This window comes from Gordonia sp. PvP123 (genome assembly GCF_040547295.1).
Taxonomy (GTDB): Bacteria; Actinomycetota; Actinomycetes; order Mycobacteriales; family Mycobacteriaceae; genus Gordonia; species Gordonia terrae.
Map to the genome: position 1 here is coordinate 1 of NZ_JBEPPN010000010.1, position 115343 is coordinate 115343.

105 protein-coding genes (1 of these 105 running past the window's edge) are annotated in these 115343 nt (G+C 68.5%); 39 read left to right on the plus strand and 66 right to left on the minus strand.

Translation table 11 applies throughout. The features are described from left to right. From ABIC25_RS19235 to aqpZ, 3 genes are all read left to right on the plus strand, one after another. Positions 1 to 181: integrase core domain-containing protein (locus tag ABIC25_RS19235; RefSeq protein WP_354562734.1), on the plus strand; the 181-nt coding region annotated here is incomplete at its 5' end. Positions 182 to 263: 82 nt separating this feature from the next. Further along, positions 264 to 1025: a pirin family protein gene (locus ABIC25_RS19240; RefSeq protein WP_004019876.1), complete on the plus strand. Its 762-nt coding sequence runs from the start codon at positions 264 to 266 to the stop codon at positions 1023 to 1025. Positions 1026 to 1183: 158 nt separating this feature from the next. After that, on the plus strand, positions 1184 to 1963 hold the full coding sequence (gene aqpZ, locus ABIC25_RS19245) for an aquaporin Z (RefSeq protein WP_354562736.1): 780 nt from the start codon (positions 1184 to 1186) through the stop codon (positions 1961 to 1963). Between the two features lie 289 nt (positions 1964 to 2252). On the opposite strand, the gene ABIC25_RS19250 is transcribed toward aqpZ, so the two are convergent. Genes ABIC25_RS19250 through ABIC25_RS19285 form a run of 8 tightly spaced genes read right to left on the minus strand, consistent with a single transcriptional unit; the run spans position 2253 to position 11033 of the window. Next, the gene (locus tag ABIC25_RS19250) at positions 2253 to 3230 is read right to left on the minus strand and encodes a 2-hydroxyacid dehydrogenase (RefSeq protein WP_354562880.1); all 978 of its coding nucleotides are present in this window, start codon (positions 3228 to 3230) and stop codon (positions 2253 to 2255) included. A 34-nt stretch (positions 3231 to 3264) separates the two neighbouring features. Further along, complete coding sequence (locus ABIC25_RS19255) at positions 3265 to 4623, minus strand: enolase C-terminal domain-like protein (protein ID WP_064569814.1); 1359 nt, start codon at positions 4621 to 4623, stop codon at positions 3265 to 3267. A 19-nt stretch (positions 4624 to 4642) separates the two neighbouring features. Further along, a complete protein-coding gene (locus ABIC25_RS19260; protein ID WP_101819539.1) occupies positions 4643 to 5362 on the minus strand; it encodes a sulfite exporter TauE/SafE family protein in 720 nt (239 codons plus the stop codon). Positions 5363 to 5393: 31 nt separating this feature from the next. Further along, positions 5394 to 6476, minus strand: a complete 1083-nt coding sequence (locus ABIC25_RS19265) for an ABC transporter ATP-binding protein (RefSeq protein WP_354562737.1) — start codon at positions 6474 to 6476, stop codon at positions 5394 to 5396. After that, a complete protein-coding gene (locus ABIC25_RS19270; RefSeq protein ID WP_354562739.1) occupies positions 6469 to 7488 on the minus strand; it encodes an ABC transporter ATP-binding protein in 1020 nt (339 codons plus the stop codon). The genes ABIC25_RS19265 and ABIC25_RS19270 overlap by 8 nt, the downstream gene beginning before the upstream one ends. Further along, positions 7485 to 8483 carry an ABC transporter permease gene (locus ABIC25_RS19275; RefSeq protein WP_248642900.1) on the minus strand — a complete coding sequence of 333 codons (999 nt, stop codon included), beginning with the start codon at positions 8481 to 8483 and terminating at the stop codon, positions 7485 to 7487. Before ABIC25_RS19275 ends, ABIC25_RS19270 begins: the two co-directional genes overlap by 4 nt. Before the next feature lie 31 nt (positions 8484 to 8514). After that, positions 8515 to 9441 carry an ABC transporter permease gene (locus ABIC25_RS19280; RefSeq protein ID WP_004019867.1) on the minus strand — a complete coding sequence of 309 codons (927 nt, stop codon included), beginning with the start codon at positions 9439 to 9441 and terminating at the stop codon, positions 8515 to 8517. Between the two features lie 17 nt (positions 9442 to 9458). Then, on the minus strand, positions 9459 to 11033 hold the full coding sequence (locus tag ABIC25_RS19285; protein ID WP_354562740.1) for an ABC transporter substrate-binding protein: 1575 nt from the start codon (positions 11031 to 11033) through the stop codon (positions 9459 to 9461). 371 nt (positions 11034 to 11404) lie between these two features. Here ABIC25_RS19285 and ABIC25_RS19290 point away from each other — a divergent pair, with 371 nt between their 5' ends. Together ABIC25_RS19290 and ABIC25_RS19295 are read left to right on the plus strand one after the other, a co-directional pair. Beyond that, positions 11405 to 12442, plus strand: coding sequence for a 2-hydroxyacid dehydrogenase (locus tag ABIC25_RS19290; protein ID WP_354562742.1), 1038 nt, complete (start codon positions 11405 to 11407; stop codon positions 12440 to 12442). After that, the gene (locus ABIC25_RS19295; protein WP_004019862.1) at positions 12442 to 12837 is read left to right on the plus strand and encodes a universal stress protein; all 396 of its coding nucleotides are present in this window, start codon (positions 12442 to 12444) and stop codon (positions 12835 to 12837) included. The genes ABIC25_RS19290 and ABIC25_RS19295 overlap by 1 nt, the downstream gene beginning before the upstream one ends. Positions 12838 to 12918: 81 nt before the next feature. Here the strand turns inward: ABIC25_RS19295 and ABIC25_RS19300 are convergent, their stop codons facing one another. The 4 genes from ABIC25_RS19300 to ABIC25_RS19315 all read right to left on the minus strand — a co-directional run bounded on the left by ABIC25_RS19300 (position 12919) and on the right by ABIC25_RS19315 (position 17864). Then, a complete protein-coding gene (locus ABIC25_RS19300; RefSeq protein ID WP_004019861.1) occupies positions 12919 to 13812 on the minus strand; it encodes a LysR family transcriptional regulator in 894 nt (297 codons plus the stop codon). Between the two features lie 140 nt (positions 13813 to 13952). Next, a complete protein-coding gene (locus ABIC25_RS19305; RefSeq protein WP_354562744.1) occupies positions 13953 to 15290 on the minus strand; it encodes a glucarate dehydratase family protein in 1338 nt (445 codons plus the stop codon). A 6-nt stretch (positions 15291 to 15296) separates the two neighbouring features. Continuing rightward, positions 15297 to 16229, minus strand: coding sequence for a 5-dehydro-4-deoxyglucarate dehydratase (locus ABIC25_RS19310; protein WP_354562746.1), 933 nt, complete (start codon positions 16227 to 16229; stop codon positions 15297 to 15299). A 24-nt stretch (positions 16230 to 16253) separates the two neighbouring features. After that, positions 16254 to 17864 (minus strand): aldehyde dehydrogenase (NADP(+)), encoded by a 1611-nt coding sequence (locus ABIC25_RS19315; RefSeq protein ID WP_354562747.1) that lies wholly within the window; start codon positions 17862 to 17864, stop codon positions 16254 to 16256. 415 nt (positions 17865 to 18279) lie between these two features. On the opposite strand from ABIC25_RS19315, the gene ABIC25_RS19320 reads away from it, so the two are divergent. From ABIC25_RS19320 to ABIC25_RS19345, 6 genes are all read left to right on the plus strand, one after another. After that, positions 18280 to 18879 carry a DUF8020 domain-containing protein gene (locus ABIC25_RS19320; protein ID WP_101819530.1) on the plus strand — a complete coding sequence of 200 codons (600 nt, stop codon included), beginning with the start codon at positions 18280 to 18282 and terminating at the stop codon, positions 18877 to 18879. 272 nt (positions 18880 to 19151) lie between these two features. Next, positions 19152 to 20387, plus strand: coding sequence for an alkane 1-monooxygenase (locus tag ABIC25_RS19325; RefSeq protein WP_248642905.1), 1236 nt, complete (start codon positions 19152 to 19154; stop codon positions 20385 to 20387). Beyond that, positions 20384 to 20554, plus strand: coding sequence for a rubredoxin (locus tag ABIC25_RS19330; protein ID WP_064569808.1), 171 nt, complete (start codon positions 20384 to 20386; stop codon positions 20552 to 20554). Before ABIC25_RS19325 ends, ABIC25_RS19330 begins: the two co-directional genes overlap by 4 nt. Then, complete coding sequence (locus tag ABIC25_RS19335) at positions 20551 to 20730, plus strand: rubredoxin (protein ID WP_004019853.1); 180 nt, start codon at positions 20551 to 20553, stop codon at positions 20728 to 20730. Before ABIC25_RS19330 ends, ABIC25_RS19335 begins: the two co-directional genes overlap by 4 nt. Further along, positions 20727 to 21935: an NAD(P)/FAD-dependent oxidoreductase gene (locus ABIC25_RS19340; protein WP_354562748.1), complete on the plus strand. Its 1209-nt coding sequence runs from the start codon at positions 20727 to 20729 to the stop codon at positions 21933 to 21935. The genes ABIC25_RS19335 and ABIC25_RS19340 overlap by 4 nt, the downstream gene beginning before the upstream one ends. Continuing rightward, entirely contained in the window at positions 21932 to 22534 is a 603-nt protein-coding gene (locus ABIC25_RS19345; protein WP_004019851.1) for a TetR family transcriptional regulator, read from the plus strand. The genes ABIC25_RS19340 and ABIC25_RS19345 overlap by 4 nt, the downstream gene beginning before the upstream one ends. A gap of 3 nt (positions 22535 to 22537) precedes the next feature. Here the strand turns inward: ABIC25_RS19345 and ABIC25_RS19350 are convergent, their stop codons facing one another. After that, the gene (locus tag ABIC25_RS19350; RefSeq protein ID WP_354562750.1) at positions 22538 to 24022 is read right to left on the minus strand and encodes a phospholipase D-like domain-containing protein; all 1485 of its coding nucleotides are present in this window, start codon (positions 24020 to 24022) and stop codon (positions 22538 to 22540) included. 201 nt (positions 24023 to 24223) lie between these two features. On the opposite strand from ABIC25_RS19350, the gene ABIC25_RS19355 reads away from it, so the two are divergent. From ABIC25_RS19355 to ABIC25_RS19385, 7 genes are all read left to right on the plus strand, one after another. Continuing rightward, on the plus strand, positions 24224 to 24787 hold the full coding sequence (locus tag ABIC25_RS19355; protein ID WP_239401212.1) for a CHAP domain-containing protein: 564 nt from the start codon (positions 24224 to 24226) through the stop codon (positions 24785 to 24787). Between the two features lie 5 nt (positions 24788 to 24792). After that, positions 24793 to 25425, plus strand: coding sequence for a DUF2461 domain-containing protein (locus ABIC25_RS19360; protein WP_354562881.1), 633 nt, complete (start codon positions 24793 to 24795; stop codon positions 25423 to 25425). A 165-nt stretch (positions 25426 to 25590) separates the two neighbouring features. After that, positions 25591 to 27042, plus strand: a complete 1452-nt coding sequence (locus ABIC25_RS19365; RefSeq protein WP_354562752.1) for an FAD-binding oxidoreductase — start codon at positions 25591 to 25593, stop codon at positions 27040 to 27042. Further along, positions 27039 to 28034 (plus strand): antibiotic biosynthesis monooxygenase, encoded by a 996-nt coding sequence (locus ABIC25_RS19370; RefSeq protein WP_354562753.1) that lies wholly within the window; start codon positions 27039 to 27041, stop codon positions 28032 to 28034. Before ABIC25_RS19365 ends, ABIC25_RS19370 begins: the two co-directional genes overlap by 4 nt. 10 nt (positions 28035 to 28044) lie before the next feature. Next, on the plus strand, positions 28045 to 29298 hold the full coding sequence (locus tag ABIC25_RS19375) for a multidrug effflux MFS transporter (RefSeq protein WP_435529110.1): 1254 nt from the start codon (positions 28045 to 28047) through the stop codon (positions 29296 to 29298). Between the two features lie 44 nt (positions 29299 to 29342). Then, positions 29343 to 30740, plus strand: coding sequence for an amidohydrolase family protein (locus ABIC25_RS19380; protein WP_354562757.1), 1398 nt, complete (start codon positions 29343 to 29345; stop codon positions 30738 to 30740). A gap of 89 nt (positions 30741 to 30829) precedes the next feature. After that, on the plus strand, positions 30830 to 31762 hold the full coding sequence (locus tag ABIC25_RS19385) for a putative antibiotic biosynthesis monooxygenase (protein WP_354562758.1): 933 nt from the start codon (positions 30830 to 30832) through the stop codon (positions 31760 to 31762). Positions 31763 to 31769: 7 nt separating this feature from the next. Here ABIC25_RS19385 and ABIC25_RS19390 read toward each other — a convergent pair whose 3' ends face one another. Beyond that, positions 31770 to 32177 (minus strand): YchJ family protein, encoded by a 408-nt coding sequence (locus ABIC25_RS19390; protein WP_354562759.1) that lies wholly within the window; start codon positions 32175 to 32177, stop codon positions 31770 to 31772. 95 nt (positions 32178 to 32272) lie between these two features. Between ABIC25_RS19390 and ABIC25_RS19395 the strand changes: the two genes are divergently transcribed. From ABIC25_RS19395 to eutC, 3 genes are all read left to right on the plus strand, one after another. Beyond that, complete coding sequence (locus ABIC25_RS19395; RefSeq protein ID WP_033203881.1) at positions 32273 to 32500, plus strand: dodecin; 228 nt, start codon at positions 32273 to 32275, stop codon at positions 32498 to 32500. Positions 32501 to 32712: 212 nt separating this feature from the next. Next, the gene (locus ABIC25_RS19400) at positions 32713 to 34122 is read left to right on the plus strand and encodes an ethanolamine ammonia-lyase subunit EutB (RefSeq protein WP_354562760.1); all 1410 of its coding nucleotides are present in this window, start codon (positions 32713 to 32715) and stop codon (positions 34120 to 34122) included. Then, positions 34119 to 34922 (plus strand): ethanolamine ammonia-lyase subunit EutC, encoded by an 804-nt coding sequence (gene eutC / locus ABIC25_RS19405; protein ID WP_354562762.1) that lies wholly within the window; start codon positions 34119 to 34121, stop codon positions 34920 to 34922. The genes ABIC25_RS19400 and eutC overlap by 4 nt, the downstream gene beginning before the upstream one ends. A gap of 50 nt (positions 34923 to 34972) precedes the next feature. Here eutC and ABIC25_RS19410 read toward each other — a convergent pair whose 3' ends face one another. The 25 genes from ABIC25_RS19410 to hisD all read right to left on the minus strand — a co-directional run bounded on the left by ABIC25_RS19410 (position 34973) and on the right by hisD (position 63984). After that, a complete protein-coding gene (locus ABIC25_RS19410; protein ID WP_004019838.1) occupies positions 34973 to 35278 on the minus strand; it encodes an SHOCT domain-containing protein in 306 nt (101 codons plus the stop codon). A gap of 42 nt (positions 35279 to 35320) precedes the next feature. Next, complete coding sequence (locus tag ABIC25_RS19415) at positions 35321 to 35791, minus strand: DUF6325 family protein (protein ID WP_004019837.1); 471 nt, start codon at positions 35789 to 35791, stop codon at positions 35321 to 35323. A 49-nt stretch (positions 35792 to 35840) separates the two neighbouring features. After that, positions 35841 to 37670, minus strand: coding sequence for an AMP-dependent synthetase/ligase (locus ABIC25_RS19420; protein ID WP_354562764.1), 1830 nt, complete (start codon positions 37668 to 37670; stop codon positions 35841 to 35843). A 108-nt stretch (positions 37671 to 37778) separates the two neighbouring features. Further along, the gene (locus ABIC25_RS19425) at positions 37779 to 39764 is read right to left on the minus strand and encodes an ABC transporter ATP-binding protein/permease (RefSeq protein WP_354562765.1); all 1986 of its coding nucleotides are present in this window, start codon (positions 39762 to 39764) and stop codon (positions 37779 to 37781) included. Between the two features lie 220 nt (positions 39765 to 39984). Further along, on the minus strand, positions 39985 to 40491 hold the full coding sequence (locus tag ABIC25_RS19430) for a hypothetical protein (protein WP_354562767.1): 507 nt from the start codon (positions 40489 to 40491) through the stop codon (positions 39985 to 39987). A gap of 24 nt (positions 40492 to 40515) precedes the next feature. Continuing rightward, positions 40516 to 41394: an acyl-CoA thioesterase gene (locus ABIC25_RS19435; protein WP_004019833.1), complete on the minus strand. Its 879-nt coding sequence runs from the start codon at positions 41392 to 41394 to the stop codon at positions 40516 to 40518. Positions 41395 to 41470: 76 nt separating this feature from the next. Next, positions 41471 to 42895: a pyruvate kinase gene (gene pyk, locus ABIC25_RS19440; protein ID WP_354562769.1), complete on the minus strand. Its 1425-nt coding sequence runs from the start codon at positions 42893 to 42895 to the stop codon at positions 41471 to 41473. A 169-nt stretch (positions 42896 to 43064) separates the two neighbouring features. Beyond that, positions 43065 to 44570, minus strand: a complete 1506-nt coding sequence (locus ABIC25_RS19445; protein ID WP_354562770.1) for a glutamate synthase subunit beta — start codon at positions 44568 to 44570, stop codon at positions 43065 to 43067. Beyond that, entirely contained in the window at positions 44563 to 49134 is a 4572-nt protein-coding gene (gene gltB, locus ABIC25_RS19450) for a glutamate synthase large subunit (RefSeq protein WP_354562772.1), read from the minus strand. The genes ABIC25_RS19445 and gltB overlap by 8 nt, the downstream gene beginning before the upstream one ends. A gap of 294 nt (positions 49135 to 49428) precedes the next feature. Further along, positions 49429 to 51063 (minus strand): prolipoprotein diacylglyceryl transferase, encoded by a 1635-nt coding sequence (lgt, locus tag ABIC25_RS19455; RefSeq protein WP_354562773.1) that lies wholly within the window; start codon positions 51061 to 51063, stop codon positions 49429 to 49431. A 79-nt stretch (positions 51064 to 51142) separates the two neighbouring features. Beyond that, positions 51143 to 51952, minus strand: a complete 810-nt coding sequence (gene trpA, locus ABIC25_RS19460; RefSeq protein ID WP_064571841.1) for a tryptophan synthase subunit alpha — start codon at positions 51950 to 51952, stop codon at positions 51143 to 51145. Further along, entirely contained in the window at positions 51949 to 53295 is a 1347-nt protein-coding gene (gene trpB / locus ABIC25_RS19465) for a tryptophan synthase subunit beta (protein WP_354562775.1), read from the minus strand. The genes trpA and trpB overlap by 4 nt, the downstream gene beginning before the upstream one ends. Before the next feature lie 61 nt (positions 53296 to 53356). Further along, positions 53357 to 54175: an indole-3-glycerol phosphate synthase TrpC gene (gene trpC, locus ABIC25_RS19470; protein WP_004019826.1), complete on the minus strand. Its 819-nt coding sequence runs from the start codon at positions 54173 to 54175 to the stop codon at positions 53357 to 53359. A gap of 164 nt (positions 54176 to 54339) precedes the next feature. Beyond that, entirely contained in the window at positions 54340 to 55143 is an 804-nt protein-coding gene (locus ABIC25_RS19475; protein ID WP_354562777.1) for a TIGR02234 family membrane protein, read from the minus strand. After that, on the minus strand, positions 55140 to 56714 hold the full coding sequence (locus ABIC25_RS19480; protein ID WP_101819506.1) for an anthranilate synthase component I: 1575 nt from the start codon (positions 56712 to 56714) through the stop codon (positions 55140 to 55142). The genes ABIC25_RS19475 and ABIC25_RS19480 overlap by 4 nt, the downstream gene beginning before the upstream one ends. Then, positions 56711 to 56890, minus strand: coding sequence for a tautomerase family protein (locus ABIC25_RS19485; RefSeq protein ID WP_004021167.1), 180 nt, complete (start codon positions 56888 to 56890; stop codon positions 56711 to 56713). Before ABIC25_RS19485 ends, ABIC25_RS19480 begins: the two co-directional genes overlap by 4 nt. 76 nt (positions 56891 to 56966) lie before the next feature. After that, complete coding sequence (gene hisI / locus ABIC25_RS19490; RefSeq protein ID WP_004021168.1) at positions 56967 to 57368, minus strand: phosphoribosyl-AMP cyclohydrolase; 402 nt, start codon at positions 57366 to 57368, stop codon at positions 56967 to 56969. Positions 57369 to 57408: 40 nt separating this feature from the next. After that, positions 57409 to 58182, minus strand: a complete 774-nt coding sequence (gene hisF / locus ABIC25_RS19495; protein ID WP_004021169.1) for an imidazole glycerol phosphate synthase subunit HisF — start codon at positions 58180 to 58182, stop codon at positions 57409 to 57411. Further along, on the minus strand, positions 58179 to 59075 hold the full coding sequence (locus tag ABIC25_RS19500; protein ID WP_354562778.1) for an inositol monophosphatase family protein: 897 nt from the start codon (positions 59073 to 59075) through the stop codon (positions 58179 to 58181). Before ABIC25_RS19500 ends, hisF begins: the two co-directional genes overlap by 4 nt. Then, the gene (gene priA, locus ABIC25_RS19505) at positions 59075 to 59818 is read right to left on the minus strand and encodes a bifunctional 1-(5-phosphoribosyl)-5-((5-phosphoribosylamino)methylideneamino)imidazole-4-carboxamide isomerase/phosphoribosylanthranilate isomerase PriA (protein ID WP_239400970.1); all 744 of its coding nucleotides are present in this window, start codon (positions 59816 to 59818) and stop codon (positions 59075 to 59077) included. Before priA ends, ABIC25_RS19500 begins: the two co-directional genes overlap by 1 nt. A 66-nt stretch (positions 59819 to 59884) precedes the next feature. Beyond that, positions 59885 to 60223 (minus strand): hypothetical protein, encoded by a 339-nt coding sequence (locus ABIC25_RS19510; RefSeq protein ID WP_354562780.1) that lies wholly within the window; start codon positions 60221 to 60223, stop codon positions 59885 to 59887. After that, positions 60220 to 60861 (minus strand): imidazole glycerol phosphate synthase subunit HisH, encoded by a 642-nt coding sequence (gene hisH, locus ABIC25_RS19515; RefSeq protein WP_004021173.1) that lies wholly within the window; start codon positions 60859 to 60861, stop codon positions 60220 to 60222. The genes ABIC25_RS19510 and hisH overlap by 4 nt, the downstream gene beginning before the upstream one ends. Further along, entirely contained in the window at positions 60858 to 61496 is a 639-nt protein-coding gene (gene hisB / locus ABIC25_RS19520) for an imidazoleglycerol-phosphate dehydratase HisB (RefSeq protein ID WP_101819501.1), read from the minus strand. Before hisB ends, hisH begins: the two co-directional genes overlap by 4 nt. Beyond that, entirely contained in the window at positions 61493 to 62644 is a 1152-nt protein-coding gene (locus tag ABIC25_RS19525) for a histidinol-phosphate transaminase (protein ID WP_354562781.1), read from the minus strand. Before ABIC25_RS19525 ends, hisB begins: the two co-directional genes overlap by 4 nt. Next, a complete protein-coding gene (gene hisD / locus ABIC25_RS19530; protein ID WP_354562782.1) occupies positions 62641 to 63984 on the minus strand; it encodes a histidinol dehydrogenase in 1344 nt (447 codons plus the stop codon). The genes ABIC25_RS19525 and hisD overlap by 4 nt, the downstream gene beginning before the upstream one ends. Positions 63985 to 64142: 158 nt before the next feature. Between hisD and ABIC25_RS19535 the strand changes: the two genes are divergently transcribed. From ABIC25_RS19535 to ABIC25_RS19550, 4 genes are all read left to right on the plus strand, one after another. Next, positions 64143 to 64598 (plus strand): hemerythrin domain-containing protein, encoded by a 456-nt coding sequence (locus ABIC25_RS19535; protein WP_354562882.1) that lies wholly within the window; start codon positions 64143 to 64145, stop codon positions 64596 to 64598. Between the two features lie 206 nt (positions 64599 to 64804). Beyond that, positions 64805 to 66445 carry an HNH endonuclease signature motif containing protein gene (locus ABIC25_RS19540; RefSeq protein ID WP_354562783.1) on the plus strand — a complete coding sequence of 547 codons (1641 nt, stop codon included), beginning with the start codon at positions 64805 to 64807 and terminating at the stop codon, positions 66443 to 66445. A gap of 102 nt (positions 66446 to 66547) precedes the next feature. Beyond that, positions 66548 to 66835, plus strand: coding sequence for a DUF5655 domain-containing protein (locus tag ABIC25_RS19545; protein WP_231896043.1), 288 nt, complete (start codon positions 66548 to 66550; stop codon positions 66833 to 66835). Further along, positions 66768 to 67088, plus strand: coding sequence for a hypothetical protein (locus tag ABIC25_RS19550; RefSeq protein ID WP_354562785.1), 321 nt, complete (start codon positions 66768 to 66770; stop codon positions 67086 to 67088). Before ABIC25_RS19545 ends, ABIC25_RS19550 begins: the two co-directional genes overlap by 68 nt. A 4-nt stretch (positions 67089 to 67092) precedes the next feature. Here the strand turns inward: ABIC25_RS19550 and nadC are convergent, their stop codons facing one another. From nadC to ABIC25_RS19570, 4 genes are all read right to left on the minus strand, one after another. Beyond that, entirely contained in the window at positions 67093 to 68004 is a 912-nt protein-coding gene (nadC, locus tag ABIC25_RS19555) for a carboxylating nicotinate-nucleotide diphosphorylase (protein ID WP_435529109.1), read from the minus strand. Next, entirely contained in the window at positions 68001 to 69068 is a 1068-nt protein-coding gene (gene nadA / locus ABIC25_RS19560; protein ID WP_354562788.1) for a quinolinate synthase NadA, read from the minus strand. Before nadA ends, nadC begins: the two co-directional genes overlap by 4 nt. A 193-nt stretch (positions 69069 to 69261) precedes the next feature. After that, positions 69262 to 69768, minus strand: coding sequence for a DUF1990 domain-containing protein (locus ABIC25_RS19565; RefSeq protein ID WP_354562789.1), 507 nt, complete (start codon positions 69766 to 69768; stop codon positions 69262 to 69264). Further along, positions 69765 to 70025: a helix-turn-helix domain-containing protein gene (locus ABIC25_RS19570; RefSeq protein WP_004021183.1), complete on the minus strand. Its 261-nt coding sequence runs from the start codon at positions 70023 to 70025 to the stop codon at positions 69765 to 69767. Before ABIC25_RS19570 ends, ABIC25_RS19565 begins: the two co-directional genes overlap by 4 nt. 82 nt (positions 70026 to 70107) lie before the next feature. Between ABIC25_RS19570 and map the strand changes: the two genes are divergently transcribed. Both map and ABIC25_RS19580 read left to right on the plus strand, forming a co-directional pair. Then, positions 70108 to 70881, plus strand: coding sequence for a type I methionyl aminopeptidase (gene map, locus ABIC25_RS19575; RefSeq protein WP_354562790.1), 774 nt, complete (start codon positions 70108 to 70110; stop codon positions 70879 to 70881). A gap of 278 nt (positions 70882 to 71159) precedes the next feature. Then, entirely contained in the window at positions 71160 to 71891 is a 732-nt protein-coding gene (locus ABIC25_RS19580) for an NUDIX hydrolase (protein ID WP_004021185.1), read from the plus strand. Here the strand turns inward: ABIC25_RS19580 and ABIC25_RS19585 are convergent. From ABIC25_RS19585 to ABIC25_RS19610, 6 genes are read right to left on the minus strand one after another with little or no spacing between them, the layout of a single operon-like run. Further along, the gene (locus tag ABIC25_RS19585) at positions 71854 to 72450 is read right to left on the minus strand and encodes a DUF2567 domain-containing protein (protein ID WP_354562792.1); all 597 of its coding nucleotides are present in this window, start codon (positions 72448 to 72450) and stop codon (positions 71854 to 71856) included. The genes ABIC25_RS19580 and ABIC25_RS19585 overlap by 38 nt on opposite strands. Further along, positions 72447 to 72686, minus strand: coding sequence for a biotin synthase auxiliary protein BsaP (gene bsaP, locus ABIC25_RS19590; protein WP_004021187.1), 240 nt, complete (start codon positions 72684 to 72686; stop codon positions 72447 to 72449). Before bsaP ends, ABIC25_RS19585 begins: the two co-directional genes overlap by 4 nt. A gap of 34 nt (positions 72687 to 72720) precedes the next feature. Next, positions 72721 to 73758, minus strand: a complete 1038-nt coding sequence (gene bioB / locus ABIC25_RS19595; RefSeq protein WP_004021188.1) for a biotin synthase BioB — start codon at positions 73756 to 73758, stop codon at positions 72721 to 72723. 41 nt (positions 73759 to 73799) lie between these two features. Next, positions 73800 to 74630, minus strand: a complete 831-nt coding sequence (bioD, locus tag ABIC25_RS19600; RefSeq protein WP_354562793.1) for an ATP-dependent dethiobiotin synthetase BioD — start codon at positions 74628 to 74630, stop codon at positions 73800 to 73802. Further along, on the minus strand, positions 74627 to 75808 hold the full coding sequence (locus ABIC25_RS19605; RefSeq protein WP_354562794.1) for an 8-amino-7-oxononanoate synthase: 1182 nt from the start codon (positions 75806 to 75808) through the stop codon (positions 74627 to 74629). Before ABIC25_RS19605 ends, bioD begins: the two co-directional genes overlap by 4 nt. After that, entirely contained in the window at positions 75805 to 77127 is a 1323-nt protein-coding gene (locus tag ABIC25_RS19610) for an adenosylmethionine--8-amino-7-oxononanoate transaminase (protein ID WP_354562795.1), read from the minus strand. The genes ABIC25_RS19605 and ABIC25_RS19610 overlap by 4 nt, the downstream gene beginning before the upstream one ends. Positions 77128 to 77259: 132 nt before the next feature. Here ABIC25_RS19610 and ABIC25_RS19615 point away from each other — a divergent pair, with 132 nt between their 5' ends. The 4 genes from ABIC25_RS19615 to treY all read left to right on the plus strand — a co-directional run bounded on the left by ABIC25_RS19615 (position 77260) and on the right by treY (position 85278). Beyond that, positions 77260 to 77817 (plus strand): TetR family transcriptional regulator, encoded by a 558-nt coding sequence (locus tag ABIC25_RS19615; protein WP_101819490.1) that lies wholly within the window; start codon positions 77260 to 77262, stop codon positions 77815 to 77817. Between the two features lie 169 nt (positions 77818 to 77986). Continuing rightward, complete coding sequence (locus ABIC25_RS19620) at positions 77987 to 80164, plus strand: acyltransferase family protein (protein WP_354562796.1); 2178 nt, start codon at positions 77987 to 77989, stop codon at positions 80162 to 80164. 133 nt (positions 80165 to 80297) lie between these two features. Then, the gene (glgX, locus tag ABIC25_RS19625; RefSeq protein ID WP_435529108.1) at positions 80298 to 82922 is read left to right on the plus strand and encodes a glycogen debranching protein GlgX; all 2625 of its coding nucleotides are present in this window, start codon (positions 80298 to 80300) and stop codon (positions 82920 to 82922) included. 4 nt (positions 82923 to 82926) lie between these two features. After that, positions 82927 to 85278 carry a malto-oligosyltrehalose synthase gene (gene treY / locus ABIC25_RS19630; protein ID WP_354562797.1) on the plus strand — a complete coding sequence of 784 codons (2352 nt, stop codon included), beginning with the start codon at positions 82927 to 82929 and terminating at the stop codon, positions 85276 to 85278. 10 nt (positions 85279 to 85288) lie between these two features. On the opposite strand, the gene ABIC25_RS19635 is transcribed toward treY, so the two are convergent. Genes ABIC25_RS19635 through ABIC25_RS19675 form a run of 9 tightly spaced genes read right to left on the minus strand, consistent with a single transcriptional unit; the run spans position 85289 to position 94839 of the window. After that, positions 85289 to 86212 carry a hypothetical protein gene (locus ABIC25_RS19635; RefSeq protein ID WP_354562799.1) on the minus strand — a complete coding sequence of 308 codons (924 nt, stop codon included), beginning with the start codon at positions 86210 to 86212 and terminating at the stop codon, positions 85289 to 85291. Between the two features lie 59 nt (positions 86213 to 86271). Further along, the gene (locus tag ABIC25_RS19640; protein ID WP_354562800.1) at positions 86272 to 87444 is read right to left on the minus strand and encodes an MlaD family protein; all 1173 of its coding nucleotides are present in this window, start codon (positions 87442 to 87444) and stop codon (positions 86272 to 86274) included. Continuing rightward, a complete protein-coding gene (locus tag ABIC25_RS19645; protein WP_374206320.1) occupies positions 87441 to 88628 on the minus strand; it encodes an MlaD family protein in 1188 nt (395 codons plus the stop codon). The genes ABIC25_RS19640 and ABIC25_RS19645 overlap by 4 nt, the downstream gene beginning before the upstream one ends. Then, positions 88625 to 89725: an MCE family protein gene (locus tag ABIC25_RS19650; RefSeq protein WP_004021199.1), complete on the minus strand. Its 1101-nt coding sequence runs from the start codon at positions 89723 to 89725 to the stop codon at positions 88625 to 88627. Before ABIC25_RS19650 ends, ABIC25_RS19645 begins: the two co-directional genes overlap by 4 nt. 26 nt (positions 89726 to 89751) lie before the next feature. Continuing rightward, positions 89752 to 90741 carry an MCE family protein gene (locus ABIC25_RS19655; protein ID WP_354562802.1) on the minus strand — a complete coding sequence of 330 codons (990 nt, stop codon included), beginning with the start codon at positions 90739 to 90741 and terminating at the stop codon, positions 89752 to 89754. Continuing rightward, entirely contained in the window at positions 90738 to 91772 is a 1035-nt protein-coding gene (locus ABIC25_RS19660) for an MCE family protein (RefSeq protein WP_004021201.1), read from the minus strand. The genes ABIC25_RS19655 and ABIC25_RS19660 overlap by 4 nt, the downstream gene beginning before the upstream one ends. Further along, entirely contained in the window at positions 91769 to 93103 is a 1335-nt protein-coding gene (locus tag ABIC25_RS19665; RefSeq protein ID WP_354562804.1) for an MlaD family protein, read from the minus strand. Before ABIC25_RS19665 ends, ABIC25_RS19660 begins: the two co-directional genes overlap by 4 nt. Before the next feature lie 10 nt (positions 93104 to 93113). After that, positions 93114 to 93980: an MlaE family ABC transporter permease gene (locus tag ABIC25_RS19670; RefSeq protein ID WP_004021203.1), complete on the minus strand. Its 867-nt coding sequence runs from the start codon at positions 93978 to 93980 to the stop codon at positions 93114 to 93116. A 1-nt stretch (position 93981) separates the two neighbouring features. Beyond that, a complete protein-coding gene (locus ABIC25_RS19675; protein WP_004021204.1) occupies positions 93982 to 94839 on the minus strand; it encodes an MlaE family ABC transporter permease in 858 nt (285 codons plus the stop codon). 349 nt (positions 94840 to 95188) lie between these two features. Between ABIC25_RS19675 and treZ the strand changes: the two genes are divergently transcribed. Next, the gene (treZ, locus tag ABIC25_RS19680; RefSeq protein WP_354562885.1) at positions 95189 to 96940 is read left to right on the plus strand and encodes a malto-oligosyltrehalose trehalohydrolase; all 1752 of its coding nucleotides are present in this window, start codon (positions 95189 to 95191) and stop codon (positions 96938 to 96940) included. Positions 96941 to 96990: 50 nt separating this feature from the next. Here the strand turns inward: treZ and ABIC25_RS19685 are convergent, their stop codons facing one another. Continuing rightward, positions 96991 to 97317: a hypothetical protein gene (locus ABIC25_RS19685; protein WP_004021206.1), complete on the minus strand. Its 327-nt coding sequence runs from the start codon at positions 97315 to 97317 to the stop codon at positions 96991 to 96993. Between the two features lie 217 nt (positions 97318 to 97534). Between ABIC25_RS19685 and ABIC25_RS19690 the strand changes: the two genes are divergently transcribed. The 5 genes from ABIC25_RS19690 to ABIC25_RS19710 are packed head-to-tail and all read left to right on the plus strand — an operon-like array spanning position 97535 to position 103768. Then, positions 97535 to 99070 carry an ABC transporter substrate-binding protein gene (locus tag ABIC25_RS19690; protein ID WP_354562806.1) on the plus strand — a complete coding sequence of 512 codons (1536 nt, stop codon included), beginning with the start codon at positions 97535 to 97537 and terminating at the stop codon, positions 99068 to 99070. Between the two features lie 4 nt (positions 99071 to 99074). Next, a complete protein-coding gene (locus ABIC25_RS19695; RefSeq protein WP_354562807.1) occupies positions 99075 to 100052 on the plus strand; it encodes an ABC transporter permease in 978 nt (325 codons plus the stop codon). Beyond that, a complete protein-coding gene (locus ABIC25_RS19700) occupies positions 100049 to 100927 on the plus strand; it encodes an ABC transporter permease (RefSeq protein ID WP_354562809.1) in 879 nt (292 codons plus the stop codon). Before ABIC25_RS19695 ends, ABIC25_RS19700 begins: the two co-directional genes overlap by 4 nt. Next, positions 100924 to 102522: an ABC transporter ATP-binding protein gene (locus ABIC25_RS19705; protein ID WP_354562810.1), complete on the plus strand. Its 1599-nt coding sequence runs from the start codon at positions 100924 to 100926 to the stop codon at positions 102520 to 102522. The genes ABIC25_RS19700 and ABIC25_RS19705 overlap by 4 nt, the downstream gene beginning before the upstream one ends. After that, positions 102512 to 103768 carry an MFS transporter gene (locus ABIC25_RS19710; protein WP_354562812.1) on the plus strand — a complete coding sequence of 419 codons (1257 nt, stop codon included), beginning with the start codon at positions 102512 to 102514 and terminating at the stop codon, positions 103766 to 103768. The genes ABIC25_RS19705 and ABIC25_RS19710 overlap by 11 nt, the downstream gene beginning before the upstream one ends. Here ABIC25_RS19710 and ilvA read toward each other — a convergent pair. After that, positions 103765 to 105141, minus strand: a complete 1377-nt coding sequence (gene ilvA / locus ABIC25_RS19715; RefSeq protein ID WP_354562813.1) for a threonine ammonia-lyase IlvA — start codon at positions 105139 to 105141, stop codon at positions 103765 to 103767. The two genes, ABIC25_RS19710 and ilvA, sit on opposite strands and share 4 nt — an antisense overlap. Before the next feature lie 222 nt (positions 105142 to 105363). Here ilvA and ABIC25_RS19720 point away from each other — a divergent pair, with 222 nt between their 5' ends. After that, positions 105364 to 106350 (plus strand): SMP-30/gluconolactonase/LRE family protein, encoded by a 987-nt coding sequence (locus tag ABIC25_RS19720; protein ID WP_354562815.1) that lies wholly within the window; start codon positions 105364 to 105366, stop codon positions 106348 to 106350. On the opposite strand, the gene ABIC25_RS19725 is transcribed toward ABIC25_RS19720, so the two are convergent. The 5 genes from ABIC25_RS19725 to lspA all read right to left on the minus strand — a co-directional run bounded on the left by ABIC25_RS19725 (position 106293) and on the right by lspA (position 113736). Further along, complete coding sequence (locus ABIC25_RS19725; RefSeq protein ID WP_101819481.1) at positions 106293 to 106562, minus strand: hypothetical protein; 270 nt, start codon at positions 106560 to 106562, stop codon at positions 106293 to 106295. The genes ABIC25_RS19720 and ABIC25_RS19725 overlap by 58 nt on opposite strands. Positions 106563 to 106749: 187 nt before the next feature. Beyond that, the gene (gene dnaE / locus ABIC25_RS19730) at positions 106750 to 110292 is read right to left on the minus strand and encodes a DNA polymerase III subunit alpha (protein WP_354562816.1); all 3543 of its coding nucleotides are present in this window, start codon (positions 110290 to 110292) and stop codon (positions 106750 to 106752) included. 239 nt (positions 110293 to 110531) lie between these two features. Next, on the minus strand, positions 110532 to 112088 hold the full coding sequence (locus ABIC25_RS19735; RefSeq protein WP_354562817.1) for a serine/threonine-protein kinase: 1557 nt from the start codon (positions 112086 to 112088) through the stop codon (positions 110532 to 110534). 63 nt (positions 112089 to 112151) lie between these two features. Then, the gene (locus tag ABIC25_RS19740) at positions 112152 to 113078 is read right to left on the minus strand and encodes an RluA family pseudouridine synthase (protein ID WP_101819478.1); all 927 of its coding nucleotides are present in this window, start codon (positions 113076 to 113078) and stop codon (positions 112152 to 112154) included. Continuing rightward, entirely contained in the window at positions 113071 to 113736 is a 666-nt protein-coding gene (lspA, locus tag ABIC25_RS19745) for a signal peptidase II (protein WP_110117422.1), read from the minus strand. The genes ABIC25_RS19740 and lspA overlap by 8 nt, the downstream gene beginning before the upstream one ends. 40 nt (positions 113737 to 113776) lie before the next feature. Between lspA and ABIC25_RS19750 the strand changes: the two genes are divergently transcribed. Further along, positions 113777 to 114724: a hypothetical protein gene (locus ABIC25_RS19750; protein ID WP_354562818.1), complete on the plus strand. Its 948-nt coding sequence runs from the start codon at positions 113777 to 113779 to the stop codon at positions 114722 to 114724. A gap of 125 nt (positions 114725 to 114849) precedes the next feature. Here ABIC25_RS19750 and ABIC25_RS19755 read toward each other — a convergent pair whose 3' ends face one another. Further along, positions 114850 to 115343 carry the 3' portion of a WKL family lipoprotein gene (locus tag ABIC25_RS19755; protein ID WP_476729722.1) on the minus strand. 34 nt of this gene lie beyond the right edge of the window, so the window shows 494 of its 528 coding nt (coding positions 35-528); its start codon lies beyond the right edge, outside the window; its stop codon occupies positions 114850 to 114852.

Genomic DNA, 115343 nt, shown 5'->3' on the forward strand with positions numbered 1-115343 from the left:
ACGCTTCAACCGCACCCTGCAGGAGGAATGGGCCTACGCCCGCCCCTACCTCAGCGAAACCGAACGCGTCGCAGCCTTCCCCGAGTTCCTTCGCACCTACAATCACGAACGCGGCCACACCGCACTGCGAGGCAACTCACCCGTCAGTCGCGTACCCAACCTGGCGGGTCAGTACAACTAGCGAGGCGCCGCCACGGACCGGAATAGCGCCTGTGCGGCGACGGTTGAGTCGGCCGAGTTCCCGGACCAGATCGGAGTCGACGATGAGCGAAGCACGAGCCGCGGCCGTCACCACACGGCAGGTCATCCGAGCCGCCGGCCGACATGGCTTCCGGAGCGAGTGGCTCGATTCCCGCCAGTCCTTCCCGGTCACCGGCAACTTCGATCTGACCGCGAACGCCCACGGGGTCCTGCTCGTGCACAACGATGATCGCGTCGACGCGGGCGAAGGCTTCGACGCACATTTTCACCGCGACGCCGAGATCATCACGTGGGTGCTCGAAGGCGCTGTCGCTCATCGTGATTCGTTCGGCAACACGGGCGTGATCACCCCCGGCGTCGCGCAGCGGATGAGCGCGGGCCGCGGTATCACCCATACCGAGGCGAATGCTTCTCGACGGAGCGAGGACCGGGACCTTCGCGTCATCCAGATGTGGGTTGCGCCCGAACACGCCGGAGGTGAACCCGGCTATGCCGAGCGCGATTTCACCACCGACCTCGCAGCCGGCGGCCTGGTCACCGTCGCCTCCGGAATGCCCGAGCACACCGACACCACGGCGATCTCGATCAAGAATCCCCATGCGGCACTGCATGTCGCGCGTCTCGGGTCCGGGCAGTCGGTCATTCTCCCCCCGGCGCCCTTCGGACACCTGTACGTGGCGCGGGGCGGTGTCGAGTTGGACGACGGCATACAGCTCGCCGAGGGTGATGCCCTGCGCACCACCGATCACGGCGACGTCACCGTATCCGCGACGATGGACACCGAGATTCTGTTCTGGGAGATGCACTCGACGTTTCGCCGTTGATCCCAAGGGACAACTCTCGTCCACCCCATCTTCACTGACGTGTACAGGATTTGCCGTAACGCTGCCGATTCACGGTGGCACCGCTACTGTGTGAGCCATTCGAAGGATGAGGCACTTCGCGCGCCTCGACGGTCAGGTCACCGAGCGAAAGGACGTCCATGCCTTCCCCGTCACCCGCAGCACGACTCGCCGCTGAGTTCTTCGGCACATTCTGGTTGGTCTTCGGCGGATGCGGCAGCGCGATCTACGCCGCCAAGCAGATAGCGCAATCCGACGACGGTCAGGACACCTTCCAGGTGGGGATCGGATTCCTCGGCGTCTCGCTGGCTTTCGGCCTCACCGTGGTGACCATGGCCTACGCGGTCGGACACGTCTCGGGAGCACACTTCAATCCCGCGATCACGTTGGGCGCCGCCATCAGCGGACGGATGTCCTGGAAGGAGCTGCCCACCTACTGGATCGCACAGGTCGTGGGTGGCCTGCTGGCCGGCCTGATGCTCTTCCTCATCGCGAAGGGTCGACCCGGGTTCGTGGCGGAGGGCAACATGGCTGCCAACGGATACGGCGAACACTCCCCCGGCAACTACTCCCTCACCGCGGTTCTCATCGCAGAGGTCCTGTTGACGGCGTTCTTCCTCATCGTGGTCCTGGGTGCGACCGACGGGCGCGCCCCCGTGGGCTTCGGGCCGCTGGCGATCGGTTTGTGCCTCACCCTCATCCATCTGATCTCGATCCCGATCAGCAACACCTCGGTCAACCCGGCCCGCTCGACCGCGGTCGCCTTCTTCAACGGCAACGGCGCGCCCGGTCAGCTGTGGGTCTTCTGGCTCGCCCCGTTGATCGGCGGTCTCATCGGCGGTCTCCTCTACCCGTTGCTGTTCCAGAACGGGAAGCGTGCAGCGCCCGAGCCGGCCCGAACCGAGACCGCCGACGCCTGAGCGGGTCCGCTTCAAGCGTGTGCCGAATCCTCTGGTCCCTAATCCGAAAGGAGCGCCCCCATTGCTCCCTGAGGAGCGCCCGGAGCTTGCGGAGGGTGCGTCACGAAGGGTCCGCCACGCATCTCACCAGGACCCTTCGTGACGCTCGCAAGCTCGCTCCTCAGGGAGCAGAGGGGACGCTCGCAAGCTCGCTCCTCAGGGAGCAGCGGGGGGCGCCTGTTTCGGATCACGGAGCAGTGGGGGTTGTTTCTTTCGAGGTGAGGAGCGGGACGTTGGTCGCGCATCGAGATCAGGTCGGTGTGACGACGCGCAGTATGTCTTCTCCGGCGAGGAGCCGGGAGATGTTGTCGGTGATGTCGCGCACCCGGCCGACGAAGGTGTCGCGGGTGACCCCCGAGATGTGCGGGGTCATCAGGACATTGGGCAGCTCGGCGAACGGCAGATCCGACGGAGCCGCCTCGTCACCGGCCGTCGGATAGCGATACCAGACATCGACCGCGGCCCCGCCGATCACCCCGTCCTGCAACGCCTCGAACAGATCCTGCTCGACCACGAGCGGACCGCGGCCCACGTTCACCAGCACACCCGAGGGCCCGAGCCGGCGGAGATGCGCGGCATCGATCATCCCGGTGGTACTCGAGGTCAGCGGTGCGGAGACGACCACGACGTCGGACTCCGTCATCAGCCGGCCGAGATCGGTGGTGTCGCCGTGCCATTCGAGTCCGGAATCGTCGGCGACCCGGCCGGACCCCGTCACCGCGCAGGCCCGCGCGCCGAAAGCACCCAGCAGATCCGCGGTTCTCCGCCCGATGTGGCCGAAGCCGACGTAACCGACCATGGCCCCGCGGAGGGTCTGCGGTTGCGGCACACCGTCTCGATAGACCGCCGACGCCCAGACACCCCGCCGGAGGGCCGCATCCTGGACGAGCAGGTCTCGGCGCACGGTCACCGCCGCGGCGGCGATGTATTCGGCGATCGAGTCCTCGTGGTGAAACGTGTTGGCCACCAGAGTGTGCGCGGGGAGGTCGTCGAAACTCACCTTGTCGGTGCCGGCACCGCCGGTGAGCACCAGCCGCAGCCGCGAACCCGCGCGAGCCATCGACGGAGTCACCCGACCGCCGATGTAGACATCGGCATCGGCCAGATCCGTCACGAGCGCCGCCTCGTCGAAGACCGCGTGCCAGGAGGTGTCCACCCCGACGGGCAGCAAACTCTCGAACAGGTCGCGGTGTGGCGCGAAGTTCCGTTCGCCCACCACGACTTTCAGACCACCACCACCACTGTGCGATTCCGCCACGACGTCAGCTCCGCACGAGAGCGGGCCGTTTGCTGTCGAAGGTCCAGTCCGGGATCAGGAACTGCATCCCGATCGAGTCGTCCCGGGCGCCGAGCCCTTCGGTGAGATACAGCTGGTGGGCGGCGTCCACCTGTTCCATGTCGAGTTCGACACCGAGTCCCGGGCGGTCGGGAACCGTGAGGTGACCGTCGACGATCTCGTACGGCTCGGTGGTGAGGCGCTGTCCGTCCTGCCAGATCCAATGCGTGTCGATCGCGGTGATCTCACCGGGTGCGGCGGCGGCCACATGCGTGAACATGGCCAGCGACACGTCGAAGTGATTGTTGGAGTGCGAACCCCAGGTCAGCCCCCACGCATCACACAGTTGCGCGACGCGGACCGAGCCGGCCATGGTCCAGAAATGCGGGTCCGCCAGCGGGATGTCGACCGCATTCGTCCGGATCGTGTGCCCCAACTCGCGCCAGTCGGTGGCGATCATGTTGGTCGCCGTCGGCAGGCCGGTCGCGCGTTTGAACTCGGCCATCACCTCACGGCCGGAGAACCGGCCCTCCGGCCCCACCGGGTCCTCGGCGTAGGCGACCACGTCGCGCAGACGACCACCGATACGGATCGCCTCCTCGAGCAGCCAGCCACCGTTGGGATCGAGGGTCACCCGCGCCGCCGGGAAGCGTTCGGCGAGTGCGGTGACGACATCGGCCTCCTCCTCGGGCGACAGGACCCCGCCCTTCAACTTGAAATCGGCGAAGCCGTAGCGCTTCTGGGCTGCCTCGGCGAGGGCGACCACACCGTCGGCGTCGAGAGCCTCCTGATGGCGCAGGCGCATCCACTCGTCGGTCTCGTCGGCACCGTCGGCATAGTCCAGCGTTGTCTTGGTGCGGTCCCCCACGAAGAACAGGTAGCCGAGCGCCGCGACCCGATCGCGTTGCTGTCCCTCGCCGAGCAGCGCCGCCACCGGAACACGGAGGTGCTGGCCGAGGAGATCCAACAGAGCTGATTCGACGGCGGTCACCGCGTGGATCGTGATGCGCTGGTCGAAGGTCTGATCTCCCCGGCCGCCCCGGTCGCGGTCGGCGAAAGTTCGCCGGATGTCCTGCAGGACGGCGTTGTACTCCCCGATCCCGCGCCCTTCGACGATCGGCCGGGCGTCGTCGAGCGTGGTGCGGATCGGTTCGCCACCCGGGACCTCGCCGACACCTTGGTTGCCCTCGGAGTCGGTGAGGACCACCAGATTGCGCGTGAAGAACGGAGCGTGCGCGCCGGAGAGGTTGAGCAGCATGCTGTCCCGGCCGGCGACGGGGATCACCCGCATCTCGGTGACGACCGGGGTCGTCGTGGCGGCCGGCGTCGGAGTCGCTGTCGTCATGGTTGGTCCTTTCGAGAATTCAGAAGAAGAGCTGCTGGCCGATGAGCAGGGCCGCGCCGATGCCCGACACCGTGATCGACACCATGCGCAACCGGTTCCGGTCGAGCAGCCGGTTGACGAGACGGGACGCGACGAAGCCGAGGACGACGACCGGTGTCAGTGCGACGAATGCCCAGAGGATCTCTGCGCGCAGGCTGCCGGTCGCGGCCAGGGCGGCCAGCGACATCAGACTGCCGACGAGGAAGAACGCACTCATGTTGCTGCGAACATGTGCGCTCTCCTTGCCGGAGTACACCAGTGCCATGGGTGGGCCGCCGATCGACGTTGCCGTGCCCAGCAGTCCGGAGGCGGCTCCCGCGGTCGCCAGGTTGCGGCGCCCGGGGGCGGGCCGCCACCCGACCGATGCGACCGCCACCCCGCCGAGGACGACCGCGGCCAGCAGCAGCGACAGCCCGCGGGTCGGTAACCACACCAGCAGCAGGGCGCCGGCGATGGTTCCGGGCACTCGACCGATCAGCGCCCACCCGGTACCGCGCAGGTCCAGGCTCCCCCGCTCGCGGATCACGACCAGCAACGTCACGGTCGTCGCGGACGCGATCAGCATGCCGGGGAGCAGCGTCGGCGCCACCAGGGCGACCACCGGAGCGGCGAGCATGCCCATCCCGAACCCGATCGACGCCTGCATGCAGGACGCCAGGAACACGGCGACGGCGATGATCACGCATGCCACGACACTCACGTGGGCTGGACATTCGTGCTGTCCGGCGCGGTCATGCTGCCGGAGCGGGCATACCCAGTCCGACCCGCCCGCGGGGGTGGTAGCACTCGGCGACGTGCCCGATCTCGCCGTGATCGGTGACGGCCGGCGGGAGCGCGGTCGCACAGATGTCGGTGGCATGGGCACAGCGCGTGCGGAACCGGCACCCCGACGGCGGGTTGAGCGGCGAGGGCACCTCACCGCTGAGAAGGATTCGCTCACGACGGTTCTCGGCGTCGAGCGTGGGTGCCGCAGACATCAGCGCCTCGGTGTATGGATGCGCGGGATGGTCGAACACGGCCTCGGTGCTGCCCGTCTCGACGATCCGACCGAGGTACATCACCGCGACCCGGTCGGCCACGTGGCGGACCACGGACAGATCGTGCGAGATGAAGATGTAGGAGATGTCGAGTTCCTGCTGGAGTTCGTTGAGCAGATTCAACACCTGCGCCTGGACCGAGAGATCCAACGCGGAGACCGGTTCATCACAGATGATCACCTCGGGATCGAGAGCGAGCGCCCGGGCGATCCCCAGCCGCTGGCGCTGGCCGCCGGAGAACTCCTGCGGACTGCGGTGTTCGTCGCTCGGTCGCAGCCCGACGAGGTGCAGCAACTCGCGCACCCGAGCGGCCCGATCTCGCTTGCGCGGGTACAGATCCCGGTGGGTGCGCCACGGTTCGCCGATGATCTCGGCCGCCGTCATGCGGTTGTTCAGCGAGGCGTAGGGATCCTGGAACACCATCTGCACCTTACGACGCAGAGCGAGCAGGTCCTTCCCCTTGAGCCGGTAGGGATCGGTACCGTCCCAGCGCACGGTGCCGGTGTCCGGGCGCTCGAGCATCATCAGCGTGCGCGCGAGAGTGGATTTGCCACAACCGGATTCGCCGACGAGTCCGAGCGTCTCACCGCGACGGAGCTCGAGGTCGATACCGTCGAGCGCCCGCAGTTGCTTGCGGCCGCCCTTCCCGGACACGGCGAACGTCTTGCCGACGTCGCGCACCTCGAGGACCCGGCTGGTGCCGTGTGACGTCTCGCCGCGCGGTGCACCGCCGTCCGCGGTCGAGGCCTTGGCGAACCTCGTCGTCGTCTCAGACATTGTCGATCTCCTCCGAGAAGTGGCAGGCGGCGGCACGGTTGATGCCGGTTGCGGTCAGCGTCGGACGTTCCTGGACGCACTGCGCCCGAGCCAGCGGGCACCGCGCCTGGTACACGCACCCCGTCGGGATGGAGTGCAGGTCGGGCGGGGTTCCACCGATCGACTTGAGGTCGGCGCCGCGTTCGGCACTGACGGGTACCGAATCGAGAAGTCCCTTGGTGTACGGGTGTTTCGGACTTCCGAAGACCTCGGCCACCGGTCCGGTCTCGACGACGTTGCCGGCGTACATGATCGCGACACGGTCGGCTTGTTCGGCGACGAGCGCGAGATCGTGGGTGATCAGGACGACCGCCATGTCGTGCTCGGCACGAAGCCGGCCCAGCAGGGCCATGATCTGGGCCTGCACGGTCACGTCGAGCGCGGTGGTCGGCTCATCGGCGAGCAGCACCTTGGGGCTCAGCGCGACCGCCATCGCGATCAGCAGACGCTGGCGCATGCCGCCCGAGAACTGGTGGGGGTAGGAGTCGACCCGGGACTCCGGTTCCGGGATGCCCACGTGACGCATCAGCTCGATCGCCTCGAGACGGGCCTTCTTCTTCGACATCCGACGATGGATCCGGAACGGTTCGGCGAGTTGGGTGCCGACCGGATACACGGGGTTGAGGGCGGTCAGCGCGTCCTGGAACACGATGGCGAGCTCGGTGCCGGCCACGTCACGCCGCTTCGACGGCGACGCGGAGACGAGATCGACGGAATCGAGCGTGATCGACCCGTCGGAGACCGAGGCGATCGGGTCGAGCAGGCCGACGAGCGCCTGAGCGGTCATCGACTTGCCGCACCCCGATTCGCCGAGAAGCGCCAGGGTCTCGCCGCGACGGGCACGGAAGGAGACGTGATCGACGGCGCGGACAGTGCCGGTGGGGGTCCGCAGATCGACGGTCAGGTCGACGACGTCGAGTGCGACCCGGTCGTCGGTGCCGGCATCGGGCCGGTCGAGGGCGGGAGCACTCATCGCAGCGCCTTTCGTGAGGAGAAGAACCGCTTGCGCGCGTTCGGGGTGGTCAGTCGCCACCGCTGGCCGGGGTCGGTCGCGATGCGCGCCCATGCGGCCAGCATCGTGGCCGACACGGTCGTGATGACGATCGCCAGACCCGGGAAGAACGACAGCCACCACGCCGTCTGCAGATAGGTCCGGCCCTGCGACACCATCAATCCCCAGCTGATGTCGGGCGGCTGGATGCCGATGCCGAGGAACGACAGCGACGACTCGGCGAGCATCACGTAACAGAAGTCGAGCGTGGCGACGGTGAGCAGCGTCGGCAGCAGGATCGGCAACACGTGACCGCGGAGGATCGCACCGCTGCTCGCACCGAAAGTCCGTGCCGCGTCGACGAACACACGGCTCTGCAGTTCGGCGGATTCGGCGCGTGCCGTACGCAGGTAGATCGGGATGCGGGTGATCGCGAGCACCGCGATGATGTTGGCGGCGCTCGGCGAGAACACATACAGGATCACGACGGCGAGCAGCAGGGACGGGAAGCTCATGATGACATCGGCGATGCGCATCGCGGTGGTCTCCCGCCAGCCGCGGTGGTAACCCGCCCACATGCCGATCGCCGATCCGACGACGCACGAGATGATCACGGCAGGCAGGGAGACCATCAGTGTGGTCTGACACGCGACGATGAGCCGGGCGAGCATGCTGCGGCCGAGCGGGTCGGTGCCCAGGATGTTCATCCAGCCCGTGTCCAGGTTGAACGGCGGGAGATTCGACTCGTCGAGGTTCTGGTCGGTGGCGGCGTCGCCGACGAGCCACGGACCGAAGATCGCGGTGAGCAGGACGAGGGTCAGGATGCCTGCCGCCACGGTCGCGAACTTGTCGCGGAACAGCAACCGCCACAACGGCAACTGCCCGGCGGGCACCTTCTTGGTGGCGACGGAGTCGCCGGTGATGTCGGTCGAGGCGACGGGACTCGTCGAGTCGACGGGATCGGTGACGATGGACATGGTGTCAGTACTCCTCGATGGTCGCCGGCGACTAGACCGTGGCCTTGTCACGAACGCGTGGGTCCAGCAGCGCGAGGCCCGCGTCGATGACGATGTTCAGGATGAAGATGCTGATGGCGGTGAGGAGCACCGCTGCCTGCAGGACCGCGAAGTCACGCTGCAGGATCGAGTCGATCATCAGCTTGCCGATGCCGGGCCATCCGAAGATGGCCTCGACGATGACCGCACCGTTGATGAGGCCGACCGCGAGATCGCCTGCCACGGTGAGGGCGGGGGCAGCCGCATTGCGGAGGGCATGGTGGGTGACGATCCGCAGATCCCCGGCCCCCTTGCTCCGCGCCACCTTGACGTAGGGAGCCGACAGCGCGGAGACCATGGCGCCGCGCACGACCTGGGTGAGCACGCCGAGTGGCCGGATCATCAGGGTCGCGATGGGTAGGACCCAGGCCAGCATCCCGCCGGTGCCCGACGTCGGCAGCCAGCCGGCGACGACCGCGAAGATCCAGATCCCGGTGATCGCGAACCAGAAGTCGGGGACGCTGGCCGCGGTCATCGACAGCAGGCTGGAGAACCGGTCGGCCAGCGAGTTCGGGCGGTAGGCCGCCCAGCAGCCGATGATGATCGAGCCGAGGATCGACAGCACCAATGTGACGAAGGCGAGCTGCAGCGTGGCCGGGAAAGCCCGCAGGGCCATGCCTGCCGCCTCCTGGCCCGTCTTGAGTGATTCACCGAAATCGAGGTGGACGACACCGGCGAGGTAGTCGGTCATCTGTTGCCAGACCGGCTTGTCGAGACCGTTCGCCGCCGCGAACTCGGCACGCTGGTCGGGGGTCGCGGAGACGGGCAGGTAGAGATTGGTGGGGTCGCCGGTCAGCCGAGCCATGAAGAACACGCCGAACAAGACGATGATCAGCGGGATCAGGCTGGTGAACATCCGGCGCCGGAGGAAGGTGAGCATCGGTCATCGCCTCTGTTTCAGTCGTTCTGGGCTGGCGCGTGGGTCATCTCGGCGAGACGCATTTCGTCGCCGGTGGCCGAATTGGGCTGGTAGGCAACACGGCTCGACTTCGCGAGGACAGCCTGCATGTGTGCGATGTAGGCGTATTGGCGGATCTCGCGTGGCTCGGCGGCCAGGACGTCGGCGAGCGCGTTCTGGCGTGCGGCTCCGGTCAGCGCCTCGGCCGCGCGGATCTGCTCGTCGTAGGCCGGAGTGCCGTATGTGCTCTGGTAACCGTCGGACAGCATGTACTGGTCCAGGGTGAACTGGGTGTCACCAGCCTGATTGCCGTGCATGATCATCAGCAGCACCGGACCGGAACCGGGAACGAAAGGCCTTGTCTGATACTGCATCTGACCGGAGGTGTCCATCATCTCGATCTTGACGTCCAGGCCGATCTCGCTGAGCGTGAACTGGAGGTTCTCGATGGTCTCGTTGATCTTGGGGAACTGGCCGGTGCGTCCGATGAGCCGGATGGTCCGGTCCACCGGCACCCCGTCCGCACGAGCTTCGTCGACCAGTTCTCGCGCCCGGTCGAGGTCGTAGGGCGTCGGGGTGAGCCGATCGTTGTATCCGACGATGCCCTTGCCGACCAGCTGGGCCGCGGGGATGCCCAGGCCCTGGAACAGCGCGTCGACGATGCCGTCGCGATTGATGGAGAGGTCGATGGCCTCGCGCACCCGGTAGTCGTTCAGCGGCGCGTCGGTGGCTTGCACACGCAGGGCCGTCGTCTCGTTGTTGGTGTAGGCGATACCGAGATCACCGGCTCCGTCTTCGGGGCCGAGCGATGTGGCGACATCGGCCTCGTCGTTGGTGACCATCGCGGCACGGACGCTGCCCTCGCTGCGCCACTGATACACCGCGCGGGTGAACTCGGGCGCCTCGCCGTGGTAGTTCGGGTTCGCCTTGAGCGCGACCCGCTGACCGGAGTCCCAGAAGTCGACCATGTAGGGACCGGTCCCGATCGGGACCCGCACCTTGTCATCGGCGACGGTGGTGCGCGGGACGATCTCGATGAAGGACAGGCGCAACGGGAGGATCGGGTCGGGGGTCGCCGTGCGGACCTCGACGGTGTTCGGGTCGACCACGGTCACCTCACGGGTGCTGTCGTCGAAGACGTAGCCGTTGACGTCGCAGCCGATCGCCCCGTTGAACGTGCGGCGGATGGAGAATGCGGCATCCTCGGCGTCGAACGGTTGCCCGTTGCTGAATCGGATGCCCGACGCTGTGGTGAAGCGCCAGACATTCGGTTCCACCTGGGTCCACTCGGTCGCGAGACTCGGCTCGAGCGCACCGCTGTTCGGGTCTCGTTCGATCAGCGGCTCGGTGATGTTGGATCGGACGACGACGCCGGTCGCCGTGAGCGAGGCGTCGCAGGGCTCCAGGGTGGGCGGCTCCTGGGGCAGGACGATGCGCAGGGTGTCCGGGGAAGCGCTCTCGCCGGCGGTCGTGTTGGCGACGCTGCAGCCGGTGGCCGCGAGCACGGCCACCGCGGACAGGGCCAGCAGACACCCGGCGGGGCGCTTCCGGGATCGCAGGACTGCGATCTGCATGGGGACCTCCATTGAAAGAAAGACTGCGAGTGATCTCGCGGTGGGCTCGACCGCGTTTGTGACGGTAGACACACGCTATGAGCGTCGGATTGACGGCGTCAACAGCACAAAAGCCCAGGAAACGGCCGTTTCAGTGGGTTTTGGCCGCCCCCGGAAAGCGCCCGAGCCGACGTCCGGATCGCCAGAAAAGGCCGCTGACCTGACAGTTCTCCGCTCCGGCGTTCCGCCTTCCGAATCGACGGCGTCACATCTATACAGTTTCAGTATCGATCCATGTTATTTGCGTGTTGGACAGGTATCCGTGAGCGCTTCTAGCGTGGAACGCATCCACCGAAGGACCGGTCTGTGTCCTGCACTCCTGGAGGTCGATCATGACGAGCAGTTCAGCCGGCACCGCGACAGCACCGGAACCCGTTGCATCAGAGGAGTTTTCGCCTCAGATCGGTTCCGTGCTGCGTGTCGGACCCCTCAAGCCGTCGCTCGAGGAGCGCCTGGCCGACACGTACGGCGCCGAGCGATTGCCTGACGACGAGAGCCGGGCCTCTTTCCTCGACCGCAATGCCGACGCGGTGACCGCGGTAGTGACCTCAGGCCGGACCGGGGTCGACGCCGACCTGATGGCCGCACTGCCCAACCTCGGCGCCATCGTCCACTTCGGCGTCGGCTACGACACCACCGACGTCGCGCGGGCCACCGAACTCGGTATCGGCGTCAGCAACACCCCGGACGTCCTCACCGACTGCGTCGCCGACACCGCGGTCGGGCTGCTACTTGACACGATGCGCGGACTCTCGGCCGCCGATCGTTTCGTCCGCGCCGGGCGCTGGCCCCTGGAGGGCAACGTTCCGCTCACCCGGAAGGTCTCCGGCACCGACGTCGGCATCCTCGGACTCGGCCGCATCGGCTCCGCCATCGCTCACCGTCTCGATGCCTTCGGCTGCCGCATCGCCTATCACAATCGCCACCGCATGGCCGACTCCCCGTACCGCTACGCGGCCTCACCGGCCGAGCTCGCCGCGCAGGTAGACGTGCTGATCGTGGCCGCCGCCGGTGGCGCGAACACACGTCATCTCGTCGACCGGGACGTCCTCGAGGCGCTGGGCCCCGACGGTTTCCTGATCAACGTGGCCCGCGGCAGCGTCGTCGACGAGACCGCGCTCGTCGACCTGCTGCAGCACGGACGACTGGCGGGCGCCGGCCTGGACGTGTTCGCGCACGAGCCGGAGGTGCCCGAAGCGTTGCTCTCCATGGACAACGTCGTGCTGCTCCCCCATCTCGCGAGCGGCACCGTCGAGACACGCGCCGCCATGGAAGAACTCACCCTTGCCAACCTCGACTCGTTCCTGCGGACCGGCGACCTGTCGACCCCGGTTGTCGCACCGAATCCCGCACTGCGAAAGGACATCTGATGTCTGTCGTGCTCAGCTATCTTCCGACACCCGAAGGTCGCGGCGCCCTTCCGTTCGGCTTCGCCGAGGCTCGCATGCGCGGTACCGACGTCGTGGTCGTGGCGGATGGCGACAACGCCTCGTCGCCGGAGTTCCTGGTCGACCTCGAGAACGCGCGTGACCTGGCCCAGGCCGGCGAGGTGGATTACCGTGTCGCCGAGAACGATCCCGGTCTGTCGCATGCCGATCAGCTCATCGACGCGTCGTACGACGACGCGGCCGAACTCCTGGTGATCGGCCAGCGCAGGCGTTCGCCGGTCGGCAAACTGCTGACCGGCAGTGTGGTCCAGCGCGTCCTGCTCGACGCGCAGTGTCCGGTGGTCGCGGTCAAGCCACCCGTACGCGCCGCAGTCTGACCGGGTTCTCCCCCGCGCCTACTGCTGGTCGAGCAGCGTCGAACGAGGGAAGCGAATCCGCCGCGTCCGTCGAGGCCGCCGTCAGATCCACTCTCGTTCGGGGAGAACGTCTCTCATCAACCGGGCGAGAGCCGGGTTGGAGTTGTCGGCCCGCCACGCGATGTTCATCTGTACCGGACGATCGCGGATCGCGGTCACCTCTTTGAACACCACCCCATCGGGGTGCATGGTCATCGCCGATTCGGGCACCAGGGCCATCCCCAGCCCGGAATGCACCAATACGAGCATCGTGTGCACCTGGGTGACGTATTGGACATAGCGGGGTGAGGCCCCCACCGCCGTGAAGGTGCTGATCAACAGCTCGTTGAAGTACCGCGCGTCCGTGGGCGAGTACATGATGACCGCCTGACCGTCGAAGTCCTCGATCGCCAGGTGCTCGACATCGGCGAACTCGTGGTCGGCGGGGAGCGCGGCGACCAGCCGTTCATGGTGCAGCGGACGAGAATTCACACCCGGTCGAGAGATCGGCGGACGGACGATGCCGAGGTCGAGATCCCCGCGGACCAGGGCCTCGACCTGCGCGACGGTCACCATCTCGCGCAGCACCAACCGCACATCCGGCAGCTTCTCGCGCGCGGTCTGCATGAGCCGGGGCAACACCGCCCGTGCCGAGGCCCCGGTGAACCCGATGTTCACGGTCCCCAGATCGCCGGCCGGCACCCGTCGGACGGTCAGGGCCGCACCCTCGGCGAGCGCGACGATCCGCCGCGCGTCGGGCAGGAAGGCCGCGCCGGCCGCGGTGAGCGACACGGCCCGGCTGCTGCGTTCGATCAACTGGACGCCGAGTTCGTGCTCCAGCTGTTGGATCTGCCTGCTGAGCGGGGGCTGCGTCATGTGCAACCGCTCGGCCGCCCGGCCGAAATGCAGCTCCTCGGCGACCGCGATGAAGCAGGACAGGCGCGACAGAGAGAACATCGATCCACTTTCGGCATCGTCAGCCCGCAATCTGCGGGCCGGTGTGGATGACGCTAGCCTACCGCGGCGACGCTCGTGGGCGCGTTCACCACCGCGGGCTGGAGTTCACGCAACCACCGCGGCGACGCTCGTGGGCGCGTTCACCACCGCGGGCTCGAGTTGACGAAGCCCGGATCGATGGACTGCATGTAACCGGTGTCGTCCCGATCCCGGATCCCGCAGTCGAGGTACTGCTGGTGCAGCGCCTCCAGCGACTCCTCGTCGAGTTCGACACCCAGCCCCGGACCGGTCGGGACGGGCACCGCGCCGTCGACGATGCGGAGGGCACCCGGTTTGACCACGTCCTCGGTCTTCCACGGCCAGTGGGTGTCACAGGCGTAGGTGAGGTTGGGCGTCGCAGACGCGAGATGCACCATCGCGGCCAGGCTGATGCCCAGGTGCGAGTTCGAGTGCATCGACAGACCGAGTCCGAAGGTCTCGCAGATACCGCCGAGGAGGCGTGACCGCTGTAGACCGCCCCAGTAGTGATGGTCGGACAGCACGACGGACACCGACCTCTTGCGCACCGCGGGTTCGAGGTGATCGAAGGCGGCGACGCACATGTTGGTCGCGAGCGGCATGGTCGCCTGCTCGGCGACCCGGGCCATCCCCTCGAGTCCGGGAGTCGGATCCTCCAGATACTCGACGATGCCGGCCAGCTCGGCCGCGACGCGCAACGAGGTCTCCACGGTCCACGCCGCATTGGGGTCCAGGCGCAGGGGCACACCGGGGAACTCGGCGTGCAGCGCCTTGATCGCGGCGATCTCCTCGTCGGGGTCGAACACCCCGCCCTTGAGTTTGATCGCGGTGAACCCGTAGCGGTCGATCATCCGGTGCGCCTGCCGGATCAGGCCGCTCGGGTCGATCGCCTCGCCCCATTCGTCCGGGAGACCGTTGGTCCCGGCGGCACCGGGATGCGCCGCCCACTTGTAGAACAGATACGCGCTGAACGGCACCTGGTCCCGGACACGCCCACCCAGCAAGTCGCTCACCGGACGTCCGAGGGTCTTGCCCTGGATGTCCAGACAGGCGACCTCGAACGGCGAGAAGACACGGTCGGTGGTGCTGGCCGTGGTGATCATCCCGGCCACCCCGTCGCCACCGGTGACCGCCAGCGTCGAGATCCGGGCGTCGATCGCGTCCCGGAGACGGTGCAGCGCGAAGGCGTCGAGGCCGGTGATCGCGTCGGCAGCGGCCTCCATCCGGGTGAGATGTGCGGTGTCCGCGTATGTCTCGCCGAGTCCGCGCACGCCGCCCGCCGTCTCGATCACGATGATCGCCCGGAGTGCGTAGGGCTGGTGGACACCCACCGTGTTGAGCAACGGCGGGTCGACGAAGGCGACCGGGGTGACGGTCACCTTCGTGATCGTGGTGTCGGTCCGCGGACCGGTGAGGGGGCTCAGCGCGACCGCGGCCGCGTCGATCGTGTTCGTCGACATGGCTTCCTAGACCGCGGCCGGGGCGGCGAGAGCGGTCGCCAGCACCGCCCGGCCGGCGGCGGTGATCCGCTCGAGCTCGGCCTTGTGCTCGGGAGTCGGCTGGACCAGCGGCGCACGGACGGGACCCGCCTCGATACCTTCCATCGTCACGCCGTGCTTCACGAGCGCGACGGCGTACCCGGGGACGGTGTTGCGCAGCCGGACCAGGGGGTGGAAGAACTCGCGCAGCAACGCCTCGGTCAACTCGACGTCGCCGGTCTCCAGCGAGTTGTAGAAGGCCAGGGCGAGCTCCGGCGCGAAGGCAAACGTCGCCGACGAGTACAGGGTGACCCCGATCGCGCGGTAGGCCTGCTGCGTGATCTCGGCGGTGGGCAAGCCGTTGAAGAACAGGAACTCCTTCGTGTCGCCCAACGCCTCCTTGACCGCGATCACGATGCGCGACACATTGTCGAGATCACCCGTGCCGTCCTTGAACCCGATGACCGTGGGCAGCTGGGCGACCTCGATCACCGACGCCTCGTCGAACACGGCGTTGCCGCGGTTGTAGACGATCAGCGGCAGATCGGTGGCCGCGGCGACAGCTCGCGTGTACTCCGCGAGGCCGGCGGGCGGCATCGTCACCAGGTACGGCGGAAGCAGCAGGATGCCGTCGGCGCCATTGACTTTCGCACTCACCGCGAACTCCTTGGCCTGGACGAGCGAGCCGCCGGCGCCGGCGAACACCGGGACGCGCCCGGCGACGGTCTCGACCGCGCACCGGACGATCCGGCCGAACTCCTCGAGACCGAGCGCGTGGAACTCGCCGGTGCCGCAGGCGACGAACACGCCCCCGGGGCCGGCCGCCACTCCGCGGTCGATGTGTTCGGCGAGGCGGCGGTAGTCCACCTCACCACTGCTGTCGAAGGGTGTGACGGGAAAGAACAGGACGCCGTTGAGCATTGGGACTCCTTGGATGGGTGTGGTTCAGTCGCGGATGAGTTCGCCGTCGACACGGCGCCAGATGTGTTCGGGGTTGCCGTCGGCGATCGGCCGCGGCAGCAGTGACGCCGGCACGTCCTGATAGGCCACCGGTCGCAGGAATCGCTCGATGGCGAGCGATCCGACGCTGGTGGTTCGGCTGTCGGAGGTGGATGGATACGGTCCGCCGTGCACCATCGCGTGTCCGACCTCGACACCGGTCGGCCATCCGTTGAACAGGATCCGGCCGGCCTTGAGTTCCAGCGCCTCGAGCAGGTCGCGGGCATCCTCGTGGTCGGAGTCCGCGGCGTGGACGGTCGCGGTGAGCTGACCTTCGAGCTCCGCGGCCACCTCCCGCACCTGCTGCAGGTCTCGACAGCGCACGACGAGGCTCGACGACCCGAAGATCTCCTGCTGCAACGTCGTCGACGCGAGGAAGGTCTCGGCGTCGGTGCCGAAGAGCGCGGCCCGACAGGTGTTCGGCCCGGTCGACTCCTCGGACCGGGCGAGAACGTCTGCGGCGGAGACGAACTCGTCAACTCCGGACGCATAGCTCGCGGCGATGCCCGGGGTCAGCATCGGCGTCGGCGTCGACGACGAGATCGCTTCGGCGGCCCCGGCGACGAAGGCGTCGAGGCCGGGGCCGTCCACGGCGATCACGAGACCGGGGTTGGTGCAGAACTGTCCCGATCCCATCGTCAGCGAGGCCACGAACGCACGGCCCAGGCCCGCCGCGTCGTCGCGCAATGCACCGTCGAGCGGGAAGACGGGGTTGATCGAACTCATCTCCGCATACACCGGGATTGGTTCGGGACGCGAGGCGGCAGCGGCGACGAGAGCTGTTCCGCCCGAACGTGACCCGGTGAATCCCACCGCCTTGATGTGCGGGTCGGTGACGAGTGCGATACCGAGTTCACGGCCGGTGCCGTACAGCAGCGAGAACGTGCCCGCGGGCATACCGGTGGCGGCAACCGCATCGGCGATCAACCGTCCGACCAGTTCCGAGGTACCGGGGTGGGCATCGTGCGCCTTGACCACGACCGGACATCCGGCCGCGAGCGCCGACGCGGTGTCGCCGCCGGCGACCGAGAACGCCAGCGGGAAGTTGCTGGCGCCGAACACCGCCACGGGACCGAGCGGGATCTTGCGCTGCCGGATGTCCGCACGCGGCAGCGGCGTCCGGTCCGGTCGCGCGGGATCGATGCGCGCTCCGTGCCAGCTGCCCTCGCGCAGCACCGAGGCGAAGAGGCGAAGCTGACCGGACGTGCGGCCGACCTCACCGGTGATCCGGGCGGCCGGGAGCCCGGTCTCGGCGACAGCACGCTCCACGAGGACGTCCGTTGCGGCGTCCAGATTGTCGGCGATCGTCGAGAGGAACTGCGCACGATGCTCGGAGGCGGTCGCGCGATAGGGACCGAAGGCGGCCGCGGCGGCGGCGGTGGCACGAGCGACGTCTGCTTCGTCGCCGTGTGCGTACGCGGGCAACAGGCGCCCACCGGTGGTCGGGTCGATGCCGTGTACGGCACTCCCCGAACCGGTCACCCGCTCACCGGCGATGATGAGCTGACCGGTCAGGTCGTGCGTGGTCAGCGGTGCGGGTCGGTGCGCAATGGTCATCGTGGTCCCATCCCTTGTGAGTTGGCGTCTGCCGAGATCGCCGCGCCGTGGTCACGCCCCGAGCGATGTCGTCTGCTCTCGATCGGCGGCCGCGGTCGGCGTCGGCCTCGCCCTGAGTTCGGCCTTGTCACGACCGTAGGTCCGGCCATTCATTCATGTCCAAGTCAATTACTGACGCCATCAATGCGGGTGGTGCATCGATCCAGGTGAGTGATTCACGAGGGGACGAGACGATGCGCATCTTCGGTGTCATCCGGCCGGCCCACGCCGGGGCTCAAGCCCGCCCTGCGACGACGGGCAATGAGACAATCACAGCGCCGAACCCGACATAACGCACATGCGCCGAGCCACGGCGGATGTGCCGATCGTCGGACCGGGCACACCACCCACTCGACGAAAGCGGAATCCAGAACCGATGAAGCGCATTCGCCTCCTCGCCATCATGGCCCTGGCCATCTCGGCACTGACCATCTCCTTCGGCACCGCCAACGGCGCCCCCGCGCCTGCCGCGCCGTCCCACCACTCGAGCGCCTCCGCCGACGGAACCTCCATCATTTCCCAGCTGCGCAACGCGACGTTCGTCGCGGGCGAGCAGGAACTCCGGGTCGTCGACGCCCGCGGACAGACCATCGAACGGATCGGACTCGTGCTGCCGTTCGACGGGGCCGCGGTCCCGATGCGCGCGCAGGTCTCCGCCGATCGCACCCAGGCGACGTTCACGCCGATCCTCTCCCCCGAGGCGCGTGCGGCCATCGCGGCCGGCGTCCACCCGGCATCCGCCAAGAAGGACCGGGCCTACCAGCAGATGATCTGGCACATCACCAACGGCTGGAATCGCGGCGGCAACGTCACCACCGCGATCGGCGCGCTCGCCGGACTCGTCATCGGCTGCATCGTCATCGTCGGCTGCGTCTGGGGCGCGGGCGTCGGCGCTGCCATCGGCGCGGTCATCGGCATCAACAACGGCGACCCGCGTGCGGGACAGTCGATCCTGAACTGGATCAACACCCCGTAGCAGCACCGAAGCCCGACACGCGTGGGCATCGACACGAATCCCCGACCCTGATCTCCAGGGTCGGGGATTTCTGTTGTGACCCGGCCCCGCCGGCAGCGATCCGCGCACAGTCAACGCATATCAACGCACAGTCGACGGAAGCCGCGAAAGCCGCGACTCCGGAACCCTCCCGGCGCTCGCTTTACAAATTGCCCTGATTGTCTAGACAACGGACATTGTCTCGGTTAATGTCCAGTGCTGTACATCACAGCCCCGTCCAGACAGGAGTGCGCATGAGTACCGCACCGACCCCGCCCGCCGCGGACGACTCGCCCGTCGAGTGGAAGGACCGGAAACGCCATCTGTGGCTTCTCGGCCTGATCCCACCGACCTCGGTCTTTCTCGCGATGCTTCTCGTCGCCGGGTTCAATGCCATCGGCCACGGCCTCGATGTCGTGTCACCGGTGTGGTGGTGGATCGGGCCGATACTGGTCTACGTCCTGCTCCCCATCCTCGACGTGTTCTTCGGGCCCGACGGTTCGAACCCGCCCGAGGAGCTGATGGAGCAGCTGGAGAACGACAAGTACTACCGCTACTGCACCTACATCTACATCCCGTTCCAGATCGCGAGCCTCGTGATGGCCTGCTACCTGTGGACGGCTGACGACCTCGGCTGGCTCGGCATCGACGGCGGATTGGGCCTGGCGTCGAAGATCGGGTTGGCCCTGTCGATCGGCGCGATGGGCGGGATCGGGATCAACACCGCCCACGAACTGGGCCACAAGAAGGACGACCTCGAGCGCTGGCTGTCGAAGATCACGCTCGCCCAGACCTTTTACGGTCACTTCTTCATCGAGCACAACCGCGGCCACCACGTGCGGGTCGCGACGCCCGAGGACCCGGCCAGCTCGCGGTTCGGAGAATCGTTCTGGCGCTTCCTTCCCCGCAGCGTCTGGGGAAGTCTGAAGTCCTCGGTCGAACTCGAACGCAAGCGACTCGAGCGTGCGGACAAGCCGTTCTGGCACCCGAGCAACGACGTCCTCAACGCCTGGGCGATGTCGATCGTGTTGTGGGGTGCGCTCACGGCGATCTTCGGCTGGGAGATCCTGCCGTTCCTGGTGATCCAGGCCGTGTACGGCTTCTCGCTGCTGGAGACCGTGAACTATCTCGAGCACTACGGTCTGCTCCGCCAGAAGACCACGACCGGTCGCTACGAACGATGCACTCCGGAGCACAGCTGGAATTCCGATCACATCTGCACGAACATCTTCCTGTACCACCTCCAGCGGCACAGCGATCATCACGCGAATCCCACCCGGCGGTACCAGACCCTGCGCAGCTTCGACGGTGCCCCGAACCTGCCGAGCGGGTACGCGAGCATGATCACGCTCGCCTACTTCCCCCCGGTCTGGCGGCGCGTGATGGATCGGCGGGTGCTCGACCATTACGACGGTGACGTCGAACGCGTCAACATCGCACCGCACCGCCGCGAACGCGTCCTCGCCGAGCACGGGGTGTCGCCGCGATGAGCACATTCCGTTGTCCGGTCTGCGATTACGTCTACGACGAGGCCGCCGGCGCGCCCCGTGAGGGCTTCCCGCCCGGCACCGCGTGGGCCACCATCCCCGACGACTGGCCCTGCCCCGACTGCGGGGTTCGCGAGAAGATCGACTTCGAAGGAGTGGCAGTACGATGAATTTCAAGCTTTTCCGTTGCGAGGTATGCGGTTTCGAGTACGACGAGGAACTCGGCTGGCCGGAGGACGGCATCGAACCCGGCACACGCTGGGCCGACATCCCCGACGACTGGAGCTGCCCGGACTGCGGGGCGGCGAAGACCGACTTCGAGATGGTCGAAGTGGCGCGTCCATGAGCGCCGTTCGCGTCGGTGACTCCGGGAGAGACGTGTCGGTGGTGATCGTCGGCACCGGTGTCGCCGGCATCACCGCCGCGGAGACACTGCGTGGCAACGGTTTCGACGGGACGATCACCGTCTTCGGGGAGGAGCCACATCTCCCCTATCGTCGAACGGCGTTGAGCAAGAACCTCGTCGTCGGCGACCTGTCGGACGCCAAGATCACGCTTCGTCCGCCCGGGTACTGGTCGGAGCGGGGCATCGACATCGTGACCTCGACGCGAGTCGTCGACGTCGACACCTCGTCCCGCCTGGTCCGCCTCGCCGACGCCACCGAGGCCGGTTATGACGCGCTGGTCCTGGCCACCGGCGGACGTGCCCGGCAATTGCCCGGCGGGTCGTCGTCCCCATTTTCGTTGCGCACCCGGCGCGACGCGGAGGGACTGCGGGAGGCGATCGCGGACGGACCGGTGGTCATCGTCGGCGGCGGACTGATCGGTCTGGAGATCGCCGCGGCCGCGGCGACCGCGGGTGAGGGGTCGCAGGTGACCGTGGTCGAGCGCGGATCGTCGTTGCTGTCCCGGGTCGTCCCGGCGTCGGTGGCCGAGGCGGTGGCGACCCTGCACCGTGAACGCGGTGTACGGATCCTCACCGGCGCGGAGCCCATCGCACTCGGCGCGCAGACGGTGACACTCGCCGACGGGCAGACGCTGACGGGGACGGTGATCAGTGCGGTCGGAATGGAACCCGAGCTCGACTTGGCGCGCAGTGCCGGACTTTTCGTCGATTCGGCCGGTGTCGTCGTCGACGATGCGCTCCGCACGGGGGTGCCCGGTGTCTATGCGGCCGGTGATGTCGCGGCGCGTCCGCATCCGTTGACGGGGGCACCCATGCGTGCCGAGCAGTGGCTCACGGCGACCGAGCACGGCAGACTGGTCGCCATGACGATCGCCGCCGACCTCGGATCGGGCGCCGACACCTCGGTTCCGGTGCCGCGAGTGCCACTGGCCTGGACGATGCAGTACTCCACCAACATCCAGGTCGTCGGGTGGCCGACCTCCGGGGACCGAGTCGACGTCGAACTCGTCGACTCCAGCTCGGTCGTCCGGACCTTCGCGGGTGATCGACTGGTCGGGGCGGTCTGTATCGGACGGGGTGCATCCGGGCGCGCGCTGCGCGCCGAGATCGAGTCCTCGCTCCAGCCGGCCGGCGTCGGCGGATGACGACACGAAACTTCGCCCAGGACAGCAGGGCCCTCCTCCGCAACTCCCTGCTCGACGGACTACACGACCTGCTGCTGGACCGGGATTGGGCGGCGGTGCGCATGTCCGACGTCGCCGCCGCCACCGGAGTCAGTCGTCAGACCGTCTACAACGAGTTCGGGTCACGCTATGGCCTCGCCCAGGGCTACGCGGTCCGGTTGGCCGGTCGTTTCGCCGGCCACGTCGCGGACTCGCTGGCCGGTTCCGTCGACGACGTCACCGAAGCCCTGCACAAGGGCTTCGGTGAGTTCTTCGCCGGGGTCGCCACCGATCCGCTGATCGCGTCGCTGCTGTCCGGCGAGGCCAAACCCGATCTGATGAAGTTGATCACCACCGATGCCGCACCGATCATCACCACCGCGGCCGACCGGCTGGCCGATGCCTTCCGCCAGTCCACCTGGCTGACGATGGCGGAGTCCGACGTCGTGCGTATCTCACGCGCGATCACCAGGATGGCCCTGAGCTACATCGCCATGCCGCCGGAGGGCGATCGGGATGTCGCCTCCGACCTCGCCGCCATCATCGCCCCGGCCATCGAGGTGGCCCGCGCACGGGTCTGACGGTCAGCCGCGCAGGAGGCTCCGCGTGCCGCGCCGGATGACCGCGCGATAGATCCGGTCGATGGTGCCGACCCGTGCGTCCTCGGGGTCCACGAGTTCGTTTTCCGCGATGACCGATTCTTCGCCGTCGATCGTCTCGCGATCGAAGGCCTCGAGTGTCCGGCCGGGGCCGGTCAGCCCGTCGATCGCCCTCACGAGCGAATCCGCCTGAGCCACGGCCTCGTCGAATACCCGGTGCTCGACGCCCAGATGCTCGGACAGCAAGCGCGTACGCATGGACAGGATCGTCGACCGCAGGGTCCGGTCCGCCGGATCACGCGGATCGGCTTCGATCGCGACGTCACATTCACTGTCGAATCCCAACGACCGGTTGTTGAGGTTCGACGACCCGATGCGCAGGAGGACGTCGTCGACGATCAGCACCTTGGCGTGCACGTAGATCGGGTCGCCGTCGGCGGTGACCGGATAGTAGGCGCGGAATCGGTCGTACTTGTCGGCGCGCCACAGCAGTTGCAGGAGTTTGTGCCGCGCACCATCCATCGCGAGTCGCTCGACCGGGCTGTCCGCATGCCGAGGCAGCACCACGACGATCTCGGGACCGTCGGGCTCGGCGAGGCGTTCGGCCAGCGCATCCGCGACCTCCCGGGCCGCCAGGTACTGACTCTCCACGTAGATGGTCCGTTGCGCCGCAGCGAAGGCCGCGCGATAGAGGCGACGGATCTCCTCGACCTGGGGCCGGGCGTCGTACTGCGGAATCGTCCGCGCCACCGCAACGTCGCAGTCGGTGAACGTGACGTCGAGATCCGCCGGCCAGATGTCGGGGCCGTCCGTGTCGACCAGGGGCTTGAGACACTCGCCGGTGGCTGCTTCCCAGCGGTCGAGGGCGACGGACGCGACCACACGCGCGGCGTCGCCGTCGAGCGCAACGGTGACGTCGTGCCACGGCCCATGCGGCCGGCCGTCGGGATCTCGACGAAAGTCGTTCTGCGACAGATGCTCCGAGGTATCCCAGCGGTCCACGGTCATGTCGATGCCGCCACAGAAGGCGAACTGGTCGTCGATCACCGCGATCTTCTGGTGGTGGGCGGCCGAGACCGGGTGCGCGGCGTCGATCCGATAGTGCAGACGGCGACCGGTGAGCAGATCCTGGACGAACGGCGGTGCGACCCCGCGCAGGATGCCGGTGAATGCTCCGGTGCTCCAGCGCAGGACGTGGATCTCCAGCTCCGGACGGGTGTCGATCAGCCACCGTAGGAAGTCGCCGAGCACATCGGGGACCTCATCGTCGGTGGTCGTCGGGTCGAGTCTGATGCGGGTGTCCACATCCCACCCGATGAGCACGATTCGTCGCCGTGCCTGCAACAACGACGACTTCGCATGCAGAAAGTAGTCCGCCGCATCGACGATGCAGGCCACGCGGTCCGCGGTCGCGATCTCGCGGCACGTGTCCCCGGCACGCAGGATCGGCTCGTGAGCTGACTCGTCCACCGCGTTCACTCCTCGCATCGCCTCGGGCCCCGACCGGCGTCCATTGTGCCAAGGCACCGTGGCGCCCGCGCGGGCGAGGCGGGTCGCCGCCGGGCTGCGCGCCGGATGCCTACACTCGTCGAGGTGACCGCCGACCCGACTGCCGATCGACCAGAGGACGCTGCCGAGCACGCGCGCCCGACGCGTCGGGGCGGCCGGCGCATGGCGATCGCGGCGGCGCTGGTCGTGGTCGTTCTCGCCGGCGTCGGCCTCGTCGCCTGGCGGACCGTGCCCGAGCGGTGGTTGCCCTGGGACACCGCCGAGTTCCCCGAGGTCGACGCATCCGAGCTCACGCCGGGGCAGGTGCGGGTCGTCGAAGCGGTGCGGCGCGAACACGCCGCGCAGCGCCCGGGGACGTTCTTCTCCGAGGGCGCCGACGAGCCGTGGTGCGCGAACTTCGTCAGCTGGATCATGCGGGCGGCGGGCAGTCCGCTGGCCAACCCGCATTCCGGCCACTGGCGCATCCCCGGCGTGTACACGCTCCAGGAGTACTACGAGGCCGAGAACCGGTTCGAGGCCGTCGGCGACCACGCACCCCGGGTCGGGGACGTCGTGCTCTACGACCGGTCGTCGGGATTCGGTCAGCACACCAACATCGTCGTGGCGGTCGACGGTGAGACCGCCGTCACGGTGGGCGGCAACGAGATGGGGCGCATCCGGATTCACTCGCTGGACTGGCGGTCCGACGGTGGTGTCGTCGGTTTCGGTCGTGGCCTCCCCGGATGACGGCGATGGACTTCACCGGTTTCCCCGAGGCCGCACTCGACTTCTACGACGACCTGGAGATCGACAACTCCAAGGTGTTCTGGGAGGACCACAAGGACGTCTACCGCTCGGCGGTCGCCGAGCCCATGAGGGCCCTGACCGACGCGTTGGCCGACGAGTTCGGTCCGGCCAAGATCTTCCGGCCACATCGCGATGTCCGGTTTTCGAAGGACAAGACGCCGTTCAAGACCCATCAGGGCGCGTTCGTCGCCGTGGCCCCGGCCACCGGGTACTACGTCCAGATCGGCGCTCCGGGTGTCCGGGTCGGCGCCGGCTTCTACGAGGCGTCGCCGGCCCGGCTCGCCGAGCTGCGGAAGTCCATCGACCACGACCGCAGCGGACCGGAGCTCGAGAGAATTCTCCGGCGGCTCACGAAGGACGGCTGGGAGATCGCCGGGGACCGGCTCAAGACCGCGCCACGTGGATACGACGTCTCCCATCCGCGGATCGAACTGCTCCGCCACCGGTCGCTGTCGGTCGGCCGGGACTACGGATTCGACGAGATCATCCACTCGCCGGAACTCGTGGATCGCATACGCCATGACTGGCGGGTGACGGTCCCCTTCGTCGAGTGGACAGCGGTCCGCATGAACAGCTGACGCCGGACCGCTCGGGCGGTTCGTGCTGGTCCACCCGGACCAATTCACGACGAGTTCTCCGGTTTGGCGCGCGCATGCGGATGCGGCGGGGTGATACTTGCGCCGACCGCGTCCGAGATCACACCCAGCGTCTCGGACGATCACGAGTACCGGGGCGGACGGCCGATGACGACCCTTTCCGACGGCATCGCCGCCGAGGTCGACGCCGCGCTGGCGGGGCGCGTGCATCGACCCGGGTCCGCCGGATATCGAGAGTCACTGTCGCGCATCTTCTTTCCCGACGCGTCCCGACGCACTCCGCCATGTGTGGTGCACCCCCGGGACACCTCGGACGTGGCCACGGCCATGCGGATCGTCTCGGCCGGCGGTGGTCGCGTCACCGCCCGTGGGGGCGGACTCAGCTCCACCTGCGTCGACGACTCCGCCGTGCTGATGGACCTGTCGGTTCATCTCACCCGGATCGACGCCCACGACGACCGCGTCCGGGTCCAGGGCGGCGCCACCGTCGGCGCGGTGCTCGAGGCACTGACCGGGTCCGGGCGGGTCATCCCGGTGGGCATCGTCGGTCTGGCCGGGTTCGGCCTCGCCACGCGCGGCGGCGTCGGATACCTCACGCGGAGCGCCGGACTCACCGTCGACCATCTCGTCGAGGTCGAACTCGTCCGGCCCGACGGCGAGGTGGTCCGGCTCGACGCGGACAGCACGGGCACCGAGGCCGACCTGTGGCGGGCGGTGCGCGGATGCGCCCCGAGCTTCGGCGTGGTCACCGCGGCGGAACTGCGCACGGTGGCGCAGGGCCCGGTGCACATCGACCGTGCGGTGGTCGAACTCGATGCGCTGGCCGACTACTTCGCGGTCGCGCCCACACTCCCCCGACACTCGACGATGGGCGCGGTCCTCGGGTACGGCGCCGATGACGACGAGCCCGCGCTTCTGGTCTACACCGCGTGCCGTGGTTCCCGGGCGACCGACCTCGCCGAGGCACGCGAAGCCACCGACGCCGTCGTGGCCGGTTCCGCCCGTCCGCCCCGCTTCCGGTCGCAGACCACGGGTCGCTATCTGAGCGGGTTGCCCGAATTCGCGCACCCCGGTCCGGGCGGCACCGACCCGCCGCCCATCCGGGCAGCCGACCCTGACACGTCGTCGGAACGCGGGCATTTCTTCGGGAAGTCGGTGTTCGTCGGTCCGACGCTCGGGGACGACGTCGCCGACGGATTGCGGAACGCGATCACCGCCGCCCCGACCCGGGCGTGCCGTATCGATTTCCAGCACACCGGCGGCGCCCTCGCCGACGTCGACGACGCGAGCACCGCCTTCTGGGGCCGTGGCGCGGAGTGGAACGTCCCGCTGAACGCCATCTGGTCCGACGACGCCGCCACCGATCGGTGCGAGGCCTGGGCCCGCGCCGCCCTCGACGCTGGCCGCGGACACCATCGGCGTCTACAGCGTCGAACTCCGTCCCGGATTCGCCGAGACCGAGCGGGAGACCGAAGCGGCATTCGGCGGCAATCTCGCGCGACTTCGACGACTGCGGGACCACATCGACCCCGGTCGGGCACTGGGGGTTCTGCCGCTCTGATCGCCCACCCGCCCGAGACCACGCCGGAGGACCCATGACCAACGAGATCTCCCGCCCCGAGACGGGGCGGAAGTCCGGAGCCCCCGAGGGCGCCGCGACCCTCATCATCGGCCAACGCGTCCATCCGGGTATGGACGATCGCTACCGGGAGTGGTTCGGGAAGATCGAGACCGCGGCGGCCCGGTTTCCCGGCTTCGTCGGCTCGAAGCTGCGGGCGCCGGATCCCAGCCAACCGGACTGGACGGCGATCTACGGATTCGACTCGGTCGGCCACCTCCAGGACTGGCTCAACAGCGCCGCCCGGCTCGACCTCGTCGACGAGGGCAAACCGCTCTTCGACGGTCCGGCCACCGCCCAGGTCCTGGCGCCGGGCACCGCCGAGCCGGAGACCCTCGTCACCGTCGTGGTGTCGCACCGGGTCGCCGAGTCCAAGGTCGACGACTTCCTGGCGTGGCAGCGACAGGTCGACGCCGCCGAGCACCGTTTCCCCGGCTTCCGCGGCACGGAATTGTTCCGGCCGGTCCCCGGCGTCCAGGAGGACTGGACGATCTCGTACCGCTTCGACACCGCCGAGCACCTCGACGCCTGGCTGACATCCGGTGAGCGTGCCCAACTCCTCGCCGAGGCCGAGGACTTCGGCGACTTCACCCTTCGCCGGATCGACCACTCCTTCGGCAACTGGTTCTCCCACGGCGGGGATGACGCGCCACCTCCGTCGAATGTCAAGACCTCCGTGGCGGTCTGGGTCGGCCTCTACCCCACGGTGGTGTTCCTCACCCTGATGACGGCGCCGCTGGGAATGCCGTTATGGCTGGGCATGCTGATCGGAAACCTGTTGTCCAGCTTCGCGATGAGTTATCTCACGATGCCGTACTACGTGAACCGGGTGCTCGGCTGGTGGCTGCAACCGAAGTCGACAGCGCCTCAACCCCGGACCAATCTCCGGGGCGCGCTGCTCATCATCGCGCTGAACGCGGCCTGGGTCGCGATCTTCTACCTGATCACGGTCCAGTTCTGGACACTCCCGTGAGTGCGTCGCCGTGACAACCGGTGTCGCCGGGCCTCGCCCCGGTCGGACCGTGGGCATCCTCCTGTGCGTTGTCCCGCTCAGCCAGATCCCCCTCGACATCTACACGCCGGCGATGCCCGACATGATGACCGACCTGTCCTCCACCTCGACGGCCGTCCAGGCCACCGTCACCGCCTACATGGTCGGTCTCGCAGTGGGTTTCGTACCCGTCGGGGTGCTGGCCGACGCGTGGGGGCGGAAGCGGGTTCTGACAGCCTGCATGGGCGTGACGATTGTCGCCAGCCTCGCCTGTGCGGCGGCGACGACAGTGCCGATGCTGCTCGGTGCCCGCTTCGTCCAAGGACTGGGCGCATGCGCGTGCATGGTCCTGAGTTACGCCGTTGCCGCCGACTGTTTCCGCGGCAGGAAACTGACCTCGGTCGCCGGATTGCTGGGTGCCGCCTGGGGTCTCGCACCGGTCATCGCGCCGGCCGTCGGCGGTGTGCTGGCCCAGTTCCTGATCTGGCGGCTCATCTTCGTCCTGATCGCGGCGATGACCCTCCTGGTCGGCATCGTGGTCGTGATGGCCCTGCCCGAGACGCTCGCCCCGGGCGACCGTGTCCCCGTCGATGTGCGCGCCACGTCCCGGACCTCCGTCTCGATCATCACCCACCCCGTCTTCGCCTGCTTCGTCGTCGTTTTCGGGTTGATGGCGGCGGCTCAACTCGCCTTCGGCGTCGCGGGCCCGTTCCTCTATCAGTCCGAGCTCGGATTCACGCCGGCCGCATACGGTCTGATCGCCCTGTGTGTGGGCGCGGCGAATCTCGTCGGCGAACTGGCGTGCAGCTACTTCGCCACCAAGACGTCGACGCGTCGGCTCGCGTACGGCGCCTTCGTCCTGTTCGGCGCCGGCACCGCGGTGATCCTGACATCGGCACTCACCGTCGGTTCCGATGCGTGGGCCCTGACGATCGGTGCCGCGCTCGCCCTGGCCGGATGCGGCATACTGTGCCCGCAGATGTACGGCCTCGCTCTGGGACTGTTCACCAGGAACCTGGGGCTGGTCGGCGGGATCGCCACCGCCGCCTCGTATCTGATCGTCTCGGCGGCGTTGACCCTCGTGGGCGTCCTCCCCGAGACCTCTCCCGCTCCGCTGGGCTGGTTGTACGCCGGCTGCGGACTGGCCGGGGTCCTCCTCCTCGGGTGGGCGACGTCGGCCCGACACCGAACCGACCACCCGACCATCCCTCAGACGCCGAGACTCACCGACCCACAACGCCTCTGACCTCCCGAACGCAACGACCGCACCACATCAACCGAGGAGCACCGATGACCGACACCGTCCACTACGGGCACATCTTCCATCTGGCCGGCAGTCCGGCCGTCACCGAGGCGGTCGACGCACTCGTCTCGATACCCGACGGGGCGCTGGTCGTCGGCGACGACGGCACGGTCAAGTTCGCCGGCGAGAAAGCCGATGTCCCGGACGAATTCGCATCGGCGGAGTCCCACGACCACCCCGGCGGGTACCTCATCCCGGGTTTCGTCGACACCCACATCCACTTCCCGCAGACCTACGCCGGCGACTCCTACGGCGGCGGGCAGCTGCTCGAATGGCTCAATCTCTGCATCTTCCCGTCCGAATCCAAGTTCGCCGACCCCGAATTCGCCCAGGCCGCCGCGGTCGAGTTCACCAGGCGTCGGGTCGCCGCGGGGACGACCGCCATGATGGTGTTCGGTTCCGCCTTCCCCCACGCCCAGGACTCCCTGTTCACCGAGACCCAGAAGGCCGGACTGCGTATCGTGGCCGGCCGCGGAATCCAGACCGTCGGTGGTGACACCGCCAAGCCGCTGCTGACCTCGGAGGAAGAGGCGATCCGCCTCACCAGGGCCGAGATCGACAAGTGGCACGCCGCCGACACCGGCGACCACCGCACCGCGTTGCTGCACGTCGCGATCGTGCCGCGGTTCTCCCTGTCGGTGACCACCGAGACGCTGAAGAACCTCGGCGACCTGTACGACGAATACCGGGACCGAGGCGTCTACGTCCACAGCCACCTCAACGAGAACAACCGACCCGGAACCGGGGAGGTCGACACCACCAAGGAGGTCTACCAGGTCGACTCCTACCTCGACACCTACGACGGCAAGTTCCTGCCCGGCTCGCAGGTCGGCGGCAAGAGCCTGCTCGGTCCACGGACCATCCTCGCGCACTGCGTGCACTGCCAGGATGCGGAGCTGGCGCGCATGGCCGAGACCGGCACCTCGATCTCGCACTGTCCGGTGTCCCAGTTGTTCCTCGGGTCGGGCACGATGCCGTGGAAGCGCACGGTTGCGGCGGGTGTGAACATCTCCGCCGGAACCGATTTCGGCGGCGGCGACGAATGGCTGATCCCGCGCGTCCTCGGCGACGCGTTCAAGCAGCACATCACCGAACCCGGAGACGCCGGGGTGTCGATGCACCCGGCCGAGATGCTGTTCATCGGAACCGTCGGGGGCGCCCGCGCGCTCGACATGGAGGACCGCTTCGGCAACTTCGATCAGGGCAAGGAGGCCGATTTCCTCGTCATCGAACCCGTGGACGTCCTGAAGTCGACGCTGGACAACGCCGTCCGTTCCGACGACGCCGATCTCGCTCGCGACCAGACTCTGTTCGGCCTGTTGATGGGCCTCCGCGAATCATCCATCGCCGAGGTCTACGTCCAGGGGCGTCGGGTCACCGTCTGACCGGCCACCGGAACTCTCCCCGGCAGGAGACGACGATCGTCACCACACACGACGCCACCGACACCGCAGGCACCACCGCGATCATCGCGGTGTCGGTCTTCCACGCCGGCACCAGCGGCGATTTCGCGGAGTGGGCCGCGACGCTGGCCGCCTCGGCCACCGATTCCGCCGGCTGCCTGGGCGTCGCGATATCGGCGGTGACCGACGGACATTTCGATCCGGCGGTCGCGACCACGTTCGTCGACGAGGACGCCCTGGACCGGTGGCTCGCCGGTCCGGGACACCGGTCTGCGCTCGAGGCCGGACGAGCGCGCGGTTGGCTACCGGCGACGCCCGTCCTCGAGCTCGTCGACGGACAGTCGCCGCCGCCCGGAGTCGGCGCGTTCCGGCACGACATCGTCGCCGGCGCGGTCGGCGACTTCGTCGCGGCGCAACACGTGTTGACCGATGCGGCAAGCGGCTTCGGCGGCTACGAGGGCACCGCCCTGTTCGTCGACGACGAGCGCGAGACGTCGCTGTCGGTGTTGCGGTTTCGCACGGACCGTCAGCTGGCGGCCTGGGTGTCGTCGAGCCGACGCAGCGAAGCCCTCGCCGGGCTGCGTTCGAGTCTCACCCACGATTTCGAGACGATGGCCAGCACGACGGCCTTCGGCACCACCGTGCGCACCGACCGCGGCCGGATACTGCAGACGCCGAACTGGAAGTCGGCGATGATGGTGCTGCTGGTGCTGTACCCGACGGTGATGACACTGTCGAGGTTCCTCGGCCCGACCCTCGATCGCCTCGGCGCGGAACCGTGGCTGGCGCTGTGGCTGAGTCAGGTGGTCAGCGTCTCGCTCATGCAGTGGTGGCTGATGCCGTGGGCGTCCCGCCCCTTCCGGCGGTTCCTCGATCCGGTCGACGGGAACAACTGGCGCAGCAACATCGCCGGAGCGGGCACGATCCTGGTGCTCTACCTGATATGCCTGACGGTCTTCGCCAGCGTGACGTGGCTGCAGTTCTGGGATTTCGCCGACGCCTGAGTGTTTGTCAGTCGACGATCCCGTCCAGGTAGACCCATCGACCATCGAGTCGCATGAAACGACTGCGCTCGTGCAGCGATCCCGGTTCCGGTCCTCGTCGGTAGTACGCGGTGAAGGTCACCTCGCCCTCGACGTCGAAGGGTGATCCGGCAGCTGTCGACTCGATGTCGAGGCGATACCAGCGCATCGACTCGTCCAGATCCAGCGTGTCGGGGCGGGTGTCGGGATGCCAGCTGACCAGCAGATGGTTCCGATCTCCGAGCGCGAAAGCGGTGAAACGCGAACGCATCAAGGCCTCGGCGGTCGGTGCGGGGCGCTCACCGGCGAGAACGGGTCCGCAACAGTCGCCGAGGACGAGACCCGACAGACACGGGCACCTCGCGGAGACGTTCCGGTTTACCGATTCACTGGTCACCTCTCGATCTTAGGGGTAGACAGGAGGAGCGGCCGTCCGCGCTTCGGACCCACCGCACCCCACGCCCGAAGGTTCTCATGATTGGAGCGGTTCCCTTGTCGGACAACGTGTATCGAGTCATCGAAGTCGTCGGGTCCTCGGCCTCCGGCACCGATGACGCCATCCGGAATGCGATCACCCGCGCCTCGTCGACCGTCAACCATCTCGATTGGTTCGAGGTCACCGAGACCCGCGGCCACATCGAAGACGGTCAGATCGCCCACTTCCAGGTGACGCTGAAGGTCGGCTTCAAGATCGAAGGCTCCGGCGACGCGACACCGTGATCGCCACGGCGCGTTCCACACGGCGGATCTCACCGCGTGAGGAACGCGCCGGGCCCGGAGGCCCACCGGTCCGTCATCGCCGTCCCCGACCCGCTGCGGCGGTCGAGGCGCGCCGACGGCCCCGTCCGCGTTCGGCGTGCGCCTCTTCGACACCGAACCTAGACTTCGGGGACCATGATGCGCGACCACGTCCCTGGGGGCCGAAGTATCCGATGAGGTACCACCAGACCATCGCCGGTACCACCCATGAGTTCGACGGCCTCGTCGAGCTGATGGCGAAGGCGACGCCGCGCCGGTCGGGAGACGAGCTCGCCGGTTGCGCCGCGGAGTCCGATGCCGAACGAGCAGCTGCCGCATGGCAACTCGCTGACGTACCGCTGAGCCGGTTCCTCGACGAACCCCTGGTGCCGTATGAATCCGACGAGGTGACCCGACTCATCGTGGACACCCATGACCGGGCCGCGTTCGCCGAGATCGCCCACCTGACTGTCGGCGGGTTCCGGGACTGGCTGTTGGAGATCGCCCCACGCGCCGACGCCGCCGACCGGCTCTCCCGGATCGCCCCCGGACTGACGCCGGAGATGGTCGCAGCAGCGTCGAAGATCATGCGGAACCAGGACCTGATCCTCGTGGCCGCCGCGGCGAGGGTGACGTCGGCCTTCCGCACCACCATCGGGCTGCCCGGCCGGATCGCCACGCGCCTGCAACCCAACCACCCCACCGACGATCCCCGGGGTATCGCCGCGGCCACCCTCGACGGGCTCTTGATGGGATGCGGCGACGCGGTCATCGGGATCAACCCGGCGTCGGACTCACCGCGAGCGACCGCGGACCTGCTCCACATGCTCGACGACATCCGGCAGCGTTTCGAGATCCCGATGCAATCGTGTGTGCTCTCCCATGTCACGACCACCGTCGACCTCATCGAGCAGGGTGTACCCGTCGACCTCGTGTTCCAGTCGATCGCGGGTACCGAGGGCGCCAACAAGGGATTCGGGGTGACGCTGGACATCCTGCGCGACGCCGACGAGGCGGCACGGTCACTGCGTCGCGGAACCGTGGGCGACAACGTGACGTACCTGGAAACCGGTCAGGGATCGGCACTCTCGGCCGGCGCGCACCTCGGCGTCGGCGGCAAACCGGTCGACCAGCAGACCCTGGAGAGCCGCGCGTACGCGGTGGCGCGCGTGCTGAAACCACTGCTGATCAACACCGTCGTCGGGTTCATCGGTCCCGAATACCTGTACGACGGCAAACAGATCATCCGTGCCGGACTCGAAGATCACTTCTGCGGCAAGCTGCTCGGGCTCCCGATGGGCGTCGACGTCTGCTACACCAACCATGCCGAAGCCGACCAGGACGACATGGACACGCTCCTCACGTTGCTCGGCGTCGCCGGGGCCGCGTTCGTCATCGCCGTGCCCGGGGCGGATGATGTGATGCTCGGCTATCAGAGCCTGTCGTTTCACGACGCTCTCTACGTGCGTGAGGCACTGCACCTTCGGCCCGCTCCCGAGTTCGAGTCGTGGCTGGCCCGACTCGGCATGACCGATGGCGACGGTCGGGTTCTACCGGTGGACCCCGGCGAGTCTCCCCTGCTACCACTGACGGCCGGGCGATGACCGCGGACCGGCCCGCATCCGCCGACGAGGCGCAGCACCCCGACCCGTGGGCCGAGCTGCGCCGGACGACCCAAGCTCGTATCGGACTCGGCCGCGCGGGCAATTCGCTTCCGTCGCGGCGGGTCCTCGAATTCCAGGCCGCCCATGCACTTGCGCGCGACGCCGTGCACGAACCGCTCGACGTCGACGAGTTCGCCCGTGGCATCGGCGAACTCGATCTCGATGCCCCGATCGTGGTCACCAGTCGGGCGGCGACACGCAGCGAGTACCTGCGCCGGCCGGATCTGGGCCGGGTACCCGACGACCTCTCGCAGGTGCCGCGCGCCGACACCGAGATCGGGATCGTGCTGGCCGACGGACTGTCGCCGCGGGCTCTCGCCGACCACGGCCACGGCCTCGTCGCGGCCCTGCTGCGACAGTTCGACGGCCGCTACTCCATCGCGCCGCCGGTCATCGCGACCGAGGCACGCGTCGCCCTCGGCGACCACATCGGCGAGGCCCTCGGCGTCACCACCCTCATCGTGATCATCGGCGAACGTCCCGGCCTGTCGGTCGCCGACAGCCTGGGGATCTACCTCACCCATCTCCCCCGGCCGGGGCGGGCCGACTCGGATCGCAACTGCATCTCCAACATCCACCCACCCGACGGCCTGCAGTACGACGTTGCGGCGCGGACGACTGCTGCACTCATCGACGGCGCCCGCCGACTCGGACGATCCGGGGTCGCACTGAAAGACATGTCGCGCACGGACGCCCTCGAGCAGATCGACGACGCGGAGGCACTCACGCCCGAGTCGTAAGTGCCCCTGCGGTGGCCGCGAACCTGCTTCCCACTGGGCAGCGGCGAACTTCAGGTCCCCAGGATCTTCGCCTTCTGCGCGGCGAACTCGGCCTCGGTGAGGATGCCCTGCTGGTAGAGCGCGCCGAGCTCCTTGAGCGCCGAGATCGTGTCCGTCGGGCTCGGCGTGGGCGCTTGCTGGGGCGGTTGTTGAGGCGGCTGGGAGTACTGGGGCTGGGCATACTGCTGCTGCGGGTCCTGTGCGGCACCTTGCTGTGCCCACCGGCTGGCCTGGCGACGGGACACCCGGTTGCTCACCGCTGTCGCGGTGCCGGAGATGACCGCGGTGCGGGCGACACCGCGAAGAAGTCCTGGCATGTTCTGTCCTCTCGAGATTCAGGTCGGTTGTCGAGGTGGCGGTTACGCGGTCGGCGCGGCCGGGGTCGCCGCGTCGGCGGCATCGAGTTGGGCGAGCAAGGCGTTGACCGGTATCCGTCCCGAAGCGACGAGCTGTCCACCCCCTTTTCGGACGGCCGTGGCGAACGGAGCAGCCCATGCGTTCTCCCACACGAGGACCGCCGCGCTCGACCCCGGATCGATCACCGTGGCCGCCTCGGCGAGGTCGGAATCGTCGAGCAAGGAGGTCGCCGCGCCGTCGAAGATCGCGAAGTCCGCGCCGAGGGAGTTGATCTCGAGCCGGGCCACCGTTCCGTCGGCGTCCTTGGTGATGAAGACGATGTCGATCAGCCGCACGATCCCGCGGTCGATCAGATCGATCAGATGTGGAAGTGCCTCACCAGTCGGCTGCTTGCCCGTCCACTCGACCACGATGTAGTCGATGGGTCCGAGTTCGCGATCGGCCGTCTGGTCGACACCTGCTTGGTCGTCCAATTCCTTCTCCCTGTCTCATGCCGGCGATGTGACCTCATCGAGGCCCCGATCACGACCGCAGGTCGACCACCGACCGTCCGGGTTGCGCCTGATACAGCTCACCGATCTCATTCGCGTACTTTGTCGCAATCGGCTTGCGGCGCAACTTCATCGTCGGGGTGAGCTCGTCGCCGCCGGGGTCCCAGGCGGTCGGCACGATGGTAAATCGCTTGACCTGCTCCACGCGGGACAGTGACTGATTTCCGGCACGAATTGCGACCGCAACCTCGTCCACCACCTCAGGATGTGAGGACAACTCGGTCAGATCGGCGCCGGAGAGATCGAGCTTCTTGGCACGCGCGGCGGCGGCATCCGGATCGAGCACCACGAGCGCCGACACATAGGGCCGGGCGTCGCCGATCGCGGCCACCTGACCGATGAGCGACGACGCCGCCTTCATCGCGTTCTCGATGTTCGTGGGCGACATGTTCTTTCCCGACTCGTTGATCATGAGTTCTTTCTTGCGGTCCACGATGGTGACATTCCCGTCGTCGTCGATCGTCGCGATGTCACCCGTCGACAGCCATCCGTCGGCATCGATGGTCTCGGCGGTCTTGTCGGGCTGTTTGCGATAACCGCGCATCACCACCGGCCCCCGGACGAGGAGTTCACCGTCGTCGGCGAGTTTCACCTCCATGCCGCGTACCGGAGTGCCGACGGTACCTATCCGGAGATTGTCGCTGGTCGTCATCGTCGAGACGCCGGTTGTCTCCGACATCCCCCAGACCTCGAGCACCGGGATACCGAGCCCCAGGAAGAATGTCAGGACCTCGGGCGGAATCGCGGCGGCACCCGAGCCGGCGAAGGAGACCTGATCCAGCCCCAGTGCGGTGCGGACCTTGTGCAACACCAGACGGTCCGCGAGGCCGTGCGCGAGGCCACCCGATCTCTTGCCCTCGACCCGAGCCTGCGCCGTCGACGCCCCGACCCCGAACGCCCAGCCCGCGAGCGCCTTCTTCACCGGACTGGACTCCTCGGCCAGCTTGGCCTCGATGCCCGCGCGGATCTTCTGCCACACCCTCGGCACGCCGAAGAAGAAGGTCGGGTGCACGTCGGGAAGTGCGGCGGCGATCTCGCGGGGATCGGGCACAGTGGTGATCTGGATACCGCGCATCATGTTGGCCGCGTGCGACGACACCCGGTCGGCGATGTGCGCCGCGGGCAGGTACGAGATGGCACGGTCGTCGAAACCCGCCTGCACGATCTCGGCGAGCGCAGCCATCTCGGCGACGATGTTGCGATGGGTGATCTCGACACCCTTTGGCGGACCTGTGGTTCCCGAGGTGTAGATCAGGGTGGCCAGGTCGTCGGGCTGCACCGCCTGCCACGACGCGGTGAAGTCGAAACCCTCCGGTGCCGGCGTCTGTTCGACGTCGGCGAGTGAGACGGCACCCGTGGCCACTCCGTCGACGACGACCGTCGTGGACACCGCGGTGTTCGCTGCGGTGAGCACCGGGAGGAACACCTGCTCGGTGACGACGACGGAGTTCTCCGCGTTCCCGAAGAGATACTCGATCTGTTCCGGCGAACTCGTGTTGTAGATCGAGAACGGAATCGCGCCGAGGTGGAGCGCGGCGGCGTCCACCAGATGGAACTCCGGACGGTTGGTCAGCATGATCCCGACGGTGTCGCCGCGCTTGACGCCCAACGCCGCGAGACCCCCGGCGATGGCCTCCACCCGGCGCGCGTACTCGGCCCAGGTGATCTCCTGCAACCCGCCGACGGTGCGGAGCGCGATGGCGTCGGGGCGCACGGTGATCGTCTGCTGGAACGCGGCGGGAAGCGTCGCGACGGCGACGCCGGTCTGGTGGGGAAACGTGATGGTCTCTGCAGCGGTCATGACAGTCCTCGACTTGCCGGAGTGATGTGTCGTACGTCACAGTAGCGAGTGAGGACGTTTGTCACGACCGGTTCCGCCGAACGGTAACCGGTTGGCAAAAATCCCAGATCAGGACTGTTTGTCGAGCGAAGGACCGTCTGTCAGCGACTCCAGGTTCCAGCCTCCGCCGCCGGTCAGTTCGAGCAGGTCGGTGTGATGCTGATCGGTCGTGCTCCGGTGACTGACCGAGACCAGGATCGTCTCCGGCAGCTCCGTGCGGATCAGCGAGTACAGCGAGAACTCCAGACCCTCGTCGACCGCCGAGGTCGCCTCGTCCATGAACACGGCCTGCGGACGGGTGAGGAGGATACGAGCGAACGCGACGCGCTGCTGCTCGCCCGGCGAGAGCACCTTGACCCAGTCCTCCTCGTCGTGGAGCCGGCCGACGAGGTGCGGGAGGAACACCTTCTCCAGCGCCGCCTTGATGGCCTCGTCCCCGACGTCGTCGGGTAGCGCCGGGTAGGCGACCGCGGTCCGCAGGTCCCCCAGCGGGATGTAGGGCATCTGCGACAGGAACAGGGTGTGTTCGCCTGGCGGGCGGGCGAACTCGCCATCGATGAACGGCCACAATCCGGCCAGGCCGCGAAGCAACGTGGTCTTGCCCGACCCCGACCGTCCCTTGACGACGAGGGCTGCGCCGGGAGCGAGTGACAGGGTGAGCGCACTGATGAGTTCGTCGCCGCTCGGGGTCTTGATGTCGATGTCCGACAGTGCAACGGCGCGTTCCCGATCCACGGTCGTCACCTCGGGCAGGTCACGCGAGCGCGAATCGGCGTCGGCGAGTCCGTCGAGACGGATGATCGATGCACGAAGCGCCGTGAAGTCGTCGTAGGCGTTCCGGAAGAACGAGAGGGCATCGTGCATCTCGCCGAAAGCGGATGCGGTCTGCGTCATGTCGCCGAGTTTGATCTGACCGTCGAAGAAGCGAGGCGCCTGGACCAGATAGGGGAACACCGCCGCCAGTTGCGACGCGCTGAAGTTCCAGCCGACGAAGGCCAACTGCACATGGATGATCTGCCAGAAGTTCTTGACGACCGCACGGAACCTGGTCATCAGATTGTTGTGTTCGACGCGCTCGCCGCTGTAGAAGGCGACGTTCTCGGCACCGTCACGGATGCGGACCAGGGCGTAGCGGAAGTTCGCGGTGAGGCGCTCGCGCCAGAAGTTCAAGCGGATCAGCGGACGTCCGATGGCGAACGCGACAACGCTGGCGACGAGGACGTAGACCAGCACCAGCCACATCATCATCCGCGGGATCTCGACACCGAACAGGGTGACCGGACCGGACAGGTCCCACAGGACCATCGAGAAGGACACGATCGAGGCGCACGCGGGCAGCACACCGTTGGTCGACACACCACCACCGCCCCAGAACAGCGACGAGCCGACGGATGCCAGATTCGTGATGTCCGCCTCGATACGTTGATCGGGGTTGTCGACGCCGGGGTGGATGTCGGCGGCCCGGCGCCGCGGTTCGGCTTTGCCGCGTCCGAAACGTCTGCGCCGCAACAACCCTGCGCTGAGGTCCACGAAACGGTTGCGGTAGAAGGCGCGGCCGGCCATCCAGTCGGCGGTGGCGCCCTCGGTCAGCCAGTAGCGCAGGCGGATGTCGAACGCCGCGCCCACGTAGATCTCGACCATCGTGCGGACGACGTGGACCGCGGCGAGGATGCCGAAGATCGCCATCGAATGCCAGAACGCATCCTCGCCGATCCGGAGCATCTCGGCACCCTGCGGCCCGCCCGCGGCGATCCCCTCCGCCGAGGTCTGCAGGGAGGTGTACAGATCGTTGCTCCAGTAGCTGAACAGGACGCTGAGGCGCACCCCCAGCAGCGACAGGAGCGTGAGCGCGACGACGAGTCCCCACGCCTTCAACCGGGTCGCCCGGCCGGTGAAGAACCCGCCGATCACCCGCCACAGGGGCGCACCCCACCGGCTGAACCGGGAGAGCAGATATCCGATCACGAGGACCGCCACGGCAGAGATCGCGAACGCGATGGCCAACCATTTCAGACTGGCCCACACCTCGTTGCCCCAGTCGATGCTGTACTCCACGCACTCTCCTCGCTACGGACGCCACGACGGGCATCCCGGTTCACCATCGCCGATCGGTGTCATCGAGGTTCCGGCCGCCGCAACGGGTTCGGGAACTCCGATGATGATCCGGCGCAGTTTAACCCGCCGTTCACCCGGTGTCCGGACAACCGCACGGGCGTCTCGCGGAGCGGTGTCGACGGACGCGCGGATTGTCGGGTTTCGTCCGCGATCCGGTGTCTCAGCCCAGTGGCCGGAGGACCGCGCCCTGCTGGAGGGCGGCGGTCGAGATCGATTCCGAGAAACGATCGTCGGCGTCCCCGACGGTCACCAGATAACCGGCGTCGGTGTACTCGACACCGCTCACCTCGAAGGTGAGCCGGCAACCGTCGTCTGCCCGGAGGAACACCGACAGCGTGGTCGTGGCCACCTGGCCGCCGGCGGCGTCGTAGAGGACGACCGGCGCGCCGCGGGCCAGCGTGCCCCCACCCGGCACCGCGGCGACCTCGGTCGAACAGTCCGCGACCACCCCGCCCTTGGCCGTGAACACCGGCGTCGTCAGGAGGCCGGCGATGACTGCGACTCCCACGATGACCGCGAAGACGATCATCGCGATCGAGGTCGTGACGATGACCGGAACCCGCGTGCGCCGCTGCCACGTCCGCCGCGGCAGCGCCGGACCGGGGTCGAGCCACATCTCGTGGGCGGCTCGGTGTGGCGGTTCGGCGGTGGTTCTCCCCTGGTCCATCAGCTCCCCCTCAGACCTGCAGGGTCACTTCTTGGGCGGGAAGTACTTGATGAGCGCCTCCTGCACGACCGATGTCGCGAGAGTGCCGTCGCGCATCCAGAATCGACCCGAGCCCATTCCGCGTGACCCGGTGGCGACCGGCGACCGGGTCGCGTAGAGCAGCCAGTCGTCGAACCGGAACTCGCGGTGGAACCACATCGAGTGATTGACGGTCGCGGCGAACAACCGATCCATGCCCCAGGAGAGGCCGTGAGTGGTGATGATCGAGTCGAGCACCGTGGTGTCCGAGGCGTAACACATTGCGGCGACGTGCATCACGGGGTCGTCGGGCATCGTGCCGTCGGCCTTCATCCACACCCGGTTGTCGGTCAGCTTCTCCCCCGCGTCCTTCGCCTTCCAGCTCGGATCGTTCGCGAAGCGGATGTCGATGGGGTGCAACGCATTCACGAAGGTGGCGATGCGGTCTTCGTAACCCTTGAAATGCTCACCGAGAGTGGGCAATTCCTCCGGGTAGGGCACGTTCGGGATCTCCACCGCGTGTTCGAGCCCGGACGTGTTGTCCTGGAAGGCGACCAGCATCGTGAAGATCTCTTCGCCGTCCTGCTTCGCCGTCACCTGGCGATTGGCGAACGACCTCCCGTCGCGGAACCGATCGACGTGATACTCCATCGGTTTGGTGACGTCACCGCCGCGGATGAAGTGCGCGTGCAGGGCGTGGATGGGCGGGTTGCCGCGGCTCAGGCTCCGCGCCGCCGCGACAACCCCCTGTCCGAGCAACTGCCCGCCGAACGTCCTGGCGGTGACCTGTTCGGGATGGTGCCCGATGAACAGGTCCTCGCCCTGACGTTCGACGTCGAGCAACGCGAGCAGTTTGCCGAGATCGCCGGCCTGTTCCACGGTCATGCCTCACACCCTAATGGTGTGTCTCGAACCCGGCCGCGACGGCGTCGTGCACCGCCCCGAGCCGGAACGGACGACGTCAGTGGTCCTGCTCGCCGATCCGGTGCACGTGGATGAGGTTGGTCGAACCGACCGTCCCGGGCGGTGCGCCGGCGACGATCACCACGACATCGCCCTCGCTGAGGCGGCCGATCCGGAGCAACTGATGGTCGACCTGGTCGATCATGTGATCGGTCGTGTCGACGTGGTCGACGATGAACGTCTCGGTGCCCCAGCTCAGCGCGAGCTGACTGCGTACCGCCTGCGTGGGGGTGAATGCCAGCAACGGCAGACGCGAGTGCAGACGTGCCAGCCGACGCACTGTGTCACCGGACTGGGTGAACGCCACCAGCGCCTTGACCTCGAGGCGTTCGCCGATGTCGCGCGCCGCGTAGGAGATGACGCCGCGCTTGGTGCGCGGCACATGGGACAGCGGCGGAACGTCGCGGGGGCCGGACTCGACCGCGCGGCAGATGCGGTCCATGGTGCGGACCGTTTCCAGCGGGTACTTGCCCACCGACGTCTCCCCCGACAGCATGACCGCGTCGGCGCCGTCGAGGACCGCGTTGGCCACGTCGGATGCCTCGGCGCGGGTCGGACGCGAGTTCTCGATCATCGAGTCGAGCATCTGCGTTGCGACGATGACCGGCTTGGCGTTCTCGCGAGCCATCTGGATGGCCCGCTTCTGCACCAGCGGTACCTGCTCGAGCGGCAGCTCGACGCCCAGGTCGCCACGGGCGACCATGATCGCGTCGAAGGCGAGGACGATCGCCTCGAGGTTCTCGATGGCCTCGGGCTTCTCGAGTTTCGCGATGACCGGGACCCGACGACCGACGCGGTCCATGACCTCGTGGACCAGTTCGATGTCGGACGGGCTGCGCACGAACGACAACGCGACCATGTCCACGCCGAGCCCCAGCGCGAATTCGAGATCGGCGATGTCCTTCTCCGACATCGCGGGCACCGACACGCTCATCCCGGGAAGCGAGAGTCCCTTGTTGTTGCTGACCGGCCCGCCCTCGGTGACGGTGCAGACCACGTCGTTGCCCTCGACGGCGGAAACGGTCAACCCGACCTTGCCGTCGTCGACGAGCAGACGGTCGCCGGCGCTCGCATCTTCGGCGAGCTGCTTGTACGTGGTGGAGACGCGGTCGTGGTCGCCGGCGACGTCGTCGACCGTGATGCGGACCTGCTCGCCGGTCTCCCAGACGGTCTTGCCGTCGCAGCCGTCGAAGCGGCCCAGACGGATCTTCGGACCCTGGAGATCGGCGAGGACGCCCACGGCCTTCTCCGTGGTGTCCGAGGCCTTGCGGACGCGCGCATAGACGGCCGCATGGTCCTCATGCGTACCGTGGCTGAAATTCATCCGGGCCACGTCCATGCCGCTTTCGACGAGCTCTTTCAGACGCTCGTCGCTCGCGGTGGCCGGGCCCAGGGTGCAAACGATCTTGGTTCGGCGTGTCACAAGAACACCTTAGTCCTCCTCGAGGGTGCATCTCCATGTCGCCGTCGACTCGTCATCGGCCCGCCACCAACTGTTACCGCTGGTGGCGGGCCGCTACCGCCGAGTATGAAATTTACTTAACTTGTTGCGGCCGCGCGTGTTCGGCGGAGACCGCGGGGCGCCAGGGCGATCAGCGGACGGACAGCGGCAGGGATGCCGGCCGGACCGGTGAGGGCAGATCCGATTCGCCGACGAGGTACTCGTCCACCGCACGCGCGGTCGACCGGCCCTCCGCGATCGCCCACACCACCAGCGAGGCGCCGCGGTGGGCGTCACCGCAGACGAAGACGCCCGGTGCGTCGGTCTGCCAGTCACTCCCGCACGAGATGACGCCGCGACGGTTCGGTTCGATCTCCAGCTCGGTCAACAGCGGGCCGCCGCGCACGCCGGCGAAGCCGATCGCGAACAACGCCAGCTCACAAGGGATCTCGAATTCCTCACTCACCGGCGTGATCTCCCGGCGACCGTCGGCGTCCCGGATCACCTCGACCTCGGCGAGCACCATGGTCGTGACGTTGCCTGCGTCGTCACCCTCGAACCGTTGCACCGCGACCTGGTGCAGCCGATCTCCGCCCTCGTCGTGCGCGCTGGAGGTCCGCATGATGAGCGGCCAGGTCGGCCACGGCGACCGTTCGTCGTCGCGCTCCCCGGGCAGTTCGGGGTTGTAATCGAGTTGCACGACCGAGGCCGCACCCTGGCGGTGCGCCGTACCCAGACAGTCGGCTCCGGTGTCGCCGCCGCCGATGATCACGACGTGCTTGCCCGCCGCGGTGATGGCCGCCGGGCCGTCGCCTTCGCACTCCTTGTTGGCGGGCACGAGATGCTCCATGGCGAGGTGGATGCCGTTCAGTTCCCGACCCGGCACCGGGTTGTCGCGCGCCTCCATCGCACCGATGGCCAGGACCACCGCGTCGTGGGTCGCGCGCAGGTCGGCGACCGACAGGTCCGTCCCCACGTCGCAGTTGGTCACGAACGTCGTTCCCTCCGCGCGCATCTGGGCGATGCGCCGGTCGATGTCGGACTTCTGCAGCTTGTACTCCGGGATGCCGTACCGCAGCAACCCACCGAGACGGTCGTCGCGCTCGTAGACGGTGACATCGTGGCCGGCCCGGGTGAGCTGTTGTGCCGCAGCGAGTCCCGCCGGGCCGGACCCGACGACCCCCACCGACTTGCCGGTGGTGGACTCGGGACGCTCGGGCCCGATGATGCCCTCGGCCCACGATTCGTAGGCGATCGTCTTCTCGATGCGCTTGATGGTCACGCTGCCGCCGGTGGCCGGTTCGGAGATCGACAGCACGCATGCGGCCTCGCACGGCGCGGGGCACACCATCCCGGTGAACTCCGGGAAGTTGTTGGTCGCGTGGAGCCTGCTGCTCGCCGCATCCCACCGGCCGCGACGGACCAGGTCATTCCACTCCGGGATGAGGTTGCCGAGCGGGCACCCGGCGGTTCCGGAGTGGCAGAACGGGATACCGCAGTCCATACAGCGGCGGGCCTGCCCGCTGACCTCCTCGAGAACCTTGATCGGGTTGTCGGCGTGCTCGTAGACGTCGTCCCAGTCGTGGACCCGTTCGGCGACGGGCCGGTACTTCGCTTCTTTCTTCGGGACTTCCAGGAATCCGCGCGGATCAGCCACGTGCCGCCTCCATGATCGCTGAATCGACGTCGCGTCCTTCGGCTTCGGCCATCCGGGCCGCGTCGAGGACACGCTTGTAATCGGTGGGCATCACCTTGGTGAACGCGAGGCAGCGTCGGGGCCAGTCGGCCAGGATCGACGCGCCGATCGCGGAACCGGTCAGTTCGGTGTGCGTCGCGACGGTGCGCTTGAGCCAGGCCAGGTCCTCCGGGTCGGGACGCAGGAGTTCGACCATGGCCATGTTCACCTTCGCCTGATCGAGATCGTGCACGAACGCGATACCACCGGACATGCCCGCCGCGAGGTTCCGTCCGGTCGGCCCGAGGACGACCACCCGGCCGCCGGTCATGTACTCGCAGGCGTGATCGCCCACCCCTTCGACGACGGCCGTCGCGCCGGAGTTGCGTACCGAGAACCGTTCACCCACACGGCCTCTGAGATACACCTCCCCCGATGTCGCGCCGTAGAGGATCGTGTTACCGGCGATGACCTGGTCTTCGGCGACGAACAGCGCATCGGGGTTCGGGGCGACGATGATCTTGCCGCCGCACAGCCCCTTCCCGACGTAGTCGTTGGTGTCACCGGTCAACCGGATCGTGACGCCGGGCGGCAGGAATGCACCCAGCGACTGTCCGGCCGAGCCCTGGAGCCGAACCGTGATCGTGTCATCGGCGAGGCCGTCGGCCCCGTACCGACGCGTCACCTCCGAACCGAGGAGCGTGCCGACCGTCCGGTTCACGTTGCGCACCGGTAGTTCCAGGGTCACCGGGTGCGCGTCCTCGAGTGCGCCCTCGGCGAGCTGGATCAGGGTCTGGTCGAGCGCACGGTCGAGGCCGTGTTCCTGGCCCCGCACCCGGCGACTCGGGCCCTTGTCCGCCACCTTGCGGAAGATCGGGCTCAAGTCGAGGCCCGCGGACTTCCAATGCGCCACCGCGGTGTCGGTATGCAGTCGCTGTGACTGCCCGATCGCATCGTCGAGAGTGCGATAGCCCAACCGCGCCAGGTACTCCCGGACGTCTTCGGCGATGAACCGGAAAAAGTTCACCAGGTGGTCCACCTGTCCGGTGAACCGCGACCGGAGCTGCGGATTCTGTGTCGCAACGCCGACGGGGCACGTGTCCAGGTGGCACACACGCATCATGATGCACCCCGCGACGATCAGGGGCGCGGTGGAGAAGCCGTACTCCTCGGCTCCGAGCAGGGCCGCGGTGATGACGTCGCGGCCGGTGCGCAGCGCACCGTCGCACTGCACCGTGATGCGGTCGCGCAGGCCGTTGAGCATCAACGTCTGCTGGGCGTCGGCGAGGCCGATCTCCCACGGCGTACCGGCGTGCTTCAGGGAGGTGAGGGGCGATGCGCCGGTCCCGCCGTCGTGCCCGGAGATCAGGACCACGTCGGCGTGCGCCTTCGACACCCCGGTCGCGACCGTCCCCACACCGACCGCGCTGACGAGCTTCACGTGGATGCGCGCCTGCGAGTTCGCGTTCTTCAGGTCGTGGATCAGTTGTGCGAGATCCTCGATCGAGTAGATGTCGTGGTGCGGCGGTGGCGAGATCAAGGCCACACCCGGCGTCGAGTGCCGGGTCTTGGCGATCCACGGATACACCTTGTAGGCCGGGAGTTGGCCGCCTTCACCGGGTTTGGCTCCCTGCGCCATCTTGATCTGGATGTCGGTGGCGTTGATCAGATAGTCACTCGTCACGCCGAACCGGCCGGATGCGACCTGTTTGACCGCACTGCGTCGTTCGGGATCGTAGAGACGATCCACGTCCTCGCCGCCCTCCCCCGAGTTCGAGCGGCCGCCGATCCTGTTCATCGCCATCGCGATGGTCTCGTGCGCCTCCGCGGAGATCGAACCGTAGCTCATCGCGCCGGTGTTGAAGCGCTTCATGATCTCCTCGACCGGCTCCACCTCGTCGAGCGGGATCGGTTCGCGCGCATCGAGATCGAACTCGAACAGTCCGCGGAGGGTGCCACCCTCGCGCGAGAGCCGGTCGACCTCGTCGGAGTACTTCCGGAAGATCTCGGCCCGGCCGGTCTTGGTGGCGTGCTGCAGCAGGAAGATGGTCTCGGGCGAGAAGAGGTGGAGCTCGCCCTCACGGCGGTACTGGTATTCGCCGCCGACCTCCAGCCGACGGTAGACCTGCTCGGTGGGATTCTCCGGGAAGGCCCGGTGGTGGCGGATACGCACCTCCTCGGCCAGTTCGTCGAGTCCGACGCCCTCGATGCGCGAGACCGTCCGGGTGAAGTACTCCCGCACCACCTCCGACGACAATCCCACGGCCTCGAAAGCCTGTGCGGCGGTGTAGGAGCTGATGGTCGAGATGCCCATCTTGCTCATCACCTTCAGCACTCCCTTGCCGAGCGCCTCGAGATAGTTGCCGATCGCCTTGGCGCGTGTCACGCCGGTCAGCTCGCCCTCGGCGATCAGGTCCTCGATCGTCTCCAGCGCGAGGTAGGGGTTGACCGCGGCCGCACCGAACCCGATGAGGGTGGCGATGTGGTGGACCTCGCGGGCGTCGCCCGACTCCACCACCAGCGCGACCCTGGTCCGCTCCTTGGTACGCACCAGGTGGTGGTGCACGGCCGAGGTGGCCAGCAGCGACGGGATGGGGGCGTGCTCGGAGTCGGTCAGCCGATCCGAGATCACCAGGGTCGTGTGTCCCTCGGCGATCGCCTGACTGGCCCGCCGGCGCAGATCCTCGAGGGCCGCCGCGAGACCCGCGCCTCCTTCGGACACCTCGTACAGTGCACGGAGCACCTTCGCCGACAGACCGGGATTGTCGCCGTCGTCGTCGATGTGCACGAGCTTGGCCAGTTCGGCGTTGTCCAGCACCGGCCAGTGCACCATGATCTGCCGGCACGACGCCGCGGTCGGCCGGAGCAGGTTCTGCTCCGGACCCATGACGCGACTCATCGACGTGACGATCTCCTCGCGGATCGCATCCAGCGGCGGGTTGGTGACCTGGGCGAACAGCTCGACGAAGTAGTCGTAGAGCAGCCGGGACCGCTGCGACAGGACCGCGACCGGGGTGTCGGTGCCCATCGAACCGAGCGGTTCGTAACCCGACGCCGCCATCGGGGTCAGGAGCACGCGCAGGTCTTCCTCGGTGTAGCCGAAGGAGATCTGACGGCGGACGACGGTGTCGTGGTTGGGCTGGAAGACGGGCCGATCGGGCAGCGTCGCGATGTCGAGGAGCCCGGCGTGCAACCACTCGTCGTAGGCCTCGGCGTTCATCAGCTCACTCTTGAGCTCCTCATCGGGGATGATCCGACCCTGCGCGGTGTCGACGAGGAACATGCGACCGGGTTCGAGGCGGCCCTTGCTGATCACCTCGTCCACCGGGACGTCCAGGACACCGGATTCGGACGCGAGGATGACGCGGCCGTCGCGTGTCTGCCACCACCGGCCGGGGCGCAGGCCGTTGCGGTCGAGCACGGCGCCGACGACCGTGCCGTCGGTGAACGTGACGCACGCCGGTCCGTCCCACGCCTCCATCAGCGAAGCGTTGAACTGCAGGAACGCCCGACGACGGGGGTCCATGTCCGGCACGTTCTCCCACGCTTCGGGAACCATCATCATCACCGCGTGGTGGACGTCGCGGCCGCCGAGGTGCAGCAGTTCCAGGACCTCGTCCAACGATGCCGAGTCGGAGGCCTCGGGGGTGCAGATCGGGAACGCGCGCTTGAGATCTCCCGGGATCAGGTCGGTCTCGAGGAGGGCCTCGCGGGCCCGCATCCGGTTCCGGTTGCCGCGCACGGTGTTGATCTCGCCGTTGTGCGCCACGAACCGGAAGGGATGCGCGAGCGGCCACGACGGGAAGGTGTTGGTGGAGAAACGCGAGTGGACGATGGCGATCGCGCTGAGGCAGCGGTCATCTCGCAGATCCTCGTAATACAGCGGCAGCTGCATCGTCGTGAGCATGCCCTTGTAGACCATCGTGCGACTCGACAGCGACGGGAAGTACAGGCCGGTACCCGCCTCCTCGATGTCCGCGGTCACCCGTTCGGCCTGCTTGCGGAACGGGTAGATGTATCGATCGAGGGCCAGCCCGGCGATCCGTTCGGCACCGGGGGCCGGGTCGACGGTGACGAACAGCTGCATCATGTACGGCATGCATGCGACGGCGGTCCCGCCGACGTCGGCGTGTTCGTGGTCCACGGGGAGATCACGCCAGCCCAGGACGGTGATGCCCTCGTCGGCGGCGAGGGTCTCGACCCGATCGATCGCGGCCCGGCGGAGATCGGGGTCCATCGGCAGGAAACACGTGCCCGCGGCGTAGCTGTTCGACCCGTCCGCGGCGGCGTCCGGAAGGTCGAAGTCGACGGTGTCACGCAGCAACTCGTCGGGCAGCTGGATCAGGATCCCCGCGCCGTCGCCGCTGTTGGTCTCCGCGCCGGCCGCACCGCGGTGCTCGAGGTTCTCCAGGGCGAGCAGACCATCGGCCACGATCGAATGCGAACGGCGGCCGTGGATGTCGGTGACCATGGCCACGCCGCAGGAGTCGACCTCGGTCTCCGGGTCGTACAGACCCTGCTTGACCGGGAGCGCAGAAAACAGCATCACTACCTCCACTCGAACCGGCGACCGGTTCGCTGCTGAGTGTCCATTGGGACAGCACTGGCCCGTGGAGCATTGCGCGGTGGACGAGTGACCGTGCCGAGATCGGTACCGGGCTGAGTCAGAACCGTTGAGCTGATCGCGTGCTCTGGGACGGTCGGTACCGGGCGGAGGGATCGCGCACCGTGAGATTCCGATCCTAGCCGAACACCCCGGGAGGAGTCGTCGGCCGAGACCTGTGACGAAGGCGACCACGGCCACGAGGTGCCCGGATCGGACCGTGGCAGGGTCGAGGGTTCAGGACCTGCCCCCGCCGGAGGTGCCGGGATCCGCGTCGTTCGGGGTGTCCACCGGGTCGACGGAATCCGTCTCGTCCGGCGCGTTCGTCTCCGAGTCGGCGCCGGCCTCGTCGACGGTGTCGGGCTCCGGGGCCGGCTTGTCGTCGCCGACCGGGTCATCGTCGCTTGCCGGGTCATCGTCGCTTGCCGGCTCGTCATCGCTGGCCGGGCCGTCGGCCACGGCGGCGTCGGTGGCGTCGTCGTCGGTGGCGGTGTTGTCGGGTGCGTCGGCGTTGTCGGTGGCGACGTCGTCGGGGGCGGTGGTCTCGGCAGCGCCGGATCCATCGGTATCCGATTCGTCCGCCGCGGTATCCGGCGAGGCCGCTGCCTCCGACACCTCGGTCTCCGGCTCCACTGCCTCCGACACCTCGGTCTCCGGCTCCGCTGCCTCCGCAGCGGGTGCGGATCCCTCGGGCTCCGACTCGGTCGCGTCCGGCCCGGCCGCAGCGGACGCGGCCCCAGCGGACACCGTGTCATCGCTGTCGTCGCTGTCATCGGCGGTGTCGCCCGCGACGACCTCGTCGTCAGCCACCGGGGTTCCGGCGGATCGGTCCGGACCGTCGGCCTCGAACAGCGACGACCCCGACGCACTCGCTGCGACCCCGCCGGCAACGACCGCCGGCGTGGTCTCCGGTTCGGCGTCCTCGTCGTACCAGTCGTCGACGTACCCGGCCACGCCCTGCTCCGCGAGTTCGGCGGCACGGTCGTCGTGGTACATCTCCAGTCCCTGTTCGCGTCCCTTGGGCGCGACGACGAAGTAGATGACGGCGGCGAGGAAGACCAGCGCCGCGGTGAACAGGTTCGGCCGGATGCCCGCGATGTCGTTGGCGACAGCGGCTCGGTCGTCGCGGAGCAATTCCACGAAGAACCGGCCGAGGCAGTAGCCCGCGACGTACAGCGCGAACAGCCGGCCGTGTCCGATGCGGAAGTACCGGTCGACGACCACGAGGAGGACGACGATGAGAACGTTCCACAGCAGCTCGTAGAGGAAGGTCGGGTGGACGACGGCGACCACGACCCCGTTGGAGACGCCGTCGATCAGCCCGGGGTCGGAGTACCCGGCGGCGTTCTGACGTTCGTAGATCTCGAGACCCCACGGCAGGGTGGTCTCGCGACCGTAGAGCTCCTGGTTGAAGTAGTTGCCGACTCGACCGATGGCCTGGGCCAACAGGATCGGCGGTGCGATGGCGTCGCCGAAGGCGGGCAGGCGGATTCCGCGTCGACGAGCGCCGATCCACGCACCGACCGCACCGAGCGCGACCGCACCCCAGATACCGAGACCGCCGTCCCAGATCTTCAGGGCGTCGATCGGTTCCTTGAGGGCGTCGGCGCCGAAATACGTCTTCCAGTCGGTGATGAGGTGATAGAGCCGGCCACCGACGAGACCGAACGGCACGGCCCAGATCGCGACGTCGAGAACCTCGCCGTCCTGGCCACCGCGCGCCATCCACCGGCGGTTGCCCCACCAGACCGCGACGATGATGCCGACGATGATGCAGAGCGCATACGCGCGGAGCGGAAAGGGGCCGATGTCCCACACGCCCTGGGGCGGACTGGGGAGGTAGGCCAGCTTCGTCGAGGTCGGCGCGATCACGCTGCCACCCTAACCGACCGGCCGCACCGCTCCCCTCGTCGACCGCACCCGCCGGGCCGATCAGGAGCGAGAGCTCGAATCAGACCGTCGCGCGACGCGAGCGGACGCCCTCGGCCAGTTCGGCGACCAGGGAGGCCAGCCGGTCCTGCCCGGCGTTCGCCGCGGTCACCAACGCCGACCCGACGATCACACCGTCGGCGTAGGAAGCGATCTGCGCCGCCTGCTCACGGTTGCGCACGCCGAGTCCGACGCCGATCGGGATGTCGGAGTACTCGCGAACCCGGGCACACAGCTCGGGGGCCATGTCCGACACCGCATCCCGCGCGCCGGTCACGCCCATCGTGGACGCCGCGTAGACGAACCCGCGAGATGCGTCGACGGTGAGGGCGATACGCTCGGTCGTCGACGACGGCGCGACCAGATAGATGCGATCGAGACCGTGCCGATCGGCGGCCTCGTGCCACTGCGCGCCCTCTTCGGGGATCAGGTTCGGGGTGATCAGCCCCGCGCCGCCGGCCGCTGCCAGATCGCGGGCGAAGTTCTCGACGCCGTACTTGAGGACCGGGTTCCAGTAGCTCATCACCACTGCGTTGCCACCGGCGGAGGTGATGGCCTCGACCGCGGTGAACACGTCGCGGACGCGCACGCCGTTGGTCAGCGCCTGGTCGGCGGCATCCTGGATGGTCGGGCCGTCCATCACCGGGTCGGAGTAGGGCACCCCGACCTCGATGATGTCGCAACCGGCGTCGACCATGGTCCGGAACGAGGTCAGCGACTCCTCGACCGTCGGGAAACCGACCGGGAGATAGCCGATCAGCGCACTGCGACCCTCCTCGCGGCATCGGTCGAACACGGGGCCGAGCTTCGACGGGATCGACTGGGTGCTCATGCCTGCTCTCCGGGTTTCTGGACGTCCGACGACTCCGACAGGGTGGCCTCGTCCTGCGACGGCGGGGCGTCGAACAATCCGAACCAGCGTGCGGCGGTGTCCACGTCCTTGTCGCCGCGGCCGGAGAGGCTGACGACGATGATCGCGCCCTCCCCCAGCTCCTGCCCGAGTTTCAGTGCGCCGGCGACCGCATGGGCCGATTCCACCGCGGGGATGATGCCCTCGCGGCGGCTGAGCAGCGCGAGCGCGTCCATCGCCTCGGTGTCGGTGATCGGCCGGTACTCCGCGCGTCCGGTGTCCTTGAGGTATGCGTGCTCCGGACCGACGCCCGGATAGTCCAGACCCGCCGAGATCGAATGGGATTCGATGGTCTGTCCGTCCTCGTCCTGCAACAGATACGAGTAGGCGCCCTGGAAAGCGCCGGGGGTTCCGCCGGTGAATGTCGCAGCGTGACGGCCGGTCTCGACGCCGTCGCCGGCCGCCTCGAAACCGACGAGCCGGACACTCTCGTCGTCGATGAACGGATGGAAGATGCCGATCGCGTTGGAACCGCCACCGACACAAGCGGTCACCGCGTCGGGCAGGCGTCCGGCCTTCTCCAGGATCTGAACACGGGCCTCGAGCCCGACGATGCGCTGCAGATCGCGCACCATGACTGGGAACGGGTGCGGCCCGGCTGCGGTGCCGAAGCAGTAATACGTGTTGTGCGCGTTGGTGACCCAGTCACGCATGGCCTCGTTGATCGCGTCCTTCAGGGTCGCCGAGCCGTTGTCGACGGCGATCACCTCGGCGCCGAGGAGACGCATGCGGGCGACGTTGAGCGCCTGCCGGTCCGTGTCGACCCGGCCCATGTAGATCACGCACTCGAGGCCGAGGAGCGCGCACGCGGTGGCGGTGGCGACCCCGTGCTGGCCCGCACCGGTCTCGGCGATGATGCGGTGTTTGCCCATCCGCTGGGCCAGGAGTGCTTGTCCGAGAACGTTGTTGATCTTGTGTGAACCCGTGTGGTTCAGGTCCTCGCGCTTGAGGAAGATGCGCGCCCCGCCGGCGAACTCGGACAACCGCTGCGCCTCGTACAGCGGAGACGGACGTCCGGCGTAATCGCGCTGCAGACGGTCGAGTTCGGCGAGGAAATCGTCGTCGGCGCGGACCTTCTGGAACGTGGTGGTGACCTCGTCGATGACGGCCATCAACGCCTCGGGGACATGGCGACCGCCGTACACACCGAAGTGCCCGTGCTCGTCGGGTTCGATGGAGGTCCGGGTCGTCAGTCCCACGCTCGCGGTGGGCAGCGACGCGGCCCCGGCGGCATCGGTACGGGCGGAATCAGGATGAGCGGTCACTTCAACTCACAGACGATCGGGCCGACAGATCACGCGGACCGACTTCGGCCCGGACGCATTGTCAGCGAACAGGTTTCGGGCACGAGGGGTGAGTGCCCGCGGTGACGAGCTCACGGACCGCGGCACGCGGGTCACCACTCGTGACGAGACCTTCGCCGACGAGTACCGCATCCGCGCCGGCACCGGCGTAGGCCAGCAGATCGGCGGTGCCCCGCACACCCGACTCGGCGATGCGGATGGTCTCGGTCGGCAGACCGGGCGCGATACGCGAGAACGTGTCGCGCTCGACCTGCAGGGTCTTGAGATTGCGGGCATTGACGCCGACGACCGAGGCCCCGGCTTCGAGAGCGCGGCTGGCCTCTTCCTCGGTGTGCACCTCGACGAGTGCGGTCATACCCAGGCTCTCGGTGCGGTCGAGGAGCGAGGCGAGCACGTTCTGCTCGAGGGCGGCGACGATCAGCAGGATGACATCGGCTCCGTGGGCGCGGGCCTCGTGGATCTGATAGGTGCCGACGATGAAGTCCTTGCGCAGGACCGGGATGTCCACGGCCGCGCGAACGGCGTCGAGGTCGGCGAGCGAACCGCGGAACCGGCGCTCCTCGGTGAGCACGCTGATGATGCGTGCACCACCCTCTTCGTATGCGCGGGCGAGTTCGGCTGGGTCGCCGATGCTGGCGAGCTCGCCCTTCGACGGGCTCGCGCGCTTGACCTCGGCGATGACGCCGATGCCGGGCTGGCGCAGCGCCGCCAGCGCATCCTTGGGTGCGGGAGCCTTGGCCGAGGCCGCCTTGACCGACGCGAAGTCGACCACGGCCTCACGAGCCGCGACGTCGGCTTTCACTCCCTCGATGATCGATTCGAGAACGTTGGGCACGCTCACAGCGACTTGCTCCCTTCTCTCTCGACGTGTGATCTCAGGGTAGACGGGCGGTCCGGGCCGGGTGCGGCCGGGTTGGCCGATCTGTGACCTCGCCCCGCCGGTGGGTACTCCGCCGGCCCCGGTGTCGGAGGAGTGATCTCGCGCACCCGGCCTCCGGGCACGCGTCAGCGACGGTCGGGATCGGTGGGGTCGGTCGGATCGATTCCGGTGTCGAGCGCGTCCCACATCATGCGTTCGTTGGCGCCCGGCGGAGTCGGATCCGCCGTCGGTTCCGCCGGGTCCGCGTCGTCCCCGGACCCCGGTTTCCCGGACCCGGCCGCTCCGGTCCCGGCCGTCCCGGTCGGCGTCGTCCCGGAGTGTGCCTCGGTGGCCTTGCGACGCTCGTAGTCGGCGAAGATCTCGGTCTCGATCTCCTCGCGCCGCGCGGCCGGGGTGGTGTACTTCGACGATCGGGTGGCGCCCTTCGCGACACGCATCAGGGCCACCGCCGCGCCGACGGCACAGAGGGTGCCGGCGAGGACGAGGAGGGCCGCCAGGGTGTTGGTGTCGACGTAGAGCACCACGTAGCGATCGGGAATGCTGCCCGCGTCCGCCGCATAGTCCGAGTCGGCGCCGCCGGTGATCAGCGAGATCGCCGGGAAGGCGGCCAGGACGCCGCCCACCGCGACCAGGATCGCGACGACTCGAAGGGCCCACCCGCGCACCGACAGCGCCGCGAGGATGCCCGCCAGGTAGACCAGTGCCAGCGGGGTGAGCCAGGGACTCCAGTCCCCGCCGTTGACCTCGAACGAGCGCTGCGGGGACAACCCGTCCTCGGCCGAGACGGTGGCCCAGGTCATCCGGCTCGCCCCCCAGAAGGCGGCCGCGGCGGCCGCCATCAGCAGCGCCGCGATGACCTGCAGGCGGCGGACGGACTTGCGGCGCGACGTCTCGGCGTCGGGCCCGGTTCCTGGTTCGGCAGAGGTCATGAGGTCTCACCCACCCGTCGCATCGTCGAGGCGGCGGCGACGGCGTTGAGCACCGCGGTCGCCTTGTTACGCGCCTCGTTGTATTCGTACTCGGGCTCACTGTCGGCGACCACGCCGCCGCCGGCCTGCACGAACGCCTTGCCGCGTGCGAGCAGCGCGGTGCGGATCGCGATGGCGGTGTCGGCGTTGCCGGCGAAGTCGATGTAGCCCACGATCCCGCCGTACAGACCCCGGCGGGTCATCTCGTGTTCGTCGATGAGTTCCATCGCCCGCACCTTCGGGGCCCCGGTGAGCGTTCCGGCCGGGAAGCAGGCCGTCACGGCGTCGAGGGCGTGCTTGTCGTCGCGGAGGGTCCCCGACACGGTCGAGACGAGATGCATGACGTGGCTGTAGCGCTCGATGTGCCGGTAGTCGCTGACCTTGACCGTGCCGGGCACGCACACGCGGCCGAGGTCGTTGCGGCCGAGGTCGACCAGCATCAGGTGTTCGGCGTTCTCCTTCTCGTCCTCGATCAGCCCCTTGCCGAGCAGCTGGTCTTCTTCCTCGGTCGCGCCGCGCCAGCGTGTACCCGCGATCGGATGCGTGGTCGCGACCCCGTCGGCCACGGTGACGAGTGCCTCGGGGCTGCTGCCGACGATGGTGAACGGCTTGCGCGCGATCGCGTCGGGCGAGCCGGTGTCGCTGTGCTCCTCGGTGCCGGGCATCCGCAGCAGATACATGTACGGACTCGGGTTCGAGGCGCGCAGTACCCGGTACACGTCGAGGGGGTCGGCGTCGGAGTCCATCTCGAAGCGCATCGACGGCACGACCTGGAAGGCCTCGCCCGCCTCGATCTCACCGACCAGATCGGTGACGATCTCGCTGTACTCCGCGAGGGAGCGTTGCGCGGTGAACTCGGGCCGCGGGCGGTCGAAGGTCGACACCGTCGACGGCGCTGGTGCGGCGAGCGCCTCGGTCATCCGATCGAGCCGGGCGAGGGCGTCGGCGTAGGCGTGCTCCACCCGGTCGTCGGAGCCGTCCCAGTTCACCGCGTTCGCGATGAGCGTGATCGTGCCCTCGTGATGGTCGACCGCGGCGAGGTCGGTGGCCAGGACCATCATCATGTCGGGGAGGCCGAGGTCGTCGACCGTGGTCTCGGGCAGACGTTCCAGCCTGCGGACCATGTCGTAGGCCATGAAGCCGACGAATCCTCCGGTCAGCGGCGGCATCCCGGGCAGCGGGTCGGTCTGCAGGACGCGCAGCGACTCCGCGAGCACCTCGAGCGCGTCGCCGCCCTCGGGTGCGCCGACCGGTACCGACCCCCACCAGTGCGCCTGCCCGTCGACGACGGTCAGGGCCGAGGGCGCACCGGCGCCGATGAACGACCACCGGGACCAGGATCGCCCGTTCTCGGCGGATTCCAGCAGGAAGGTCCCCGGACGGTCACCCGCGAGCTTCCGGTACGCCGACAGCGGCGTCTCGGAGTCGGCGAGGACCTTGCGCGTCACCGGCACCACGCGGTGATCGCGCGCGAGATCGAGGAACTCCGCGAGAGTCGTCGTGGCGGCCGCTGCGCCGGTACCGGACGTCATCCGAGCGGCTCGCCGCCGACGCCCCACTGATTACGCGGAACCTCCGTGATCGTCACCCAGACCGAATCGGGGTTCTTGCCGGTCGCCTTGGCGTAGGCCTCGGTGACCGCGGCGATCGTCTCGCGTTTCACGCGATCGGACAGTCCCGGCGTCTGCGAGATCTGGATGAGGGGCATGGACGCACCGCCTTTCGAAGGTCTCGAGTTGTGACGAGTTCCCGGGCGGTCTGTCCCGGGACTCGTGTCTGGGGCTCTATTCTGCTGGGTCCGGCGAGCCCGGCCCGGCGTCGGCCCCGGAATCGGGTCCCGCGTCGATCCCGAACGTCAGCGACTCGGTGTCGAAGCAACTGTGATTGCCGGTGTGGCAGGCCGCGCCGACCTGGTCGACCACCAGCAGCACGGTGTCCCCGTCGCAGTCGATCCGGGCGTCGTGCACGTACTGCGTGTGCCCGCTGGTCTCCCCCTTGACCCAGTACTCCTGGCGCGACCGCGAGTAGTAGGTGCCCTTCCGCGTGGCCAGCGTGCGCTCGAGCGCGACGTCGTCCATCCAGGCGACCATCAGCACCGTCCCGGTGCTGCGTTCCTGGGCCACCGCGGTGAACAGGCCGTCGGAGTTTCGTTTCAGGCGTGCGGCGAGATCGGGATCGAGGGCCATCAGCGTCCTTCCTGGTCGGTTCGGGAGCACATGGGACTCCTCATCGGACGGTGATCCCGGCGTCGCGCATGGCCGTCTTCACCTCGGCCACGGTGAGTTCACCGAAGTGGAAGACCGAGGCCGCGAGAACGGCGTCGGCGCCCGCCTCCACGGCCGGTGCGAAGTCCTCGATGCGGCCGGCGCCGCCGCTGGCGATGACCGGTACCGACACCGCGGCGCGCACGGCCGTCAGCATGCGGAGATCGAAGCCCTGCTTGGTGCCGTCGGCGTCCATCGAGTTCAGCAGGATCTCCCCCACGCCGAGATCTTGGCCGCGGCGTGCCCATTCGACGGCGTCGATTCCGGTGCCCTTGCGGCCGCCGTGGGTCGTGACCTCCCAGCCCGACGGCGTGGGCTCCGACCCCGCCGGCACGGTCCGCGCGTCCACCGACAGCACGATGCACTGCGAGCCGAAACGACGGCTCATCTCGGCGAGCACATCGGGCCGGGCGATGGCCGCGGTGTTGACGCTGACCTTGTCGGCCCCGGCGCGCAGCATGGTGTCGACGTCGTCGACGGTCCGGATGCCGCCGCCGACGGTGAGCGGGATGAAGACCTGATCGGCGGTGCGCTTGACGACGTCGATCATCGTCGACCGTCCCGAGCTCGACGCGGTGACGTCGAGGAAGGTCAGCTCGTCCGCCCCCTCGCGGTCGTAGCGCTCGGCCAGTTCGACCGGGTCGCCTGCATCGCGCAGGTTGGCGAAGTTGACGCCCTTGACCACACGGCCGTCGTCGACGTCGAGGCACGGGATGACCCGGGTCGCCAGCGTCATCGTCGGGTCTCCTTCGGGGTGGTGAAATCTGGGTTGATGGAGTCTGGGGTGATGGAGTCTGGCGTGATGGAGTCTGGGGCCCATTCCGGGACCGTCTCGGCGATGACACTCATCAGCTCGGCGTGCACGGTCGGTGTGCCCGCGACCAGGGACGGCGAGGCCACCGTCCACGGCCGGCCGGCGATGTCGGTCGCCACGCCGCCTGCGGCACGGACCAGTGCGGCGCCCGCGGCGTTGTCCCAGGGGTGCCGGCCGAAGGCGATCGCCCCGCCGAACACGCCGGCTGCGGTGAAGGCCATGTCGACCCCCGTCGACCCGGTCATGCGGATCCGGGCGGCACGCGTGCTCAGTTCGCGCAGGAGGTCGGCGCGGCGCGAGCCGGGGTACCTGCCGCCACCGCGGGCATCGAAGGGTCCGAAGGCGATGGCCGCCTCGGCGAGGACGGGGTCGGGGGCCGGCGGAGCGGGCTCGCCGTCGATGAGCAGCGGGCCGTCGACGTGTGCGGCATACCGACGCCCCACGAGCGGGAGCCAGGTCATCCCGAGGGTGGCCTCGCCGTCGACCACGAGGCCGAGCAGGATTCCGGTGAGCGGCAGCCCCGCCGAGTAGTTGAACGTGCCGTCGATCGGGTCGAGCACCCACACCGGCCCGTCGACGACGTCGGCACCGCCGAACTCCTCACCGTGGACCGGGATCTGCGTGCGATCGGCGAGCTCGGCCCCGATGTGCCGTTCGAGATCCAGGTCGATCTGCGTGGCGAAGTCGGTGCCGCCCTTGTTGATCGCGCTCGGTGCACCCTGCCCGTCGACGAATCGGTCGACCGCGGCGTCGAGGATCGACCCGGCGGTGTCGAGCAACCGGGGCAGGTCGAGAGAGGTGTCGGACGAGCTCATCAGACCCCGGCGACCGCGGTCAGCGCCTCCGGCAACGTGAAGCGGCCCGCGTAGAGCGCCTTGCCGACGATGGCGCCCTCGACACCCTGTCCGGTGAGGCCGGCGATCGCGACCAGATCCTCGATGGCCGAGACTCCGCCCGAGGCCACGATCGGGGCGTCGGTGGCCGCCGCGACCTCGGCGAGCAGGTCGAGGTTCGGACCCTGCAGGGTGCCGTCCTTCGACACGTCGGTGACCACGTAGCGGGCGCATCCGTCGCGATTGAGCCGCTCGAGGACCTCCCACAGATCGCCACCGTCGGTCACCCAGCCACGACCGCGAAGGCGGTAGGAGTCACCGTCACGGATCACGTCGAGACCGACCGCGATGCGGTCGCCGTGTTCGGCGATCGCGCGGGCACACCATTCCGGGTTCTCCAGCGCGGCGGTGCCGAGGTTCACGCGGGTGCAGCCGGTCGCGAGGGCGGCCGCCAGCGAATCGTCGTCGCGTATTCCGCCGGACAGCTCGACCTTCACGTCGAGTTCGCCGACGACGCCGGCCAGCAGGTCGCGGTTGTCGCCTCGGCCGAAGGCCGCGTCGAGGTCGACGAGGTGGATCCACTCCGCGCCGTCCCGCTGCCACGCCAGCGCGGCATCGCGCGGCGAGCCGTAGGAGGTCTCGGTGCCGGCCGCGCCCTGGACGAGGCGGACCGCCTGCCCGTCGGCGACGTCGACGGCGGGAAGGAGTTCGAGGGTGCTACCCATGGGTGAATCTGTCCTGTCTGTTCTGGATCGAGCGATTCGGCTGTCGGGACGTGCTCGGGTGTCGGGTCAGGCCGGGTGGTGACCGTCGCGCGCCGCGATCAGGTCCGCCCGGGCGCGGTCGACCATGCGGTTGGCAACGGTACCGATTGCGGCGATCATCGCCGCCACCGCCACCAGCGCGGCGACGAGTCCGGCGACCGGCGACCAGCGCGCACAGAGCGCGATGATCGGGACGGAGACGATCAGGACCAGCACACCCGCACCGAGAGCGTAGAAGGCGAGTTTCGCGATCGAGAAACCGGCGGGCGCCGATGCGGCGTCGGTCGGCCCGGACTCGATCGGTGAGCCGCGGTGTCCGTCGCCGTGCCCGGGGTCGTCGTCCGGGCGCGGCGTGCCGCCGGTCACGAGAGTCCCCGAACCCAGTTCTCCAGCAGGTGGGCGCCGGCGTCACCGGATTTCTCGGGGTGGAACTGGGTGGCCGACAGCGGCCCGTTCTCGACCGCGGCGAGGAAGCGCCCGCCGTGTTCGGCCCAGGTCAGTCTGGGTGCACGCAGCCGGGAGCCGTCGCTGTCCATCTCCCACGCCTGTGCGGCGTAGGAGTGCACGAAGTAGAAGCGGGTGTCGGCGTCGAGCCCGTCGAACAGGACCGACCCCTCGGGCGCGTCGACCGTGTTCCACCCCATGTGCGGCAACACCGGCGCGGGCAGCTGCGTCACGCTGCCCGGCCACTCCCCGCACCCGTCCGCCTCGACGCCGAACTCGACGCCGCGTTCGAAGAGGATCTGCATGCCGACGCAGATGCCCAGGACCGGCCGGCCCCCGGCGAGCCGGCGACCGACGATCCGGTCGCCCTTCACGGCGCGCAGACCTTCCATGCAGGCGGCGAAGGCGCCGACGCCGGGCACGACGAGGCCGGTGGCGTTCAGGGCGGTGTCGAAGTCGGAGGTGACGGTCACTTGTGCCCCGGTGCGTTCCAGCGCGCGCTGCGCCGACCGCAGGTTGCCCGACCCGTAGTCGAGGATGGTGACATCGACGGCGCTCACAGCGCACCCTTCGTCGAGGGCACACCCGTGACGCGCGCGTCGTATTCGGTGGCGGCGCGCAGCGCACGGGCCACGGCCTTGAACTCGGCTTCGGTGATGTGGTGCTGGTCGCGGCCGTAGAGCACACGGACGTGCAGGGCGATCCGAGCGTTGAGAGCGATCGATTCGAAGACGTGCCGGTTGATGACCGTCGAATACGGCACGCCGGGGTAGCCGCCGATCACCGCGGTCAGCATGTGCTCGGGCTCCCCGGTGTGCACGCAGTACGGACGGCCGGAGACGTCGACCACCGCCTGGGCGAGGGTCTCGTCCATCGGAATCCACGAGTCGCCGAAGCGGCGGATGCCCTTCTTGTCGCCCAGCGCCTGACCCAGCGCCTGGCCGAGCACGATCGCGGTGTCCTCGATGGTGTGGTGGCCTTCGACCTCGACGTCGCCCTTCGCCTCGACGGTCAGGTCGAAGCTGCCGTGCTGACCGAACGCGGTGAGCATGTGGTCGAAGAACGCGATGCCCGTCGAGATGTTCGTCACGCCGGTGCCGTCGAGGTTCAGTTCGACGGCGATCGACGACTCCCGGGTGGTCCGTTCGACCTTCGCGATGCGGGGTGCCCGGCTCTCGGATGCGGGGTTGGTCACTGGGTGTTCTCCAGATCTGTGGTGGCAAGGGTGCGGCTGACGTCGAGGAAGGCGTCGTTCTCGTGGGCGAGTCCGACGGTCACCCGCAGGTGGCCGGCGATCCCGACGTCGCGGATGAGGACGCCCTGGTCGAGGTAACGCTGCCACGACGCCGCTGCATCCCGGAAACCGCCGAACAGCACGAAGTTCGAGTCGGAGTCGACGACGCGGTACCCGGCCTCGGTGAGCGCCGCGACCACACGGTCACGTTCGGCGATGATCGCCGCGACACCGGCGAGGGTGTCGTCGCTGTGCCGAAGGGCCGCGCGCGCCGCCGCCTGGGTCAGCACGGACAGGTGGTACGGCAGCCGGACGAGCTGGATCGCGTCGACGACGGCCGGTGCCGCCGCGAGATACCCGAGGCGCCCGCCGGCGAAGGCGAACGCCTTGCTCATGGTGCGGCTGACGACGACCTTCGCCGGGAACTCGTCGATGAGCTCGACAGCGCTCGGCGCCGCGGAGAACTCCGCGTACGCCTCGTCGACGATCACGATGCCCGGTGCGGCCTCGACGATCCGGCGGAGATCGGCAAGCGGGATGGAACCGCCGGTCGGGTTGTTGGGCGAGGTCACGAAGACGACGTCGGGTTCGCGGTTGGCGACTTCGGCGACCGCGTACTCGGTGTCGAGGGAGAAGTCGCCTGCGCGCGCGGCGACCAGCCAGGTGGTGTCCGTGCCGTCGGCGATGATCGGGTGCATCGAGTACGACGGGACGAAGCCCAGCGCGCTGCGGCCCGGTCCGCCGAAGGCCTGCAGCAGCTGCTGCAGGACCTCGTTCGAACCGTTTGCCGCCCAGAGGTTCTCGACGCCCAGCCGGACACCGGTGGCCCGGGTCAGGTAAGCGGCGAGGTCGGTACGCAGGGCGACGGCATCGCGGTCGGGATAGCGGTGCAGCTCGGCGGCCGCCTCGCGCACCGACGCGGTGACGTCGTCGATCAGGGCCGCTGACGGCGCGAGCGGGTTCTCGTTGGTGTTCAGGATCACCGGAACCTTGAGTTGCGGTGCGCCGTAGGCACTCTTGCCGCGGAGGTTGGCGCGCAGCGGCAGATCGTCGACGGTGATCGAGCCACCCGGCACGACTGCACCCACCACCGCATCGGACGCGGTCACCGGGCGGCACTCTTCACGAAGCGCTGCTTGACCGCGTCGCCGTGACCGGGCAGGTCCTCGGCATCGGCCAGGGTCACCACCTTGTCGGCGACCTCACGCAGCGCGGCTTCGTCGTAGTCGATGACGTGGACGCCCTTGAGGAACGTCTGCACCGAGAGACCCGAGGCGAAGCGCGCCGAACCCGACGTCGGCAGAACATGATTGGAGCCGGCGCAGTAGTCACCGAGACTCACCGGGGCATACGGGCCGACGAAGATCGCGCCCGCGTTGTGCACGCGGTCGGCGACCGCGGCGGCATCGCGCGTCTGGATCTCGAGGTGTTCGGCCGCATAGGCGTCCACGACCGCGAGCCCGGCGTCGAGGTCGTCGACGAGAACGACGCCCGACTGCTCCCCCGACAGCGCGGTGAGTACACGCTCGCGGTGCTTGGTGGCCGCGACCTGGGTGTCGAGCGCGGCGTCGACGGCATCGGCGAGTTCGGCGCTGTCGGTGACGAGCACCGAGGCCGCCAGCACGTCGTGTTCGGCCTGGCTGATGAGGTCCGAGGCGAGGATGCCGGGATCGGCCGAGTCGTCGGCGAGGATCGCGATCTCGGTCGGTCCGGCTTCGGAGTCGATGCCCACCACGCTGCGGCAGAGCCGCTTGGCGGCGGTGACATAGATGTTGCCCGGGCCGGTGATGAGGTCGACCGGGTCGAGGACGGAGTTCGGCGCGTCGGCGGCCTCGGTGTCGTGACCGCCGTAGGCGAGCAGGGCCACCCCCTGGGCACCGCCGACGGCCCACACCTCGTCGACGTCGAGGAGCGCGCAGGCGGCGAGAATCGTCGGGTGCGGCCAGCCGCCGAAGTCCTTCTGCGGCGGCGACGCGACGACCAGCGAGCCGACCCCGGCCTCCTGGGCGGGCACGACGTTCATGATGACCGACGACGGGTACACCGCGTTGCCGCCGGGAACGTACAGACCGACGCGGCGGACCGGAATCCACTTCTCGCTCACGACGCCGCCGTCGACGACCTGCGTGCGCGTGGTCTCGCGACGCTGGTCGGCGTGGACCGTGCGCGCGCGCCGGATGGATTCGCGCAGCGCGTCGGCGATCTGCGGGTCGAGTTCGGCGAGGGCGTCGGCGATGACCTGGGCGGGCACCCGGACCGATGCGGGGCGGACGCCGTCGAACTTCTCGCCGAAGTCGAGTGCGGACTCGGTGCCGTTCTCGGCCACCGCATGCACCACCGGCGTCACCGTGTCGAGGACGGCATTGACATCGGTACCCCCGCGGGGCAGCGCACGACGCAACTCGGCGAGTGTCGGCGTGCTACCGCGCAGGTCAATTCGGGCGAGCATGATCTCTCCTGGTGGCTGCGGATTTACCCGACAAGGATACGTGTCGGATGCCAGTGGGTTTCTGGTGCGGGTGGTGCGACGGTTCTTCTACGGTGGACAACGGAATCGCCCACGACCGTGAGGACGCGAAAGAGTGCCAGTACTGCGGGTGCCGGGACATGCCGTTGCTCCGCGACTACACCGCCGAACACGAACGGGCCGTGAACCTCGGCGGCGACGCGGTGCGGGCGCTCGATGCCGACGACCGCGACACCGCCCGGCGGCTCGCGGACCGGCTCGTGATCGAACTGCGGTCACACTGGCGCGGCGAGGAAGACGGGTTGTTCGCCCAGTTACTCAACACCGACCGGGACCTCTTCGCCGGGTACATCGACCCGCTCATCGCCGAGCACCGGGAGCTCGATGCGTTCCTGACGTCGATGGACCTGTCCGATCCCGCCGACCGCGACCGGTTCCGACGCGAGGTCGACGGGCTGCACCGGCACATCGCGAAAGAGGAGGACGCACTGTTCCCCGCGTCGGTGACGACTCTCGACGGCGATCAGTGGGATGCCGCGATCGCCGCCTGGGAGCACGCGCATCCCGGGGAGAAGCTGCTCGACCACGGCGTGTAGGCGTCGGGAGGGTGCCCACACGCCTGCCTGAGCTGGGTCGCCGGGCTGACCAGATGGCGCCTACCACACGACACCGACAGTTCCCACCGCCCGCAGATTGCATCAATAGATCTGCGCGACAACATATCTCGAATCCTCCGCTGCCCGATTCTCGTGTACACTCGAACGTACATTCGCAGCAACGGCTCTCGGGGGAGGTGACCGTCATGGCCGACACCACACACGTCGACGACGATTCGGCTGCGCCCCGACCGCGTGCCGTCGAGCTGGTGGCCGAGCTGCATGCGATCCTCGACGAACTGCAGACCGTCAATCTGTCTCCGTGCACCGACGAAGAGTTGATCGAGGTCGCCGCCGCGACCGAACGCGCCATCGCCCGAACCACGTACGCCGGTGACCGGCAAGTCGCCGAAGTCGAGGGTCGTGACCTGCCACGCAAGACCGGGTACCGCACCCTCATCCAGTTCATGAACCACCGACTCCGCGTCACCAACCCGGTTCGGCGGCGCAAGCACCTCAACGCCACCGCCACGCTCACGTGCCTCAGCGGCGACCGCCTCGAACCGGAACACCCCACCCTGGCCGCAGCATTCGCCGCAGGAACGGTCGGGACCGCCCACGTCCAGGCCGCCCTCGATGTCCTCGACCAGATCCCCCACGCTGTCGACCACGATGTGACAGTCGCTGCGGAACGGCAGATGGCCGAGATCGCCGCCGATTACACACCCGCCGACATCACCCAACTCGGCGCGCGGCTCCTCGCTCACCTCGACCCCGACGGCACACTGTCCGACGACACCGACCAGAAACGACGCCGCGGCCTGTGGATCGGACGCCAACGAGCCGACGGCACCGCCACCATCTCCGGCACCCTCACTCCCGCACTCCACGCCCGACTCACGATGATGTTCGCCGTCTGGGGCACACCCGGACTCAACAACCCCGACGACCCCAACTCACCGTCCGGACCGGCCGGCACCGCCGACCCCGACGCCCTCGCGCCCGCAGCCGATCGTGACCAACGCACCCCCGCCCAGACAAATCACGACGCCCTCGACGCCGCGCTCACCGCTGGCTTGTCAGACGGGATTCTCGGAACGTCGCACCGCGGCCTGCCCGCCCATCTGATCATCAAAGCCGATCTGGGCGACCTGATCCGCGAAGCCGGGCTCGCCACCACCGCCACCGGCACCCTGCTGCCCATCCCCGACCTGGTCGCGATGGCCGGCGACTTTCAACCATGGTTGGCAGTATTCAAGGACGCCACCGCCGTCCCGCTGCACTTCGGACGCGGCAAACGCCTCGCCACCCGCGCACAACGCCTCGTCTCCTTCGCCCGCCCCGACGGTGAAGTCTGTTCCGCACCCGGCTGCGATCAACCCGCCACCCAGGTCGAACTCCATCACGCCCAGAAAGATTGGGCCAAGGGCGGTCTCACCGACATCGACGACCTCGCACCCGCCTGCCCACGGCACAACCGCATGGTCAGCGACCAACCCGGCCAATACACCACCCGAATCGAACGGTCCGGACCCGACGAAGGCCGCTGCCTCTGGCGGTTGAACGCCGAACCCGGCGCGCCACCCAACCCCGACCGCCTCAACCGCCGACCCGACATACCCCGGCGATTCGCCGAACATCTGAACACCGTGCGCGACGAGATCCACGGACCACCAACCCGGCCCGGCGATCAAGCACGCCCCGAGGCGCCACACTTCCACGACGTCCGCCGGTCATGGTTGAACATCAGCCACGTCATCGACGTCCGACCACCCCGACCCGGACCACCCCCACCCCGGCCCTCCCTCGTCGAAGCACACGTCGTGGAGCTCCTCGCCACCCACTGACCGCGCCCGAGAGGTCGCACCTGCTGGCAGAGGATTCCCGACGCTCTCGGGTTCGTCGACCACAGGGTCCGGGACCGGTCAGGTGGCACCATGAACAGCGCCATGGGAACAGTTCCTGACGTTGCCGCCGACTTCTTCTCGGGCTCGCCGACGGGCCTGGCGATCTTCCTCGCCACCGAGCGGGCGGTCCGGACCCTTGGTGATGACGTGACCATTCGAGTCACGAAGAGCCAGATCACTTTCCGGCGAAGGTCCGGATTCGCGTATGTCTGGCGTCCAGGCCGCTACGTGCGATCCGAGCCCGCCTCGATATCCTCCGGTCGTGCGCAACCCGCGATCGCCGCTACACCTCTGCTGCCTGCTCTGGGCGCACGACGACGCGGCCGGTGACCTCACCCGATACGAGGACACCGTTCTCGATCTGCTCCCCGAGCACGGCGGTGCGGTGCTCAACCGGGTGGTCGGCGACGGACAGGGCGGTACGCCGCATGAGGTGCAGATCCTGCGGCTCGCCGACCGCAGTGCACTCGACGCCTATCTCGCCGATCCGCGCCGCACGGCGCTCGCCGACGAACGGGACCGGGTCATCGCCCGTACCGAGGTGTTCGAGGTCGATGTCCGGGCCGGCGATCCGGGCAACTGATCCCTCAGGGCGCGGGGATGTCCAACCCGAGGTCGAGCACGGTGACCGAATGGGTCAGCGCACCGACCGCGAGATAGTCGACGCCGGTGCGGGCGTAGTCGATGGCGACGTCGAGCGACAGACCACCGGAGCTCTCCAGTTTCGTCTCCGGCGAGCGCGTGTTGCGTCGCTGGACGGCCATCTGCGTTTCCCACGGCTCGAAATTGTCCAGCAGGACGAGCTCCGGCCTCAGTTCGAGGACCTCGTCGAGCTGCGCCAGCGAGTCCACCTCCACCTCGACCGGCAGCCCGGGAGCCGCGTCCCGCACCGCTCGCAGTGCGGCCGCGACCGAACCGGCTGCGGCGACGTGGTTGTCCTTGATGAGTGCCGCATCGCCGAGACCCATGCGATGGTTGACTCCCCCGCCGGCCCGCACCGCGTACTTCTGCAGGTGGCGCATTCCGGGCAGAGTCTTGCGGGAATCCCGGATCTTCGCGCCCGTCTCCTCGACGGCCGAGACCCAGGCCGCGGTGGCCGTCGCGATCCCCGACATGTGCGAGATCAGGTTCAGCGCAGTGCGTTCCGCGGTCAGCAGCGCGCGCGTCGGGGCGTGCACCGACAATACGACGGTGCCCGGTTCGACGCGGCTGCCGTCCTCGACCCGGGTTCCTATCGTGTACTCGCCCGCGCCGATCACCTCGTCGAAGACCGCCTCGACCACGGGCACACCGGCGATGACGCCGTGCGCGCGACTGACGATCGCCGCGTCGACGACAGCGTCGGCGGGCACGGTGGACGCGGTCGTGACGTCGGGTCCGTACCGCAGATCCTCGTCGAGGGCGGTCCGGATCAACGCGCGGACCTCGTCGGTGACCGCGACGCCGAGTTCGCCGCCCGCGGCCTGACCGACGAAATCGTCGCTCACGCCAGCGCTCATTCGCCCGATCCGGGGTTGCCGATCGCGATCATCCGCTCGACACTCTCGCGCGCCTTCTCGGCGACATCGGCGTCGACGAACACCTCGTCGCGACCCTCCCGCAGGCACCGGAGCATGGCGGCGGGCGTGATCATCTTCATGTAGGGGCACGAGGCGCGGTCGTTGACGGCCTGGAAGTCGACACCCGGCGCGGCCTTGCGCAGCTGATGCAGCATCCCGACCTCGGTGGCGACCAGGACCTGCTTCGCACCCGTCTCGCGGGCCGCGTCGAGCATTCCTCCGGTCGAGAGGATCTTCACCTTCTCCTCGGGCACGAAGCCCTCGCCCGCCAGGTACAGCGCCGACGTCGCGCACCCGCATTCCGGGTGGATGAACAGGTCGGCATCGGGGTGCGCGTTCGCCTGCGCGGTCAGCTCGTCACCGTTGATGCCGGCGTGGACGTGGCATTCGCCCGCCCAGATGTGGATGTTGTCGCGGCCGGTCTCACGCTTGACGTGTGCGCCGAGGAACTGGTCGGGCAGGAACAGCACGTCCCGGTCGGGATCGATCGAGGCCACCACGTCGACGGCGTTCGACGACGTGCAGCAGATGTCGGTCAGACCCTTCACCTCGGCGGTCGTGTTGACGTAGGACACCACGAGCGCGTCGGGGAACTCGGCCTTCCAGGCACGCAGTTCGTCGGCGGTGATCGAGTCGGCCAGCGAACACCCGGCGCGCTCGTCGGGGATCAGGACCCGCTTCTCCGGGCTCAGGATCTTGGCCGTCTCGGCCATGAAGTGGACGCCGCAGAAGATGATCTCGTCGGAGTCGACCTCGGCGGCGATCCGCGACAGGGCCAGCGAGTCGCCGACATGGTCGGCGACGTCCTGGATGGCCGGGAGCTGGTAATTGTGTGCGAGCAGGGTCGCGTTGCGCGCCTTGGCGAGACGGCGGACCTCGTCTGCCCATTCCTGGGTCGGCTCGATACCGGTGTATCCGCCGGGCGCGTCGTACCACTGCGCATCGATGAGCGCCGACACTGCAGGCGCGGTCACGGCCGCGGGGCGATCGCTGGTGATGCTCATTGCCACTCCTCTGGCTGCCCGGCGACGAGTTCCGTCTCCGGGACGCTGGTTCCCCAGATCACGGGCCGTGTGTCCGAGGCAGGTTTTCGACTCATGGTCGAAAACGCTATGCATCGTAACATTCGCCACACCCGGAGCATTCCCGCGACCTGGCCGGGCCGTGGCGCCGGCCCCGCCCACGATCCGGTTCAGCTCATCGGCACATCAGAGCATCGAGATAGCGCTCGCTGATTCGCGACTGGGCGAGGCGCCCGACCGGCCCGCCCAGCCGGGTGAACCACCGCCCCGGGCGCGAGAAGGCGACGACATGCCCGACCACCGTGTCGTCGGCGAGCCATTCCACCCAGAAGCGTTCCTCGCCGACCTCTGGATGCCCGGGGAGCGTTCCATAGGCGAAACCCTGTTCACGAGGGGCGTCGAGCACCTCGACGACCCGGCACCGCGCGACGATCCCGAGTGGACCGACCCCGACCCGCAGGTCGACGTCAGCGCCGACCGTCGCCGCGGGGGTGGACGCGTCGACGCCGAAGCCGGCACGACGATGCATGTCCCAGTTCAGAATTCGCTGACCCGCCGTGGCGAAGCACGCAGCCCCCGAACCGATGACCCGCGACCGGCGCAAGTGGTGATAACCGGGCGGCAGCGTGCCCGATGTCGCGCCGACCTCCGCATAGGTGAGTGCCGATCGGTCGCCGCTCACCCCGCCCGCGCCACCTCGGCGTCGAGGACGAGAGCCAGATCGTCGAGCGAGGCGCCGAGCGCGCGGGCGAGCGCCGCGATGGTCGCGAAGGCGGGCGTCGGCATGCGTCCGGTCTCGATCTTGCGCAGGGTCTCCGGCGAGATGCCCGCGCCGAGCGCGACGTCGCCGAGCGGGCGGTCGCCGCGCAGCTCGCGGATACGAGCACCGAGACGACGACCTGCCGCGATCTGTTCCGGGGTCAGCGGGTTACGCACCATGAGGCGATAGTAGCGGCTCCGGTATACAAATACCGACGATGGTGGTATTTCTATACCGCACATCGAATTCGAGAGGACGAGAATGGTCGAGCTGAAGTCACCCGCCGAGGTTGCCGCCATGGGGGTGACGGGCGCCTTCATCGCAGATCTGCTGGACGACGTCGCCGGCCGCGCCGACGTCGGGGTCAACCTCCTCGACCTCGAGGAGCGTGCGCGGGAACTCATCGCCGAGCGCGGCGCGCAGTCGTGCTACTGGGACTACTCGCCGTCGTTCGGCCGCGGGCCCTTCCGCAACGTGATCTGCCTGTCGGTGAACGATGCTGTGCTGCATGGCCTCCCGCATGACTACGTCCTCGCCGACGGCGACCTGCTGTCGATGGACATCGCCGTCGCGATCGACGGCTGGGTGGCCGACTCCGCGCGCAGTGTCATCGTCGGAACCCCGCGGGCCGAGGACCAGCGCCTCGTCGCGGCCACCGAAGAGGCACTGACAGCGGCCATCGACGCGGCACGCCCGGGCGGACGGATCGGTGACATCTCGGCGGCGATCGGCGCGGTCGCCGCCGCGCACGGATATCGGGTCAACACCGAGTTCGGCGGACACGGCCTCGGTCGAACCATGCACGAGGACCCGCACGTCGCGAACGTGGGCCGGGCCGGTCGGGGCATGAAGCTGCGCCCGGGACTCACCCTTGCGCTAGAGCCCTGGTTCACCCTCGGTTCCGAACGCATCAAGTTCGACGCCGACGGCTGGACCATCAGGTCTCTCGACGGATCCCGCGGCGCCCACAGCGAGCACACGATCGCCGTCACCGAGGGCGAAGCGCTGATCCTGACCACGAACGGGAGCGGGTAGTCGAATCACCCAGTGGCTTCGACACGGCGCCTCGCTCGCGCTCGGTGCCGGCTCAACCAGCAGGAGCGGCGGTAGTCGAGGTCACCGGGTGGCTTCGACACGGCACCTCACTCGCGCTCGGAGCCGGCTCAACCAGCAGCGGGACGCCGGCACAACCAGCAGGAGCACCGGGTAGTCGAGGTCACCGGGTGGCTTCGACACGGCGCCTCGCTCGCGCTCGGAGCCGGCTCAACCAGCAGCGGTCACCAGCGGAGGGTACGCACCCTACAATCGTGCGCATGCCAGCCGCCGGGTCCGAGCCACCCATCGCCGACGGTACGACCCTCCGGGTGGAAGTCCTGACCGTGGTGTTCCAGATCCGGGTCGCGCCGGATTCCGGATCCGGTTCGGACATCGACAGCCCGTCGCTGTGCGTCCTGCTGTCGCGGTCGGTCGACGACGTCTGGACCCTCCCGGGCGGCGGGGTCGGTGCCGCGGAGACACTGTCGGCGAGCGCACGTCGACTCGTCGCGGATTCCCTCGACGTCCGGGAGATCGCACACCTGGAACAGCTGTCGGTCTTCTCCGATCCGCGCCGGGTGCCCGCGGTCCGCACCATCGCGTCGACCTACATGGGCCTCGTGCCCTCCGACGCGGCCGCGACGCCGCCCGAGGCCGCGGGTTGGTTCGCCGTCGACGCGCTCCCCCCGCTGGCGTTCGACCACACCGAGATCGTCGACGCCGCCCGGCATCGGCTCGCCGCGAAACTCTCGTACACCAACATCGCCTTCGCGCTGGCGCCGGCGCGGTTCCCGATGTCGGCGTTGTCGGAGATCTACTGCGCCGCACTGGGTTATCCAGTGGACACGACCAACCTGCTCCGCATCCTGAGCCGGCGCGCCGTGGTGGTCGCCACCGGCACCGTCGGCAAGACCGGCCGGAGCGGCGGACGCCCGCCCGCCCTCTACGCCTTCGCCGAGAAGGAGTTACGTGTCACGGATGAGTTCGCGACGCTGCGCCCGCCGATGTGAGCACCTCCGCTGACGAGGCGTCGTCTTCGAGGTCGCCGACGCCGAGATCAGCGGTCCGCGAGGACAACACGCACACCAGGTAGACGACGGCGAACGCGAACGGAGCGCAGATGAGGAGTGTCCACGGCTCGCTCGACCCCGACCGTGTGGCGCCGTCGAGCCAGAGCTCCGGCGCGATCCGGTAGGTCGCGTCGACCGGCAGCGCGGTCGGATCGTCGTCGAATCGCAGTCCCGCGACCCACATCCCGACCGTCGCCGCGAGCGCCGAGCCGGCCGTGGCCGCCAGTGCCGGCCACACGAAACCGCTGACACCCCGCCACGAACGGGCCGCGAACCACACCACGAGGGCGGCGACGGCGCCGTAGCCGAACATCGTCACGGCGAAGGCCCCCACCCCGCCGAAATCGGCGGGGATGTCGTCGCGGCGGAGTCCGTCGAACACGACCCCGGTGGTGGGCGGGGTGAGAAGGGCCCAGATCACCCCGGCGACCGCACCCAGCAGAGCCACACCGACGGAGACGACGGCCAACCGGGGGACGGTGCGGACCGGCGGGTTCACCGGCGCCCCAGCTCCGTCGAGTCGACGGTGCCGTGCCGCGAGCAGCGCGCATCCCACCCGTCGGGTCGCACCTGGACCACCATCCGGCGTCCGCACTGCCCACAGAAGCGAGGGGGTTCGAGACCCAACCGAGCGGCGGGCGGAACGGCGTCGGGGGCCTGCAGTTCCACTTCGAGTCCGGTGAAGACGCCGAACCGGCACGGTTCGGCCAGTGGACCCGGGACGGTGTCGATCATGAGAACACGCTACCCATCGCTGCGGACGTACCCGTCAGATCGTGTCGTTCAGCGACTTGATCGGCATCGACAGGTCGCTGAGGAGGTCGAGGTCGTCCTCGGCGGGCCGACCGAGGGTCGTCAGGTAGTTACCGACGATGACGGCGTTGATGCCGCCGAGGATGCCCTGCTTGGCGCCGAGATCGCCGAGGGTGATCTCGCGCCCACCCGCGAAGCGCAGGATGGTGCGCGGCAGCGCGAGGCGGAAAGCGGCCACCGACTTCAGGGCCTCTGCGGCGGGCAGCACGTCGAGGTCGCCGAACGGGGTGCCGGGCCGCGGGTTCAGGAAGTTCAGCGGCACCTCGTCGGGCTCGAGGGTGGCCAGCTCGGCGGCGAACTCGGCCCGCTGTTCCAGGGACTCGCCCATGCCGAGGATGCCACCGCAGCAGACCTCCATACCCGCCTCGCGGACCATGCGCAGGGTGTCCCACCGCTCCTCCCAGGTGTGCGTCGTCACCACGTTCGGGAAGTGGCTCCGCGCGGTCTCGAGGTTGTGGTTGTAGCGGTGCACGCCCATGTCGCGCAGCTGGTCGACCTGGTCCTGGGTGAGCATGCCCAGGCTGCAAGCGATCTGGATGTCGACCTCGTTGCGGATCGCCTCGATACCCGCCGCGACCTGACTGAGCAGGCGTTTGTCGGGACCGCGGACCGCGGCGACGATGCAGAACTCGGTCGCGCCGGTCTTGGCGGTCTGCTTGGCCGCCTCGACCAGCGAGGGGATGTCGATCCAGGCGCTGCGCACCGGCGAGGCGAAAAGGCCGGACTGCGAACAGAAGTGGCAATCCTCCGGACACCCGCCGGTCTTCAGCGAGATGATCCCCTCGACCTCGACCTCCGGTCCGCACCAGCGCATCCGCACGTCGTGGGCGAGCTGCAGCAGTTCGGTGAGCCGATCGTCCGGCAGTCGCAGAACCTGCAGGACCTGCTCCTGATCGAGGGGCTCGCCGCGGTCGAGCACCTGCGTGCGGGCGATGGCGAGGATGTCGTCCGACGCCGGGGCCGAGGTGGCGGCGTCGACTGTTGCCTGGGTCACTGGTGATACTCCTTGGATGGATGTTCCGCTGCGGGAACGGTTCAGGGCGTCCGGACGAGCTGTTCCGGGCACGTGGGTGACAGAGTCGTGAGCCACTCGTCGTCGAACCACGACGGTGCGCGGGTCCGGAAGTCGACGGGTGCGAGACTCGCCGCGCCCGCGGGCAGTACGCCGACCACCGGTACTCCGGTCACCCGCGGGAGATCGGTGCGGTTGCAGCGCATCGCGAGGTCGGGATCGTTCGGCCACCAACCGATCACGAGACCGGCCGGGCGCAGGCCGCGCGCCCGCACCGCGCCCACGGTGAGCTCGGCGTGATTGAGCGCGCCGAGTCCGGGCGCCACGACGATCAGAAGACCGTCGGCGGTGTCGGGAGCGAGTGTGGCCGCGGCGATGTCGAGGATCGTGGCCGACTCCCCCAGTCGCACGAGCACACCGCCCGCCCCCTCCACGAGGGTGAGGTCGTGTGACACCGCCAGATCGTCCACCCCCCGGACGATGACCGTCGGATCGGCCATTGGCATCCCGGCGCGCCGCGCGGCGGTGTCGGGGGCGAGGGGCTCGGGATAGCGGAACAGCTCGACGGCCGTGACGTCGCCCGCGAGGCGTCGTACCTCGGCGAGGTCGCCGGGCTCGTCGTGGCCGATCCCGGTCTGGACCGGTTTGCAGACGGCTACTCGGGTTTCGGGCCCTTCGTGGCTCGTCGCTATCGCTCCTCGCACCTCAGGGAGCACGGGGTGGTGGCGCGCCTGCGCTCCTCGCCCCCAGGGGATCTGACAAGCCGCGGCGAGGGCCGCTGTCGCGACGGTCTTCCCGACGTCGGTCGACGTCCCGGTGACGGCGAGGACGGTGCCTCGTGTTCTGGTGCTCACCGTGCACCGACTTCGCGCAGGGCCGCGTCGACGACGGCGGCCACCCGGTCGAGGGTGTCGGTGTCGAGATCCGCGCGCACGGTGATCCGTAGCCTCGAGGTCCCGACCGGAACCGAGGGCGGGCGAAAGCATCCGACGAGCACGCCGCGGTCGCGGCACGCCGTCGCGGCCGCCACCGCACGCTGCGGATCCCCGACGACGATCGAGATCACGGCGGCGGCCGGTTCGTCGACGCCGCAGGCGGACGCCAGCCGACGGGCGTTGGCGCGCAACCGGTCCGGCAGACCGGGTTCGGCGCGCAGGATCTTCAGGGCGGCATGCGCGGCACCCACCGCGGCCGGATTGAGGCCGGTGTCGAAGATGAAGGTGCGCGCGCAGTCGATCAGGTGCGACCGCAGCACCGCCGATCCGAGGACCACACCGCCCTGCGCACCGAGCGACTTCGACAGCACGGTCGTGACGACGAGGTCGGGCGCCCCCGAAAGGCCCTGCTCGGCAACGAGTCCCCGTCCGCCCGGGCCGCGCACACCGAGGGCGTGGGCCTCGTCGACGAGCAGGGCTGCGCCGTGCGCGCGGGCCGCGGCATACAGATCCGCGACCGGCGCCGGCTGACCGTCGATGCTGTACACCGAATCGGTGACCACCAGCGCGCGGCTCTCGGTGCGCTCGGCCAGCACCCGCCGCACGGCCTCGTGGTCGCCGCGATCGACGACCACGACTCGGGCGCGCGACAACCGGCAACCGTCGATCAGTGATGCATGGGTACCGGTGTCACTGACGATGAGGTCGCCGCGCGTCGCGAGCGCGGTGACGGCGCCGACATTGGCGAGGTAGCCCGACGAGAAGGTCAGCGCGGCCGAAAAGCCGAGGAAGTCGGCGAGATCGTCTTCGAGGTCGATGTGCGCCTGAGTGGTGCCGACCACCAGACGGGAGGCCGTCGATCCCCCGCCCCACCGATCCGCGGCGGCACGGGCCCCGGCGACGACCGCGGGGTGCGTCGACAACCCGAGGTAGTCGTTGGAGCCGAGGTTGATCTCCCCGGCACCGGCACGCCGGACATGCGGACAGCGATGCAATCCGGCGTCGGCGCGCTGCCGCGCGGCGCCGGCGAGCCACGCCAGCCCGACCTCCGCGCCGGTGACGACCGTCGAGTCCCGTTGTGCCTGAGCCGAGGTCATGACCGGACCCCGACCAGAGCGCGATCGCCCACCGTCGCGTGGACGGCCGCGGAGATCCCGCGGACGATCACCGCGATGTCCTCGGACGTGCTGATGAACGGTGGCATCGTGTAGACGAGAGTGCGGAACGGCCGCAGCCAGGCGCCCGCGTCGACCGCGGCGTCGGTCGCCGCGACCATGTCGACCGGTCGATCGAGTTCGACGACGCCGATCGCGCCGAGGACCCGCACATCGACGACGCCGTCGAGTTCCCGGAGCGGTTCCAGCCCCTCGGCGAGTCCGCGCTCGATCGCCGACACCCGCTCGGCCCACGGCGTTTCCAGCAGGAGCTCGATCGCCGCGACCGCCACCGCACACGCCAGCGGGTTGGCCATGAAGGTCGGACCGTGTGCGAGGCCGCCCGCCTCCCCTGCGCTGATCACCTCGGCGATCTCCGTCGTACACAGGGTCGCGGCGAGGGTCAGGTAGCCGCCAGTCAGCGCCTTGCCGACACACATGATGTCCGGCGACACACCCGTCCCGCCGTCGGCAGCGGGAGCGGCGTCGGCCGCGAACAGCGTTCCGGTACGGCCGAATCCGGTGGCGATCTCGTCGAACACGAGCAGGACGTCGTGGCGGTCGCAGATCTCGCGGAGTGCGCATAGATACGCCGCGTCGTGGAATCGCATTCCGCCTGCGCCCTGGACGACGGGTTCGACGATGATCGCGGCGAGCTCGTCGCGGTGCGCGAGCACGGTCCGCTCCAATTCGGCGACATAGTCGGCCCGGAAGTCGGCCGGCGGCGCGTCGACGAAGATCTGCCGCGCGAGCACGCCCGACCACATCGCGTGCATGCCGCCGTCGGGATCACACACGCTCATCGGGGCGAAGGTGTCGCCGTGGTAGCCGCCGCGCCAGGTGAGCAGACGGGTACGCCCCGTCTGCCCGCGGCTGCGCCAGTACTGCAGCGCCATCTTGACCGCCACCTCCACCGACACCGATCCCGAGTCACAGAAGAACACCTTCTGCAGCCCGGCGGGAGTGACGTCGACGAGAAGCTGCGCCAGCCGCGCGGCCGGCTCATGGGTGAGCCCGCCGAACATGACATGCGACATCCGCCCCAGCTGAGCGGCTGCGGCCGCGTCGAGCCGCGGGTGGCGATACCCGTGGATCGCGGCCCACCACGAGCTCATGCCGTCGACGACCGTCCGCCCGTCGGCGAGTTCGAGGCGGACACCGGAGGCCGAGGTCACGACCCGCGGACGCGTCGTCGCGGGCAGCGCACCGTATGGATGCCAGATGTGGCGTGCGTCGATGCGGCTGACGTCCTCGTGATCCACCTCTGCACCTCCTGGTCGCCAACGGTCGCCCCTGGACACCGTCCAGGATTCCTGAACACCGTACAGGCAGTCCTGAACGGTGTACAGGGGCGGGTCGGATGCCCGATTCGGGAGATCACTACGCTGACGCGGGTGAGCAACAGTCGCACCGACGTCCTGCGCGCCGCCCGCGACATCCTGGGCGAGCACAGCCTGGCCGACCTGTCGATGCGACGGCTCGCCACCGAGCTCGGCGTGCGCCCCAACGCGCTCTACTGGCATTTCCCCAACAAACAGACTCTGCTGGCCGCGCTCGCCGACGACATCCTGGACGCGGTCGCGATCCCCGACACCGGGCTGGCATGGGACGAACGCCTCGATCGGCTCGCGTCCGGGATGCGCGGCGCACTGCTCGCGGTGCCCGACAGCGCGGAGGTGGTGTCGTCGAGCTGGGCCAGCGGGCTGTCGTCGAAGGCGATCACCGCCGACATCATCGCCGCCGGGTCGGCCGGCGGGTTGTCGCTGCGCGACGCCGAGGCGGTCAGCACGGCTCTGTGCCAGCTCGTGATCGGCCTCACCATCGAAGAACAGACGCGCGCACAGATGGAGCGCCTCGGCGTCACCGGACCATCGGGACGGGACTTCGCCGGCGAGTTCCGCGACGGGCTGGCCATCATCCTCGACGGGGCCCGGACACGCGGCTCCCGGTGATCCCACCGCGTCGGCCGATGCCCGGTTCCGCGCGAGTGTCACAGTTGCCGGAATCGGTATTTCACAGCTTCGGCGAGTACATTGCTAGCCGGTCATCGCGGCCCGGCCCTCGAGACCGATCTGTCCCCCACCGGAAAGAACACGCCCTGTGGCATCGACGACGCGAGTAGTGGCGCCGGAGTCGTCCCCCTCGACGCCGACGACGCCCGCATACCGCACCGACCTCGACGGCCTGCGAGGCATCGCGATCGCCCTCGTCGCCTGTTTCCACGTGTGGTTCGGCAAGGTCTCCGGCGGCGTCGACGTCTTCCTCACGCTCTCGGGGTACTTCTTCGTCGGGTCGCTGCTGCGCCACGCGATCTCCAGTCAGGCGCCGCATGTCACCTTCCGCGACACGCTGAACCCGTGGCCGCGGCTCAAGCGGCTCCTCAAACGCCTGCTGCCGGCACTGTTCACGGTGCTCATCGCGGTCACCGTGCTGACGCTGCTGATCCTGCCGCAGACCCGCTGGGCCAACGTCGGGCGTGAGGTCATCGCGAGCGCGCTGTATTACCAGAACTGGTATCTGGCACAGAACTCGCAGGACTATCTCGCCGCCAGCTCAGCGAACAGCCCGCTGCAGCACATCTGGTCGATGTCCGTGCAGGGCCAGTTCTTCGTCGTGACACTGCTCGTCGCCCTCGCGTTCGCGGCGCTTCTCAAACTCGGCGCCCGGGTCGCGCGGCCGTTCGCCGATCCCCGGGTCATCAGGTTCCTGGTCGGCGGCGCGGTCTTCGCCGTCGCCCTCGTCTCCTTCTACTGGGCCCACCGCGGCCTGGCGATCAACCAGCCGTACAACTACTACGACACGCTGTCGCGGCTGTGGGAGCCGCTCGCCGGCGGCCTGCTGGCGATCTGGTTGCCGTCGCTGCGAGTCCCCAACTGGCTTCGCAACGTCGCGACCGTCGCCGCGTTGGCACTGATCGTCAGCTGCGGATTCTGGATCGACGGCGTGAACGCCTACCCCGGTCCGATGGCGCTCGTGCCGGTCGGTGCGACGCTGCTGATCATCTGGGCGGGCGCGACCGCCCTGCAGAAGCCGCCGCGCGGCACCCATGCCGCCGCCACCGAGATGCCTGTCACCAACCGATGGCTGGCGAGCCGGTGGCCGGTGTGGCTCGGGACCATCGCGTACTCGCTCTATCTGTGGCACTGGCCGCTGCTGATCTTCTACCTGACCTGGCGGGACAAGAACCACGCGAACTTCTTCGAGGGTGTGGTCATCCTCGGGGTGTCGGTCGGCCTCGCGTGGCTCACCAAGCGCTACATCGAGGACCCACTGCGCGGGGGCGACCGGTCGGCACTGACCCGCGGCACCCGCGACGGACGTTCGCGGTGGCTGTCGTACACGTCGGTCGTGACGTCGATCCTGGTGGTGGGCACCCTCGTCACCGGCGTCGGCATCACCGTGTGGGAACGGCACGTCGCCAACATCGTCGTCGACACGAAGAATCTCGATCCGAGGTCGTATCCGGGCGCCCGCGCGCTGCTCGACGGATGGCCGGTTCCCGCACTCGACCCGCAGCCGTCGGCCCTGGAGGTCATCAAGGACTTCCCCGAGACCTCGACCGACGGGTACATGAGCGACTTCAGCGACAACGAGATCCACGTTGGCGTCTACGGTGACCCCACCGCGACGCGCACCATCGCGCTCGCGGGCGGTTCACACGCCGAGATGTGGATCTCGGCACTCGACACCCTCGGCAAGCGCAACGGCTTCAAGGTGAAGACCTACCTCAAGATGGGGTGCCCGCTGTCGACGAACAAGATCCCCAAGCAGCGCGGCGTGCCCTACCCGGAGTGCTACGACTGGGGGCAGCGCGTCATCGACCGCGTCATCGCGGACAAACCGGATGCCGTCCTGACGAACTCGACCCGACCGCGGGACTACGAACCCGGCGACTGGGTGCCGCCGGACTACGTGCCCATCTTCGATCGCTTCCTCGACGCGGGGGTACCGGTGCTCGGCATGCGCGACACCCCGTGGCCGAAGAACGCGAAGGGGACCATCGACACGCCGATCTGCCTCGCCGACGGCGGCGACGCGGAGAGCTGTGGATCGAATCGCGCCGCCGTGCTCGAGCCCGAGGATCCCGCCGCAGCGTTGGCCTCGACGCGACCGGACTTCCACCCGCTCGACATGTCCGATGGCATCTGCACCCCCGAGCGCTGCCCGGCCATCGTCGGCAACATCACGGTCTACAAGGATCCCCATCACCTGAGTGCGACCTACGTCCGCAGCCTGACCGACGAACTCGGCCGACAGATGGCGGAACAGCTGCCGTGGACCGGCCCCGGGGTCCCGTGACGACGCCGGCCGGCGCCGTCTGATCGCCCGCTGCCCGGGGTCGGCGACCGCCCACCGGTGGGACATCCCACATCCGGGCCGACCGACCGCGTCCGGAGATGACCACTCGCGACAACGCGACTAGGGTCGACCCATGACGTCGCCGAAGGCGGGTAAGACCGAACCGCCAGCCCCCGGTGCCCAGCCGGGCGATCCCGGCTCCACCGCCGATCCTCACTCTTCTGCCGATCCCAGCTCTTCCGGTGAGCCCCGCGAACCAGGTCTCGACACCGCCTCGACGACAGCAGCGCCACCGAGCGGCGACATCACCTCCGAGCCGGTTCCGATGCCGTCCGACCCTATCCAGGCCGAGGCGCTCGTCCACCCCGAGCCGGCGCCGATCCCGGTGTGGCCCGGTACCCCGTACCCCCTCGGCGCCACGTACGACGGTGTGGGAACGAACTTCTCGCTGTTCTCGGAGGTCGCCGAAGCCGTCGAGCTGTGCCTGATCGACCGCGAGGGCCACGAACGCCGCATCCGGCTCGAAGAGGTCGACGGATACTGCTGGCACTGCTATCTGCCCAACGTCGGTCCGGGACAGTTCTACGGCTTCCGCGTCTACGGACCCTATGACCCGTCGCAGGGACTGCGTTGCGACCCGAGCAAGTTGCTGCTCGACCCGTACGGCAAGGCGTTCCACGGCGACTTCGACGGCGACGCATCGCTGTTCTCCTACCCGCTCCCGTCGCCTCCCGAGGCCGACGACGAACCCGCGGCCGACGACAGCGGCGACGAGGCTTCCGCCACCGTGACCGACGCGGCCGGTGACACCGGGCCCGAGGCGGACGGCGCCGACGACGCCGACACATCCGCGCCCGACGATGCGGCCGACCCCGACGCCGACAACACCGACGCCGACAACACCGACGAGGTCCCACCCGCCGAGACCGGGCAGGACGACAACGGAGCCGCACCGAGCGCGGAGGACAACGCCCAGACCGCCGGCGACGAACCGGTCAACGAGATGCCGCAACTGGACTCGCTCGGGCACACCATGGTCTCGGTGGTGATCAACCCCTACTTCGACTGGCAGAACGATCGGTCGCCCAATCGCCCGTATCACCAGACGGTGATCTACGAGGCGCACGTCAAGGGTATGACGGCGACCCACCCCGACATCCCGGAATACCTTCGCGGTACCTATGCGGGGCTGTGCCATCCGGTGATCATCGACCATCTCAAGGAACTGGGGATCACGGCCATCGAGCTGATGCCCGTCCACCAGTTCATGCAGGACTTCGTGCTGCGCGATCAGGGTCTCCGGAACTACTGGGGCTACAACACCTTCGGCTTCCTGGCGCCGCACATCGAGTACTCGTCGAACCCCGACCAGCCGGCCAGCGCGGTGACCGAGTTCAAGGCGATGGTCCGTGAATTCCACAACGCGGGCATCGAGGTCATCCTCGACGTCGTCTACAACCACACCGCCGAGGGCAATCATCTCGGTCCGACCGTGTCGTTCCGCGGCATCGACAACGCCGCCTACTACCGGCTCGTCGACGGCGAGCCCGAGATGTACATGGACTACACCGGAACCGGCAACAGTCTCAACGGCCGTCATCCGCACACGCTGCAGCTCATCATGGACTCGCTGCGCTACTGGATCCTCGAGATGCACGTCGACGGTTTCCGTTTCGACCTCGCGTCCACGCTGGCCCGCGAACTCCACGACGTGGACCGCCTGTCGGCGTTCTTCGATCTCGTGCAGCAGGACCCGGTCGTCAGCCAGGTGAAGCTCATCGCCGAACCCTGGGACATCGGCGAGGGCGGCTACCAGGTGGGCAACTTCCCACCGCTGTGGACCGAATGGAACGGCAAGTACCGCGACACCGTGCGCGACTACTGGCGCGGCGAGCCATCCACCCTGGGCGAGTTCGCCTCCCGGTTGACCGGGTCCTCGGATCTGTACGAGGCGACCGGCCGACGCCCGCTGGCGAGCATCAACTTCGTCATCGCCCACGACGGTTTCACGCTGCGGGACCTGGTGTCCTACAACGAGAAACACAACATGGCCAACGGTGAGGACAATCGCGACGGCGAGAGCCACAACCGATCGTGGAACTGCGGCGTCGAAGGTCCGACCGACGATCCCGAGATCAACGCACTGCGCGCACGGCAGCAGCGGAACATCCTGGCCACGCTGTTCCTGTCGCAGGGCACGCCGATGCTCGCGCACGGCGACGAGATCGGACGCACCCAGCAGGGCAACAACAACGTCTACTGCCAGGACTCCGAATTGTCTTGGATGGACTGGACACTCGCCGAGGAGAACGCCGACCTGCTGGAGTTCACCCGCAAGGCCATCGCCTTGCGCACCCGACATCCGGTGTTCCGGCGTCGGAAGTTCTTCGGCGGGAAGCCGATCCGATGGGGTGACCAGGCGCTCGACATCGCCTGGCTCACACCCGCCGGCCAGGAGATGACCGCCGAGGACTGGGACAGCGGGTTCGGCAAGAGCCTTGCCGTGTTCCTCAACGGAAACGGCCTGGGCGAGAAGGACGAACGCGGCGAACTGGTGGTCGACGACTCGTTCTTCATCTGCTTCAACGCACACTACGAGGACCTGGACTTCACTCTTCCGCCGAACTGGTACGGCAACGAGTGGGTCGGTGAACTGGACACGACCCACCCCGTCGGGGAGACCGAACTGACGGCCGCCTCCGGCGAGTCGGTGACGGTCGGCGCCCGCTCGGTCCTGGTCCTGCGGAAGACCGCCTGAACCCATGAGCAATCGTCCGACCCCGCACGCGACGTATCGGCTCCAGCTGCACGGCGACTTCGGGTTCGCCGACGCCGCAGGCATCCTCGACCACCTCGTCGGGTTGGGGATCAGTCACGTCTACCTCTCCCCGATCGGCACGGCGTCGGCCGGCTCGACGCACGGCTACGACTGGCTACCGCCACCGGCGGTGGCGGATGTGCTCGGCGGTCTCGACGGTCTGCGCGAATTGCGTTCGGCGGCAGCCGAACGCGGGCTGGGTCTGATCATCGACATCGTCCCGAACCACACCGGGGTGGCCGACGCGCTCGCCAATCCATGGTTCGCCGACCTGCTCCGCCACGGGTCGGGGTCGGCGTACGCGAGCTATTTCGATGCCGACTTCGGAGTCGACAACGGGGCCGACGGGAAGCTGGCGCTGCCGATCGTCGCCGCCGACGGCGACCTGAGTCCACTCGAGATCGACGAGCACGGGCATCTGCGGTACTACGACCATGCGTTCCCGATCGCCCCCGGCACCGGCGACACTCGGCCCGCTCGCTCCGCTCCCGGCGCCGGCGACGGAACACCGGGTGAGGTCCACGACCGCCAGCACTATCGGCTCGTCCCCTGGAACAGCGGGCTCATCGGGTACCGGCGGTTCTTCACCGTCAACGAGCTCGCCGGTCTCCGCCAGGAGGATCCAGAGGTCTACAACGCCACGCATCAGTGGCTGCGTGAGTTGCTCGACGCCGACCTCATCGACGGTGTGCGCGTGGATCATCCCGACGGCCTGTGGGATCCGCAGGACTACCTGCGTCGCCTCCGCGCCGACGTGAGCGACGATCGGTTGCTCTACATCGAGAAGATCCTGGCTCCCGACGAGCCGCTCGAGCCGACCCTGCCGGTCGAGGGCACCACCGGGTACGACCACATGCGCGTCATCGACGCGGTGTTCGTGGCACCGGCCGGGGTCGCCCAGCTCACCGAAGTGCACGAACGGATCACCGGCGAGACGGGAGACGCACGGTGGGTGGAGACCGCCGAGCACGATCGGAAGCTCCGCACGCTGCGCGAGTCCTTCCCGGCCGAACTGCGACGCCTCGTGCGCGCGATCAACGCCGTCGGCGGCGGTGCGCCCGCCGCCGACACGGACCTCATCGCCGCTGCCTGTGCCGAACTCATCGCCGCTCTCGGGGTCTATCGGGCCGACTACCCGTCGCTGCGTCCACGCCTCCTCGCGGTGGCCGCCGGCATCGGCGACGCAAAGCCGGAACTGCGTCCGGCCCTCGAGGTCATCGTGCGCGAGACGGCGGAGCCCGGCGAGGTGACGTCGCGGCTGGCCCAGACCTGCGGCGCGGTGACCGCGAAGAGCGTCGAGGACAGCCTGTTCTACCGCACGGCCAGGCTCGTGTCCGCCCAGGAGGTCGGCGGTGACCCCGCGAACCCGGTGTTGTCGCTCACCGAGTTCCACCGGCACAACGCCGAGCGTGCGGCGACCTGGCCGCTGGCGATGACGGCGACATCGACGCACGACACCAAACGCGGCGAGGACGTGCGCGCACGCATCGCGGTGCTCGCCCAGGTCCCCGCCCGATGGTCCCAGCTGGTCGACAGAGTCTGGCATGACACCGACGTGCCGGATGACCTGACCGGATACTTCCTGCTGCAGAACATCTTCGGAGTCTGGCCGATCGACGGCCGGGTCACCGACGAGCTACGCGAGCGACTGATCGAGTACGCCCGGAAGGCGACTCGGGAGGCTGGACTCCGCACCACGTGGACGGAGATCGACGAGGAGTTCGAGGCGGCAGTCGAGGCCTGGATCGGCCAGGTCACCTCCGGTGACATCGCGGCCGCGATCTCCGAACTCGTCGCCCGGATCGCATCGGCGTGGGAGCAGGAAGCGCTGGCTCGCAAGGCGATTGCGATCCTCGGCCCCGGAGTGCCCGACATCTATCAGGGCACCGAATGGTGGGAGGACTCGCTCGTCGACCCCGACAACCGGCGACCTGTCGACTTCGGCCGCTCGACCGAGCATCCCAAGACCGAACTCGTACGGGATGCCCTGCGGGCCCGGGCCCGTCACGCCCATGCGTTCGGTGCGTGCGGTACATACGACCGGTTGACCGCCGACGGGCCGGCCGCCGATCACACCATCGCGTTCGCGCGCGGTACCGACGACGGCCCCTCGGTCGTCGTAGTCACCGCGCGGTTCACCCACAGCCTCGACGACGAGGCGGCGGCCGCCACGTCGATCACATTGCCCCCGGGATCGCGATGGCGTGACGAGCGGACGGGCACCGTGCACGACGGGGCGGTCGATCTCCGCACCGCGCGCAGCCGGCACCCGGTGGCGATTCTCGTGCGGGACTGACCGCTTCGGGTCAGCCTGCGGGCGCGGGAGCCGGGGCCGCCGGTTGCGGGGATGGCTGCGGTGCCGGTGCTCCGCCCGCGCCCGGCAGCGACTGCGACGGGTCGATCTGGCCGCTCGGGCTGCCCGGCGGGCCGTCGACCTTCGACACCAGCCACTTGCCGTCTTCCTTGCTCAGATCGAGACGGAAGACCATCAGGCTGGTGCCGCCGTTGGGCAGCTTCACGCTTCGGCCGGTCACCTCCGCCATCACCACCGTCTGCGCGGAGTCGGCGTCGACGGTCTCGACGGCCACCACGTTGATCGTGGAGGACACCTCGATGTTCAGCGACTCCACGTTCGCCTCGGTGTCGGCGCGCTCCTGCTCGAGGCGGGTGCGCAGCTCACCGGTCGACAGCGGACCGAGCAGTTCCTTCGAATTGCCGGCATTGGCCGCGTTGAGGGTGGTGACGAGCTTGGTCACGAAGTCCGCCGAGGCCGTCTTGGAGTCGGCGAACGCGTCGGCCTCCCGCTGGAGGTCGTAGGCACGCCAGCCCAGGAACGCGACGAGGGCGACGAGGGCGACCGCCACGACGGCGGCGAGGACCTTCTTGATCCCACCGCCCGTCACCGTGAAGGAGATCTCCCGCCGGTCCGACGAGTCCTTCGCGGACTCGGTCGGAGAGTCGGCCGGTTCGGTCGTCGGGGTCGCTGCCGTGCCCGGCTTCGACGGGGTCGCCGACGAGCCGCCGCGGCGGGCGGACTTCCCACGCGGCGCCGACGCCGTGGCCGGCGTCGTCGTCTCGGTCGTCGTCTCGGTCGTCGTCTCGGTCGCCGACTCCTCGTCGTGCGTCACCGCATCGGTGCCGGCGGGTTCGACCGCGTCGACCTCTGGTGAGGCGGCGCCCGCCTCGTTCTCGGTCTCCGGGGTCACGTCGGGGTCATTCCGGTCAGTCATCTACAGGTCACGCAACTTGTCTGTCGTCGTCGAGTGGCCGTCAGTCGTCGAGCGGCCCATCACTTGTCGAGCGGAACGGTACGGGCGTTCGGGTCGTAACCCGGCGGCGGTCCCGCGGTGTCATCGCCCGGCGGCCGCGGCGCGTTGGCCGAGCCTCGGATCTGCTGACGCGGATCCTCGGTCACACAGTACAGATTGGTCGGGATGGTCAGCTCGAGGATCTGCGTCGGCCGACGTGGGGTCACCGGGTAGTTGCAACTCGGGCGCGGATAGACCGAGCCGAAGACCCACCAGGCTCCGTCGTGAAACATGGTGAGGCTCTTGACACTGGCGTCCCGGATGGCGGGGAACAGCGTCGCCAGAGCCGGCGCACGCAGCGCACCCTGTTCGGCGATGTCGACGAACTGCTTCGTCACGTCCGTGATCGGATCGGTCAGCTGATTGATCGAACCGGCCAGACTCGTGAACTGCGATGGACCCCGATCGAGGAGCTCACGGAGTTCCTTGTCGGACGACGCCGCCGCGTTCACCAGCGAACTGAGTCCGGCCACCGTCGTACCGAAGTCGGGCTGGATCTGCGCGGTGGTCTTGAAGATGGTGCCCGCGTTCTGGATGAATTTGGTCGTCTCCGGCAACGCCGTGTACAGCTTCGCGAAGATGGTGCCGCCCGAGTCGAAGATCACCGACAGGTCGTTCGGGCCGTCCTCGTCGTACAGCGCGATCTTCAGATTGTCCACGGCGGAACGGAGTTTCGCGGGGTCGATCTGGTTGATCAGTTCCAGCGAGGACTCGAGCAGCTGCGAGAACGGAACGGTGACCTCGGTCTGGTCTGCCCGGATGACGTCGCCGTCCTCGAGATAGGGACCGTCGGAGGTGGCCGGCTGGAAGTCGACGTACTGCTCACCCGCCGCCGACAGTCCCAGCGCCGCGACCTTGGAATCGCGGTTGATCTTGTACCGGTCGTCCACCGTGACCACGACCTCGACCGAATCCGGTTGCACCCGAACGGTGTCCACATCACCGATGCTGGCACCTCGCAGCGTGACCCCCGAGGTCTCCTGCAGACCGCCGGAGATGGGGAACTCGATCGTGAGCGAGTACTTGTCGGCGAGGGGTTGCCACCTCAGGACCCCCAGGGTGAGGTAGCCGAGTCCGACGACCATCACGAGCACCAGGGCGATGTTGCCCACGAGTACCGAATTCCTGCGCAGGACTCCGAACACGCCGCTCATCCGCAACACCCCTTGGTCCCGGTGATCCGCGCCAGCAGGCGGGTCAGTGTCTGCTGCAGCGCAGCCGAACCCTCGTCGACGTCCTCGATCTCGGGCAGCCTGCTCGCCGAGTCGAATCCGACACCGGGGCTGAGCCAGTAGACCTTCGACGACACCGCGGCCGCGCTGCCCGGCGTGGACTTGACCCACTTCGGAGTCAGCGTGTGCAGGTTGTCGGCCAGCGATCCGAGCGGGCCGGCGGCCTGCCGGAGGCCGGCCAGCACCGTCGACAGATGGCCGAGCATCTCGACGAGGTTGTCCTGGTCGGTGTCGAGGAAGTCGTTGGTCGCCGCGGTGACCTGCTGGGTCTTGTCCAGCGTGGTCAGGATCGTGGCGATCTGCCCGTTCAGCGACTCGAGCGCCGGACCCAGCTTGTTGATCGACGCCATGATCTGTGCGCGCCCGTCCGCGAGTTGCCCGGTCAGGACGCGTGTGGTGGCCAGCGACCGGTCGACCGCCGCGGAACTCTGGTTCAGCTTTCGGATACCGGTCGTCAGGCCGCGGATGGCGCCGTTGAGGTCCGTCGGGTTCGTCGCGACGGCGCTGCTCAGTTCGGTGAGGATGACGGTCAGCGAGTTGAGGGACCCGCTGTCCACGACCCCGCTCATGCTGATCAGGAGATCCTCGACCGTCGCCGCGGCCGACGTCGGACCGGTGAGGGTGTCCCCGTCGACCATCAGGCCGTCACGCGCCTCGATCGGCGGCAGCAGCGCGACGAACACGTCGCCCAGCGGCGTGGCCTGGCGCAGCTCGGCGCCGGTGCCCACCGGGAGTTTGGTCTTCTTGCTGACCTCCATGGTCACCAGGGCGGTGTAGTCCTTGGCGACGAGGTCGGTGACCTGCCCGACGTCGGTTCCGTTGAGCTTCACCTTCGCCCGCGTCGGCAGGTTCAGCGCGTTGTCGAACTTCGCGTTCAGCGTGATCGAGTCCCCGATACCACCCGGTGCCGGCAGCGGGATCTGCTCGACCGTGAGACTCGGGAGCAGACCGCACCCGGTCAGTCCCATCAGCGCGGCGAGCAACACCGCGAGCACGCCACCTCGGCGAAGCCCGTTCCGGCGATCGGGCCCGCGGCGTGACCGCGCCGGTGACGGACGTCCGCCCGGCCCCGGACGGTCCAGCGAGTCCATTGTCGCCGTTCTCATTTCGTCAGCTCCAGCATCGCCGAGTAGATACCGAGATCGGGACCGAAGTCCTTGAGCTTGCCCGTCCGGCAACCGTCCTTCTGCAGGTTGATCGCCTCACAGAACTTGGCGAGCAGTTCGTTGTCGACGAGGGACTTGTCGAGGAGCACCTGTGCGCGCCACGCGCCCTGTTCGGCCGAGATGGAGTTGCTCAGATTCTGGAAGAGCAGCGGTCCGACGTCGATGGTCTCCACCACCTGCCGCGAGTAGTCGCTGAGGTTGGCGGTCAACGCGGCGAGCCGGTCGAACGACACCGACATCGTGTTGGTGTTGTTCTGCAGGAACACGGTCGTGTTCTGCAAGGTCTGGTTCAGGTTCCCGAGCGTCGCGAGCAGACCCGGCGCCTGGTCGCCCAGCAGCTCCGAGACCTCGTTGACCGACTTCGAGAAGGCCGTCATCTTCGGATAGTTCTGTACCAGGGTGGTGGTCAGTCCCTCGATGGTCTCGATGATGTCGACGAGGGCATCGCTGTTGCCCGCCACCACATCTGACGCCCCGCCGAGTTCGTCGAGTGCCGCGCGGATCTCCTCGCCGTTGCCGGTCGCGATGCCGGAGGTGATGTCGATCATCTCCGCGAGCGGCCCGGGGCCTCGACCTTCGCCCTTGAGTGCGACGACCAGACCGTCGATGGCGTCGAACAATTCGCCGACCGAGACCGGCGCCTTCGTCTCCTTCAGGACCGATCCGTCCTGGAGCTTCGGTCCGCCGTCGTAGGCCGGTGAGAGCTCGACGTGCCGGGTGGTGACGATCGAGGTGTTGACGATCGCCGCGGTCGCGTCGGCGGGGACCGGGACGTCGTTGTCGATCGTCATGGTCACCTTCACCCGATCACCCTGTGGCTCGACCGCGGTGACCTGACCGACCGGCATGCCGAGGACGGCGACGTCGTTGCTGACGTACAGCCCGGCGACGTTGTCGAAGTAGGCGGTGACCTCGATGGCCTGTCCGACCGCCGCTTTCCAGCTCCCGGGGATCATCGAGCAGCCCGAGAGCCCGAGGATGCCCAGCAGCGCGATCCCGATCAGCAGGATCGGGCGGCGGGATCGGTTGGCGTGCATCGTCGTACCTGTCGTCCTGTCCGTGGTCAGCATCCGTCCACCACCCGCGCCAGGCACAGCCAGTTGTCCGGGAAGATGCCCCACGGCAGGTAGCCGTTGGCGTAGGGCCCGTCACCGATGACGTTGTTGGTCAGGCGCGCGGTGACCGGCAGGATCTCCAGCAGCTTGCGGAGATTGTTGCGGTTCTTCTCCAGCCCCTGCGTGATCGTGTTCAGGTTCGCCATGATCGGCGCGAACTGGTTGGCGTTCTCGCCGGCCACTGCGGTCGCCTGCTCGGTGAGTTCGGCGATGCCGTCGAGCATGCGGGTGACCAGTTCCTCACGCGCGACGATCTTCTGGGTGAGATCGCGTCCCTGCCCGACGATCACGGCGAGCTGGGCCTGATTGTCGTTGACGATGGTCGTGATCGTCTTGGTGTCGGCGATCAGCTGATTGATCTGGTCCTTGCGGTTGGTGATGACCTTCGACATCTGGGTGAGCGCCTCGAAGGTCGGCTCGGTGATCGCCGGCACGCCGGCGAGCTGCCGGTTGAGGGTCCGGATGCTCTCGGAGAGCGTCTTGTCGTCGATACCGGTCAGGATCGGCGCCCCCGCCTCGATGGTGCGCTGCAGGTCGTAGGGCACGGCCGTCTTCGCGATGTGTCCGTCGGGCGCGTCCTCGGGCGAATCCCCCAGCGACACATCGATGTAGCGCTGACCGAGCAGCGTCGACATCTTGATCTCCGCCGAGCCGTTGGACGTCACCCGGACGTCGTTGTCGACCTTCATGGTGATCGCCACGTGCTGCCCGGCGAGTTCGGTGTCGGTGACCTCGCCGACGTCGATGCCTGCGACGCGGACCTTGTCCCCCGGCCGGATACCGCCGGCCTGGGCGAAGTCGCCGGTGAGCGTCTGCTTGCCCAGATGCGCGGTGGCGAGGGCCGTCACGCCCAGCAGGAGGGCGACGATGACCACAGCACCGATCACACCGGCCCACACCCGCCGGTTGTTGCGGAAACTCTTACGGAACCAGCTCATCGGCACACCACCGAGTGATTCGTGCCGCCGATCTTGTTGAAGATGCCGGGCGGCAGCAGGACGTCACCGATCGCGACGTCGAGATCGCACGCATAGATGTTCAAGTAGGCGCCCTCACCGAGCACGAGCGGGAAATGACCGAGGAAGACCGGGGCGTCGACCGCCATCCGATCGAGTTTGGCGCCGTTGCTGATCAGCGTGTTGGTCGCGATTCGACCGTCCGTCGCGGCGTTCGCCAGACTCTGCCGGCTCTCGCTCAGCACGTCGGCGAAACCGCTTGCGGTACGGCCGATGTCGGTGACCGCGCTACCGAAGGCCGCCGAGTTGGAGTTGAGATTGGCGATCAGCGCCGACATCGACTCGATGACGGTGCCCAGCTGGCCGCCCTGCCGCGACAGGTCACGCATCACCACGCTCAGGTTGTTGATGATCGCCCCGAGCACGACGTCGCGGTTGGCGGTGTCCTCCGCGAGCCGACCGACCTCGGCGACCGTGTAGCTCAGCGACACCGAATTGCCCTGGAACGCTTGGATCAACCCTTCGGACAGGGCATTGACCTGCTCCGGGGTGAGGGTTTCGAAGACCGGCTGGAACCCGGCCAGCAGCGTGGTGACGTCGAACGAGTCCTCGGAGGGCAGCTCGAGCGTCGACCCCGGATCGAGTGGCCGGCTGTCCCGATCGGGGACGAGGGTCAGGTTCAGATACCGCTGGCCGATGAGGTTCTGGTAGCGGATCGCCGCACGGGTGTTGGTGTACACCTGCTGGTTGTTCTGCACCTCGAAGGTGACCCGCGCGCGGCCGTCGGCGAGTTCGATCTGGTCCACCCGACCGACGCGGACGCCGGCCATGCGGACGTCGTCGCCCGTGGCGAGACCCGACGCGTCCTTGAAGTAGGTGGTGTAGCTGTTGGTCGTGCCCGGCACCGAACGTTCCAGCGTCGAGAAGATCACGTAGGTGACCAGCAACGCGGCGATGCCGAAGATCGTGAACCCGATCAGCGGTTTGCGGATCGACTCCGAGGCCGCGCTCATCGTCCTCCTCCTTGGCCGTCGCCGCCCGCGGGACCGGTGGCGTTCCGCACGTCGAGCGACTGGACCAGTGGTCCGAGCATGATCGTGTCGGCCGCCGACGGGGTGCGGCGCAACACGGTGCCGAGGGTCTTGTTGTCGGCGTCGGTGGTCACGTTGCCCACCGGCTTGTTCCGGCGCATGCCGTCGGAGGGGTAGATCGACAGCGGACCGGACATGGTCGGCCCCGTCCCCGTTCCGGGCCCGACACAACCCGGGCCGCGCAGAGTGCCGTACGGACCGCCGTCGTAGACCGGACAGTTCTGCCGGGTGTAGCGCTGGAAGGCACCGAAGCTGACGCCGATGTTGAGCTGGACGTGCCCGTTCGTGCCGGTGAACACCGTCAACACCCGGGCGGCGAGATTGTTCAGTGCGATCACGCCCTGGGGCAACGAGTTCGGTTCCAGGACCAGCGCCCCCAGCATCCGGTTCAGATCGGTCACGAGGCGCTGACCGCCGTCGCCGTTGCGCGCGAACAGCAACTGGGTCTGATCGAGCAGCCCCTGGCTGGCCGTCAGCACCGCGGTCAGATCGCGCTGCTTCTCCGCGATCGTCACCGCCGGGATCACGCTGCGTCCCAGGGTGTCGAGAAGCTGCGGCGCCGACTGCGACAGTCCGGTGAGCGCGGCGTCGAAGTTGTCGAAACCGGGCGGGGCTCCCGGCGGGAACTGGGCGTTGATCGAGTCGAAGTAGGTCCGCAGCACGCCGACGAACGACCCGAACACCGATCCGCCGCCCTTGAGGGCGTCGGCGATGGTGCCGAGCACCTGCGCGAGTTCCTCGGGCGGCACGGCGTCGAGGATCTGCTTCAGCTCGTTCTGGGCGTCCTGCAGTTTTATCGTCTCGAGTGACTTGTCGGCCGGGATCACGGCACCGGCGGCCAGCCGGTCGCCGCCCACCTCGGCGGGCGGGACCAACTCGACGGAGTTGACGCCGAAGAGGTTCGACGGAACCGTCCGCGCGGTCACCGACGCCGGGATCCCCTCGGCCTGGGCCGGCTCGATGTCGATGCCGACGTTCTTGATCAGCCGGGCGGCATCGGTCTGCGAGTCGTCGACGACGGCGATGGACTTGACCGTGCCGACGATCAGCCCGTTGTACCGGACGTCGGCGCCGTTGGAGAGGCCGTCACCGACATCGACGAGGTCGGCGGTCACGGCCACCGTCTTGCTGAACGTCCCCTGGTAGCGCATGAAGAGCAGCACGAAGATGACCAGCAGGACGAGCAGGAAGGCGACGCCGCGCAGTACGTACTGCAGCAGGGAGGGATTGCGCCCGTCGGTCGCGATGTTCACGGTCTCCCCCTCAACCCGAGATCTTGATTCCGGGCGAGGTGCCCCAGAACACGAGTGTCATGACCAGGTTCGCGAACACGATGACGATGATCGCGAGGCGGATGGCGTGTCCGGCAGCAACTCCCACTCCTTCGGGTCCCCCTGAGGCGAAGTAGCCGTAGTAGCACTGGATGAAGGTCGTCAGCAGGACGAAGACGATCACCTTGATGAACGAGAACAACATGTCCCACGAGACGAGGAACTGGTTGAAGTAGTACAGGTAGGTGCCCCCGCCCTGACCGCTCTGCACCATGAACATGAACTGGCAGGCGAGGTAGTTCGCGGCCAGCGACACCGAGTAGAGCGGGACGATCGCGAGGACCGCCGCACACATCCGGGTGGTGACGAGGTACGGCAGCGGCCGGATCGCGATCGCCTCGAGGGCGTCGATCTCCTCCGCGATGCGCATCGAACCCAGCTGTGCGGTGAACCGGCAGCCCGACTGGGCGGTGAACGCGGTCGCGGCGAGCAGGGGCGCGATCTCACGGGTGGTCGCGAAGGCGGACAGACCGCCGGTCACCGGCGACATGCCGAGCAGATTGAGGGCGGTGTAGCCCTCGATCCCGACCGTCGCACCGCCCATGACCCCGAGGATCACCATGACGCCCACGGTTCCACCGCCGACCACGATGGCACCGTTGCCCCACGCCACATCGGCCAGGAGGCGCCACACCTCTTTGCTGTAGTGGCGGAACGCCAGTGGGACCGCACCGATGGACCGGACCAGGAACGTGATCAGGTGGCCCATGGCGGCGAGCGCATCGCGCGGACCGCGATACACCGCCTTGGCGGCCTCGAGCGGCCGCAGGGCCGGTGGCACGTACCGTGACGCGGTCATCTCACACCACCTTCGCCGGGAACAGGATCGTGAACAGCTGCGTCAGGATCACGTTCACCGTGAACAGCAGCAGGACCGAGTTGACGACGGCGGCGTTGACCGAGTTGGCCACGCCGGCGGGTCCGCCCTTCGTCGAGAGGCCGCGATCGCAGGCGACGATCGCCACGATCGCGCCGAATATGACGGCTTTGGCCAGGGCGAACATCAGGTCCGCGGTGGTCGCGAAGGACGCGAAGGTCCCGGTGTAGCTGCCCGGTGTGCCGCCCTGGAAGTAGACATTGAAGACGTAACCCGTGATGAACCCGACGAAGCAGACGAACCCGCAGAGCAGGAAGCTGACCACCATGGTCGCGAGGAGTCGCGGTGAGATGAGCCGTTCGATCGGGTTGACACCCATGACGCGCATGGCGTCGATCTCGTCGCGGATCGTGCGCGAGCCGAGGTCGGCGGCGATGGCCGAGCCGACCGCGCCGGCCAGGAGCAACGACGTGACCAGCGGGGCGCCCTGCCGGATCACGCCCAGGCCCGTCGCGGCACCGGAGAACGAGGTCGCACCGACCTGACCGGCGATGTTGGACACCTGGATCGACACGATGACGCCGATCGGGATCGCGACCAGGAGCGTCGGGAAGACCGAGGTGCTGGCCATGAAGGCGCACTGTCGGACGAACTCGCCGAACGGGAACCGCCGCTTGAAGAGGTCGACGAAGAGGGTACGGAACACCTCGACGAACATGCCGAGCTGACGTCCGAAGGTGTCGAACGAGGCGACGATGTGGCCGTCGTACCACGACCGAACCGCCCCCGGCCTCTTGCGGCCCACCTCCTCGTCATCCGAGGTGACTGCGTTAGTGCTCAATCCCTACCCTTGCGTCTCGGCTTACCCGTTCACCGGCCGTCAGGTCGCGATCGCGCGTGTCGTCGCCGACGCGCGTCCTCGTTTCCGCAGAACCCCTCCGCGTGCCCCCCGTGGGCAGAAGCGCCGCGGGTAACATACCCCATTCTCGTGGTCCAAATGTGTCCGGCCTCACAGTAGCCCGCGACTGCACCTGTCCGGGGTCCGACATACCTTGCATGATGTGACGAATCCCCCGACCGTTCCTGCTGTTGCCCAGAGCACAATAACTTGGTCGGCCGACCAACGGGAACAAAACCTACCACTTCGTTCCATTGGGGGCCCGTTCCGATCACCGAGGTCGCTGGACGAGATCCGTGTCTGGGCGCCGAACGCGCAGGTCGTCGACCTCGTGACGACGAGCGCGACCGGTTCGACGCAGGTGCGCACGCCCATGTCGACCGCGGCGGACGGTTGGTGGCAGGTCGACGCCGTCCCGGCCGGCGGCACCGATGGCGATCTCCGCTACGGATTCTCGATCGACGGCGGACCACCGCGTCCGGACCCGCGCGCCGTCCGTCTGCCGGGCGGGGTGCACGAACTCTCCGCGCTGTTCACCGTCGACCCCGACGCCTGGACCGACGACGCGTGGGCCGGCCGGGACATCCGGGGTGCGGTGGTCTACGAGCTACATCTGGGGACGTTCACAGCCGAGGGCACGCTCGACTCGGCGATCGACCGACTCGATCATCTCGTCGAGTTGGGAGTCGACTTCGTCGAGCTGATGCCGGTCAACGCGTTCAACGGTGAGCACAACTGGGGTTACGACGGCGTCGGCTGGTACGCGGTCCAGGAGAGTTATGGCGGGCCCGCGGCGCTGGCCCGGTTCGTGGACGCCTGTCACGCGGCGGGACTGGGCGTCGTCCTCGACGTCGTGTACAACCACCTCGGCCCCTCCGGCAACTACCTACCCGACTTCGGGCCCTACCTCAGCGCGGGGACCACATCGTGGGGGTCGTCGGTCAATCTGTCCGATCCGGACTCCGACGAGGTGCGGGCGTTCATCCTCGGCACCGCGCTGCGGTGGTTCAGCGAGTTCCACGTGGACGCACTGCGCCTCGACGCCGTGCACGCGCTGACCGATCACCGCGCCGTTCACCTCCTGGAGGAGCTCGCCGCCGCCACCGACGACCTCGCCGCCCGACTCGGGCGCCCCCTGTCGCTGATCGCCGAGAGCGATCTCAACGATCCCCGGATGATCCTGCCGCGCACGGTCAACGGACTCGGGCTCGCGGCACAGTGGGACGACGACATCCACCACGCGATCCACACGCTGGTGTCCGGCGAACGGCAGGGCTACTACGGCGACTTCGGCAGCTACGAGTGCCTGGCGAAGGTCCTCACCGGCGGCTTCTTCCACAACGGCACCTATTCGTCGTTCCGCAGGCGGCACCACGGACGGCCGATCCCTACCGATACCGTGTCCGCGTCGGCGCTGCTCGCCTACACCTGCAACCACGACCAGATCGGCAACCGGGCGATCGGTGACCGTCCGAGCGCCTATCTCGACGGCGGTCAACTCGCGATCAAGGCGGCGCTCGTTCTGCTGTCCCCCTTCACCCCGATGCTGTTCATGGGTGAGGAATGGGCTGCCGCGACGCCATTCCAGTTCTTCACCTCCCACCCGGAACCCGAACTGGGCCGAGCCACCGCCGAGGGGCGTAAGGCGGAGTTCGCCGAACACGGCTGGGACAGCGACGATGTGCCGGACCCGCAGGATCCGGCGACGTTCGAGCGGTCGAAGCTGGATTGGACCGAACTCGACGATCCCGACCACGCCCGCATGCTCGACTTCTACCGAACGCTGATCGCGTTACGGAAAGCCGAAGCGGCGCTGCACGATCCGACCTTCGCGTCGGTGTCCGTCGACTTCGACGAGGCGTCCGGATGGTTCGCGATGCACCGCGGGGACTGGTCCGTGGTGTGCGTGCCCGGGGACGAACCGGCCACCGTGCCCCTCGTACTCGACGTCGAGATGGCGTGGGAGCCGGCCCGTTCCGACGGCGCCGGGTTCACCTCGCCGGGCCACAACGTGATCATCGGCCGCCGCGGCAACGTCTCCTAGCCCGAAGCCGCGTGTACCGCGGCTTCGGGCTATGGATCGGGGGGGTGGGGTCAGACGGCGTCGCCGCCGTCGATGCTGCCGAAGTCGCCGACCTCGACGTTGCCCTCGTCGTCGACGGCAGTGTCGAAGGTGCCGTCACCGTCGGTGTCGGCGACGGCGATGTCGGTGAGACCGTCGGCGTCGGTGTCGGCTTCGATGACGTCGATCTCGCCGTCGGCGTCGGTGTCGTAGGCGATGGAGTCGGCTTGGCCGTCGCCGTCGGTGTCGAGGATGGCGTCGGTGGTGCCGTCACCGTCGACATCGGTGAGTGCGGCGTCGACGGCTCCGTCGCCGTCGGTGTCGATGAGAACGGCGTCGGCGGGGATCTCGGTGCTCATCGGGTAGTCCTCTCGAGTGGTGGAGCACTGCTGCTGTGGTGCAGTGCTTCTGGGCGGGTTCATGTACTTGGAGACGACCCCGGTCGGAAATGTTCCCGGGTTGCCGGGAGTCGTTCGGACAGCGGACTCGACCGGGCCGACCTCGGGTGCTGCGCGCCCGTGTGCCACCATCTATTGAAAACGACAATCATTATCAATAGAACCGAGGGTGCTCACCATGCGTTCGACCCGCCTACCGGCGCTCCTTGCCGCCGGCCTGATCGTGCTCACCGCCTGCGGCTCCGGCGGCGGCGACGCCCCGGAGAACATTCAGCTGGTCGCGGGGCGCATGGCGTCCGGTGTTGATCCCGTCGACGACCAGAGTTCGAGTTACCTCCGCAGTTACGGCGCTGCCGAGGGGCTCACCAAGATCCAGGCCGACGGCAGCGTGGCGCCCGAACTGGCCGAATCGGTGTCGCAGACGGCTCCGAACCGGTGGACCGTCACGCTGCGGGACGGCGCCCGATTCTGGAGCGGCGCACCTGCCGACGCCGGCGCCGTCGCCGCCTCGCTCGAGCGCTCACGCGGCAACAGCACCCTGGCACAGGGCTTGCTCGACGGTGTGACGATCACGACCCCCGACGCCCGGACCATCGTGTTCACCACCGAGGCGCCGTCGCCCTACCTCGACTACGCCCTCGCGCACTACTCGATGGTGATCCACAACGCGGGCGCCTACGACGGTGCCGATCCCACCGATGCGTCGGTCGCGGATCTCACCGGGCCGTTCGAGCTGACCGGCTTCGAGACCGAACGGTCGGTCACCCTCGTACGCAACGACGACTGGTGGGGCGGCGCGGTCGCCGCGCCCGGTGTCGACGTGGAGTTGGTGACCGACGAGCAGTCGCGCGCCGAGATCGGGCTGGCCGGCCAGGCCGACATCATCGACATGTTCCCCAGCGGACGAGCCGAGGAGGCCGACGCCGCGGGCCTCGACGTCGAGTCGGCGGCCGGCGCCACCACGGTTGCCGTCTACCTCAACCAGAACTCGACCCAGGCCCCGGCTCTCGCCGACCAGCGGGTGCGTCAAGCCCTGGGCTGGGGCACCGATCGCGAGAAGGTCGTGGCGCTGGCCACCAACGGGCTCGCCGCGCCTCTCCCCTCGTGGCTGGCCTCCAACCCGGCGTACCCGCAGGCCGACGAGAGCGGTTTCGTCTCCCATGAGCCCGAGCGCGCCCGCGAGTTGCTCGACCAGGCCGGTTGGACCGCCGGACCTGATGGTCTGCGCAGCAAGGACGGTCGGCCGCTGCGAATCCGGATGCTGACCTTCGGCACCGAGGCCGCGACCGGCGAGGTCCTGCAGGCGCAGTGGCGTGAACTCGGCGTCGACGTGCAGGTCCGCAACGTCGAATCGAGTCTCGCGACCCAGGCGATCAAGTCCGGGGACTGGGACACGGCGACCCAGGCCTGGACCACTGTCGGCAGCGCGCCGTCGCTGATCGGGAACCAGATCGCTCCCGACGGGGCCGCCAACCACGGCGCCTACGACGTGCCGGTGGTCCCCGGGCTGCTGCAACAGGCGTCGACCGCTCCGACCGCCGCGGCCCGCGAGCAGGCGATGCTCGAGGTCAACGACGTCATGAACACCGTGGTCCCGGCCGTGCCGGTGCACACCCGGGTGGCGGCCGTCGGACTCGCCGCCGACGTCGAGGGCTTCACGCCACATCCGCTCCAGTACGAGAACCTCGTGAACTCGAACGTGTCGACGTCCTGATCCGATGCCGTCTCCCCACCCGGCCGTCGTCGCGGCCGGCCGATTCCTGACCGGAACGGTCGGACTTCTGCTGGTCGCATCCGTCCTCATCTTCGCGCTCGTGCGGTCGGCGCCCGGCGATCCGGTCGAGATCGAGTTCGGCACCACCGGTGCCGACGCCTACCTCACTCCCGAGCAGCAAGCCGATGCCCGCGAGCAGCGTCGTGCAGAACTCGGGCTGGACGGCCCGATCCCGATCCAGTACCTGCTGTGGCTGGAGCGCGTCGTCCGATTCGACCTGGGGGTCTCGTACCGGACGGGGCAACCGGTCAGCGAAGAGATCCTGTCCCGACTCCCGGCCAGCGTCGCGTTGGGCGCAACCGGGTTCGCAGTCGCGATGCTGCTCGCTATCGCGATGGGGCTTCTCGGCGCTCGTCGACCGGGCAGCGCGTCGGATCACGTCATCAGACTCGGCACGCTTGCGGTGGCGACGGTGCCCACGTTCCTGTCCGGCACCATTCTGTTGCGTTGGGCCGCCGGACAATTCGACTACCCGCTGGCCGGACCCGCAACCATGGCGAAGCTGTGGTTGCCTGCCCTCGTGATCGGCCTGTCGAGCATGGCCACGATGTCTCGGCTGCTGCGTGCGTCGCTGATCGCAGAGCGATCCACACCGTATGCCACCGCCGCGGTCGCCCGCGGCGCCGGACCCGGCACAGTGCTCATCAGGCATGTCGGCCGTCCGGCACTGACCCCGGTTCTCACGCTCGCGGGTCTGGCATTCGCCGGCCTCGTCGCCGGCTCGGTCATCACCGAGACGGTCTTCTCCTGGCCGGGGGTCAGCGCCTATGCGGTCGGCGCCATCGCCGACCAGGACTACGCCGTCGTCCAGGTATACGTACTACTCGTGGTCGCGGTGGTGGTGACGGTCAACCGGGCCGTGGATGCCGTGCAGAGCGTGCTCGACCCGCGCGTCGACCAACGAGTCGAGGCGCTCTCATGACCTCGGCATCGGTCGCCGCGGTCGAGACCCCCGCCGCCCGGCTGCGGAGGCGGTCGGCCCGTGCGGGCCGCGGACTCGCGACCACCGGCGCCCTGTTGCTCGGCGGCATGATCCTGCTGGTCCTCGCCGCGCCCTACGTGGCGCCCTACGATCCCGCGGCCCAGGAGGTCGGTCCGGTCCTCGCCGGGCCCGGCGGCGACCACTGGTTCGGCACCGACCGGTTCGGGCGCGACGTCTTCTCCCGGGTCCTCTGGGGCGGCCGCGCGACACTGCTGGCCTGTGCGCTGGCGATCACCGGCGTCGTGATCTTCGGAGCCACGGTCGGCGCGCTGCTCGCCGGACTCGGGCGCCGGGCCGATGTCGCGGCGCGCGGGCTGCTCGATCTCCTGATCGCGTTCCCGTCCATCGTCGTGGCGCTCGCTTTCGTCGGACTTCGAGGCCCCTCTCTCGCCACCGCCCTCGTGGGCGTCGCCGTAGTGCTGTGGGCACCGTTCGCGCGGCTGTCCCGTGCCGTCGTGCGCTCCGCGATCGCCGAACCGTCGGCCGTTGCCGCACGCGCAGTGGGCAGCGGGCGCCTGCGCCTCCTTCGCTACGAGGCGTGGCCACGCGTCCGCGGACCACTGGCCGTGTTGGCCGCCGTCGAGGCCGCGCAGTTGATCAGCGTCGTCGCCGGGTTGAGCTTCCTCGGTCTCGGCGCCCAACCACCCAGCCCGGAATGGGGCGCGATGTTGCAGGACGGCCGTGCATCTCTCTGGGCCGCACCACACCTGGTGATCTGGCCGGGTGTGGCCGTGCTGGTGACCGTCCTCGGCCTGGTGTTGCTCGCCGAAGGACTGCGCGACGTTCTCGACGTGGACTCCGAGAGGCAGCAGTGAACACACTTTCCGAGGATGCACTCGACCATCCCTCACGGGCGGATGAGAACGTGCTGCTGGTCCGCGGTCTCCAGGTTCGGCGTGGTAGCTCACATGTTCTGCGCGACATCGACTTCCATGCAGATCGCGGTCGCATCCATGTCGTGCTGGGCGCCAGCGGCAGCGGGAAGTCCACGCTGCTGAGGGCGTTTGTCGGCTTGGTGCCCGCCCCCTCGAAGGTCCGCGCGAACCTCATGCGGCTCCGGGTCCGCGCGGACGAACACGACCTGACGTCCGCACGGCAGCTCGCCCATGTTCGGGGCGTCCACGTCGGGCTCGTCGGCCAGGACCCGGCTCTCGATCTGACGCCGTTGCGCCGAGTCGCCTCGATCGTCCGAGAGACCACCGGCGGTCATGCCCGGACCCAGGACGTACTCGAGCAGTGCGGGCTCCCCACCGGGCCGGACATCGAGCGCAAGTACTGCTATGCGCTCAGCGGAGGGATGGCGCAGCGACTCGCGCTGGGGCTCGCGACCGCCCGGCAACCGGAACTGCTCCTGGCCGACGAACCCAGCACAGCGCTCGACGCCATCGCACGTGCCCGCCTCGCCGAACACCTACGGACCGCAGCGGGCAAGGGAGCTGCCGTGGTCCTGGTGACCCATGACGTGTCGCTGGCACGGCTGCTCGCCGACGACGTGACGGTCCTGGCCGACGGCGAGATCGTCGAGGCCGGGACCGCCGAGCGGGTGCTGGACACCCCTGTCGCAGACGCGACGCGTCGCCTGGTCCGACCCCGCACGCCGCGGCGACGTCCACATCCCGAGTGCCGGACCGCGCGACTCGACGCACTCGACGTGACCGGTCTGCACGCCGGGTGGGGCGGGAGTCCCGTGCTGCGCGATCTGTCGCTCCGGGTCGGTGCCGCCGAGGTGGTCGGACTCGCCGGCCGGAGCGGCGCAGGCAAGTCGACCCTCGTCGCATGCCTCACCGGGCTGCTCGCACCCGCGCGCGGAACGATCCGTATCGGCGGCAACGACTCCGCGATCACCGCGTGGCGCCGCCTGCGCCGGGAAGTCCAGTTGGTTCCGCAGGATCCCCGGGGTTCCCTGAATCCGTGGCGACCGATTGCCGACCAGATCCGCGATCCACTCGACGTGCACCGGGTCGGACGTCGCGCGGATCGCAACGCTCGCGTCGATGACCTGCTCGACCGGGTCGGATTGACCGGCCTCGGAGGTCGCCGACCAGGAGCCCTGAGCACCGGCCAGTGTCAGCGCGCAGCCATTGCACGCGCCCTCGCTCTCCGACCCCGGCTGCTCATCGCCGACGAGCCGGTCACCGCCCTCGACACCTCGTTGCGCGCCGACATCCTCGAACTGTTCGCCGAGGTCATCGCGAGCGAGCAGATGTCCGCGCTGATCATCTCCCACGATCTGCATGTCCTCGAGTACCTCGGCGACCGCATCGCAGTTCTGGACGACGGTCGCATCGTCGAAGATCTGGCTTCGCAGTCGCTGCGCACGCATGCGCGCGCGCCGCTGACCGCTGAACTGCTGGCCGCACATCCACCACTGCTCGCCGACGCTTCCGCGGAGGTGGGGCGTGTTCGGTGAACTGCGTGCGATGAGTCCGGCCGCGCGGTTGCTCGTCGTGAACCAGACCGGGGTCAATCTCGGCTTCTACATGGTGCTGCCGTTCTTGGCGTCCTATCTGCTCGACGACCTGGGAATGGCAGCGGCGACGGTCGGGCTGGTACTCGGCGCCCGGGCACTCAGCCAGCAAGGGCTGTTCCTGCCCAGCGGCATGGCGATCGACCGCTTCGGCCCGTGGTACTCCCTCATCGCCGGGTGTGGTCTGCGCGTGGTTGCGTTCACTGGTCTGGCCGTTGCCGACGAGCCGGTGATCGTCGTGGCCGCCGTCCTCCTCATCGGCGTGGCCGGCGCCCTGTTCAACCCGGCCGCGCGCACCTACCTCGCGCTGGAAGCACCGGGTCGTCGCGCCGAGACCTTTGCGGTGTTCGAGGTCTTCGGCAACATCGGAGCCCTTCTCGGCCCCGCACTCGGCGCACTGCTGCTGTTGGCCGACTTCCAGACGAGCTGCCTGGTCGCCGCGCTGGTGTTCGCGGTTCTGACCGTCGCGCAGGTGCTCGTGCTCCCGCGCACCGACCGCACGGGTCGACCGACCCCGGCGCTCGACGGTCTACGAGAAGTGTTGACAGACAGAGGTTTCGGCCTGCTCGTCCTCGCGATGTCGGCGTACCTCGCCCTGTTCAACCAGCTGTACCTGACCATTCCGATGGAAGCTCGGCGCGTCACGGGCAGCGGCGGCTCGATCGCGGTGCTCTTTCTCGTGTTCAGCGTGCTGGGGATAGCACTGCAGGTACGCGTCACCCGGTGGTGCGGAAAACGATGGTCCCCGGAAACTTCCGTCGCCGTCGGCCTGGCCACCATGGGCGTCTCGTTCCTCCCGCTGCTCATCAGTACCGCGCTCGTTCCCGCGGCGTCGGCGGACACGGCGATCGTCCAGGCGTCGGCGCACATCATCCCGGTCGTTCTGGCGACCACGATCTTCACGGTCGGCGGACTGATGATCGTGCCCTTTGTCGTAGTGTTGTTGTCGAGTCGCAAGGGTGATCGCCTGCTGGGGACGGCTTATGGCTGGTACTACCTCGTCGCCGCGGTGGCGACGACGATCGTCGCATGGCTGTCGGGCATGTTGATCGGCATCGAGGGCAGCACGGGCCGATCGCTCTCCTTCGCGCTCCTGGTGGCGGTCGGACTCGCCGGCTCGGCGGGGGTGTACGTAACGACTCGAACGGCCCGCGTCACCGAAACCGTCCCGCGGCCGGACAGTCGCTAGGTGAGATAGGCGTACGCCGGGGAACCCGGTTCGAGCCGCTCACAGTGCAACCGCGAGCGGTCCATCCGGTCCATGAGGCCGCCGAGTCCGTCGCGGTGCCCGAGCTCGATGCCCACGAGCGCGGCACCGGTCTCGCGGTTGTTGCGCTTGACGTATTCGAACATCGTGACGTCGTCGTCGGGCCCGAGGACCTCGTCGAGAAAGCGGCGCAACGCACCGGGCTCCTGCGGGAAGTCGACCAGAAAGTAGTGCTTGAGCCCCCGGTGGACCAGCGAGCGTTCGATGATCTCGCCGTATCGGGACACGTCGTTGTTGCCGCCGGACACGAGGCACACCACGGCGGCGTCCGCCGGCAGCTGCAATTTGTCGAGGATCGCGACCGCGAGCGCCCCCGCGGGTTCGGCGATGATGCCCTCGTTCTGGTAGAGCTCGAGCATCGCCGAACAGATGGCACCCTCATCGACATGAGTGACGTGCGCGGTTCCCGGCGCAGGCGCGAAACGCTCGTCGGGCATCACCCGCACGGCCGGCGTCGCGGTGATCTGGGCGAGCACCGGATGATCCGTGACCGTCGCACCGAGCTCCGACAGCACCCGGTGCCCGATGGCGCCGATGCGTTTGACCGCCGCGCCGTCGACGAACGGATCGATCTCGGCGAGCGTCACCGGTCCCCCGTTGACGAGGGCGGCACTCAACGACACCGCACCGGTCGGCTCGACGCCGACGATCGTCACGTCATCGGACAGACCCCGGAAGTACGTCGCCATCCCGGCCAGACATCCCCCGCCGCCGACCGGTGCGATGACGACGTCGGGTACACGACCGAGTTGCTCGACGATCTCGTGGGCGATGGTCCCCTGCCCCGCGGCGGTCCGCGGGTCGTCGAACGCGTGGATCCACGCCGACCCGGTGCGCATCACATCGTCCTGGGCGGCCGCCGCAGCGGCGTCGTAGGTTTCCCCGACGGCTCGGAGTTCGACGAAGTCCCCACCGTGCCAACGGATTCGGTCCCGCTTCTGTTTGGGCGTGGTGGTCGGGACGTAGATCCGACCGGGCACCCCCATGCTGCGGCACGCGAACGCCACACCCTGGGCGTGGTTTCCGGCACTGGCCGCGACGACACCGCGTGACAGCTCGTCGGCCGACAACTGCGCCATCACGTTGTAGGCGCCGCGCAGCTTGTAGGAGCGAACGGCCTGCAGGTCCTCCCGCTTGAGGTAGATCTCGGCCCCGGCGTCGGCCGACAGGCGCGGACAGGTCTCGAGCGGGGTACGCGCCACCGCGTCGGCGATGCGAATCGACGCGGCTTCGATCGCGTCTACCGACAAAGCCTGCTGATGGACCGGGACGTGGTGCGTACTCACGACAGCCATGTTCTCACTGTCGGCCGGTGATCCGGTCCTGCGGGTTCGAGTCTTGCCGGTGGCGACATCTCGCCGCGAGGCCCGCCCGAATCGCGATCACGACACATTCACCCGCACGGTGGCGTAACACTGGACGGTGGGTGTGAGAGCCGGCCGGGCGGGAACCTCCCCCACGACCGCCTCATTCGCGACCACCGACGGCGACCCAGCCCCACCCATCAGGGAGCAGCCATGACCTCTCGTCGAACCTTTCCATCCCGCGCGCGCCGACTGCCGCGGCTGGCCGCTCTCGGTGCGGCTGCCGCGCTGGCCGTCGGACTCGGCGCAGCGGTCGAACCGGCGCAAGCTGTCGCCGCGCCGGTGTGCGCCGGAGCCGGCCAGCCTGCTCGACTCGTCGGCTCGGTACCGGGCGCGGCGCTCGAGGGCCTGACCGTCGACGCCGGCGGTCGCCTCTACACCACCGACCTGATCACGGGTCGCGTGTATCGCCTCGCCGGACCGGGCGCACCGGCTGTTCCGATCGCACGCGTGCCGGGCGGGAGCGGCGCGGGCGCACTGGCCTGGACCCCCGATGGCACCTTGCTGGTCGGATACGGTGCCGATCCTCGTGTGTTCGTCGGCGACGCGCTGCGACACGCGTCCATCGCGCGCCTCGATGTCACCACCCGCGCGCTGCGCCCCTGGGTGTCGGGACTCTCGGCGGCCAACGGGATGGACGTGTCCGCGCGCGGAAATGTGTACGCCACCAACGATTTCGGCAATCTCATCGGCCGGGTGGGTCCCACCGGTGCCGTGCAGGCGGCCTGGGGAGCGCTGCCGAGCGCCAACGGGGCGGTACTCGGACGCGGCGACGGGTGGCTCTACGTGTCGCGGACGTTCGTCAACCCGGGCGTCAGCCGGATCTCCACCGCGAATCCGCGAGTCGTTCAGAATCTGCTCAACGTGGGCGCGCCGTCGACTCCCGACGGATTGACGCTGGATTCGCGCGACCGACCGATCGTGCCGTTCAACGCCACCGGTGAGATCGTGCGGGTCACCTCGCCGGGCAGCTACTGCGTGCTGGCGACCGGACTCCCGACCTCGAGTGTCCTCTCGTACGGACGCGGAAACCGCGGATTCTCGGTCGGACGTCTGTTCCGCGCCGGCTTCGACGGTCGGATCTACGAGATCCCGGGCGGGTTCGACGCGGGAGCGACAGCTGCCGTACCGGGCAGGTAGCGCTCGCCCCACCACACGGCGAGCAGGACAAGCCCGCTCGCCCACGCGGTGATCTCGAGCGACCCGACGAGCAGGAGGCTCACCAGCGCGACCGCCGCGGCTGCCACGACTGCGTGGATCTTGTGCGCAGGCCACTGCACACCGAAGACGTCGACGGTGCGGGCCGCCCGCGGCTCTCGATGGCTCGGGTCGACATCGATCAGGGTCGTCATCTCGAATCACTCCCTCGCAAGCCGCGTGTACCGGACGTGACGACGAGTGTAGCGGATGACGAAGGAAAATGTTCGGGGGCCCGAAACCTCGGTCACGGCTCGCCTGTGAGGGGTGCGTCGGGTGGTTTCGACACTGCTCGTCGCTATCGCTCCTCGCCTGCTCAACCAGCGGGAATGCCGCAGGAGGTCAGCTCAGACAGCTGGGCCCGAGTAGTGCCTTGAGGTCCCCCATCAACGCCGAACTGGGTGCCACCCGGAGCGACTCGGTCAGCTTCAGTTGGGTCTGGCGCTTGTCGCTGACCAGGGTGACGTGCACGTCGGCCATACCGGGATGCCGGGTCAGCACCTGCTTGAGCGCGGCGACGCGGTCGGGGGTGCACAACCGGGCCGAGAGCGTCAACGCAACGGGTTTCGTCGCGCCGGCTGTCTCCAGGTCCGGTACTGCGAGGTCGTTCGCGCTGATCATCATGCTGTCGTCTCGCAGGTTCACCCGCGCCTTGATCAGGACGATGTTGTCGGCGACGATGTCCATCCCGTACGCGACATAGGCCCGCGGGAAGAAGTAGACCTCGACGCCACCGACCATGTCCTCGAGCGTGACCGCGGCCCAGGGCTCACCCTTCTTGTTCACGCGCCGGGTCACCGAGGAGATGATGCCGCCGATCGTGATCTGGGCGCCGTCGGAGACGTTCCCCTCGAGGAGCGTCGTGATGGAGGTGTCGGTGTGCGCGGCGATCGCGTGTTCGACACCGCTCAGCGGGTGGCCGGACACGTAGAGCCCCAGCATCTCTCGTTCGATGGCGAGCTTGTGCTTGGTGTCCCACTCTTCTTCGGGCACCTTGACCGCGAACACCTCGGCCATCGAGTCGTCGGCACCGCCGGCGTCGCCGAAGAGGTCGAACTGGCCGATCGCCTCGGCCTTCTTGGTACCGATGACCGATTCGACGGCCTCCCCGTGCACGAGGAACAGGCCCTTGCGCGGGTGACCCAGTGAGTCGAACGCCCCGGCCTTGATCAGTGACTCGGTCACCTTCTTGCTGCACGCGGTGACGTCGATCTTGCCGAGATAGTCGGAGAAATTGGTGAACTTCCCCTTCTCCTCACGCGCCGAGATGATCGACCCGACGACCCCGGACCCGACGTTGCGGATCGCGGCCAGGCCGAACCGGATGTCCTTGCCGACCGCGGCGAAGTTCCGCTGGGATTCGTTGACATCGGGCGGCAGCACGGTGATGCCGAGCTTGCGACAGTCGGCCAGGTAGATCGCGGCCTTGTCCTTGTCGTCGCCGACCGAGGTCAGCAGACCGGCCATGTACTCGGCGGGATAGTTCGCTTTGAGGTAGGCGGTCCAGAACGACACCAGTCCGTAACCCGCGGCGTGCGACTTGTTGAACGCGTACCCGGCGAACGGCAGGACGGTGTCCCACAGTGCGGTGATCGCGGCCTGGGAGAAACCGTTGTTGCGCATGCCCTCCGCGAAGCCGTCATAGGCCTCGTCGAGGATCTCCTTCTTCTTCTTGCCCATCGCGCGTCGGAGCAGGTCGGCCTGTCCGAGCGAATACCCGGCGACCTTCTGCGCGATCTGCATGATCTGCTCTTGGTAGACGATCAGGCCGTAGGTCTCCGACAGGATCTCCTTGAGCGGCTCCTCCAGCTCCGGATGGATCGGCCGGATGTCCTGCAGACCGTTCTTTCGCTTGGCGTAGTCGGTGTGCGCGTTCACACCCATGGGACCCGGCCGGTACAGCGCGAGGACGGCGACGATGTCCTCGAACCCGGTGGGCTGCATCATCTTCAGGAGTTCGCGCATCGCCGCGCCGTCGAGCTGGAACACGCCGAGGGTGTCGCCGCGGGCGAGGAGCTCGTAGGTCTTGGGGTCTTCGAGGGGCAGCGCGTCGAGGTCGAGGTCGATGCCCCGGTTCAGCTTGATGTTCTCGAGGGCGTCACCGATGACGGTGAGGTTGCGCAGCCCGAGGAAGTCCATCTTCAGCAGGCCGATGGCCTCACATGACGGATAGTCCCATCCGGTGATGATCGCGCCGTCCTGTGCGCGCTTCCACACCGGGATGGCATCGGTCAGCGGCTCCGACGACATGATGACCGCACAGGCGTGCACGCCCGCGTTGCGAATCAGGCCTTCCAGACCGATGGCGGTGTCGTAGATCTTCTTGACGTCCGGGTCGGTCTCGATGAGCGTGCGGACCTCGGTGGCCTCGTTGTACCGCTCGTGCTCGGGGTTGGTGATGCCCCAGACCGGGATATCCTTGGCCATGATGGGCGGCGGCAGCGCCTTGGTGATGCGGTCGGCGATGGCGAAACCCGGCTGACCGAACTGGACGCGGGCCGAGTCCTTGATCGCGGCCTTCGTCTTGATGGTGCCGAAGGTGATGACCTGGGCCACCTTGTCGCTGCCCCACCGGTCGGTCGCGTACCGCACCATCTCGCCTCGACGACGGTCGTCGAAGTCGATGTCGATGTCGGGCATCGACACACGCTCGGGGTTGAGGAATCGCTCGAAGAGCAGTCCGTGCGGGATGGGGTCGATGTTGGTGATGCCCAGGGCCCAGGCCACCAGCGAGCCGGCCGCCGAGCCACGACCCGGACCCACCCGGATGCCGACCTCGAGAGCGTGCCGGATGAGGTCGCCGACGACCAGGAAGTACGCCGGGAACCCCATCTGGATGATGACGTCGAGTTCGTAGTTGGCGCGCTGCAGGTATTCCTCGGGCACCTCGGTGCCGGCGAACCGACGCTCGGCGAGTCCCTTGGCGACCTCCTTGCGGAGGAAGGTCTGCTGCGTCTCGCCGTCGGGCACCGGGAAGACCGGCATGCGGTCGCGGTGGGTGAAGACCTCTTTGTAGGACTCGACGCGTTCGCCGATCTCGAGGGTGTTGTCGCACGCACCCGGGACGATCGAATCCCATTGCTCACGCATCTCGGCCGCGGACTTCAGGTAGTACCCGTCGCCGTCGAACTTGAACCGGGTCGGATCGGAGAGGGTCTTGCCGGTCTGCACACAGAGCAGCGCCTCGTGCGCCGCGGCGTGCTCCTTGGTGACGTAGTGGCAGTCGTTGGTGACGATGGGCTTGATGCCGAGCTTGCGACCGATCTCGAGCAGACCGTCGCGCACGCGCCGCTCGATCTCGAGGCCGTGCTCCATCAACTCGAGGTAGAAGTTGTCCTTGCCGAAGATCTCCTGCCACTTCGCTGCGGCCTCGAGAGCCTCGCGATCGTGACCGAGCCGGAGCCGCGTCTGCACCTCACCGGACGGGCAGCCCGTGGTGGCGATGATCCCCTCGGCGTGCGCGGCGATCAGATCCTCGTCCATCCGCGACCACTTGCCGAGCTGTCCCTCGATGGATGCCAGCGACGACAGCTTGAACAGGTTGCGCAGGCCGGCCGCGTTCTCGGCGACCATGGTCATGTGCGTGTACGCACCCGAGCCGGAGACGTCGTCGCTCTTCTGCTCGCGGGTGCCCCACTGGATGCGTTTGGTGTCGAACCGCGATCCGGGGGCGACGTAGGCCTCGATGCCGATGATCGGCTTGATGTCGTTCTTGACCGCGGTGTTGTAGAACTCGCTGGCGCCGAACATGTTTCCGTGGTCGGTCATACCGATCGCGGTCATCCCCAGCCGTTTGGCCTCGGCGAACAACGGGGACACCTTCGCCGCACCGTCGAGCATGGAGTACTCGGTGTGGTTGTGCAGGTGTACAAACGAGTCCGTCACGGCGCCTCTTCTGTCCAGATCGGTCGGTAGATGTCGGTTCAGTCGTCAGATGTCGGTTCGATCGGCGTGTGTCGGCGCCCGAGAGTGCCCCCGATGGCGCTCGGTGTGCCGGGTCCGATTCCGGGTCCACTCTAGGCGCGTGTACCGACACCTCCGGGGTGCCACTCCGGGTCGTGACGCATGGGACAACTGTGGTACCACGGCGGCGCCGGCCACCGGGTAGACGACGCTCCTGCCCCTCACAGAGCCAGGAACACCACGACGATCGCGATCAGCAGCAGACCGGCGACGATCGCGAGGACGACGGGCAGCCGGTTGGGCCCGGCGGGCCGTACCGATCCGGACGGCACGGCAGGATTCCGCGGCGCCGGGCCACGTCCGACACCCGGCGGGCCGGCACGGAGCGGATCATGCGGTGGACCGGCGTGGCCGGGCCGCGAGCCGTCGGGTCGTAGGTGGTCGTTGCTCTGGCGGAAGGGGTTCGACGGCGGGTGCTGCCACACCGCCGGATCGGCGCCGGTCGTCGGCCTCGAACCCTCTCCCGGACGGGCCACCGGGCGCGGCCCGTGAACCGGTCGAGGCCCCGCATCCCGTCGCGGTCCCGCATCCGGGCGATGCGTACGGGCCGGCCCCCGCTCGGGCGGCCGGTTGGCTTCGCGTGCCGCGCCCGCCCGCTGCGTCGCCTCCAGGGCCGGGTCCGGAGGCGCGGGGTGTCCGGGCCGCGGCGGGCGACGATCCGTGGGCATCCGGTCGGCGGCCGGGGGACGCCCGGCAGGCGGCGGTGTCGGGCGACCGGGGCGTACCGGCATCTCCGGCGGCGGGGCGGCCGCGGCGCGGCCGACCGGCTGAACGCCGGGGACCCCGCGGATCGTCTCCGCATCGAGGTCGGCGACAGATCTCGGCCGGACATTCCGCAGGCTCGTGGCCAGGGCGTCGGCGAACTCCCGGCAACTGGCGAATCGGTCGCCGGGCGTTTTCGCCATCGCCCGGGCGAGGACGGTGTCTGCCTCGGGCGTGAGGCCGGGTACGAGTTCGGACACCCGCGGCACCGGCTCTTTCAGATGCGCTCCGATGACCGCGCCGTTGTCGCGATCGTCGAAGGGCACGCGTCCGGTGAGCAGGTGGAAGGTGGTGGCCGCCAGCGAGTACTGGTCGGTCCGGCCGTCGAGTCGGCCGCCCGTCAACTGTTCGGGTGAGGCATAGGACAGGGTGGCCAGGACCGTGCCGACCGAGGTGAGCGCCTCGGTCTCGTCGGACAGTTTGGCGACCCCGAAGTCCGTCAGCAGGACCCGCTGCTCGTCGAACGACGAGTCCTCGTCGACCTCGGCGAGCAGGATGTTGGCGGGTTTCACGTCGCGATGGAGCAGCCCGCGCCGGTTGGCGTGATCGATCCCCCGGGCCACCTCCGAGACGATGTGCACCACGCGCCGCGGGGCGAACCGGCCGCGGGCGGCGAGTTCCCGCGCACAGTCGGTTCCGGGAACGTACTGCATGGCGATCCACAGCAAGTCGGCCTCGGCCGATCTGTCCGGTCTCGACGCCACCGGCACACTCGCGCGTCCGCGGTTGAAGACGGTGACGATGTTGGGGTGGTCGAGCGTGGCCGCGACCTCGGCCTCGCGTAGGAACCGGCGTCGGAAATTGCTGTCGGTGAGTCCGGCCGAGTCCTTGAGTACCTTCAGGGCGTCGTATCGCGGCAGTTCAGGATGCCGGGCGAGGAAGACCGCACCCATGCCTCCGCTCCCGAGTACCCGGTCGACGCGGTACCCGGCGACGAGGGTTCCCGGCTCGAGCACCCCCTCAATCTAGCCGTGCCGGGCGGGGATGTCGCCCACAAGCCGTCGATCGAACGCCCCCGGTCAGGTCGCCCGCAGGACGTCGAGCGCGTGCTGCAGGTCGTTCGGATACGACGAGGTGAACTCCACCTGCCGACCGTCGGCGGGATGGGCGAATCCCAACGACCGCGCGTGCAGCCATTGGCGTTCGAGACCCAGCTTCTTTGCCAGGACCGGGTCGGCGCCGTAGGTCGGATCACCGCAACACGGATGATGCAGGGCCGAGAAGTGAACGCGGATCTGATGTGTACGACCGGTTTCGAGGTGCACGTCGAGCAGCGACGCCGCTGCGAACATCTCCAGGGTGTCGTAGTGGGTGACGCTCGGTTTGCCGTTCGCGGTGACCGCGAATTTCCAGTCGTTGCCCCGATGACGACCGATGGGAGCATCGATGGTCCCCGAGGGCGGATCCAGGTGGCCCTGGACGAGGGCGTGGTACCCCTTGTGCACGGTCCGCTGCTTGAAGGCCCGTTTCAGCAGCGTGTACGCGCGCTCGGAGACGGCGACCACCATGACCCCGGAAGTACCGACGTCGAGACGGTGGACGATTCCCTGACGCTCGTGCGCGCCCGAGGTCGAGATCCGGAAACCAGCGGCGGCCAGCGCCCCGATGACCGTCGGACCGCTCCAGCCGACGGACGGATGCGCGGCCACCCCCACCGGCTTGTCGACGACCACGATGTCGGAATCGTGATAGATGACCTCGAGGTCCTCCACCGGCGTCGGTTCGACGCGCAGCGGTTCCTCGGGTTCGGGCAGGGTGACGTGCAGCATGGTGCCGGCGGCGAGTTTGTGGGACTTCCCCACCGCCACCCCGTCGACGACCACGTCGCCGTCTTCGGCGAGGGTGGCGACAACGGTGCGCGAGAGCCCGAGCATCCGCGAGACGCCGGCGTCCACGCGCATCCCGTCCAGGCCGTCGGGCACCGGCAGGAAACGCGACTCACGCATGGGCGCCGCCCTCGGTACCCGCGGTGTCCTGCTCGTCGCGCCGGTCGCGTCGCGCCGCCCAGCCCGTGCGGGTGCCGTCGTAGTCGAAGCCAAGTGCCGAAAGAACGACCAGCAGGATCGCGCCGCACACGACGGCGGAGTCGGCGACGTTGAACACCGGCCACCATCCCACCGACACGAAGTCGACCACGTGACCCTGAAGTGGTTGCGGTGAGCGGAAGATCCGGTCCATCAGGTTCCCGATGGCCCCACCGAGCACGAGCGCCAGACCGGCTACCCACCACCACGACCGCAGACGGCTGCTGTAGCGGATGATCACCAGGACGACCACCAGGGCGATGATCGAGAGCACCCAGGTGTATCCGGTCGCGAGCGAGAAGGCCGCCCCGCTGTTGCGGATGAGACGCAGGGTCACGAAGTCGCCGATGATCTCCACCGGGCGTGCCGGATCCAACGTGGCGACCGCGATCGTCTTCGTCAATTGGTCGAGGCCGAGGATGACCAGTGCGACACCGAGCACCGCGAGGGTGACCTTCGGGAGCCGGCGGCCGCGCTCGCGTACGGACGTGTCGGTGTCGTCGGGTCCGCGGTCGGCCCCGGGTTCGACACTTCCGTGCGGGTCCACGTGCTCTCGATCCGTCAGGGGTTGGTCATCCACAGCATCATTGTCCACGACCCGTCGAATACCCTGGCTACCCGTGTCCCCGCATCCCCGTCGCCTCCGGTCCGTCGTCTCGTCGATCGCAGCGGCGACCGCGCTGTCGGTCCTGGTCGCGGGATGCTCGTCGGATGCCGACGAGACGTCCGGCGATGCGCGGCCGAGCACGTCTGCGGGCTGCAGCGCGGACTCACCGTCCCGTGCCGCCGGTGCGGCACCGGTGCCGATCGCACCGGCGACGGTGACGATCGTCGACCCGGGCAACGGCGAGCGCCGCGTGCCCACCACCGCACCGGATGTCGCGACCGCCCAGTCGGTGACCCTCGTAACGACGTCGGAGGTCGCGTCGCCGGGCAGCGCGGACGCCCAGACCGTCGAGATGCCCCTCACGGCACGCTTCGGCTGTGCCGATCTCGCCGACCTCGAACTCGACCTCGGCTCGGTCACGTCCCCCGACACCACGTTGAACGACGCGATGGCGGCGATGGCCGGTGCGACGGCCGGGCTCACCCTCGGTCCGGGATACGCGCCGGTGTCGCTGCGTATCGCGCCGCCGGAGCAGGCGGGCGGCGAGGCGCGGCTCGCGGTCGAGCAGGCGCTGGTCGCGGCGTTCAACACCGCCGTGGTACTGCCGACCGAACCCGTCGCGGTCGGCGCGACGTGGCGCAGCGAACGGGTCATCGCGGCGGCCGCGACCGTCACCCAGACCATCGAGGCGCGACTCACCTCCTGGGACGGCAACCGGCTGACCATCGACTACACGGCCGACGAGACCCCGGTGAACTCGGTGTTCGCGATCCCCGGCGGTGGTGACAGCCTCACCATCAGCCGCTACAGCTACGCCGGCGAGGGCACGGTCACCGTCGATCTGACGCGCGGGCTCCCGGTCTCCGGTGAGGCCACCTATCGCGGGGCCCGAGAGCTGGTCGGCGCGGACCCGGGCCGCCCGCTGCTCCAGCAGACCGGCCTGTCCGTCACCTGGCGCTGAATGCCGACGGCCCCGGCTCGCCGACATCGGTCGGCGATCCGGGGCCGCGGATCATGATCGGCGAGAGACGTGCCGGAAGGCACCGTCGGGGACGCCACCCCACTCGGTGGCGAGGCGGACGGAAGTCAGCTCGCGGGGGCGCACATGGCGCTCTCGACCTGATAGAGGCCGAGGAGGTTGCACACGGTCTCGTTCGAGAGCTTCCAGCGTCCGTCGTCGAAGACGATGGTCGACTCGGCGTTGGTCGGCGGGTTGCCTGCGGTCTCGATCCGGACCTTGACGCGGGCCTTGTTGGGGCCGGCGCTGATCACGGGGTTGACGAGCACCCAGTCGACGTCGGAGTTCTCGGCACGCGCCTTGACCAGCTCGTCGAAGATCGCCGGGTCCTTCTCCGATCCCTCGACGAGCTCGACCTTCTCGGCGCGCGGGATGTCCGGGTCGACCGCCTTGTCGACCAGCTCGTTGAGGGCCGCGATCGACGGCGGGTTGCTGCCGTCGGTGATCTCGGAGCCATCGCCGCCGGCGGCTGCGGTGTCGGTGCTGGTGAGCGTCGGTGCTGGTGGTGCGTCGGCGTCGTCACTCCCGCAGGCCGCGACGGTGGTCATCAACGCTGCCGCGA

Coding starts and splice junctions, on each gene's coding strand:
- ABIC25_RS19240 (WP_004019876.1), top strand. CDS start 264: ATGAGCGAAGCACGAGCCGCGGCCGTCACCACACGGCAGGTCATCCGA.
- aqpZ (WP_354562736.1), top strand. CDS start 1,184: ATGCCTTCCCCGTCACCCGCAGCACGACTCGCCGCTGAGTTCTTCGGC.
- ABIC25_RS19255 (WP_064569814.1), bottom strand. CDS start 4,623: ATGACGACAGCGACTCCGACGCCGGCCGCCACGACGACCCCGGTCGTC.
- ABIC25_RS19265 (WP_354562737.1), bottom strand. CDS start 6,476: ATGTCTGAGACGACGACGAGGTTCGCCAAGGCCTCGACCGCGGACGGC.
- ABIC25_RS19270 (WP_354562739.1), bottom strand. CDS start 7,488: ATGAGTGCTCCCGCCCTCGACCGGCCCGATGCCGGCACCGACGACCGG.
- ABIC25_RS19275 (WP_248642900.1), bottom strand. CDS start 8,483: ATGTCCATCGTCACCGATCCCGTCGACTCGACGAGTCCCGTCGCCTCG.
- ABIC25_RS19280 (WP_004019867.1), bottom strand. CDS start 9,441: ATGCTCACCTTCCTCCGGCGCCGGATGTTCACCAGCCTGATCCCGCTG.
- ABIC25_RS19285 (WP_354562740.1), bottom strand. CDS start 11,033: ATGCAGATCGCAGTCCTGCGATCCCGGAAGCGCCCCGCCGGGTGTCTG.
- ABIC25_RS19290 (WP_354562742.1), top strand. CDS start 11,405: ATGACGAGCAGTTCAGCCGGCACCGCGACAGCACCGGAACCCGTTGCA.
- ABIC25_RS19295 (WP_004019862.1), top strand. CDS start 12,442: ATGTCTGTCGTGCTCAGCTATCTTCCGACACCCGAAGGTCGCGGCGCC.
- ABIC25_RS19300 (WP_004019861.1), bottom strand. CDS start 13,812: ATGTTCTCTCTGTCGCGCCTGTCCTGCTTCATCGCGGTCGCCGAGGAG.
- ABIC25_RS19305 (WP_354562744.1), bottom strand. CDS start 15,290: ATGTCGACGAACACGATCGACGCGGCCGCGGTCGCGCTGAGCCCCCTC.
- ABIC25_RS19310 (WP_354562746.1), bottom strand. CDS start 16,229: ATGCTCAACGGCGTCCTGTTCTTTCCCGTCACACCCTTCGACAGCAGT.
- ABIC25_RS19315 (WP_354562747.1), bottom strand. CDS start 17,864: ATGACCATTGCGCACCGACCCGCACCGCTGACCACGCACGACCTGACC.
- ABIC25_RS19320 (WP_101819530.1), top strand. CDS start 18,280: ATGAAGCGCATTCGCCTCCTCGCCATCATGGCCCTGGCCATCTCGGCA.
- ABIC25_RS19325 (WP_248642905.1), top strand. CDS start 19,152: ATGAGTACCGCACCGACCCCGCCCGCCGCGGACGACTCGCCCGTCGAG.
- ABIC25_RS19330 (WP_064569808.1), top strand. CDS start 20,384: ATGAGCACATTCCGTTGTCCGGTCTGCGATTACGTCTACGACGAGGCC.
- ABIC25_RS19335 (WP_004019853.1), top strand. CDS start 20,551: ATGAATTTCAAGCTTTTCCGTTGCGAGGTATGCGGTTTCGAGTACGAC.
- ABIC25_RS19340 (WP_354562748.1), top strand. CDS start 20,727: ATGAGCGCCGTTCGCGTCGGTGACTCCGGGAGAGACGTGTCGGTGGTG.
- ABIC25_RS19345 (WP_004019851.1), top strand. CDS start 21,932: ATGACGACACGAAACTTCGCCCAGGACAGCAGGGCCCTCCTCCGCAAC.
- ABIC25_RS19355 (WP_239401212.1), top strand. CDS start 24,224: ATGGCGATCGCGGCGGCGCTGGTCGTGGTCGTTCTCGCCGGCGTCGGC.
- ABIC25_RS19360 (WP_354562881.1), top strand. CDS start 24,793: ATGGACTTCACCGGTTTCCCCGAGGCCGCACTCGACTTCTACGACGAC.
- ABIC25_RS19365 (WP_354562752.1), top strand. CDS start 25,591: ATGACGACCCTTTCCGACGGCATCGCCGCCGAGGTCGACGCCGCGCTG.
- ABIC25_RS19370 (WP_354562753.1), top strand. CDS start 27,039: ATGACCAACGAGATCTCCCGCCCCGAGACGGGGCGGAAGTCCGGAGCC.
- ABIC25_RS19380 (WP_354562757.1), top strand. CDS start 29,343: ATGACCGACACCGTCCACTACGGGCACATCTTCCATCTGGCCGGCAGT.
- ABIC25_RS19400 (WP_354562760.1), top strand. CDS start 32,713: ATGAGGTACCACCAGACCATCGCCGGTACCACCCATGAGTTCGACGGC.
- eutC (WP_354562762.1), top strand. CDS start 34,119: ATGACCGCGGACCGGCCCGCATCCGCCGACGAGGCGCAGCACCCCGAC.
- ABIC25_RS19410 (WP_004019838.1), bottom strand. CDS start 35,278: ATGCCAGGACTTCTTCGCGGTGTCGCCCGCACCGCGGTCATCTCCGGC.
- ABIC25_RS19420 (WP_354562764.1), bottom strand. CDS start 37,670: ATGACCGCTGCAGAGACCATCACGTTTCCCCACCAGACCGGCGTCGCC.
- ABIC25_RS19430 (WP_354562767.1), bottom strand. CDS start 40,491: ATGGACCAGGGGAGAACCACCGCCGAACCGCCACACCGAGCCGCCCAC.
- ABIC25_RS19435 (WP_004019833.1), bottom strand. CDS start 41,394: ATGACCGTGGAACAGGCCGGCGATCTCGGCAAACTGCTCGCGTTGCTC.
- gltB (WP_354562772.1), bottom strand. CDS start 49,134: ATGCTGTTTTCTGCGCTCCCGGTCAAGCAGGGTCTGTACGACCCGGAG.
- trpA (WP_064571841.1), bottom strand. CDS start 51,952: ATGAGCACCCAGTCGATCCCGTCGAAGCTCGGCCCCGTGTTCGACCGA.
- ABIC25_RS19475 (WP_354562777.1), bottom strand. CDS start 55,143: ATGACCTCTGCCGAACCAGGAACCGGGCCCGACGCCGAGACGTCGCGC.
- ABIC25_RS19480 (WP_101819506.1), bottom strand. CDS start 56,714: ATGACGTCCGGTACCGGCGCAGCGGCCGCCACGACGACTCTCGCGGAG.
- ABIC25_RS19485 (WP_004021167.1), bottom strand. CDS start 56,890: ATGCCCCTCATCCAGATCTCGCAGACGCCGGGACTGTCCGATCGCGTG.
- hisI (WP_004021168.1), bottom strand. CDS start 57,368: ATGGCCCTCGATCCCGATCTCGCCGCACGCCTGAAACGAAACTCCGAC.
- hisF (WP_004021169.1), bottom strand. CDS start 58,182: ATGACGCTGGCGACCCGGGTCATCCCGTGCCTCGACGTCGACGACGGC.
- ABIC25_RS19500 (WP_354562778.1), bottom strand. CDS start 59,075: ATGAGCTCGTCCGACACCTCTCTCGACCTGCCCCGGTTGCTCGACACC.
- priA (WP_239400970.1), bottom strand. CDS start 59,818: ATGGGTAGCACCCTCGAACTCCTTCCCGCCGTCGACGTCGCCGACGGG.
- hisD (WP_354562782.1), bottom strand. CDS start 63,984: ATGCTCGCCCGAATTGACCTGCGCGGTAGCACGCCGACACTCGCCGAG.
- ABIC25_RS19535 (WP_354562882.1), top strand. CDS start 64,143: ATGCCGTTGCTCCGCGACTACACCGCCGAACACGAACGGGCCGTGAAC.
- ABIC25_RS19540 (WP_354562783.1), top strand. CDS start 64,805: ATGGCCGACACCACACACGTCGACGACGATTCGGCTGCGCCCCGACCG.
- ABIC25_RS19545 (WP_231896043.1), top strand. CDS start 66,548: ATGGGAACAGTTCCTGACGTTGCCGCCGACTTCTTCTCGGGCTCGCCG.
- nadC (WP_435529109.1), bottom strand. CDS start 68,004: ATGAGCGCTGGCGTGAGCGACGATTTCGTCGGTCAGGCCGCGGGCGGC.
- nadA (WP_354562788.1), bottom strand. CDS start 69,068: ATGAGCATCACCAGCGATCGCCCCGCGGCCGTGACCGCGCCTGCAGTG.
- ABIC25_RS19570 (WP_004021183.1), bottom strand. CDS start 70,025: ATGGTGCGTAACCCGCTGACCCCGGAACAGATCGCGGCAGGTCGTCGT.
- map (WP_354562790.1), top strand. CDS start 70,108: ATGGTCGAGCTGAAGTCACCCGCCGAGGTTGCCGCCATGGGGGTGACG.
- ABIC25_RS19580 (WP_004021185.1), top strand. CDS start 71,160: ATGCCAGCCGCCGGGTCCGAGCCACCCATCGCCGACGGTACGACCCTC.
- bsaP (WP_004021187.1), bottom strand. CDS start 72,686: ATGATCGACACCGTCCCGGGTCCACTGGCCGAACCGTGCCGGTTCGGC.
- ABIC25_RS19605 (WP_354562794.1), bottom strand. CDS start 75,808: ATGACCTCGGCTCAGGCACAACGGGACTCGACGGTCGTCACCGGCGCG.
- glgX (WP_435529108.1), top strand. CDS start 80,298: ATGACGTCGCCGAAGGCGGGTAAGACCGAACCGCCAGCCCCCGGTGCC.
- treY (WP_354562797.1), top strand. CDS start 82,927: ATGAGCAATCGTCCGACCCCGCACGCGACGTATCGGCTCCAGCTGCAC.
- ABIC25_RS19635 (WP_354562799.1), bottom strand. CDS start 86,212: ATGACTGACCGGAATGACCCCGACGTGACCCCGGAGACCGAGAACGAG.
- ABIC25_RS19640 (WP_354562800.1), bottom strand. CDS start 87,444: ATGAGCGGCGTGTTCGGAGTCCTGCGCAGGAATTCGGTACTCGTGGGC.
- ABIC25_RS19645 (WP_374206320.1), bottom strand. CDS start 88,628: ATGAGAACGGCGACAATGGACTCGCTGGACCGTCCGGGGCCGGGCGGA.
- ABIC25_RS19650 (WP_004021199.1), bottom strand. CDS start 89,725: ATGCACGCCAACCGATCCCGCCGCCCGATCCTGCTGATCGGGATCGCG.
- ABIC25_RS19655 (WP_354562802.1), bottom strand. CDS start 90,741: ATGAGCTGGTTCCGTAAGAGTTTCCGCAACAACCGGCGGGTGTGGGCC.
- ABIC25_RS19660 (WP_004021201.1), bottom strand. CDS start 91,772: ATGAGCGCGGCCTCGGAGTCGATCCGCAAACCGCTGATCGGGTTCACG.
- ABIC25_RS19670 (WP_004021203.1), bottom strand. CDS start 93,980: ATGACCGCGTCACGGTACGTGCCACCGGCCCTGCGGCCGCTCGAGGCC.
- ABIC25_RS19685 (WP_004021206.1), bottom strand. CDS start 97,317: ATGAGCACCGAGATCCCCGCCGACGCCGTTCTCATCGACACCGACGGC.
- ABIC25_RS19690 (WP_354562806.1), top strand. CDS start 97,535: ATGCGTTCGACCCGCCTACCGGCGCTCCTTGCCGCCGGCCTGATCGTG.
- ABIC25_RS19695 (WP_354562807.1), top strand. CDS start 99,075: ATGCCGTCTCCCCACCCGGCCGTCGTCGCGGCCGGCCGATTCCTGACC.
- ABIC25_RS19700 (WP_354562809.1), top strand. CDS start 100,049: ATGACCTCGGCATCGGTCGCCGCGGTCGAGACCCCCGCCGCCCGGCTG.
- ilvA (WP_354562813.1), bottom strand. CDS start 105,141: ATGGCTGTCGTGAGTACGCACCACGTCCCGGTCCATCAGCAGGCTTTG.
- ABIC25_RS19720 (WP_354562815.1), top strand. CDS start 105,364: ATGACCTCTCGTCGAACCTTTCCATCCCGCGCGCGCCGACTGCCGCGG.
- ABIC25_RS19725 (WP_101819481.1), bottom strand. CDS start 106,562: ATGACGACCCTGATCGATGTCGACCCGAGCCATCGAGAGCCGCGGGCG.
- ABIC25_RS19740 (WP_101819478.1), bottom strand. CDS start 113,078: ATGCGTGAGTCGCGTTTCCTGCCGGTGCCCGACGGCCTGGACGGGATG.